The organism is Paenibacillus sp. NRS-1781 (assembly GCF_050467745.1).
GTDB lineage: Bacteria > Bacillota > Bacilli > Paenibacillales > Paenibacillaceae > Paenibacillus > Paenibacillus terrae_A.
The window spans coordinates 115,343-230,685 of sequence record NZ_JBITPI010000015.1; the positions used below are offsets into that span (position 1 = coordinate 115,343).

Consider the following 115,343-nt stretch of genomic DNA (forward strand, 5'->3'; position numbering starts at 1 on the left):
TAAAGATGTGAACGCTTTTTAAAGAAGCTAAAGAGATGGGTGACGATAACCTTCAATACAGCATAGCCCGGCACCGCCAGTATAATCCCTACCACTCCAAACAGATTGCCCGCCGTCAGAATGACAAAGATAATCGTGATCGGATGCACCCGGAGAGACTTGCCCATAATTTGCGGAGAAATAAATTTACCCTCAATGAGCTGTACGACTGTCCATACGATGACCATTTTGAGCAGCATAACCGGAGATGTTACCAAAGCTACAATTAATGCAGGCGTAATGGCAATCACAGGTCCCAAATAAGGAACAACGCTCGTAAAGGACGCAATGACGGCAAGCGTCAGAGAATAGTCCAGCCCGATGATCAAGTAGCCGATATACAACAGCACCCCGATACAGAAGCTGACAATAATCTGCCCCCGGATATACGAGCTGACCTGATGATTCATTTCGGTCATAATGCGATCAGTCTCTTTACGAAACATAGGGGGGAACATCTTCAGGACCGACTGTGGCAGCTTGCGTCCATCCTTCAGCAGGTAGAACAGAATAAATGGAACCGTAGCGATCGCAATCACCGTTTCTGTGACTACACCCAAAAAGCTTCCCAAGCTTGCCCAGGCATTATTAATGAAGGCAGATAACTTTTCAGAAGCCTTGGAGGCCAGCTCCGACGGATTGAATTGAATCGTGTTTTGGAACTGGTTCACAAAGTCACTGCCAATTAATTTCTCAAACTGTTTTTGTACTTGCTCGCTATATGCAGGCACATTTTGAATCAACCCCTGAATCTGATCGTTGATCACAGGCACTACCGATGTAATCACGATGGTAATAACCCCTATGATGAGCAAATAAAGCACAATAATGGAGTATATCCGTTTAACCTTGTTGCGCTCCAGTACATCAACCAGCGGATTGAACAGATAGTACAAAACACCGGACAAAATGACAGGGAGAATGATCGTTTTCAGCAGCACAATGATAGGGAGAAATATGTACGAAATTTTGGTGAGCACCAATGCATTTAAGCCGATCAGCAGCAGTACCAGCAGGAATAACACAAACTTGTTGTTCAGAAAAAACTTTTTGAATCGGTCTTTCCATGCCGGAGTTGTTTCCACATGACATTCCCCTTCTCTTTAAGCAAATGAGTGTAATGATCTTACATATGGTTAGGATATATTTTTAGATTAATATATACAAGGTTATACCCAAATAACACAAAAGCAAACAAAGTTGTACGAAAGCATACAGACTTTGCTTGCTTTGGAATGTTATGGAGTATCGTTTGTCTTGGTTGCAGCGGAATCCGTCGTTGTAGTCACAGATTTGTTTTCTTGCTCAAATATATTTTGTATAAAGCTCTTGAGCTTTCTCTGGTCCACACCCAACACCTGTGCCCCCTTAACCGTTGTCTCTCGTACCAGCTCATTCGGTGGAATTTGCTGTTTCGCCATGGTTTTGGCGTCGATATTAAAACCCAATGAAGCCAGTTGCAGCATTTCCGTTGTGCTCAGATTCGTTTCGATATACGGAGAGATACTGTTTAAAATACTTGGCAGCTTAATCAGAGACGAGGTCGACTGAATTTTGCCACCCAGCTCGGTAATAAATTTGCGTTGCCGCTCCGTACGTGTAAAATCGGAAGTGGCATCATGACGAAAACGCACATATTGCAAGGCCGTTTTACCGTCCATGTGTTGCATTCCCTTTTTCAAATCAATATCAAACTGGTGCTTGTCTGCTTTGGAAGTGTAGTACATATCTTTTTCGACATCCAGATCAATACCACCCACAGAATCTACCAGCGCAATAAAGCCGTTAAAATCCGTGTATACATAGTATTGGATGGGTATGCCGAGCAGGTCGCTCACCGTTTGTCTGGTCAGATCAGGCCCACCGTAAGAAAATGCGGCATTCAATCGACTTTGCCCATGGCCCGGAATATCCACGTACGTATCACGCAGGATCGACATGAGCGTAGCCTTCTTCGTGACCGGATCAACAGAAGCAACCATAACAGAGTCAGAGCGTCCTGAATCCTCCCCGCGTGAATCGCCGCCCAGCAGCAAAATATTCACTCTCTCTTTCCCATCCCACTCCGGGGGAAGAGACACTTCTATGGGCTGTACATTCGTTGGGGACTGGCTTTGTGCTTGCGGCTTAAATTTCGAATCCTGACCGGAAGCGACCGAAATCTGATTTGTAAAATGATATATAGAGTAAGCATAATATCCGCCCACCAAAAGAACTGCCGCAGTCACAGAAATCCCCAACCATTTTAATATTTTTCGCATATTTTCGGGTAACCTCGCTTTTATTCAACATCTTTCAGCTTATAAAAGCATACCCTCCCTGCAAGTTATCTGTCAATTCGCGTCGTCTGTTCAACGTACACGATTGACCTGTGACTAATGGTAGTTTTCCTTGTCTGTCACGCTGTTATTCTTATGTTCTTGCGGCGCCAGATTAGCATGGTCAGGACTGTCCGCGTACCATGGATTAAGATGCACAAGCACCTCGTAAACCCTCGGCTCCTGCTTCATCACAGCCCCTTTGATTAGCCGGATAATATCATGTCCCTGCTGAATCGTCAGAGAGGCATCCACAGAAGCACGGATATCCACAATAATGTAATGACCGTGCTCGCGGGCACGGATGCGGTCAATTCGCTGAACCTCGGCTACACTTAGGGCTGCTTCGGCATAGCTTTCGATTTCCTCGGTTGCAATCGCCTTTTCCATCAGTACATCGATGGATTCACGGCCCATTTCCCATGCCAATCTCAGAACCAGCAGTGCGACTACAAACCCGGCAATCGGGTCACCGTAGGATAAAATATGAATGCTCCACTGCTCCCCGATCAAGCCCAAACCGATACCCAGTACAGCAGCAGCGGAGGCGTACACGTCCGCCAGATGATCTTTGGCCGTAGCAATGAGACCCTGGCTATTGGCTGCCTTTCCGATACGGATCGTATATATATATAGCCATTGCTTCCAGAGCAGGGAGATGATCGCCGCCACCAATGCCAGTATATGTTCCTTTGGCATAGGCTCAAACAACGCGATAATGGAATGGTAGCCGATAAATATGCCGGCTGCGAACAAAATGACCGCCACCACGCTGGCTCCAATAACCTCTGCCTTGCCGTGACCATATGGATGATCCTCATCCGGCGGCAGACTCGATATACGCATCGCCCCTAGCGCCGTTGCCGAGGCGATTACGTCCCCGGCGTTATGCACACCATCAGCAACCAGCACCTTGCTGTTGAACATGACTCCTGTAATGATCTTAATGCCGGTTAATAGGATGTTACTGATCAGGCTGATCCACGCTGACACCATAGCGCGTTTGCCCATATCCTGTTCCTGCATGATGTATAACCTCCGTATCTATCTTAAAAACAACTGTTATCGCCAAGTTAATCCGTTGTTTTTAAGGCAGCTATGCTGCTGCTTTACTTTGATTGCCCAAAATAGTAATGCCGCTTATTCCATCCTATGATGCTGCTGCATTGGCGGCATGGGTGGAGATGATAATAGCCCCGGAAGATGAGCCTCTCCGGGGCTATTATCATAACCATAGTTGAGCGTTCTATGAGAACGCTCTTGCTTTATCTGGACCGTCCGCGACGGCCTCCCTGTCCTTGAGCCCCGCGTGGGCCGCCTTTGGCCTGTCCACCGCGACCACCTTGGCCTCCGCGCGCGGAACCACCGCTGCTGCGGTCATACCCGCCGCGTTCGCTGCTTTGCCCTGCGGAGCGGCCTTGGCCTCCGCGAGCGGAGCCGCCGCTGCTGCGGTCATACCCGCCGCGTTCGCTGCTTTGCCCTGCGGAGCGGCCTTGGCCTCCGCGCGTGGAACCACCGCTGCTGCGGTCATACCCGCCGCGTTCGCTGCTTTGCCCTGCGGAGCGACCTTGGCCTCCGCGAGCGGAGCCGCCGCTGCTGCGGTCATACCCGCCGCGTTCGCTGCTGCTGGAGCGACGTTCGCCGCCTGCGGAGGCTGTGCGCCCTTCGCGCGGCTGTTCCCGCTCCGTACGGCCATGGCCTGCGCCGTCACGACGGTCCGCCTGTTCACGGCCGCTGCCCCGGCGTCCGCCGCCGGAACCGTTGCCGCCGAAGGAACGGCGGTCGTTTCTGCCTGAGCGGCGTGCTCCATCCTGCCGCTCAGTTGTACCAGCAGCAGGTCTACGCTGCCCGCCGCCCTCGCTGCTGGTGAATGTGACACCAGCAACCTTCTGGATGTTCCGAAGCTCTGGAACATCCCGTGGCGTGGCGAGCGTTACCGCCACACCCTTGCCTCCGGCACGGCCAGTACGCCCGATGCGGTGAATGTAGCTTTCGGCATCCTGCGGCATGTCATAGTTGAAGACATGCGTTACGCCTTCCACATCCAGGCCGCGTGCGGCTACATCGGTCGCTACAAGCAATTGAAGCTTCGCTTCACGGAACGCCTTCATCACTTGCTCGCGCTTGTTCTGGGACAAATCCCCGTGAAGCTCGCCGCTCACAAAGCCCATTTCCTGCAACTGCTCATTTAACGCAGCAGCGCGGCGCTTCGTACGGCAGAAAATAACAGCCAAATACGGACGATCCGCATTCAGCATATCCACTAATGCTTGCTGCTTGCCCCGATCCGTCGTCTGTACAACGACCTGACGGATTTGGCTCACCGGAACGGAAGAAGCAGACTTCACTTTTACATCCACAGGCTCGTTCATATATACACGAGCCAGTTTGCGGATACCTGCTGGCATTGTAGCGGAGAACAGCATCGTCTGTCTCCGGTACGGAACTTCCTGAAGAATCGTCTCTACATCGTTCAGAAAGCCCATGTGCAGCATTTGGTCGGCTTCATCCAGCACCAGCATTTTAACACCGCTCAGATCCAGCGTGCCGCGTCTCAGGTGATCCAGCAATCGTCCGGGTGTACCGATAATCAACTGTGCGCCACCCTTCAGCTTGCGAAGCTGACGCTCTACATCCTGTCCTCCGTAAACAGCCAGCAACGACAAGCTTGGCTCCGTAGCAGCCAACAAGTTCGCTTCCTGTGTAATCTGGAGCGCCAGCTCACGCGTTGGAGCAATCACGAGCGCCTGCGGATGGCGCTTGTCCAGATTCATTTTTTGCAAAATCGGCAGTAAAAACGCAAGCGTTTTACCTGTTCCCGTATGCGCCTCGGCAATAACATCCTGGCCTTCCATCAACAGCGGAATGGATTCCTGTTGCACAGGTGTTGGTACTGTAATTCCCTGCTCTTTCAAGGCGTCTACCCAATGCTGCTCAACGCGTAATGCTGCAAAATTCTTCAAGTGGTATTCACTTCCCTTATCTGTATTCAATATGTGTCACGTAAAATAGGTTCATGTGCCATATGACATCCATCGTTCCATAGTTCAGAATTCCCATTTTTGTATCGGTTCTCATTCAACCCTTTTCAGGAAGGGAGCTTATCCGTTATCGTTGATTCTGTTCATGTAACCCAAACATACGGCCGCAATGCGGCTCAGGCCGTTCCATATATGACTTTCCTAGTATACGCGAAGTTGAACGGGTTTCCAAACCATTTTAATGAACGGATGCAAAAGGTGAATTTAGTTGCCATGTCAGATATTATGAAATAAGAAATGCTCGAACAGGATACCCAGACATGAATTATGTTTTTCAGTCATGGACTTGTTTTTCTTTACCACAATCTTGAAAAATACATTATACTAAACATCAGGAGGTTGAAACTTATGCATATTCAGGTTCAAAACGTTGAAAAAAAAGAAAACGATTATCTCATTCATTACAAGGCCGGGGGCGCACTGCCGTTCGTTCCGCATGATATTGTTCTGATTCATGGCAAGCAGTATTTTATCGGCACGATTGTGGAGGTAGAGTCGGAACAGGCTCTTGTACGGATCAATCCCGAATACGAGAATCAGCTGTCAGGCTCCATCGGGCTTGAACTGGCTTTCTCACCGACAGTCTCCATTCAAGGAGCAGATAAAATTGTGGAAAAGCTCGGATATTTCCCTCCCTTTCATTATGACCAAATTACAGCAGCGGATATCACAAAGGACCAGATAACATTAACGATTGAACTATCACCCCCCACGGTACTGATACCCAAATCACCCGATCTGACTCCTTCCGCTGAACAGCCTTCAATTTCTATGTCTTCAACGGAAAATGTACCCCGTTACGCGGTGACCTTTACTTTTTTAGAGACAAAGGAACATGAGTTGACAGCTATGGAAACGGAAAATATCATTTTACAGCTTGATTTCCGTTATGAAGAAGCGGACATGGTCATTGATATTGATGCAATAACCGGTCTGTCAGGCAGTTTCCTGTGCAGAGGCATCCGTGCGGAGATTGCAGAGTTAAATGAATATACAGGGGGCTCGGGAGCAATTGCTGCAACATGAGGAATTCGGCGTGTCTGCCAAGCGGGAATTGTCAAGATAATCGACAACCAAAGGAGAATCAACCTACTCATGCGAGTCAAAATATTTATATTCATACTTATCATCGGGGTAATATGTGTTCCCGCCTATTTCATCATGAGCAGCTTCGGGTTATTTCAAAATGAAAAGGTACTTGTACAGTACAAGGTTGCCGTGGACCTGGAGGGTGAAAAGTATGATGCCTGGCCTGTCATCAGCAGCTTTACCGCTATAGACAAAAAAGGCGACGACCGTCAGCTCTACTATCAGGCGGAAGGCGCCGGCTTGGAATACTTGTTTCAGTTAGCCTATGGACAATATGAACTCAAGCCCTCCAACGAAAATCCTTTTCTGGACGGAAGAATTCACTACACCCTGGATCATCCCGATTACGTCCGGCAAGAGAAGAAATATAAGAACGCCAACGATTACAGTCAGTTACAGCATTATTATAACCAGCAGGAACAAGTCATCTATACTTATAACCCCGAAGCCAGGCTGGACAAGGCATATGTTCGCTCCATTATCACAACAGGTATGACTCACAGCTCTGGTGGATCAAGCAGTCTTGTGAAAGATAACTACATCAATATCAGTAGACTGTTCAAGGACAAGCTGGGAATTACCGTAAAAGTAGACGTGGACGAGGACAACAAAATCGTTACTCTATCCATGATATGAAAAATAACGATGAAAAAGGAAGGAGCTACTTATGACAGAAACACAACAACATCGATGGGGACCTGCTTATTTGGAGGGATGGGCTGTACCCGAGAACCCAGACGCATGGATCGAGCAGGAATGGACAGGAAAGCTCCGTTCACAGGCCGGACATACGAAATTTCATATTTTTTATTATGGAGAGTGGATGGACGAGCTGATCGCCGTGACTGAATTTGCACCTCAGCTCATGATTGCGGAGGATACGGTCACGGGCGAACAGATCGTGATATTTGACGGAACCCGACACGGTTACGATGCACTGCTATGCGAAGTATATACGGAGGAACAGCAGAACAACCGCACTCCCCTTTTACCCTATTTAGATGAAGACGGTGAGGATACGTTTGAAGTGAGCGTGACCGCTTATTACAATGTGGATTGGGATGATGAATTTTCAGACGATGTGGATGAGGATGGGCAGCTTGAGCTGATCAACGGCAAGCTATGCGATTTTGAAGAGGCGAAGCGAAACGGCTTTGATGCGATTAGTATTACGATTACAAGCGCCAAAGGTCTGAAAACAGAAATCATTCAGGAAGAGCTGGCATGACGAGGATGGAACAGAAACACTTCAAGGATGAATCTCTGAGCGTGAGCATACAAACCTTTAATAGTCTCGAAGCGTTAGTCCCAGACGTTAGCCAAAACGGGTATGAATGAATGGGTATATACTGTCAATAGAACCTATTATATCATCCCTGAGGAAAAGCAATGGGAGCTGGAGGATGCAGGTCTCACCGTCACCAATCACCGCGATGAAAGTATTCCTGCTTCCCTTTCCGATCACCATGCACAGACATGGATGGAGATAGCAACCGTGCACGATGTCATTGAAGTGCTACCGCAGCGGCAACGAGCCGGACATCCACCGCATCGCACAGGGACTTCAGTATTACCATGAATACGATGCTTTTATGGAATAAGAGACGCCAGCAGTGCTTTTACCACAGGATCAGCCTGTTTCAGACTGCTTTTCAGCTTCTTCTTGCCGCCCCAAATTCGGTAAACGAGCAGCTCTTTGTCGTAATCGTCCAGCTTCTCAAGCTCCTCGACCAGCACCTGTGCCTGCTCCACATTTTGGATTCCGGACGACTTCAACGGCTTGGCACTTTGGTTGCCTGCCAGAAGAATCTTCGTCCAAACTGGAATCGTGTCCGGTGTCAGTCCATGCGCTTCGGCAAAAGCAGCCGCGTAGCCGTCCTGTACCGACTGATGCTCCGTGTCCACCAGCTTCATATAGCGAATCACCCATGGAAAATAGTCCGTTCCTTTCAGGCCCAGTCCCATCACCGCATAGGTGCCCGGCATCGCCGATTTTTCTCCTGGCTCCACATCGTTGTACCACTTGAACTCTTCCATCACGATATCTGCATATTCAGCCAGTAGCGGGTAGAGAGCGGGATATTCCAGTGCATTGGCAAAAAAACGATGCAACGTGGATTTAGCCAGCTTGGGCACAGGCAGGATATTTTTCACCTTGCTCTTGAGCTTCAGGCGATATTCCTTGGTAAAGCCCTTCTGTAAAATATCGCATACATATACGAGCGCTTCCCTGTAGCTCTCTTCTTCCTCCGAACGAATATGAACCTCCAGCGTTTGCAAAATATCATTCGCTTTACAGGTGACACGCTCGCTTGTGTATAGCGCTGGAATGCTACCTGATCCGCTCTTGAGCCACTGGGCGGCCTGATCCGAGCCTAGCTGTGAAGCGATCTCCAAATATTTCTGCCGTGCATCGGCATCGGTCGAACCCACTCGCATGGCGGTGAGCAGGAACATCTCCATGGCTGGTGCAGGAATATCTGAAGGACGAATATCAGGCTTCAGCGTATAATCCAACCCGTAGCTTTTTTCACGATCCGCATACCTCGCCAAAAATTCATCTTCAGCCCAACGCTTCAAGTCACCGTTAAGCTGATGTCTCCATGCTTCCTCACGATTGCGGCTCACCTTCACTTTTGCATCCATTCGATCCAGAAGGTCACCTACCCGTTCGGCATCTATAGGGTACAAATGAGGATCGAGCAAGTGCCTCACAAAGAAAAAATCGTCCTTTTCCTTCGGCACAGCTTTACTGGAGGGGTTGAGCTTCTGTTCCACAAACTGTTGGATAGAGGCTAACAAATGCTGTCGTTTATCTTCGTTTAGAAGTGAAAATGTAAAATGGCTGGATTTCTTCTCCAAGACCACTTCCAGATGAAATTCCAGCCGATAACGAAAGAACATGGAGCTAAATTGTTCAGACTTAAACAGCGTCTCGATCCGTTCCCTGATCACAGGCATCCATTCGTCCTGCACCTGCTGGAGCGTAACACCCTCCGTAAAATTAGGAATCTTCGTATCCGGTTTACGACTGTCCCAATCAAATAGCTCATACATGTCTACCCGTAGTCCGTTCTTATTACACATGACGTTCAAGTATTCATGAATTCCTTCGTGAAGGGCACTTTTGGTCTGGAATTCGGCGATTCGTTTTTGCTCAGAAGCGTATACCTTATCAATTGCCTCGAAAATCGGATCTATGTATGCTTGTACCCCTGATACCATTATGATGTGTTCCTCCTTCATCCCCTACAAATTGTAGTTCTAACGTAATTAAGATAGACTAATTTATAACTATTTTATTTCCTGATTATAGCATATCTCTCATTTACTTTTGGACTCAATGAACAGAAAGCAACGGAGCTTCGTAATGAGATTCTGTCATTCTTGCAGAAGCAGTATTGCCGGACTTTAAAGTAAAAGGAGGACGAATGAAAATGACGGCATATTTTGAGCAAACCCTTGATAGGCTGGGGGATATCGCAAAACGTCTGAGACAAAGCGGAATGCCTGACGTGGAATACAAGTGGACGGAGGGCATCTCCACAGGTGAGCTAACTGCGCTGGAGGAACGACTACAGAGACCTTTACCCGCCTCCCTGTCAGAATTGATACAACGATGTGGCAGCCTATACCTGTTATGGTCGCTCCCCCAACACTGTATTGTAAGTGATGTATCGGGACGTACAGGTGAACATAGCTCCATCTCTGATTACGAACTGAACATACTCGAAGATATCACGGGTGAGTTTGGCTGGAATCATGAGTATATTAGCTATTTCACATCTTATGGGGAAAATGCAGACTCACCAGCGACGACGGACGAACATCGGTATCTGATTTTCAACTACAACGGTGCGGGCGATCCGGTACTGCTCGATTTGGCGACATCATCTGCCGAGCCAGCGGTGTTCTGCTATGATCACGAGCAGGATCGTTTCACCTTGCTTGCGGACAATCTGGCCGCCTATATAGACACCATCCTCACACTACACGGCCTATGGATATGGAATTGGACGACAGTGATTGACGAGCATGGCATTCAGCTAAAAAGTCCCCCGCTACAAATGTGGGTACGCTGGCTGGATACGTTCTGCAATGTGAAGCTGGAGGATGCCCATTCACTTGAGGCTTTGATTAGACACACCACGATGCATGGTGTAGACAATCCTGCCATATTACAGGCTTTTCAGCCCTATGATCCGAAGGATATTTTTCTTGCCTGGGGGCAACGCATTCAGCATAACCCTACACAACTCGCTACATGGGCCGTTTTTATAGGAGAAACCGCTGGCGACGGGGCTGCCGACTGGGTCCGCTCCTTATGGCAGCCGGGCAACGTGCAAGCGTGGACTTCATCTTCGGTTCCAAATAGCGGCTCTATTGCTGTAGGTACATTTGTATCCACCCGTGCCTACCTGACCGCCCGCTGCCTGCCCGAGCATGAAGGATTAGCATACGTTTGCGATTACCTGCTACAGCATTCGACGGGGAATGGTAAATTAGAAGGGTACACCGCTAACGGGCAGTTACAGCATTTTCATTCACCACAGGTCATTGACTGGATGCGGGATAAGGTGAATCATCCGGTGGATGGCTGGGCAACGCTTTTCGCTCAATCCAGTCCTACAGCTGAGCAACTGCTGGAATGGCTATCTGATAGTGAGCTTTATCAGAAAATTGCAACCGAAGCACTGGATATCATGATCCACCGAAATCTTCTTCCCACTCTGGAAACAGACGCTTGGGCTAATATCTCAGACCTGCTTCATGCTTCTTTGCAGCTTGTTATGCTCAAAAAAGATAAACGCCGTATTGAAGCAGTGCTAGAGCAGCTTTCTGATTTGGGGCTTTGTTAACCTTTTTCAAGGGGTTAAGCCGCTGACGCAGCGGCTTAACCCCTTGAAAAAGGTATCTATAGTAAATGAAATTAATTCGTCATTCGATTTTTCCGTAGGGAAATCAAAATTCAGGAGCAGAGAAGTCAAGCCGTGCAACATGCTCCACACGGATGTGGCGATCAGGCGATCATCCCCTTGAGTTATGCTGCCATCATCCATAGCGGCTTTTAGTCCGGATTCAAGCAGCTCAAAGCCTTTAAAGCGTCCACTGTCAATAAGGCTGATCAAGCTTACAGATTCGAGGTTGCTAAAAAACAGCCGTTCGGTAACCGAGCGCGGAGAGTCTAGCTACACAGGACAAGCCACCCAGACCTGCGCCGATGACGATAACATCATATTTGCTCATGATTCCATCCCCTTTGTTAACATTGTTATTTAAATTAACAGTGTTAAATTTGTGAGATTATAACCCACAACATTACGTTTGAGAAGCCCCGGTTTTTGGAGTTATCTATCGGGGCTAGCCATCAATACATTAGAGCTTTAGCTCTTATTACAGCTGCAAAAGTTGAGATAATACAAAAAAAATACAAAATTGTAGCGCTCTCACTTGTCAAATTCCAATGAAGATGCTATTCTGCAAGTGGGATTGTTACTGAAAAGGCAAAACCCGAGTACATTTGTGTACCCGGAGTTTGCCTTTTTTTGATTTTATAACAATGCAGCATTATACAGTCAACCATCCCAAGCATGTGTAAGCGCTTAAAAAAAATGACACCAAAGGAGATCAATTTCATGCAAAGAAGACGTTTCGCCCTTGTTCTACTATCTTTCGTGTTTCTGCTCACGATCGTTTTCCCGTCCTCCAGCTCTGCCGCAGCATCCGATGTACCCGCACCACAGGCTACCCTGCTTACTCAGGTACAGCCTTTGGGTGAAGTCGTTTCTGCCGTTGTACTGAAATACAGCACCAATATTGACGGGGCATCCTTGTCCACTTCCAGCTTTCAGGTTCAATCTGTACTCAATGATGTATACACAGACAGAACCGTGACTGGTGTATATACCAACGATTCTGGAATCATCACCAACCGCAGTACTCATGGCAAATATGTCGTGATCGAACTGGATACGCAGGATAAAAATGCAAGTACCCTTACTTACGATGCAACGAGTGGCGTCAACCGCATCAACACGTTGAATTATTACATTAGTCAAAAGAAAGACATTGCAACTCAAAAGAAAGCAGTCATTCCTGCCACTGCACAGACTGTAAAAGCAACCGATAAAGTTACACCTATCGTGGACGATTTCCAAAAAAACACCTTTGAAAATAAAGACGGCTTCAAGCTGAACTACTTTACGTTTGAGCCTAAAGTAGAGTCTGGCAAAACCTACCCGCTGGTTGTGTTCCTGCACGGAAACGGCGAGCGTGGTGACGGAAACGGAGTGAACCTGCTGGCAAATGCTGGTGCTGTTACTTGGGCTTCTCCTGAGCAGCAAGCCAAACACCCTTCCTTCGTAATCGCTCCACAAAGCCCGATTGACCTGGAACATAAATTCATTTGGGCGGATGAGCCGCGCAACAGCGCTGTAGCCGATCTGGTACGTGAAACGGCGTTAAAATATCCGATCGACACTAACCGAATCTATATCGTTGGTATTTCTCAAGGAGCTATGGGAACGTGGAGATTGTTGGAGAAAAATCTTGATTTGTTCGCCGCAGGTGTGCCGATTGCCGGTTTGACCAACTATGAAAAAGCCGTTAACATGTATGCACCTGTTGATCCTAAACACGTGGAAGTATTGAAAAACGTACCTATTTGGGCCTTCCATGCCGTAGACGACACCTCGGTAAGCCCTAAAAACTCGCAAGAAATGGTAGCTGCCATTCAAGCGGAAAATGGAAATCTCATTCATTTTACTGAATACGAAGCTGGAATTATCAAACCTGTAGGACACTTCTCATGGGTTCCCGCTTTGCAAAATCAGGATATGATTAAGTGGCTGTTTGCACAAAAGAAATAAAATTGTTTTCATATCTCTAAGAATAAAGCGCCAGATAGGTTCGATCCCCTTCTGGCGCTATTTTTCTATTTAAAAAACCTGCCTTCCTGTGTACCTCCATCAGGAGTGCAGGTACCACATCTGTTTTAGCCATGTGTAAATTACTATTCTATTCATTTAGGCTCTTATTGGTAGTCTGTGCCTAAAGACTATTTGTAGAGTAAATATGTACCTTAAGTAATGGAAGAGTTTGTTTCACCCTTTTACGCTTGTGTGTTACATTATAGTTAAGTAACGTCGGAACAAAAATTAGAATTCGAATTTACGTTCACCATTTTTTCATAGTCCTTTATTCCGAACTAAATCAAAGTCCATATCTTCCCGACATGTATTCCATAACAGTTCGTCTGTAAGAAAACTTAATGCATCCATGTTGCGCAATCGTTCAACCAACTCAGTAATCACATCTATGTCTTCACGTTGTACATGCCTTGCAAGAGTGATGCCACCTGTATCGCCGTCCACATATAGATGGGAATGATGTCTTTCCTTTTTTACATGTCGAAGGGTAAGCACACTATTGTCGATCATCATGACGTAACGGTCCTTGATCAGATAGCCCTCGAAAAGCTCATACATATGCGGAAGATCGCAGGGACCAAGAATGAGACTTACTTTTTCAAAATTACTTTTGTTCATTAGAATTAACTCCCTTCACATCTTTTATATTGTCCTCTATGAAAGGTTGTTGAGTTCGGTTCCTAATACATGAGCCTTTCAAGTACAACCTTTGTAGTTATTTTATATCTTTTAAGGATAAACTTCAATAGTTAATATTATTGTATCTAAATTTTTTAATGAGGTGTATGTATGGGAATTACTTTCAAACTTGAAGAATTGCTTCGAGAAATCGGGATTACTAAAAACGCTCTTGCTCGTGAGGCTAAAATCAGACCCAATACGATCTATGAAATGTGTAACAATACATCCAAGAGGATTGAATTCAAAACGTTTAATACAGTGATGGAAACGCTGATTCGTCTTTCTGGTCGTCCGTTAACCCTGCACGATGTTCTCGAATATTTACCTGAAGATGAATTAGAGTAACACTAATTCATCCATAGAATAATCCGCTGCACTTTATATCTCTGCCTTTGGCAGGGATATTTTTAAGTTATTTATAATAATTATTGTAACAATTTCAAATATTTTACTCATAAAAAAGCCTGGAATGTCTAAATTCCAGGCCTTGACCTATTCTATACCATTTATCACACCAGCGGCTCCGTAACTACAGAACCGCCGAGCTTTTCTACAATCAAACGGCTTTCCTCGTTCAGTCCCCGCAGGGTAATCAATTTACCGGATTTCGTGTACTTTTGCAGCACCTTCCCAATGGCGGTTACCGCAGAATGATCCCAAATATGCGATTGGCTGAAATCGACCACCACGCGTTTCGGATCATCCGAAGGTTCAAAATGATCGACAAAATGAGTCGTCGAAGCGAAAAACATCGGACCGCTAACATGGTACACCTTTTCATCGTCGTCCTCTGTCGCGCTGATGCGGATTTTAGCCATTTTCCAGCCAAAATGCAGGGCACTCAGCAGCACACCCACGATAACTCCCTTGGACAAATCATGCGTAGCCACCACAATGACGACCGTTGTAACCATGATAAATGTGTCCGCTTTGGGAACCCTGGCGATATTTCGGAGCGAATTCCAGTCCACTGTCCCGATACACACCATAAACATAACTCCCACCAGTGCGCCCATCGGTACTTCCTTCACAACCCCGCCGAGCACCAACAGCAGAAAGGCCAGAAACACCCCTGCCGTGAAGGTGGACAAACGCCCTCTACCTCCCGAGCTAACATTAATAACGGATTGCCCGATCATGGCACAGCCACCCATACCGCCGAAAAAACCATTGACAAAGTTGGCAAGCCCTTGCCCACGGGCCTCCCGGTTTTTATTGCTTTTTGTTTCGGTCATTTCATCCAAAATACTGGCTGTTAGCAGTGATTCTAGCAGTCCCACCAGCGCCATCGTAAAGGAATACGGCAGCAATATCCACAAGGTATGCAACGACCACTCAATCTGCGGCATATGGAATGAAGGCAGTGAGCTAGTCAGCGTACCGATATCGCCTACGGTTTTAACATTTAACCCAAACGTATACGTGATGATCGTCATGATAATGATTGCCGTCAATGGAGCGGGAATGCTTTTCACAAACTTCGGCAAAATATACACAATGAGCAGCGTACCCGCCACCATCGCGTACATGATCCAATTGGCTCCGTGAAAGTGGGTGAGCTGCGCCATAAAGACGAGGATCGCCAGCGCATTCACAAACCCGGTCATGACCGGCTGCGAAATAAAGCTCATAAAGCGCCCTATTTTCAAAACACCCAGCAGCACCTGAATAATACCTGCCAAAATAGTAGCCGCAAACAGATATTCCACGCCATGATCCTTCACCAAGCCCACCACCAGTACCGCTACAGCGCCAGTTGCTGCCGAGATCATCGCCGGACGTCCGCCTGCAAAAGAAATGACAATTGCCATCGAAATGGAGGCGTACAATCCGACCATCGGATTGACACCGGCAATGATCGAGAAGGCAATCGCCTCCGGGATCAGCGCCAGCGCCACGGTCATACCTGCAAGTATATCAGCCCGGATATTACCGAACCATTGTTGTCTAAGATTCATACAGTCTCGTTCCGGCCTCCTATATTAACGGAGAACAGCGTGTTGACCCGCAGCCCGGTAGTCGTTCCGGGCCTCCGTCCAGCGGCCAATCGCATAGGCTCTCCTATGATTCGGCTCGTTTCTCTCACACGAACCCGTCCGTTACATTCAGTCCATCATTATAACGTAAGGGGTTCGCAGAAACGAGTCAGGTAAGAGGCTGTTTGGAAAAAGAAAACAGGCGTTTCCTTGGAATATCGCCTGTTTCCTTCGTTTGATTCGTTTTCTTATATTTAAAATTTTCGCAATTCCTGTACAAGCTCCATTAGGGAGTCACAGATATCCGCTTCGGAGCTATGCAGGAGCATGCTCTCAAAGTCAGGTAATGCACGCTTCAATAAACGGTAGCTATAATCGTAATAGCTCCAAAAGGCCACCGGATCATAGCCTCGCGCTTCTTCCTCTTCCCACTCCAGTTCATCTTCTTCAGGATCGGTGTCTTCTGGCCACAGATATTTTTCATCCAACAGCATGGCCAGGGATTCAACAGACTTCTGTGAATCAGCTTGTGCATTTTGCATATCCAATGCCTCAATAACTGCATGATAACACTCTAATTCCTCTAGCGTGATATCATTCACTTTTCTCGCATGTATATTTCTTAATAAGAAAAGCAAAGCCCACGGCGTAACCTGCCACAATGTGCCCTGATGCTCAATCAGATTAGCAATGTCATCATATTTTCCGTCCGACATCAATTGCGGCAGCTCGGTCCCCCTGCCATATGGAGTCGTCAGACGGTGCCACGGCACATCGGTGATTTGGAAACTATGAATGGGGATGGTGTTGATCTCATGAGTATCCATGGCTCATCCTTTCCGATGGGTATCTAAAATCTTCCCGATTTAAAAATAGAATACAGTAAAAAGGCAACCATTAAGAGAGCGACGACAAAGCCAATCTCAATCGCAGGTACATTCCACAGCATGTTCGCCTGATGATTCAGTGATGAACCGATAATCAGACCGACCATAATAATGCAGAACGCCAGCAGTACAATGCTGAACGACAGGCGATTGCTGATTTGATCCAGCCTGCGTAGGAGCATTTCCAGCTCCGGCACGGTGACCTCCAGCTTGAGCTTGCCTTTGCTGATAATCGAAGCCAGATGCCTTGCCTGCCCTGGAAGCTCCATCAGCGTCTCGACTAGCTCGGTCGCACCGCCCAGCAGCTTGCCCCGGATACGACGGCCGCTAAAGCGCTCCTTTAACAGCTTGTTGCCAAAAGGCTCCGCCAGAGCAAGAATGCTAAGATCAGGGTCGAGATGCTCAACGACCCCTTCCAGCGTCAGCAGCGACTTACCGAGCAGCAAGACGTCTGAAGGCAGGCCGATCCGGTGCCGCTGTGCTGCGCCGAACAGGTCGTTCAGGGCATTCCCGATGCTGACCTGCGAGAACGGAACGTCCGAGTAATCTTCGCGCATCTTATCCAGATCGGCACGCAGCGCGTTCATATCCGTATCTGGCTCAACTAGCCCCAGCCGTTCGATAGCCCGAACCATGGCATCGGTATTTTTGCGCATCAGCGCGATAATAAGCGAGGACAGATGATTCTTCATCTCTTCACTCAACCGCCCGGTCATGCCGAAGTCCAAATAAGCGAGACTGCCATTTTTAAGGACAAGCAAATTTCCCGGATGAGGATCGGCGTGAAAAAAACCTTCAATAAAGATTTGATGCAGCATACTGTTTACCAGCCGCTGCGCCAGATCCTTCAAATCATATCCACGACGTAATAGCTCTTCGCGATTGCCCAGATGAGTACCATCCAAAAACTCCATGGTTAATACACGTGAGGAGGTATGGTCCCAATATATTTTCGGAATATGGATATGCGAGTCCTGCTCGAACTGGAGCGAGATTTTCTCCGTATTGCGGGCTTCATGGTTGTAATCCAGTTCCTGAATGAGCGATCTGCCCAGCTCCTCCATCATCTGGCTAAGCTGATAGCGTTCCACCCATTCCCAGCGTTTGACCGCCATTGCAGTCAGTTCCCTCAAAATATCCAGATCCCGCCGAATGATGCGGTTCACGCCAGGGCGTTGGATTTTAATGGCGACCAGTTCTCCACTGTGCAGCTTCCCCAGATGCACCTGACCAATGGAAGCAGCAGCCAGCGGAACATCGTCAAAACGGGCCATGATATCCTCCAATGACGTGTCCAGCTCCTGTTCCAAAATGCCACGTGCGGTTTCAGCAGAAAATGGCGGCACCTGATCCTGAAGCTTGACCAGCTCACGGATAATCGGCTCCGGCAACAGGTCTGCGCGCGTGCTTGCCAACTGCCCAAGCTTAATAAACGCAGGCCCAAGATCCTCCAGCACCAGCCGAATCCGTTCGCCCAGCGTTTTGGACTCTGGCGTTTCTCTCATCAGCCACTTACGGGGCAGCGATAATAGCTGGAACAGGCCTATTTCCTCCACCATATAGCCAAAGCCATGACGCGCCAGCGCCATGGCAATTTCCCGGTAACGACCGGCGTGCTTTATACGAACCGCCATTTTAATCCAGTCGGTTCCCTTCTTCAGCATCGCTCGAACCCGTAAGCGCGGCCTTCTCTTTTTCCAGCTCCGCTACCTTTTTTTCCAGGGATGCCACACGTTGCTCCAAACTTGCGACATCAGTTTCGGTAGGTACATCCAGCTCCTGCAAAATGCGGCTAACCTGCTCGCGGATCACCGTTTTGAACTGTCCCTGTTCCTCTGCGCCCCGTTCGATCAGACGATCAACCAGCGCTTTGGATTCCGAGGGTGCAAGTTCTCCCCGGTTCACAAGATCCTCGACGGCTTTTTCCACCTTTTCTTTGCTGACAATGGTGAGGCCCCATCCCAAAGAGATGGCTTTTTTGAACAAATCGCTCATGATATATCCTCCCCTACCTGTGATTTCCTATAGTATAACCCGAAAAGGGGAACCGCATAAAGTCCGCAGCTCCCCTTCCCTAGTTAGAAGACATCAGTTATACTAGCCCGGCAAGCGTCCGGCCCACTTGGCAGCCTGAAGAATCAGCTTACGATACCCTTCATGCTGGAAGCTTGGCTGATTGTGTCCAGGCATCAAATAGACAACCCGACCCAAGCCATAGGACAACGACCATGCTGCTGGGCACCATTGGCCCTCGTATTCGTATTCCATCAACAGTGTTTTTTCAGTAAACGGATCAAAATCAAACCGATACGGCTCCTCCTCGATCTCAAACGGTTCAATCCCTTCCATAATCGGGTGGTCCGGCTCCGTCACCTTGAAGGACAACTGGCCCGCAGCAGGATGCCGCAAAAAACGCGCCCCCATGAGCTGTGCAATTTCATATCGGCCTTGCAACGTAATTCCGTTGTGCAGCACGAGCAGTCCACCCCCGCCACTGACGTAGGACAGCAACCCTGCTGTTTGCTGGGGAGACAGAACCTCCTTGCGGCTATCGCAGTATGAGATGCATAAATCAAATGAGGCCAGGTTTTCCTTGAGCAGCATTTTACGATTCTCGCTGCATTGTACTGTCATCCAATCCTGTAAAATATGGCTAATCTCTCCGTCCACCCCTTGTAGCGGGTGAAACTCCGGATACGTATAATCTCCTAACAACAATGCTTTTCTTCTTTCCATGATGAATCCTCCTTGCCTAATCTGTACATAAGGACTTTAAAGACGATGTCCCGTATCATTTGTTCTTATTTGTGTCGTCTCTGGGCTCAAAAAATTCAAACTAGCCCTCACCCGTTGCGCATAACACCGCCATCATAGCCCGAGCTATGGGATATATAAATAATTCTACAGGCGAGCTATTAAATCCTTTAGCAGAGGATTATAGCATATATATTCGATTGGAATAAACATGTTCAAAAATTTATATGCGTGAACACTGGCGAATTCATCGGTTTATGGTATACTCGTAAGAAAAAAAGCGTGTTCATGTGTTTTCTAAAAAAGGCTGAATCGCTTTTTAGTAAGAAGTTTATGCTTGCGGTTATAGAATTATTAAGCTCTCTTAAAACTTATACATTCTATGAATCTTAAAAACCGGGGAGGTTGCATGAATGAAGAGGACTGGAATGACCCGGCCTTTGGACAGCTTGGGACGAATTGTGCTTCCTAAAGAGTTGCGCATGACGATGGAGATTGACATCGGCGATCCATTAGAGTTTTTTATTGAAGACCAGACACTCATGCTCCGTAAGTACAAATCAACCAATTGCATATTTTGCGGTGCGGTTGATACGAACACTTATTTTAAAGACCAGTTTATTTGCGACGAATGTACAGCAGCGATGAAAACGGAAGATTTGCTTCCGGTCACGGTGGCAGAAACCAACTTGAATCCAATCAAGCAAAATATGCATATGAAAAAGATTTATCAACGTACAGATGTTATTCTGGAAAAAATGAAAGAGCTTATGGAAGAACACCCAGCATCCTCACAAAAACAACTCGCTTCTATGCTAGGCGTGAGTCAGGGAAGGATTTCCCAGTTGAAGAAGCTCATGTGAGCAAACCACTAAAAAAGTAATGAATACGCTTCCATGTTATGTAAGGTTGATTCTTTCCTAAGTTTAAAAAAGTCGGACCCTTGTCAGCAAGGGACCCGGCTTTTTTGGCATACACACGAAGTTGTTCTTTTATCCTGTTAGGAACTACAGTTGCAATGGTTGCCAGATGGCGGATTACTGACCGTATGCCCTGCACTTTTCTACCCAGCGTGCTGCCGCCTTGGGAAGAGAGGCAAGGTGAATATGCGTGTAAGCTGCCAACAGGTTACCCTTCGCATAGCCTTCGCTCTGGAGCCCGCGCATCCCCTTGGTTTGATAGGCATAAGGGTACGGGGAGGCCGATTCATCATAGGCCATCACAGAATAATGAAACTCATGGCCCCGAATGTTCTCACCGGCTTCCAGCAGCAAGCAATCCTGTAATGCAGTTGCTTCCCGATATCCGAGTGCGGCCCGCTTTTCCTGCATTCGCACATCGGACGGGATCACTCCCGCCATGCCATGCACGGCACCGGAACGATCTGTAAGTGTACGTGCCAGCACCATGTAACCACCGCATTCGGCGAATACAGGCATATCCCGGCTCACCGCGTTGCGGATATCTTCCAAGAAGCCCGTATTTGCAGCGATATCTGCGGCAAACTCCTCAGGGAAGCCGCCGCCCAGGTATAGGCCGCTTGCCTGCTCAGGTACGCGTTCTCCCGCCAGCGGACTGAAAAAAGAAAGTTCAGCTCCCGACTGACGCAGCAAATCCAAATTTTCCGGGTAGTAAAAATTGAACGCCGCATCTCTGGCAACGGCAATGACTGGACGTGCCCCGGCGTCGGCTTGCGTCTCCGACGAAAGCCGACCCGGGGCAAATAGCGGCTGCACTGGCAAAGACAACGGCGGAGCCGAGTCCGCCAGTGCCCGCAGCGCGTCCAAATCCGTGCCTGCGCGGATCAGCTCCGCTGCCCGCTGAAAGAGCGGCTCCAGTTCGCCGCGCTCGACAGCCGGGACCAAGCCCAGATGACGCTCGGGAATATCCAGCCCGTCGTCGCGTTGGAGCCAGCCGAGCACAGGGATGCCGCACTCCTGCTCAATCGCCTTTTTGACGATGCCGTAATGCCCTTGGCTTCCGCAGCGGTTCACGATCACACCCGCAATGCGCAGCTTCGGCTCCAGACGCTGGAAACCTAGTACAATAGCGGCCGCGCTTCGTGCCATACTACGTACGTCAACGACCAGCAGCACAGGACTATCCGTCAGCATAGCGATTTCGGCGGTCGACCCGGTGTTGCTGAGCGGGTCCTTGCCGTCATAAAGCCCCATGACGCCTTCAATCACGGAAATATCCGCACCTTCGGAGGCACGGATAAAGGTTTCACGCACCGTATCCGGCGAGGTCATCCATGAATCGAGATTACGTGAAGGCGTTCCGGTCGCGGCGGTGTGATAGGTCGGATCAATATAATCCGGCCCGCACTTAAAACCCTGCACTCGCAAGCCGCCGTCGGCAAAAGCCTTCATCAGCCCGAGGGTGACGGTCGTTTTGCCCGCGCCACTGCCCGTTCCAGCCACGACGATACGGCTTCTCCGCGCGCCAGCGGCCGGATCGGTCCGCACATCCTGCTTATTGCGGTCAGTCATAAGCTACCCGTGCTACGGAAATGGTCATATTACCGCTTTTTTTCTTCTCCAGCAGCCAATGATCTGCACCGGAGGACAAGAGCGCTGAAGGCTCGCTGACACCGTACGCTCCTGTGTACTTGAAGACCGTTTCCGATGGATTGGGAAGCTGCACGGTGTTTAGCTCTGACGGGGTGTACGTCACCAGCTCCCAGCCGTATTTGGCGCAAAGGGCAAGCAAGCCCTCTTCATCCTTTTTCAGATCAATGGTCGCAATATTGCGCACGCTTTTCACAGACAAGCGAAGCTCATTCAAGCTGTCCAGCACGCCAGCCTCCAGCTCCTCCACAGCAGTACCCCGATTACAGCCGATGCCGAGCACCAGACTTTTCGGACGATATAGCACGCCATTAGCCAGAAACCGTTCCTCTTCCTCCGGCTCCAGCAGACGGTCGCTAACGACCAATGCCGCATTGAACGGCTCTTGTGACGCTTTTGCCATCGAAGCATATACCTTGATATGGGCAGGCACAGGCTTGTCATAACGCCACCAGTTCCGTTCGCCTGTCTCTTGCACGAGCGCCACAGGCTCCTCATTCACAACAGCCGCACTCACCGGAGTTGCCTTGTGGAAGCTGTCGACTACCCAACCTAATTCCCGACCGAACATGTCCACCGGAATCGTGCCCTGCACATCCGATGCGGTCGTAATCACCGGGCGCGCGCCGAGTACCGAAGCCACATGACGGGTCAGTTCATTGGCTCCGCCCAAATGCCCCGACAGTACGCTAATGACATGCTCCCCGCGATCATCAATGACGACAACCGCCGGGTCTACCTTTTTATCCACTAGAATCGGCGCAATCATACGAACGACCGCACCGAGAGAAATAAATAAAATAATACCGTTATATTGTTTAAATAAATCCGGCAAAATCAGCTTAACCGAGCCTTCGAACAATTGAATACCGTGCTCCTGCTCGTCGCCCCGCTCAAACTTGGACATGTAATACACATCCGTTCCCGGAAAACTGGCTCCTAAATGACGGACCATCTCCACTCCATGCTTCGTGATCGCCACAGCGGCAAATGGATTACTCACCAGGCTTCACTCCCTTGCGGTAGCCGTGGGTGAACGACTTATCATACAACTTGGAACGATGCGCGTCCTTGTCCACCAGCCCCGGATCGAGCGCCCAACCTGCCAAAATCATCGCATGCATCGTGATTCCCGCTGCGCGCAGATCGGCAGGCAATTGAGCGAGCGTTGTGCGCACAATCTTTTGGTCTGGCCAGGTTGCACGTTGTACAACCGCTACAGGTGTGTCCTCGCTCCAGCCAGCCGCCAGAAACTCGACAACGACCTTCTTCGCCAACGTTGCACTAAGGAACAACGCCACTGTACAGTGATGGGATGCCAAGTCGCGCAGCTTTTCCCGATCCGGTACAGGTGTGCGTCCCTCCGCACGCGTCAGAATGACCGTCTGTGTCAGGTCAGGCACAGTCAGCTCTGCGCCAAGCACGGCAGCAGAAGCGAAGACCGAGCTAACACCGGGCACGATTTCATAAGCGACTCCGCGCTGCTTCAGCAATACCATCTGCTCCAAAATGGCACCGTACACTGCCGGGTCCCCCGTATGTACACGAGCTACACTGCGTCCAGCCTGCACAGCCTCGCTCATAATTTCGACCTGCCGCTCCAGATCCATGCCCGAGCTTTGCAGCACCTGCGCCTCCGGCTTGGCCGTGGCAATCAGTTCGTCGTTCACAAGTGAATCCGTGTACAATACAACATCTGCTGTACGTAAAATCCGGGAGCCCTTGACGGTAATCAGCTCGGGATCGCCGGGCCCCGCTCCTACAATATATACTTTCGGCTCCAAACTCATTTGCTCACCACCATCAGACTCAGATATTCAAGCTCCTGTCCGCGCAGCTCGCGCGCGTTACGCCATACCATTTCATAAGGAGAAGTGACCTTGGTAATAACAGACGCCCGATCCCCCAGATTCAGTTCATCCAGCACATCCAAAATCAGATCCAGCACCTTGGCAACCTTGATGAACACGATCGTATCGTGATTTTCAATCGCCCGCTTCATCGCTTCCTTATCATGGGTAGCCGGAATAATACCGACCTGCTGATCTCCGTCTGCCAAAGGCAACTCCAGTGCCGCCGCTGCTCCCAACACAGAGGAAATGCCCGGAATAGATACAATCGGCACCTCGGGATGAAGCTCCTTCATGAGACGCGCCAAGTGAATAAAGGTACTGTACAGATTCGGGTCCCCCTCGGTGACAAAGGCTACATCCTTGCCTTGACTCAGAGCCTCCCAGCAGGCAACCACCGTTTTGTTCCACTCCCGTTCCAGTACAACCGGGTCCTTGGTCATCGGGAAAATGAGCCCCAGCATCTCTTTTTCCTCTGGGTTTACGTACAGCTCCACGATTTCATGGGCATACGATTTGCCTCCCCGACGTTTCTTCGGATAAGCCACAACTGCGCATTCTTGAAGCATACGATACGCCTTGACCGTAATCAGCTCGGGATCACCCGGCCCCACGCCTACGCCGTAAAGTGTTCCTGTTGCCGCCGTATTCATGCTGTCTCTCCCCCTCTTGATCTACCAAATTACTCCCCTGCTACCTCGTCAGCCGCTTCCACCGACGGCCGCCCCGTAATGACATATATCGGATTCAGTCCGTCAAAACGCGTCATATTCAAAATCGGCTTGCTACGCGCTGTTTGCAGTAACGTCACCGAGGTTTCCAGCCCCGCTTCTTGCATCGCCTTCATGCCGTCATGCAGCGTCTCAATCGTTGCGGCATTCACTACAATTCGTCCATCCGTACGCAGACGGGAAGCGCACAGCCGAATCAGCTCCGCCAGTTCCCCCCCGCTCCCGCCGATAAACACCGCATCCGGGTCTGGCAGCTCTTCCAGTCCGGCAGGCGCTTTGGCGTGAATGACCGGAAAATCGGTGCGGAATTTGATCTTGTTCGCTTCCACATTGGTGAGATCGCCTTCATTCTTCTCAATGGCAAACACTTGCCCGTACTTCGCCAGCCGCGCACACTCCACAGCTACAGAACCAGAGCCTGCGCCAATGTCCCATACGATGCTTCGCTCTGTCAGACGCAGCTCGGACAGGCTGAATACACGCACTTCGCGCTTCGTAATCAGCCCTTTTTCCGGCTTGCGCTGGTGAAATTCCGCGTCCTCAAAGCCAAACCCCCGACGAATCGCAGGTACGTCCGCACCTTTACGGCGGCGCAAAATAACCACGTTCAGTGGTTGGAACTCTCCCCGCGCCATCTCTTCCAGCGTATAATGCCGATACGTCTCATCCGGTCCGCCCAAATGCTCGCCGACAAAGGCATCGTATTCTGTCATGCCGTAATGCAGCAGATAGGCAGCGACTGCGACGGGATGATTCCGGTCGTCCGTCAGCAGCGCGACCTTGTTCTGTCCGTCGATCCGCTGCGCCAGTCCGGTCATCGGACGGCCGTGTACGCTTTCCAGCACCGCATCCTGCCAGCTCTCGCCCAGACGTGCAAATGCCAGCTGAACCGAGCTGAGATGCGGCAAAATATCCAGATGCTCAGCCCCCAGCTTGGCGGATAAATACCCTGCGATGCCAAAAAAAAGCGGATCGCCTGACGCAAGCACGACAATATCCTTGTCCTCACGCAAACGTCCCAATTCTTCCACTACGGCGGAAAAGCCGCTCTTTAATGTTCGTTTTTCCCCTGTGGCTTCCTTGAAAAAGGCCAGTTGCCGCTCTCCGCCAACCAGCACGTCCGCACGCTCGATTCGCTCCAGCGTCTCCTGCGACAGACCTGCCGCTCCATTTTCACCAATACCAATGACACGGATCACTCTACTCACCGACTCTCGCCCTCCCCAGCACATTCCCTTTCATCGTTACCAGTACCATTTCTACGACGATTCCACCACCTGCATGCTCCAAGCAATGCTGACAACCATAGGTGCACAGCTTTTCAAAAAAACTCAGCGCATTCGCCTCGGTCATCATATCCGCCACCTGTGTAGCTGTATTTGCCTCGGCCACCGCCGCTGCAAGCGACTCGTCCACACCCGCTTCACGCGCGACCTCGGCCAAAAAGCCAAAATCCACCGGGGCGCTCTTGGAATGAACCATCATGACACCTTGAGCGACCTTCGACAGCTTGCCGGGCATGCCGACGAGAATAATTTTCTTCATTCCCAGCCGTTTTCCATGCTTGATCGCAAAGCCGACAAAATCGCCCATCTGAATAAAGGCTTCTTCCGTGAGCTGATCATACATTTGCATGGCATATTTTTCACTACTGCCGCCTGTGGTCAGGACAATTTCCTTGCAATCCATGGCTTGCGCAACCGATATGGCCTGCACGACACTGGCTTTATAAGCTGATGTGGAAAATGGAACCACTACACCTCGCGTACCCAGTATGGAAATACCGCCAAGAATACCAAGTCGCCCATTCAGCGTCTTCTTGGCGATTTCTTCACCGTCCGGCACGCTGATGACGACACGGACACCTTTAGCCGATCCATGCTCCTCAAGCACGCCTGTGACAGCCTCGGTAATCATCCGGCGCGGCACAGGATTAATCGCTGCTTCCCCGACAGGCACAGGCAGGCCGGGCTTCGTCACCCGCCCCACACCGATGCCGCCATCGAGTTCAATGCCCGACTCCTCCCGCCAACTGACGGACGCGATAATTCTCGCCTGATGCGTCGCATCCGGGTCATCGCCGCCGTCCTTGATCGTCGTGCAGGAAGCCTCGTCCGCGTTCAGCACAGGCTCGATCAGCTCAAACGCATGATCGAATCCCGCTGGCAGCGATATCACCGCTTCCTTCGACGGAATGCCCGTGATGAGCAGTTGCACTGCTCCCTTGGCAACCGCAGCCGCACAGGCTCCAGTCGTAAAGCCTGACCGCATCGGCTTGTCCGGCGCGGGAGCTTCACCGCTTTTCATCCTTTTGGGCCTGTCGGCGGACGCCGCTTCCTTTTTCATGCCAATTCCTCCTTAACCTCTCATGCTGATCATGCTCCAATTCATTTCATGATACAGCAAACGGACAGCCGCATCTAGCGGACAGCCATTAAGGAGATTGCATTCAATGCCGCCACGACGATGGTACTGCCGCCCTTGCGCCCAATGTTCGTAATGAACGGAATATCCAGCTTGCGCAGCTCGTCCTTCGATTCTGCCGCCGATACGAAGCCGACTGGCATCCCGATAATCAGGCCGGGCTTGGCCGCTCCTTCTTTTACCAGACGAATCAGCTCCAGCAGCGCTGTCGGCGCATTACCAATCGCATAGATACCGCCTTCACCTGCCTGAATCGCTTTGCGCATCGAAATGATGGCGCGTGTCGTATTCAGTCTTTTTGCTTCCTCCATCACGTCCGGGTCGGAAATGTAGACATGCACATCTCCGCCAAACTGACGGATACGATCCTTGCTCAGACCCGCCTGAATCATTTGCACGTCCGCAACGACCTGCTGCCCTGCGCGAATGGCCGCAACTCCAGCTTCAATCGCTTTCGGATGAAATACCATGCTACGACCCAGCTCAAAATCAGCAGACGCGTGAATCACACGTTGTACGACTGGATATTGCGCTTCTGTAAAAGGATGCTCTCCCAGCTCCTCGGTGATCATTTCGAAGCTTTTGCCCTCAATCTCCTGCGGCTGCACCGTCAGCGGTTTGAAATCTGTTTTAAAATCCATCGTCTCGACCACTCCTTTATAGAAAATTAGTTTATATACGTACTTTAAGATGACTATATTTTAAATACACGCCAGAAATCGTTGTGCATTCATTGGATTGACCGGATCGACCGGATTCACAGGGGCATGACTCAACTCAAATGGAAGCTTTCTCTTCTGCTGTACGCAGTGCGTCGATCACTCCGTTGAAATGATCAAATACGGTACCAAATTCCACTTCTGGTCTGGAAATCAAAATCACATGAATGCCCAGCTCCAGCGCAGATTGAACCTTTTCATCCACCGCTCCCGTGCGTCCGCTTTCCTTGGTCACCATCACCGTCGTGCTGAAGTGCTTGTACAATGCTTCGTTCATCTCGCGGGAAAAAGGTCCCTGCATGGCAATAATATTTTTTTGCTCCATGCCTAGCTCGCCGCATTTCTCCATATTGTCCAGACGTGGGAGCATTCGAGCAACCAAACGAATCTCCGGGTCTTCGAGCAAATGCTTGGTGAACGTGCCGAGCGTCTTGCTGCCTGTTGTAAGCATTACTGAGCCTTTGAGCTGCTTCGCTTCCAATGCGGCTTCCTCATAGGAGGGTACGATATGAAGCAGGGGATGATTGTCATACACCAGCCCTGCCCGCTCGTAGCGAACATAAGGAACCCCAGACTCGCGGGCGGCTGTCATGGCATTCGCATGAGCTTCTTCTGCAAAAGGATGACTGGCATCCACGATGGCCTGCACTCCCTGTTCCCGAACCACCGCTGCCATTTCATCGGCTGTCATTCGACCTGTACGTACGTCCAAACCCACTTCGGACAGGCTGTTTGCCGCGCTTTCTGTTACGACGGAGGCCAATACCCTGAAGCCGTTGTCACGGATTTGCAGCGCCAGTTCCCGAGCATCGCTCGTTCCGCATAGCATAAAAATCATGAGCCACTCACCTGCCCGCTGCCTGAAATCCCGCTTCCGCTCGCAACAGACGGCGCATGTGTAGGATCGTGGTGGTGTTCATGATCATGGTCATCATGGCTGTGCGCATGTACATGCTCGTGCTTGTGGTCATGGTCGTGATCATGCGAGTGATCCTCATGATGATGCTCGTGTCCATGTGCATGGTGGTCATGGTCGTGATGATCATGATGATCGTGGTCATGTCCGTGATCGTGATCATGGTCGTGGTGATGATGGTGATGCTCCTGCGCCTCCAGACGGAACTGGCAGTTATCGCAATTGGCCATAACCTTGCCGACTAAACCTTCATTGGCACGCTCCAGCACCAGCTCGACCAATTGAGGATGGAACCCAATATATCCGCCCATTTCCACGTGTAATTCAGGATGAGACTCCGCAAATTCCTCTGTCATTTCTCGGATACGCTTAATCAGCACACCTGTGAATAGAAAGTATGGAAGCACGATGATTTTTTTGGCACCTAGACGTAGACAACGCTCCAAGCCATCTGGAAATGAGGGTTGTGTCACACCGATAAAGCTGCTCTCCACCCACGTATACGGGAGTTTCTCCCACAGCATACGGGTAATTTTGAAAAAGTCGCTGTTCGCATCCGGATCGCTGCTTCCGCGTCCCAGCACTAGCACAGCCGTTTCTTCATCCGTCACCTCGGCAGAAGCCTCCACAGCGCTATCCATACCGGCTGGAACCGCAACCGGACGGGCCTCTTTCAAGCGGCTTTGCAGAATGCTGACGATTTTTTCGTGAACGCCAATCGGACGTCCGTATACAAATTCCACCTGCGGATATTTCGCCTTTGCCCGGTCAATCGCCATCGGAATATCAATTTTGGCATGTCCCGCTGCGAACAAAATAATCGGAACAAGCACAACACGCGTCGCCCCTTGCTCCACACACGCCTGCACACCCTCAGCAATGCTGGGCCGTGTCAGCTCCAAAAAACAGGTTTCCACACTCATATCCGGCACCCGATCTGCCACCGCCTGTGCAAATTCCAGCAGCTCCCGGTTCCCCTCCGGGTCCCGACTTCCATGTCCAACCAACAATATTGCATTCACTACTGTATTTTCCTCCTCATCAAAATAGGGATAACCTGCAAGACGCCCTATTTTATCTATATGCTTACATCCATAAAAACAGGCTTTCTAGCCCATTAATCACCACAGACGGCATTCACTTCCACTATTGCAGGCGCATCTTCATGCCGAAAACCCGCTACAACACCTACACGTTTGAAAAATTTATGAAAACGCTCGTTTGGATGCCCTTTTTCCTTATATTCAGCGATGACATTCTCAACGATATCCGTAATCTGATCTCCCGGAATGCCCTCCGCTACAGGTTGAGCGGCATGAGCGTTGCGACCAAATTTTTTGCCGCCAAGAAACAGATCGTATCCTCCCTTGCGGTATACGATTCCGATATCCTCCAGCACTGCCCCATAGCAGGCCATACCACAGCCGTTCAAGGCAATGCTCGTTTCCTTGGGTGCCTGCAATCCGCCCAGTACAACCTGTAGATGCTCTGCCACAGGCACAGCGTCATCCTTCTCCATATTGCAGAAGTCGCACGCCTTCACCTTAAACACATCGCCAATCGGCATCACGATGAATCGTTCATCACGCAGCCGCCCTACCAGCTCCTCCGGATCTGCGCATGGCACGCGCAGCACGATCTGGTGATCCGGCGTATACTCCAGCTCGCCTTCATCACCCGCTACCTCCGCGAGCAGCGCCATCTGGCGAGCGGTGAACTTTTTGTTTCCCACGCCGGGGGAAACGCCCACCTCAAACAGCGCAGGCTTGCCAAAGCTGCCTGTCGCTGTCCCGGCCGTAGCCACTGCTCCGGCCACGGCTGCCGTTCCGGTGGCGCTCACGACGGGCGCTTGCCCGCTCCAGCGTGCGCTCGCTTCGCCCGGCAGCTTGCCGCCCGCAGCGAGGCGGCTCAGCGCCTCCGCTGCCAGCGCTGCCGGGGCTGCACCGGCTTGCGCCGCAGACGGCGCGGCCTGCACGGCAGCCACCACTTGCGGGCGTGCCTGCGTGGCAACCGCAGCAGCACCGCTCGCGGAAGGAGCGGGCGCGGTCCCGCCAGCTCCCGCAGGGGCTGGTACTGCGGGAGCTGCGCCTGCCTGCGACGCATTCAACGCGCGATCCTCTTGCGCGCCCAGCGACCACGGCTCCGCTTCCGTGCGGAGCCGCTGATGCGGCTTGAGCGCCTGCTCGGTCGCACCCAGCGTATACTTGCGCTGATACCCGCGTGGCGTCACGATCAGACCGTCATACACCATCGTCGAGGAATTGCCTATAATGACAGTCGTCAGCATGCCAATGTCATGGTTCAGCATGTCCTCCAGCGTCGTCACTATTACTTGCTGACGGTCACGGTAAGCACTCTTGACCAGCCCAACCGGAGTCTGCGGATCACGGTAACGCAGCAAGATGGACTGCGTCTCAACAATCTGGCGTGTACGTCGGCCACTCCGCGGATTGTACAATGCAATGACAAAATCCGCCGAAGCTGCCGCCTCTACACGCTTCACAATCGTTTCCCAAGGGGTCAAATGGTCACTCAGACTGATCGTGCACGCATCATGCATGACGGGCGCACCCAGCAGCGAAGCACAGGACTGAATCGCCGATATCCCCGGCACGACTTCTACCTCAACCCCGTCCTCACGGCGCCAGCCCTTTTGCATCAGCACTTCGTACACCAGCCCCGCCATACCATATACGCCTGCGTCTCCACTGGAAATGACGGCTACCTTCTTACCCATCTCCGCCTGTCGAACCGCCTCCTGCGCACGGCTCACTTCCTCCGTCATGCCTGTGCGTACAATCTCCTGTCCATTCAACAACGGACGGATCAGATCCACATAGGTGTTGTAGCCAATAATGACCTCACTCTCGGCCAACGCGTCCAGCGCCCGTTTGGTGATATGTTCCATATCCCCCGGTCCGAATCCAATCACGAGCAATTTTCCTAATGGGCTCATCGTTATCCTCCCTCTTAAATCTATGCCATGTTTTCCATACTTCTATCTATTTCACTTGTATATGGACATCCTGTAACTCAAAAAAACCCATCCTGCCCGGATGGGTTTCCTATGTACGCATCGTATCATCAGACGGACACAGCATAAGAAGACACTTCTTGTCTTCCGCCATCGTGCCGTTGCTTTCCATCTGCCTGTTCACGCTTGAAACGCTTCTGCACGTTCTGATCCACGCAAACCTGTAACCAACATGGAAAAAGCAGCGTGCGCCTGATTTCCTGATTTCGTACACCCATCCTCTCCGCGAAGGTTAACGGTGCATACAGATCAAGGTAGGTCTCCTGGCTCGGCATCAACAGATTTTTTCGTCTTCCCCGTTTTCTCACGAGTGACGTCTGAAAAAATCCTCTTCCTTACAGTGGCGGGACCGCTCGGGACTTGCACCCGATTCCCTGTTACCCTTCGCTATCACAAAGGCACCTTGTCTGTCCGCTATTTGATTATGGGTCTTATCATAACCTTGGCTTAATCAGTTGCGCAAGCATGAAAAACGCTTTATTTCAAGTTCTCTGCCTTATTTTTTAACATATGCAACAATTCGTCCGGGTCCGCAGAGATACTCAACAGCGTTGGATGGTCAACTCCGGTAAAGCCCTCCCGCACACTATGACGCACCATTTCCTCCAACGGGTCAAAATATCCGTTCACATTCAGCAGCCCGATGGGCTTGCGATGAATGCCGATTTGCGCCCAGCACAGCACCTCAAATAGCTCCTCAAAGGTTCCCAATCCGCCCGGAAGGGCAATGAATGCGTCAGCCTTTTCGCTCATCACCGCTTTGCGTTCATGCATGTTCGCCACCTCAATAAATTCAGTAATTCCCCGGTGAATAATCTCTGCATCGAATAACAGGGTTGGCATAATCCCGGTGACCTGACCGCCCCCTGCCAGCATCGCATCCGCGACCTCGCCCATCAGCCCCTTGCTGGAGCCTCCATAGATTAAACGGACCTGATGTCTCGCCATAGCCTCTCCAAGCTTGCCTGCCTCCTGAAGATATACCGATGAATGTCCGGGCCTGGACCCGGCAAATACACAAATGGAATTCATAACGTCTCAGCTCCTGTCCTGGTATCCGCATCGAGGCTTTTTCATTATATTAAATAAATATTTTCCCTATAACAAAAACTTCTGTCGATGCATTTCCAACAAAAAAAGATAAAGACCCTGTAGGCCCTTATCTTCATTTTACCCTTTATCCCAAGGATATGGGGAAGTTTTCAGCTCACTACTTCCAGGCCGCAGCCGTGCGCCGAAGCGCTATGCTCAAAATATCTTCCCAGCTCCACCATCATCGCGCCCATGCGTTCCTCCACTGGAAACACGATCCGTTCGATCCCTTCCTCCAAAATGGACTGCGCCGTCACCTTGCCTACCGACACAGCGATCACATCCTGGCGAAAGGCTTCCAGCACATCCTCCATCTGCTTCTGTTCCCTCGCATATTGAGCCAAAAAGCGGATCTGCGGACCGCTGGTGAACGTAACTGCATCCACATTGCGGTTCAGGATATCCTGTAGCAATGCTTGCAAATTTGCCTCCTCCGGCGGAATATGCTTATAGGGAAGCACCTGCCGGGTAACGGCGCCTTGCTCGTCCAGCCACTTCACCAGTCGGGGAGCCGGATCACCATGTAGCTGCAACAGCACTTCCTTCCCCTTCAGATCATATGGGGCAAAGGCCTGCGTCAATCCGATCAAGCTTCCGTCCTCGTCCCGTACAGCTGGCGTAAAGCCACGCTTTTTGAGTCCATTGACCGTTTTGTAGCCCCGTGCTGCAATGTTCGAGGAATGCAACAGCTCCATAATCTGTTCTGCTACTCCCATATCCTCCGCCATATCGAATAGTGCCTCCAGCCCCATGCCTGTCGTGAAAATGTTCCAGTCCGGCGGCTGCTTCACCCACGATACAATAGCGTTACGCAGCTCGATATCGTCCAGAAAAACTGTGCCCTGGGCCGGACGCAGCACCGGCTCGCCCCCCATTTTTGTAACCAACAGCGCCATTTCGTCTGCTTTACGAGGACCGGCAAGGGCGACTCGCTTGCCTGCCATGCGTTGGGCCATCCTGTTTCCCCCCTTGTAGAAGTCTTGCTCCTTTCTACCAAGTATACAATCAAGGGGCTAAAAGACAAATAAGAATTACTTTTCCGATGAATATAGTAAGCTTATAAATCGACTTGTCCTGCCTTACTTTCGCACTGGTTTTCCTGCTGACTCGTGCTATCCTGTTTCTCTTCCGATGGCTTAGGATCGCCGCTATCTTTTTTAGGCTTGGGTCGAAGTAGCAGCCATAGCACAAAAGGCATAAGCACAAAGAAAGTAATCATAACCAAGGTCCATTCCCGGCTAAAGTCATAGATTTGGATGATATTAGAGAACAGCATAAAGGAACAGACATAACCCAACAGACCGACAGGCCATACAATTAAATTCCCCCAGGCAGGGGCAAACATGCGCTTTACAGTTAAACTGATAACGTACAGATCGAACCCCATCTTTGTAAGCAGGGTTGGCACGGTAAGAGCGACTATAAACAAATCAAACCGATCCAGAAAGTCCGTTAGCTGCAACTGACGCGCCAGTTCATAAGATGGATAAAACAGCCGTGACATGATAGGAACACCAATAACTAGCTCCTCTAGCAGCACCAGCATGATCATAAAAGCGGTTCCGATACAATGTCCAAGCCACACACTGCGTCCATTAAAGCTCAGTCCGGAAATCACCAAGGGCAGCATCAAGAAATCTGCCATATAACCAAGCATACGCCAGCTACCCTGGATAACTCCCCCTATATCCGGACGCAACAGCGGTCTCATTTCAGAAAAATCCATATTATGCCCAAAAAAAAGCGGCATGGTCAGCAGTGTCAGAAGCAACCACGGTACAAAAAGCTCCGCCATGCTCACAATGGTGCTGATACCCCCTTTAGCCATAAACGTCAAGGTCAGCAGCAAAATAAGGGATATGACGACAATCGGAGTTATAGGCAAAAGAACAATCTCTACAAAATCAGTCATAATTCTCAAATCCCTTGCAAAAATGATCAGGAATAAAATAAGATAAGCTGCCAGCAGCATACGCCCCAGCACGGGGTGGGAGCTGACCATGGCCTGCAGCAGATCCTGATCGGGAAAACGCTGCTTAAGCTTCAACATCGCCCAGATCGGCAAGCATATTACGATGGCCGCTATCGCACAGGTCCAATAGGCATGCTGATGCGCGTAATCCGCTGCCTGCGTCGGAGCATGTACAAGGGTAATACTGACCTCCATCAACACACCAAGCATCACGATTTGTCTGGTTGTGAACTGCCTCATGCAGGTACATCCTCCTTTTGCCCGCAGGCACTTATTACATACCCCGCAATACAGCCGGCATATACATATTAATGAACCGGACCATTTCCAAGTCTTGCTTTATACTCCTTTCCCCGCTCCTTACCTTTATTGTTGGGCCACAGCAGCAGCCATAGCACCAAGGGCATAATGATAAAGAACATAATCATCACCATCGTCCATTCCCGGCTGAAATCATAAATTTGAATACTGTTCGAAAAAATAATAAAGGAGCTGACATATCCCAGCAAACCCACAGGCCAAACCATCAAAGCACCCTGTACATGAGGGAACAAGCGTTTGACAGCCATACTCAGAATATACAGATCCAGTCCCACCTTTATAAGCAGGGTGGGTATCGTAAATCCCCCTACAAATAAATCAAACCGATCCAGAAAATCCGTTATATACAACTGACGTGCCAGCTCATAGGATGGGTAGAACAGCCGCGTCAGAATGGGAAGCCCAATGACAACCTGCATGAGTGTAACAATGAAGACCATAAAAGCAGTCCCTATTAAATGGCCCCACCATGCACCCTGCGGGCGATAGTTTTTCCCTTGCAATACAAAAGGCAACATCAGAATGTCTGCCATATACGAAAACATATACCAGCTTCCTTTCATGATTCCGGTCATACTTGGATACAAAAACGGTCTAAGCTCTGAGAAATCCATGTTTCTGCCAAAGAAAAACGGCATGGTCAGCAGTGTCATAATGGATATCGGTATAAAAATCTCACTCATGTTCAAGATGGTGTTCATACCGCCCCTAGCCATATAAACGACGGCTAACAGTATAATAAGTGAAATCATGAAAAAGGGAGTTCGCGGCAATAGAACCGCCTTTACCAAATCGGCAATAATCCACAAATCCCGACCAAACACGATCAAAAACAGGGCGAAATACAGGAGCAGCAGTATACGCCCTATCACCACACTGGAACTGATCATGGCTTGAAACAGATCCTGATTGGGAAAACGCTGCCCAAGCTTAAGCAATGCCCAGATCGGCAAGCACAATACTGCGGCTACTACCATACAGGTACAATAGGCGTGTTGTTCCGCATACGACCCAGCTTGCGACGGAGCGTGTATCAAGGTTATATTCGTCTCCAGCAGCACACCGAGCAGCACCATTTGTCTAGTTGTGAACTGTTTCATAAGGTGCGTCTCCTTTTTCCACAAGCATCATTACAATTCGTTACAACGAAGAGGGCAGCCACATATCAATGCATCGGATCAGCCAGGTAGCCATATAGACATTACCGTGTGTCGACGTTCCATAGATCCAGATACCGATACTAAGGGCGTACAATACACGTGAGATCCAGCGGTTGACAGCAGGTGCGGCGTTCAGGCTTTTACGGTCCATCAGATACATGAAGAGGATCGCCAGCACCAAAGGTAGCAGAAACACTTTATTCATTCTGGATTTGCTCCTTCTTGAACCCGAATGGCTTGGTCACTGCACCGATATTTTCAATATGCACAACCGGATTTATGGTGACTTCCACCTTGGGGTACAACTGATCCCAACGGGGTTTTATCCGTTTCCATTCATTCGGAAGACTCGTAATGATAACCCGTCCCAAACCAAGCACATCAGAATGATATTTTTGTTGAATCACCCGGATAGCCTCACCCAAATCCTTTTTGATCTGACGTTCTACCTGCTGCTCCAGCCACTTCAAGTTTGCCTCATTGGAAATATCGAAGGTCGTCTCATTCTCCCTTACATTCCCGTTGCAGTTCAGTTGGAGGGTCATCCGAATATCATCCCCATGAACATAGGGTTTGAAATGAACGCTGTTTTCGATGATATGCACAGACAAATAACCGCTTCCCTTGGGAGGGGTTATAAATATTTCCGTATCCTTGGCCTGATCCATACCCAGCATCAAAAACCGACTTAAATGGTTATCTATAATGCCGGTTACTCTGTCCTTGCGAAATACAGCCAGTCCATCGACCTGAATATTCGTTTTCTTGTCCTTCAAATTAGAGGGGCCGTTCTTCACCAGGGACATTACCGGCACAGCCGGGTCAACGCCTTCCAGCAAAATGGAATTCATCAGCAGCTTGATAGAACGGGGCTTTTTCATATAGGAATAGTTTAGCTCGCGCACCATTTCTGCAGGATATTGCTCAATCGGTGCATCCGCCTGAAGCATATCCAGCGCCGTTCCCTTCGTGATGACCACCAAAGAAGACAGACGATTCTGAGGGATACGTGCCAATACATCCATCATATTGCTGACTCCTTCTCGCGCCAGTTCCTCACTGAACAACAGCACCCGGCGATGGGAATAATTCAACGTTCGTGAAACACCTCGCTGTTCCTCGGTACTTGCCCCCCGAAAGCTGGGGCCTACTCTAGACTCCAGGTAGTAGGATTTGGTTCCGCTCGTCCCTCCCCCGCCTCCTGTGCTTCCTGAGGAACCGAGCTGTCCGGGGAGGGCAATCTGCATCGTTACACGGTATTGATCCCCTTCCTTATCCAACCCGGTCCCCATTACAAAGGCTACATCGTTCACTTCACGGCGATCCCAGCATCCACCCAAAAGAACAGAACAAAGCAGCAAACAGCTGAGCACAGCCGTTTTACGCATTTTCCCTGCATCAGACCATTGGGGCTTCATTACCATCCCTCCTCGGTTGTGGGCGATCCATTCATCTTTTCTTTCGCTCGTTTGTTGTTACCTTTTCCAATCCAGGAAGGACGTTTGGTCATTTTCCACCATGGCGCACGAACGACGATATCCTTTTGGTCCATGTGATTGTATGGGCTATACCCGCTCATGTAAGGCACACCAAACGACGTTAGCTTGGTTAAATGTGTAGCGAGCAGTGTGGTCGCGATAATGATTCCAAACAGCCCGAACACACCTGCCATCAGCATAATCGGGAACCGTAACATGCGGACCGTAATCGCAAAGTTAAAACGCGGAATAGTAAACGACGCAATACCTGTGAGCGAAACGATAATAACCACCGGTGCCGACACAATTCCCGCCTGTACAGAGGCTTGACCGATAACAAGTGCACCGAGAATACTGACAGCCTGGCCGACCGTTTTGGGGAGACGAATCCCCGCTTCCCGTAACGCCTCAAAGGAAATCTCCATAATCAATGCTTCCACCAAGGCGGGGAAAGGGATAGATTCACGCGCCGCCGCAATACTCAGGATGAGCGTCGTCGGCAGCATATCCTGATGATAGGTTGTGACCGCTACATATAATGCAGGCAAAAAGAGGGCTAATATGAGAAAAAGAAACCGAATCCAGCGCACCATGTTACTGATGAAAAAACGCTCGTAATAGTCTTCGCTTGCTTGCATCATCTGCCACATCGTGACTGGCCCAATCAGGGCAAAGGGCGTACCGTCCACAAAAATGGCAAAACGTCCTTCCAGCAATTGCGCGGTAACCGTATCCGGACGTTCCGTGTATTCCATTTCCGGAAACGGTGAAAACGGGTGATCCTCAATCAGTTCCTCAATGTATCCTGTCTCCAGCACACCATCTATTTCGATATCGCTAAGCCTTTTTTTTACATCCTCCACCAGCTTCGGATCTATGATGCCCTCAATATAGGTAAGTACAACACCTGTTTGGGTTTCTGTTCCCATGGTCATGCTGAACATCTTGAGCTTGGGGGTCTTCAGCTTGAATCGCAGCAAGGCGGTATTTACACGAAGGGTCTCGGTAAATCCTTCACGTGGCCCACGAATAACCGCCTCGGTCTGAGGCTCCTCCACGCCACGGCGGACGCCTCCCTTAGCACTGAAGATATACGCACGAGACCTACCGTCTACGAACAAGGCAGCATTGCCGTCCAGTATCGCCGCCGAGACCATTTTCCATTGATTCATCGTTTTGGTCTGGGACATGGAAATCCGAGTTTCATCCAGCGGATCTAATGTTCCGTTTACCTCGGGGTCCTTAAGCATCATGCCCAAAATGAAAGGTCGCAGGATATGATCCTGCAAATCCTCCGATTTCACCGTGCCTTCAATATAAGCCAATAGCCCTTTGCGTTCAGGGGAAATCATCAGCTCCCGATAGACAACATCAGAACAATCCTTGAAAATATCGCGCAATGCGGCCAAATTGTCATCCAAACTGCTCCGAAGCGGCTGTTCCAGCCACAGTGGTTCAGGCAGGCCATTGGGAACACGAGGATCTCGCGCCTTGCGGTCCGGGGCCGGCACCGCTCTTCGGCTCCACGGTAATCTCGGCAGCTTGGGAAAGCGTCCTTTTTTCATCTTTATTTCCCCCCTTACGAATAAGCCGGATAGATAATATAACATGTAGGATGTACCAGCCTGCACAGGATTATGTATCCAACAGGCTCAGCATGTTGAACAGATGACAAAAAGACCCTGCAATCAATCGCAGAGTCTCCAAAAGCATCGTCATAAAATGGTGAATAAAATAGAGATTAATCCCCCCAATATTCGTCAGGGTGGTATTCAATTTCAGAACCGGCTTGAAATGTAAGCTCCCCGGTCTGCTCATCGTATTGTACGCTTTCCGGGGTGACGTAATACCAATGCTTCACAATGGCTCCGTCCTCCGGCGTTACAAAACGGAATACATTCAGTTCCCCGCTATAACGCACAATCTCCTTCGCTGCCTCATGCGGCAGCTCTTGAAGCGTGAAGCGAAACACGCCGTCTGTCGATGCCAAACGGCAATCGAAAATCTGCTTGCGGCTGTCAGCAAAGCTGCGACCCGTGACGGCGTGCTTAATCAGCCATGTTTCCTGCTGCGCCATTGCGCGCACCTCCTTTTAGGGCAAATCAATCAGCATATAAAAGACAGGCTCCTGCGCCTCCAGCGACAGCCTCGGCTCCTGCTCAATACGGGCCGAATCGCGCACGTCTAGCCTATGTTCACCGTTCACACGCAGCGAGCCTTCGATGACGAACAAGAATACGCGCCGTCCCTCGGACTGTGCGTATTCCACACGCTCTCCGGGCTGAAGCTTGCTTAGATACATCGTTAAATCTTGATGAATGGCAGCTATTTCTCCCTCCGTACCCGGAACACGCTTCCCGGCAACGACAGGCAGAAGCTGACCGTGCAGACGCTCAGGGTCGAACGCTGTAGCTTCATACGACGGTTCCAGTCCTCTCGTGAGCGGGCTAAACCACAATTGAAGTAAACTGACATCCTCCGTTTGCGAAGCGTTGTGCTCTGTATGGATGATCCCGTGCCCCGCAGACATCCGCTGGATACCTCCAAAATTCGTCACCGCCACATGCCCACGGTTATCCTCATGACGCAGCTCGCCGTACAGCACGATGGAGACAATCTCCATGTCACTGTGCGGGTGCGCCCCAAAGCCCCGGCCCGGTGCGATCACGTCGTCATTACAGACACGCATGGGGCCAAACGCTGTATTGTTCTCATCCTGATATTCAGCGAATGAAAAGCTGTGACTGCCCCGCAGCCATCCCTTATCGAAGCTGAATCGGGAAGCAGCCGGATATATTGTGAACATAGTAGCCCTCCTTCTGGAACAAAAGTGAGATCAAATCTTTTTCATTGTACCCGAGCCCCAAAGATAATGCTATGCCCCTGTCTGAGCGATAATTTCATCCATAAAAGACTGCAAGGTACTGGTCACATAAGCTTCCTTACGACGGATAAATACCGTTGTCACTTCGTTGTACGGCTCAGGCATTGCATGACAATGCACCAGACCCTGAGCCGCCAGCCCGCTGATCGAGGATTCAGGAAAAACCGTCATTCCAATGCCAGCCGCCACACTGCCAATAATCGTCTCGAATGTTCCAAACTCCATAATCTGCTTGGGGATAATCCCCTCCATCTGGAGCCAGGTTTCCAGCCGCCCACGGTAGCCACAGCCCTTTTTATATAAAAGGAGCGGACGGGTTGTTACATCCTCAACGGAAAACTCATCTCCTTGTGAAACGAGGACCAGCTTTTCCTGGAACACATCCAACTGTTCAATGAGGGGATGCTTCACCGGTCCGGTTACAAAGGCTCCATCCAGCCTCATCTCCGCAACCTCCTGTACCAGGTGCTCCGTAACCCCGGCCTTGAGGGACAGCTCGACATCCGGGTACTTGCTGTAATAAGCATGTAAAATCGCCGGGAGCGCGATCACCGTCTCCACAATGCCAATCTCCAGTACCCCCGAAGGTGCAGAGGTACTCTGAAACGCATGTTTCATTTCCTCGAATTGCGACAAAATGCTTTTCGTATATTGCAGCAGACGCTTGCCCTCTGCGTTGAGGATCATGCCCCGCTTATGTCTATAAAATAAAGGCGTTTGCAGCTCCTTTTCCAGCAGCTTGATTCTGGCCGTTACATTGGACTGGACATAGCTAAGCTCGACTGCCGCCTTACTTACACTGCCATGAGCAGCCACCGTCTGGAAAATGTTTAAATCGTTCAGATCCACCACTGCTCCCCCTTATCGTGATGAGCAAGGCCATCAAAATTGACGCGCCTTGTTACTTATTATCATTTTAAATGATGTTAACGTTTATTTTCAATCATTTTACCAATAGCTCCCTGTCCATTATGATGTGTCCATAAGATATGTCCGCTGAGGCCGGCAAGGAGGAGCTTTCTTTCACCATGAATAGACAAATCATGACCGGATCTTTATTGTGCCTGATCGCCAGTATGTCCTGGGGAGCCATGTTTCCGGTTTCGCACATTGCATTGCAACAGGTCAATCCGCTGTACTTTTCATTTTTACGTTATTTTTCGGTTACGCTCATATTAATTGTACTGTTGTGGCTCAAAGAGGGACGTGCTGCTTTTCGCTTTGAGGGCAAGGGCAAGACATTGCTGTTCTTTGGTACGATGGGATTTACCATTTATAATATGGCCGTTTTCCAGGGACAGCACGCGATGGGTGCAGCAGGTACCATTGTAGCTTCTATTATGGAAGTGCTGATGCCGATGATTTCGATTGCGATGATATGGGTCATGACCCGTAAAATGCCGCCAAAATACACACTGATCAGTATGCTGATCGCACTGGCTGGAGCTGTACTCGTGATTACGAACGGAAAATGGACCTTTTTCACACTCGCCGGACAGCATTTGCTGCCGCTGCTGCTCATTTTCGTAGGAGTGATTGGATGGGTCGTGTATTCCATGGGAGGTAGCCATTTTGCAGGATGGTCCACCCTTCGCTACTCTACCTTAACCTGTCTGCTCGGAACCCTGGTTTCCTTCGTAGTCGTCACGACCGCCTCCGCCTTCAACTGGGTTGCGGTGCCTGATTGGCAGCATGTATGGTCGGTCAAGTACGAAATGAGCTTTATGATCCTTCTTCCGGGGCTGGCGGCCTTGCTGAGCTGGAACGCAGGAATCCGAATGCTGTCACCGTTGAACGGAATTTTATTTATTAACTTTGTACCAATTACCACGCTGGTGCTTATGTATTTCCAAGGCTATACCATCAGCCGGTTTGAGCTATTCGGGACAGTGCTGGTCATCTTCGCGCTGCTGCTTAACAATATGTTTCAAAGAAGCTCTCTACGCCCTTCCCGCAATCCGCGCCGCATCCGTTTCCGCTTGGATCGGCGTAAATCATTCCAAAGATAGTACCTATCTATACAAGCCATACAATGTGTGGCAAAAAGCATAAAAGCGCATAGACAAGGAGATAAACTCCTGAATCTGTGCGCTTTTATCCGTTTATTATTTCTCTCCGACCTGGAATCGTCCAACTAGCTCACGCAGTTCCTCAGCCATTTGGCTCAGATCCGCTGAGGAAGAAGCAATTTCCTCAATAGAGGCGAGCTGCTGCTCAGCGGCGGCTGAAATCGACTCCGTATTGCCCGCTGACTCGTTCGAAATATGGGAAATATCGCCCATAATACTCACGACACCTGACGCACCCCGAGCCATTTCCTGTGTCACTCCGGTAATATCATTGATATGCCCCATCGCTCGTTCGACAGCCTGGCTAATTTCCGCAAAGGATTGCTCAGACGTGCTTACTGAATCAATGCCTTCTGTAACCCGTGTCCGCGCTTGATGCATAGCCGTCAAAGCGTGGTCCATATCCGCCTGCATCGCTTCAATACGCTCTGAAATCAAGGTCGCTGATTTCGCAGATTCCTCGGCCAGCTTGCGTACCTCCGTAGCAACCACGGCAAATCCCTTACCATGCTCACCAGCGCGTGCCGCCTCAATGGATGCATTTAGCGCCAGCAGATTCGTTTGTTTAGCAATTCCGGATATAACGCTGATAATATTCACAATTTCACTGGAGCGCTCGCTAAGAGAATCCATCGCCTGTCCCAGATCATTAACCGTCTCGTCGATGTCATGCATCTTCTGTACAGCTTGTGTAGCTGCCTTGCTACCCTCTTGAGCAGACTCGGCGTTTCTCTTCACATGCTCAGATACGCCCACCATACGCTCGGATACGTTCACTGCCTGCTGAGCAAGCTCCTCCATACTGACGGAGCCATGTTTGACGCTTTGAACCTGCTGCTCGCTGCCCACTGCTACCTCCTGAATAGCTATGGTGACATGCTCAATGGTTTTGGTCGTCTGGTCAGCACCCGCAGCCAATTCCTCTGCAGAAGAGCTTACCCGATCTGTGGTTTCGTGTACGCTTCGAATCATCGTGCGCAAACTATCCACCATGGTTTGGAAGTGAGCAGACAACTGGCCAACCTCATCGGTTTTTCCCGTTTCCAAATCGCCTGTCAAATCTCCTTCACTGATCTGCTCTGCCGATTTTTGTAGTCTGCGAATCGGCACCAGAACGGAACGAGTAATCAGGAAAATAGCAACCAGCGCAATCATCAACGAGGCTGCCAGCACGAAAATAGTTACGTAACGCATGGCAGCGGTGGCATCGCTAATTTCAGATTGATAGAAGGTTCCTGCAATTTTCCAGCCGGTATCCTTATTCGTTACATAGGTCAAATATTTCTCATGTTTATCATGCACATAGTTAAAGTGCCCGCTCGACGCAGTGTACATCGTATTAATAAAGCTTTCCTGAGAAGATGTACCCGGTTTTGCCGTAGGATGGACCACAAATTTTTTCGTATGGTCCATAATGACGATATACCCCTCCTGTCCTATTTTGATGGAAGCCAGCTTACGTACACTTTCCAGATTTAGAGAGATCCCCAGAACACCGGACTGGTCGGAGAGCGTTTGAGATACCACGACAACAGGAATACCCGAAGAATTGATGATGACAGGAGTGATCATCACCTTACCGGGTTGCTTCATCGCTTCGATGTACCAAGGTCGTTTGCGGGGATCAAATGTCCCTTCGTTCTCCTTGGGTACGCCGCGGATCATCAGGCCCTCTGTTGTACCGACAAAAATATCGTTCGCATCTTCATGCAAGCCTTTGTATTGGATCAGCTCAGGCTGAATCAACGGACTATTTTGACCATCAATCATCGATCTGTCGAGGCGCTCCGCCAAATAACTCGCATCTTTAATTTTACTGGCGATTGCATATTCAATAATTGAGTTGGCCGTCGCTACCCCCTGATTTGCACTGCTGTAGAGCTGTTTCTCCATAGCATTAAATGATGATTTATAGGTCGCGATAGATATACTTAAGCTTGGTAACAACAAAACAAGTAAAAATCCTAAAATCAGCTTGTTCCTGAGTGTCCAAATGGTTTTTCTCTTTTGTATTTTTTCCATGTGTTTTTCCCCTTTACTTGAAAAGCTATGTTTTTAATATTACACTCGATGGAAGTTATATCGGTTAAATAAAGCAAATGATTCACATCCAATTTTCGTAATGAGCAAAACAAAAAAACCGCGCCCTGAGACTGAGGACGCGGTTAATATGATCATTTAGACCTGTACGTTACTGCTTTCATGCTTTTTACGGCTGAACAACTGATCCAGCGAAAGAAAACGTGTGCCAACCAACGCATGCTGTAGACTGGAAAACAAAACCAGAAGATCAAATTCAATCGAACCAAAAGGTTGTCCTTTTTTAGCAGTCAGCAATACACCGATCATAACGATGGTCAATGCTGCCCCGGCGAGTCGTGTCCCGATGCCCAGGACAAGCGCAATACCGCCAACTAGCTCAACTGTAGCGACCACAGGAGCCAACCACCCAGGAAGCCCGATGCTTTGGAAGAAACCGGAGGTTCCGTCTAATCCCTGAAATTTTTGTAACCCGTGAACAATAAAGATGACCCCTGTAAAGATTCGTACCAACAATAATCCAATATTCGTAAGTGTTTGATTCATATGCTCATCTCCTTTTCATTTGTGTACAGATTAGGTAAAGAACACTACGATGCGTAGTGTTCTATGCATCAATAATCGGTAGCGCATAAAGCGCCACCCATTAGGATATATCTTGCCAAACTACATTAACGCTAGGGCAAACATAAGCGTCAGCATCACTAGCACATAGCTGGATAACATAATCGAACGCCAGGGCAATTGGATTACCGGCTCTTGCTGAGGGTCTAGAATACGTGAGATCCGATAATTAATGGACGTTTCTGCAAAAGAGGAGCAAGCGGCGGAATTCACCAGATGGGCATTCGCGGGCGTCATTCTCAGCAGTTTGAGCAATGCACTTCCAATTCCCATGGGTGAACCTGTGCGTTTAATTGCTTCATTGTCAGCCAAAATTTCACGGGCTATCTTATAATGGTTGGTAATATGACGCAGCACCGGCAAGTAGAACAGCAGTGTGGCGCACATTTGCAGCAACCATGTCTTTAATGGATCATAATGCTTCATATGATACGCTTCATGGTATATGACAGCCTCTTCCTCGTACTTGTCCAGTAGGGACAGCAATGCGGAGGATAATACAATGCGAGGCTTCCATAATCCCATGGTGAAAGCGGTAGGATTGGCATAATCAATGACCCAAATCCGGTCGGCTCCCAGTTCACGATATCGTTCACCCAGTGCCTCCGTCAGCGGCAGGTCACGCATCCGGCGCAGTCTGCGGAAAGCCGCCCTTGTGGCCATACACTGCCGTATCGCCTCTATCCCGGCAATCCCAAAGGTGAGAAAGACGAGTCCACTGAGGGCATCCACCATGTAGCCAATTCCGTAGTTCTGCAACAGACTTCTACAAATCTGAAACACGTTAAAATCCAATTTCCAGCCGAAAATATGCTGCCCGGCGTACATACCCATCTGTATAAGGGCGAAACCCGAAATAAAGGCGCCTGCTGTAAACAGTAATTTAGAACGTGTTTTCCACATCGTCTATATATCCTTTTTCCATTGTTTAATTTTTTGTTCCAGACGTTCGATCAGCATAGGATCGGCCACCTCCAGAGCATCAATCATATGATTTACAGCGAGTGGACCGAATTCATCCACCAGTTCGTGGCTTAACTCCTTGGACTGTTCATTCCTGAATTCTTCCCTGCTCAAAACCGGTCGATACAAAGACGTTCTTCCGCGTATACTCTTACTCAGTATTCCCTTTTCCACCAGACGGTTCATCACGGTCATCACCGTATTGAAATTAAAGTCCCGATCCCCCTCCAACGCGGTCTGCACTTCTTTGATGCTCCGATCCGAAGTGGACCATAAAATATCCATAATTTTGGCTTCCAGAGGTCCGAAAAATCGGTTGAGTCCAGTTTCGCCAGTTTTAAAATTCAGCCGTTTCATAAGAAGCACCTCACACTACCGATTGTAGTGTATATATCCTGATAAAGTCAACCGTCACACCTAATGTAAGTTTCTTCAAAAGGATTTATATACATCCGCCGAATGTCTCCATCCGGCGGCAATTCATCGCCTGATCAGTTTCAGTTCAATCCGCCAATCTGTAGCCTACACCTCTGACCGTTGCAATATATTCAGGCTCCGCAGGCCGGTCGCCCAGCTTCTTGCGCAAGCTTTTAACATGCACATCCACGACATTGCTGCCGCCTACAAAATCCGTCTCCCAGATATCATGCATCATCTGCTCACGAGAAATGACTTTGCCTTGAGCATCCATCAGCTTCAACAGCAAATCATATTCCGTTTTGGTCAGATTCAATTGATTCTCTTCTTTATATACTAACATTTTATCACGGTCAATCCAGATGTCCTTGAACACCGAACGACGGCTACCTTGCGTTGCCTGACGGGACGCTGCCGGATGACGTACAATCATCCGTTCAATATCATGCACCATATGATTGGAAGCCGCTGGCCATACCAGCACCTCTTCCGAAGGAAGTAGCTCATGCGCACGAACAGCCAGCCGATCCTGAATCACATACATGACGGGCGTATCTTTCATCTGTTCCGCCTCAAGACGATTACGGATATCCAGTAATTCACTCCGTGTATCGGTAGCGGTCAAATCGTAAATCAGCAGATCGCTTCCCAGATGACGTTGTACTTCAGGCTCCCAGCGGTGGAACACCATCACATCAAAGCACGCGTCTGACAACGTACGTACCAAACCATGAACGACACCCGGAACCGAGCTGATCAGAACGATGCGGCGTGTAGTCGGGCAGTACAACGGCTCATTGGAAGGAACCGTCTGTAGCGCAGGGGTAGAGGGAGCGGATAATATCGTTGTCCAGTTACCCTTCACCCGTCTTGGCATATCTGCCGCTTTGAGCCGATTCGTTACCTGATTCGCTTGCTTTGGCATTCCTTACACACTCCTCCGAATACGACATGGGCATGGGCGATGGTATATCCCGTTTCATGCGCAACCGTCTCGATCCAATCGTGTGGAACCTCGCTCATCACTTCATCTACCCGGCCGCATACCTCACAAATAATATGTTGATGATCATCCATTCGTCCGTCATAACGACTGGCAGCTTCCCCCAGCTTCAACTCACGGATCAATTCCTTATCCGTCAAATAACGCAGTGAATTATAGACCGTTCCATAGGCCAGATTATATCCACGCTCCATCAAGCGATTCATAACATCGGCCGCAGTAGGATGATCGTGGGCCTCACGAACCACGTCATACACCGCTTGGCGCTGCGAAGTTAAATTTAAGGTTCTCATACCGTATCTCCCTTAACTATTACAGATTATATTTATTATCAACTAGTAATAACAATAGTAAATAAATTTAGAATAAGTATAAATCTTAATTTATTTCAAGTCAATGGGATCGGATAAATTGAGCCACTTTGCATCACAATGTATACGTGGTATACATTCGGCTCATACACGTCGGAGGGATATTTCATGAAAATATTATGGATATTCACACTTTTTATGCTACTCATGCTCGGAAACAACCTGCTGATCAACCTGGATATTTGGTCCGTTATATTCGTACCCAGCACGGTTACATTTAATATGGCTACTTCAACTACAACGATGCCCGCAGCTATAATGCCCACATAACCTGCCATGGTCATCTGTGATGGCTTACATACACAAAGGATAAACATCATGAAACAGATCATTTCACCGTAAGGAAAAGGCAAACGTTCTCTAAGTACTGAGCTGAGTACAGGCTTAAAGCCCGGGAAGTCCGGCTTCCTGACGTCAATTCCCTAATCTGTTGTAAGTTGGCTTCCACATTAGCTTCAATCTTTAAAGAATGCAAAGGCGTTCCATTATTCTTGTCCGCACCCGACTTTTTATTATGTTTGCGATAGGGATAACGAATCATGAGCAAACCTCATCACCAGAAAGGTAGCTTTAGACAGCACCTTTTTTTCCTAATTTTTGTATGTTTGGAGTATGCTCAATCTATTCCCAGTTATGCACTAAGTTTAAGGACGAAACGTTATAAGCCACATCCGCGTAATAAATTTCAATAAATTCTTTATTTTCAAGCTTATTGTCAGTTTTTTTGATAAAATGAAGGAATATGCCTCTCGGGAGGGTTAACATCTTGTTCAGTACGTTTTTTATAAATACCTGTATCCTTGTCACCTTTTTGTACATAACCGGGCTCATATTACAAAGATATAAAATCCGCCTACATACCTTAAAGCGTAAGGCACATTGGATCGGAGGCGCTCTTTTTGGATGCTATGGCATTATCTTGATGTACTATTCGTTTCCATTGGGCTTTAATACCATTGCCGATCTTCGTCATCTGGCCATCGTAGCTACGGCGGCTTACATTGGTGGACCGGCAACACTCATGGCTACCCTATTTATATGCTTAGGCAGATTAATGCTGTTTGGTATCACCACTCAAGCCATTGTGGGGGCTTTTTTTATGATGCTTGTGGGCCTGGGTTGCGCTTTGCTGTCACATCTGTCCTGGTCACGTTTAACGAAGATGATGATGATGAACGTTTTCGCTTTGGGCATTATTTTCTGCTCTCTCACAATTAATTTGAATGATATTAATGATGTTCTGGACGTTTATCCGCTCCATTTTGTTATTTCTATGGCAGGCGGATTTCTTCTGTATCTCATTGCTGAGTCCATCAATACCTCCAATGAGCTGTTACTTCGTCTGGAGCATACCTCCTATACAGATCATCTCACCAATTTAAGCAACAGAAGACAGCTCGAATTTTCATTGGAAGAACAGCTTCCTCAAGCTCGTCAACGTCACGAGCACTTATCTGTACTGGTGTTGGATATTGATCATTTTAAGGAAGTGAACGATACCTACGGTCATGCGGCCGGGGATGCGGTGCTGCGTCAGCTAGGTCAGATTTTGAGGGAAAAATGTCGCTCCTTTGATGTGGTAACCCGCAGCGGCGGGGAGGAATTCACCGTACTTCTGCCAAATTGTGCTTTCCGGCAAGCGTTACGCATAGCGAATCAGATCCTTGGCGGGGTAGATCAGTACGAGTTCGTTTTGTCGGACGGGCTTGTACTCAAAGTCACGGTGTCTATCGGCGTAACGACCTTTCCTGATACCGGGGTGGATATGTCCGGGGCGGCTCTGCTGGAACAGGCGGATCGAGCGCTATACGAGGCTAAAAATGCAGGGCGTAATCGGGTCTGCTCCTATCAGGTATAAAGCCGGGCATTCTTTTCATTTACGATTTCGCATCATATGAAGTACCCTAAGAAATAGCCGATACACTCCTCTCTTGGAAGAATCGTATCGGCTATTATCCTTTTTTAAAAAAATGTGCTAATCCCCTTTGGAAGAAGCCTTGGCATCCTCGCCTTCACTATGGCTACTGCCGCCCACAACCAACGTTGTACGCTTGGCGAGTGAGGCCAGCGTATGGGACTCCCATACCTCCAGCATACGTCGTTCGCTCTCGACTACGATTTCGGATACAGCGGTTGCAAGCTCCTCACAAAAAGGGTTCGTCTCTGGTTCATGCATCATACCTGGAAAAATCGGATCACATATTTCAATGGCGTGGTATATATCGGCAAGTGTAATATGGTCTGCCGAACGGGTAAGCACATAGCCTCCCTCACGGCCTTCACGTGCTGCTATTAATTCTGCCTGTACAAGTCGCGTCAGCACCCTGCGCACCAAGGTGACCTCACAGTCAATAGAGCGGGCAATAGACCCGCTGGCACAGAGCTCTCCATGCTTTTCCAAATAGACAAGCGCCTTTACCGCCACCCCAAGCCATCTGGGCGTTGCGGTGCGTAGTCTTTTTTCACTATTCAAATGAAATGACACCCCTAAGCTGTAGAAACTTCGTTGAATGCATTGTACGTGAAGTCAGAAGTAAGTTCAAGCCTGAAGGCTGGAATCTCCTGTAGCACAAGCGCTCAAAGTAAAATAACTTAGCCGCACTTCGCCACTCAACCACAGGTACACATCACGTGAACCTGAGACTGGACCCAGTGCTTCGGAGAGCGTCATCCACGCTTGCGCTCCTCCCGTATGGCCAACGTTTATACGTGCTGCAGCTTCGCTGTCCGGCGTATCCAAACGAAGCTCAATTGCTGCATCGTGGCTATTGCCTGACACGCGACATTGAAGTTCAATCACACACGCCGTTCCCAACTCGACGCCATAAAAGGCAAGCCAGCCGGGACATTGAGGTGAACGTAGACGTACACAGGCCTCCTTTTGCTCCTTGCTTTCATCCAGCAGGACATGGGAACAATCATCAAAGTTTTCAGCGCGAATGCGTTGTCCGACTTGCCGGGGTGGAATAACTTCGCCTCGAACGCTCACAGGATGCTCCAGCCGGATATCCGCTGAAGAAGCACCTGCCAGCAAGGTGTACTCGCCAGCTTCAACGCAATAGCAATCCCGTGTGACATCCCAAATCGCCCAATCCTTCACTCGCATTGTAAAAGAAATCGTTCGCGTCTCCCCCGGCTCCAAGCGGATGCGTTGAAATCCACACAAGGTCTTCAACGCTCGCTTTACTCGCGAAGCTCCGGGCCGTACATATAGCTGTACAACCTCCTCCCCAGCAGCTGTGCCCCGATTCGTAACATCCACCCATACCTTCAGGGTATCCGTGGCATCCAGGGCATCAAAAGAGTTGTCTCGACCTTCGGGGACAGACGTATCGTTGGGATCGGGCGCTTGGACATCTGTGCGCAGATGGCTGTACTCAAATGGCGAATACGTCAAACCGTGGCCGAAAACGTATAAAGGTTCACCTTCAAAATATTGATAGGTACGTCCGCCGCGAATAATATCGTAATCTTTGATATCACCCAATTGGTCCTCCGCTTGATACCATGTCATATTTAAACGACCCGCTGGCGCGTAATCCCCAAACAGCACATCCGCTACTGCCGTGCCATGCTCTTGCCCGGCATGAGACGTGTACACGATCGCTGGAATATGCTCCTGTACCCAAGGGATGGCAAACGGATAGCTGCCCGTCAGAACCACGATCGTATTGGGATTAACCCGATACACTTCCTCGATGAGCCGCTGCTGGGAAGCTGCCAGCTCCAAACCCGGACGGTCATTCTCTTCCTTGCCGTTAATCAACGGGTGATTGCCGACGAATACAATCACTGTATCTGCCGCTTGCGCAGTGGCTATCGCTTCCACTAAACCATCCGACACCGTCTCTACCCGGAAAGCTGCATCTACCTGTTCCAAGGCTGTCGAAGCCTTCGTCCCGTTATCCCCTACAGCGTTAGGTACGGAACTCGCAGCCTCGGCTACCTTCAATGAGCCCTCCGGCCCTGTGATCACAGGCTTGCCATTCCATGTTGTCCACAGATGCTCCCCTTTTTCAACAGGAGTCAGACCAAAGACTTCTTTGACATACCAGCCATACGCTTCCTCAGCTGTCACACGAAGCGTCTCCTCATCGCTCGTCACATAGGTACCCAGGCGCTCGTCGGTCAACGTGACGCTGCCGTAGCCCCAATCGTTCACGGTCAAAACCGTTGGCTCGGCATCATGGGACAACCGCATGTCACCGAAGGAATCAACTGTGAGCTTCGCTCCGTCAGCCGCCGCCGCGAAGGTCACGCGATCCTTGGCATCGCGGTATATGACGCGCTCCTGCGCGTCTTTGGTTACCAGCTTGGCGCGAATCGCTTCAAGCGGTGTCACAAAATATGGAAGTGTACCGGAATACCAGTCACGGTACACCTCATTGCCGAGTGCCCCGATCACCGCCACCTTGCCGCACCCCACAGGGTCCAGCGGCAGGAGCGAACGCTCATTTTTCAACAGTACGATCTGCTCTCTCGCTGCACGCAACGACAGCTCACGGGCTTGCTCTGTCATCAGGGCCTCTTCCCCGATCAAGGCATAGGGATTGTCTGTCGCCGGATCAAATTCCCCCAGACGAAAGCGAACACGAAATGTATGGAACAACGCCTGATCCAGGTCCGTTTCTTGCAGCGTTCCTTGCGCCAAGGCATCACGAATGGCCTGCTTGGACAAATCCGCATCATCTGTAATGCTGTCGATTCCTGCGCGAATAGATTCAGCCACACCCGGTGTGTGGGAGTCATAATACTGATGGTCCTTTACGATTCCCATCACATCACCAGCATCACTGACGACAAAGCCGTCCATTCCCCATTCGTGCCTGACAATATCATTCACACCGTGGTACAACGTAGCAGGCGTTCCATTGATCAGGTTATAAGAGGTCATCATGGACTGGGCTTTGCCTTCCGTAAAAGGCTTCTCAAAGGCTTTCAAATAGTATTCACGAAGGTTTCGCGGGTCTATACTGGAGGAATCACTTCCCCGGTCCACCTCGTTATTGTTTCCGAGGAAATGCTTTAATGTCGCAACCGCTTTCAAATATACCGGATGATCGCCCTGTATGCCTTTGACCAATTCCTTCGTCAGTTCTCCCGTCAAATACGGGTCTTCTCCATACGCTTCCTCATTACGCCCCCAGCGCGGATCACGCTCCATATCTACGGTTGGTGCCCATAACGTCAGTCCGTTTAGCGCCGGGTCCCGGCGGTAGTATACACGCGCCTCATCCGAAATAATCGAGCCGACTTGTCGCATCAGCTCCGTATCCCACGTACAAGCCAAACCCACAGGCTGCGGAAAGGAAGTCGCCTCTCCTAACCAGGCTATACCATGTGCTGCTTCCGTACCATGCTTGTATGCGGGGACTCCCAATCGTTCAATGGCAGGCTGATATTGCAGCATGGATTCAATCTTTTCCTCCAAGGTGAGCCGGGACACCAAATCCCAGACACGTTCGTCCAGATGAAGCTTCGGATTTTGAAAAAGATATTCTAAATCCGTTGTTTCATGACTCATATCCGTCATCTCCTTGTCTTCATTTAAAATATCATAAAAGGCCCTTATGAAAGCGTTTTAATATATCATAGCGAAAAAGGAGTACCCCGGCAACAACTGCTGCTGCTCACCATTTGGTGTCTTTCCTCAAGCAATACCGAATAGACTAGTGTCGCCAATGGCATGGATATCGGATGTTTGTTTGGACATGAGCTTATAATCATGAATTTGTAGCTTCGTCCGCGCCTTCTACAGAACCATTCAGGAAGCTCTTAGCCAATCTACCTGGTGAGTAACAGTGCGTAAATTAAAAAAATTGTATATTTTCTTCAATAAACAAAGCAAAAAATAATATTTTTTGGTATAATCAGGATATATAATCAAAGGAGGAAGGGTTTATGAAAAATACCGGAATGACACGGCCTCTGGATCAATTGGGGCGAATCGTGCTTCCCAAGGAAATGCGCACCACGATGGATATCAATATTGGTGATTCGCTCGAATTTTTCGTGAATGAAGAAGGATTTGTATTAAGGAAATATACAGGTGTATCCTGCAAATTTTGCGGCACAGTTGATCATTTGACTTATTTTCGTGATAGCTTTATTTGCGCCGATTGCATTCAGGTATTAAAGACAGAGGAAAATGTACATCCCACCAGCACTGAAGCCATCCAGGCTCAAGAGCATACCAAGCCGGTTCGTAACTATACAACCTGGCAGCCTAAACAATCCAGAATCCAGCAAGGAGAAATGGTAAAAAAGCTCCGAAAGCTGATTCAGGAACATCCCAACCTGCCGCAAAAGATATATGCCGAAATGCTCGATATCTCACAAGGCCGGGTGTCCCAACTGAAAAAGCTGCTTTAGATTATTCAGCAATTTTATTGTTTTTTGTCAAATATCCGATCGTCAGGTGTAGAATAAGGAGCGTATTCGTTGATATGTTCCTAATTTCCACCTGACTTTTTTGTGTGTTCTCCCCCTTATCAACGTGACAAAAATCACATACTCTCCATCCATCCATATATACAATATATAGACTGAAACAAATGTTTAGTACATGATATCGTCAATATATTGTTTTTTGGAGAATAATATATATTTTACTATATGGAGGTTTTTGCAATGAAGGTGTTGGAGGAACATCAATTATACAGCATCGGCGAGCGGGTCATTGGCGCACAAGACTTGGACATGCTGCGGGAGAATGCAAATTTGAATGGAGAATCGTTCAGCGGCAAAATGAGCAAGCTCGGCTCCGAGTACGCCAAGTGGTATGCGCGGCTACGTGTGCTTCCGTCTGAACTGACGGACGCGATTGACCGTGGATATGTATATGTTCACGATTTGGACCAATATGCGCTCGGGACTACGAACTGTATCTTTATTCCCTTTGGCCGCTTGTTGCAAGATGGTTTTAATACAGGCAACGGCTCTGTGCGCACACCACAAACTATTATGTCTGCTATGGCACTGGTGGCTATCATATTCCAGTCTCAGCAAAACAGCCAATTTGGAGGTGTCTCTGCCAATAAAATAGACTGGGACCTTGCTCCTTTCGTGGCCCGCTCCTTCCGCAAGCATCTGCGCAAGGGACTCCGTCTGTTCGGAGAAAAAATAGAATCCGCCCTGCCTAATGACGAATTACATATAGCCAACAGCCTATTACATGAGGTCTGCCCTCGTTCATACGCATTCGCACGCGAAGAAACGGAGACGGAAACCCGGCAGGCCGCCGAATCCCTTATTCATAACCTGAATACCATGAGCAGTCGGGCAGGTGGACAAATTCCGTTCACCTCACTGAATTACGGGATGTGTACTTCTGCTGAGGGGCGACTAGTTACACTATCCTTGCTGGAGGCCACTATCCGTGGCTTGGGCAGCGGGGAAACCCCTATTTTCCCACAGCATATTTTCCAATGCAAAAAAGGAATCAATCAGGCTGAAGACGATATCAACTATGACTTGTTCCTGCGGGCAGTAGAATGCTCCAGCAAACGTATGTATCCTAATTTTGTCAATGTGGATGCTACCTTCAACCTGCCCTATTACCGCGCAGATGATCCGGATACCATTATTGCGACGATGGGCTGCCGTACCCGTACCATTGCTGACCGTTTCGGCAGAAACCGTCAAAGCGGCAAGGGTAATCTCTCATTCAATACGATTAATTTGGTGCGTCTTGGCATTGAGTACGGCATTTGCACAGGCAAGCGCAAAATACCTGACCGGGATGGCTTTGATACCAGACTGGAAGAGGTTATGCGCATTGCTGTGGACGGACTGATCCATCGCTACCATATACAGACCAGCCAGCCGGCAAAAGCCTCAGACTTTATGATGCGCGAAGGGGTATGGGAAGGCGGAGAAGAGCTGGAGCCGGATGAACAGGTGGGAAGCGTACTAAAGCACGGTACGCTTTCTATGGGATTCATCGGGTTAGCTGAGTGCATGAAGGCACTGTACGGCAAACACCACGGGGAGGATGACGCTGTATACCGCGAGGCGCAGCGAATCATAGCTTCCATGCGTGTCTACTGCGACCGGATGAGTGAATTGCATAACCTTAATATTACGCTGTTCGCTACGCCTGCCGAGGGTCTATCCGGCAAATTCACGTTGCTGGATCAGCGTGATTTCGGAGTCATTCCCGGTGTGAATGACCGTGAATACTACACGAATTCTTTTCATATTCCCGTGTACTATACGCTTCCGGCTGCCCGTAAAATCAGCCTCGAAGCCCCATTTCATAATCTGTGCAACGCTGGTGCGATTTCGTACATCGAGCTGGATGGTAATGCGCGGAATAACCCGGAGGCGTTTCTTAAAATTGTACAATACGCGCTCCATCAGAACATTGGGTACTTCTCCATCAATCATCCGGTAGACCGTTGCACGGAATGCGGCTACGAGGGCATTATCGGGACAAGCTGTCCCCAATGCGGTGCTGATGAAGAACATACGCATTTTCAGCGTTTGCGCCGGGTAACCGGATATCTGACAGGTGATTATACCGTTCGCTTCAACGCCGCGAAACAGGCTGAGGTGCGCGACCGGGTGAAGCATCGGTGAATTTATGCGGCTACATTCCTGAATCTCTGAACGAAGGGCATGGCCTGCGTACCGTCGTATTCATTAGCGGTTGCCGCCATGCCTGCCCCGGCTGCTTCAATCCCTCGTCATGGAGCTTCCGCGCAGGTGAACCGTTCACACTGGAGCGACAGCAGGAAGTCATCCGTGACATCGCAGATAATCCACTGCTGGACGGGTTAACCCTTTGCGGCGGAGACCCTTTTTTCTCGGCATCGGAATGCTCGCAGTTTGTGCACGACTTCCGCGCAGCCTGTCCTGACCGAACCGTGTGGGCCTATACCGGCTTTGACTATGAGGAGCTGCTTACGGATCAGGCCCGCCGGGAGCTGGCGCTGCTATGCGATGTGATTGTGGACGGCCCTTTTGTAGAACAGCAAAAGGATCTTACCCTTCCCTTCCGGGGCAGTCGCAATCAACGACTGGTGGATGTGAAGGCCAGCATTCAGGCAGGATCTATAGTTACATTAGCCTAAGGCGATGTTATACTCGCATGAGCTGTTATGCCCTAAGACAAGTCCTTTCCCTACGGGGGAAGGTTTGTCTTTTTTTGCATGTAGTTCATTTTAGGTTTAAACAGAGTTTATATTGCGTATCCTGCAAGTTTCACTTATGATGGTGAACAAGTATACGAGTGCATAATTATTCGTCATACCATAATCACATAGCTTGGAGATAGGTGTCTGTTCTATTCAGTTCAGGCTTAAAAGGGAAGCTGGTGCAAGTCCGGCGCGGTCCCGCCACTGTAAACGGGGAATTTTCAGCTGTTGATACACCCACTGGTCCACAGACCGGGAAGGAGCGCTGAAAGTCATGATCCGTAAGTCAGGAGACCTGCCTATTTCAACAACATCGCAAGTACCTACGGGAGATAGGGAGGTGTTAAGAGCAGTCGCCGAATTTTCATTTTTTAAATAACGGAGGCATTCTTTCCCCTACTCATTTTTAACTCCGGGGAGGAATGTCTTTTTTTGTACGCAAAAATAAACTGGCTACCAGCCTGGGAGGAAAAGTATATGTCATTTACCGAATTGCCTGAGTTGTCCGGCTTGATCAGCAGTAACCTGGGATATCCGCGTATCGGAGGAAACCGGGAATGGAAGAAAGCACTGGAACGCTTCTGGAACGGCAGCATGGATGAAAGCGAATTGCATACCGAGATGAAACGATTGCGGTTGGAGCATCTGAGCAAGCAGCGCGACAAGGGAATTGATCGAATTCCTGTCGGAGACTTTTCCTATTACGATCACATGCTGGATACATCCGTGATGTTCGGTCTGGTGCCGGAACGGTTCAACTACCGTCCCGAGGGACCTGTTCCCCTATCCGTCTATTTCGGGATAGCCCGTGGACAAAAAGGTGCCACCGCCAGTGAAATGACCAAATGGCTGAATACCAATTACCACTACATCGTACCGGAATTGGCAAATGCAACTCCGGTGTTCACCGAGAATAAGCCGTTGCAGGCTTATCGTGAAGCGAAACAGGAACTAGGTATTGAAGGTAAACCCGTCATGATCGGTCCTTATTCGTTCGTTGCTCTGTCCAAAGGCTATGACCGTAAGGATTTGGCCGCGATCATACGAAGCTTCCTGCCACTGTACGCCCGCGTCCTGTCTGAGCTGGCTGCGGAAGGCGTTCAGTGGGTGCAGGTAGATGAGCCTGTCTTGACCACCTCATTCCCGACAGAGGATTTGGACATTATTCAGGAGGCCTATGAGGCTCTGGCCCAAGCTGCTCCATCCTTAAATATCGTGCTGCAAACCTACTTTGGCAGTCTGGATCATTATGAGCGCCTGTCCACGCTCCCGGTACAGGGAATAGGTCTTGATTTTGTGCATGATGATGGCGAAAACCTGCAACATGTACTACGCCATGGCTTCCCCGCAGGGAAAACGCTGGCCGCTGGTGTTATTGACGGGCGCAATATATGGCGCTCCGATCTGAACACCGTAGCTGCGCTGCTTGGACAACTGGCAGAGCAAACCACCGCTGGTCAGCTCATCGTGCAGCCATCATGCAGTCTGCTGCACGTGCCAGTCCGCCTGGAAGCAGAGCACAAGCTGGACCGAGAGCTGGTGCAAGCGCTGGCCTTTGCCGATGAAAAGCTGGAAGAAATCGCAGCTTTGACCGCTGCGCTTGGCAAACGCGAACCCTCGGCAATTGCCAAGCTTGAGCAGAGTGCAGACGCGGTAGCCCGCTTCAACAGCTCGGCGGCACGAGTACAGACGACTGCCGATATGGAGACTCTGCTGGCGAAAGAGCCACAGTCACGCAGCGTTCCCTTCGCTGAGCGTCGTGTGATCCAGCAGGACAAGCTGAAGCTGCCTCCACTGCCTACGACGACGATTGGCAGCTTCCCGCAAACCGCAGAGGTTCGCAAAGCCCGTCTGCACTATCGCAAAGGGGAATGGTCTGCCGAGCAGTATCGGACGTTCATTCAGCAGCAAATCAAGGAATGGATTGATATTCAGGAGAACATTGGCATTGATGTGCTCGTACACGGGGAATTTGAGCGGACAGACATGGTTGAATTTTTTGGCGAAAAGCTGAAAGGCTTTGCCTTTACACAAAACGGGTGGGTGCAGTCCTACGGCTCCCGGTGTGTTAAACCGCCGATTATATACGGAGACGTGTCGTTCGATCAACCCATGACTGTGGAAGAAACGGCCTTTGCCCAATCGTTGACCTCCAAGCCAGTCAAAGGAATGCTGACAGGTCCGGTAACGATTTTGAACTGGTCCTTCGAGCGTAATGATATTCCTCGCAGTCAGGTTGCTTTACAGTTAGCACTGGCCCTTCGTGCAGAGGTAGAAGCACTGGAACAAGCGGGGATTGGCATGATTCAGGTCGATGAACCTGCGATCCGTGAAGGGCTTCCACTGAAAAAAGAGCAGCAGCAAGCCTATCTGGCGTGGGCGGTTCAAGCCTTCCTTGTTACAACAGCAACCGTTGATCCCGCCACCCAAATCCATACGCATATGTGCTATTCCGAATTTCAGGATATGATCCAATCCATCTCCGATATGGATGCCGACGTCATTTCTATTGAAACCTCGCGTAGCCACGGAGAACTGATTGTCAGCTTTGAGGATCAGGTGTATGACAAGGGCATCGGTCTGGGCGTATATGATATCCATAGCCCGCGCATTCCCGATGTGTCTGAAATGCTGAGTATGATACAGCGTGCCCTGCGCGTACTGCCTTCTGATTTATTTTGGGTCAATCCAGACTGTGGCCTGAAAACCCGCACCAAGGATGAATCCGTCGATGCATTGCGGCAAATGGTGCTGGCTGCTCAAGCAGCCAGAGATTCGTTGGCTGTATCCAGCTAATTTCTAAACCCCTCCCCTTCCCGGCCCTCTTTTCCCTAAACGCCGGAAGGGGATTCTATTCCAAATCATATCATGTGTATGCCCCTTGAATATGCTCGGGTGTTCCCTGCTTCATATATACACCCAAGCCATGCTCCCTATCCCAGGAACAGCCAAAATTCAAATACAGCTCATCCTCTTCCGCTGAGTCAGGAATCAATATAACTTTCTATAAGAAATGATCTTTATCTCCATAGTTCCTTTTATTGAGCATTTTGCAACCATCCCAAGAGCGTTAAGAATAAAATTAAAGCAGTCCGGTTGCTGTAAATCCCCCGAAAATTCGGCATTTTTCTAATTAGAACTACTTTTTTCAGCAGCATTCGCTATCTCATTGACTCTAGAAGTGAAAGAAAACTCCTAAAATGAGCCTGCATATTTATCTTTTAAAATTTTATAACCTTGCATTAAACAGTACATGATGTTAAATTATACCTGACTACTGATTTATGATTAGTACCTGAAATCCTTTATGTTCAAACACACATTTCTCCCCCCCATACTCCAAACGACACCTATGAAGCAATGATAACATCCAGGAAGGGCGCACCGCTCATGAATGTGAACATCCAATTCAAAAAAGGGGTGCTGGAACTGTGCGTTCTTGTTTTAATTGGGCGCAGGGACCGTTACGGCTACGAACTGGCTCAGGCCGTAGGAACGTAATGAGTTGCTAGAGAAACTTCACACGCATTCTATTTACTTTCTTAGGACTGTTGTTTCTCAATTTGTTAATCTCCATTCCTGTCCTAGCCTCTTTGTGGGCAGTATGGGTTTCGTTGGCAGCAGCAGCGGTCAGCTTGATAGTGGCCCCCCTTCTCGCTGTCGCAGATTATGCGCTGAACGGCAACTTTTATCCCGCTAAATTCTTTTTTGCCATCACGTTGACCGGGATTGGCCTATTCCTGTTGCCTGGAGTACGCTACCTTCTGAACCTTCTGGTCAGAGGTACGGTTCGATACTGGAAATGGAATCAACAAGCGATGCGGGAAATAACAGCTATTGATAAAAATGGACGTTCACACGTGGACAGCTACAGGATGCCTCCATTCAAAACACAACCATCACAGCCACCTCAGGCACTCCCGAATCCGTTCCCGGTAGTGTGAACGTTATGAAGGTCGAAACGACTTCAGGCAATATTGCTATTTCTAAATAAGCCATCATGACCATCGTCAGAGGACTTACACTCCAGGTCGCAACCAAGCGAAATGAGTGGCCTGGTTGGAGAGAAGTTTGGTTCAGGGAAATGAAATCAGTATAATATAACCATGTGCTTAAATGCACAACTATGTATGTAGCCATAAGGAGGAGACTGGATGGAACTTAAAAATAAAACAGCCATTATTACAGGCGCCACTAAAGGCATTGGTAAAGCCATTGCCGAGGCCTTGGCCAAGGAAGGCGTCAACCTGGGATTAATCTCACGCACACTACCTGACCTGCAAAAGCTGCAAGATTCACTGGGGAGTACATACGGCGTGAAGGTGGTTAGCGCTATCGCGGATATATCTGATCGCGCACAGGCCGCTGCAGCTGTAGCCTCGCTGGAGCATGATCTGGGCGCTGTCGACATTTTGATTAACAATGCAGGAATTGCTACATTCGGCACAGTTGCAGACATGGACCCCGAAGAGTGGGAACGCATAATCCGCGTGAATCTGCTGGGAACCTATTATGTCACACACGCGGTTCTTCCGAGCATGCTTGCTCAGCAGAGCGGCAACATTATTAATGTATCCTCCACAGCAGGCGAACGAGGCTTCGCCACAGGCTCGGCGTATTGCGCCTCCAAGTTTGCTTTGATGGGCTTCACGGAGTCACTGATGCAGGAGGTTCGCAAATCCAACATTCGCGTCACCGCGCTGACTCCAAGCACAGTCAATACGGAACTGGCAGCAAATGCAGGTTTGCCGATTGGCGACGAGGACCGTATGCTTCAGCCACAGGATATGGCCGACCTGACATTGGCGGCACTGAAGCTGCCTTCGCGGGTTCAATTAAAAGTAGCCGGTATTTGGACAACCAACCCACAATAATTTAACTCGACATCTTAGATTCATTGGGCTGTACCACGCTCCGGCAGACGTCATTGTTCGTCATGCTGGAGCTTCTTTTTTGTTCATAGCTAATACAATTCAAACTGCAATATACGCGCTTTGTACTTTTCAACATACATAACCTACGATTTTTGCACCGATAAGCGCATTTATAAAAGGGGAAATGATAATGAAAAATACAGGAATGACACGACCATTAGACCATCTGGGCCGCATCGTGCTGCCCAAGGAGCTGCGCAATTCTATGAATATCAATATTGGAGATGCCCTTGATTTTTTTATTACATCAGAGGGCCTGATGATCCGTAAATATACAGGGGTATCTTGTTATTTTTGCAGTGCCGTAGATAACCTGAGCTACTTCAGAGATCATTTGATATGCAACGATTGCATTGAGAAGCTAAAGAGCGATAATCCCTCCAGTCATTCAGACGAAGCACGTCCTGCTCAGCCCAAGAAAAGAAGGAATTACAGAAATCAGACTGAGCTCCTGCATAAACTAAAACAGCTCATGAAAAAACACCCTAATGTTTCACAAAAAGAATTGGCCGAGATGCTCGAATTGTCTCAGGGACGCGTGTCACAGCTAAAAAAACTTCTACTTTGAATCGTTCCAATGACCCGCGTTTGAGCTCGCCACAAAAAGAAAAGAGCCTGTCGGCTCTCGGATCATCATCCTTATGCAATGTCAGACTGCTCCACAACCGGGACCCGATAGGCCAACAAGGACTCTTCAATAACGGTGGAAATGAACGTTATCTCAATCTCCGGCACCAATCTGAGCGCATAGTTCCATGCGTTTTCTTCAATTTGCAGCGCAAACCGTTGTCGGGTACCTAACTCACTCTCCTGTTCCATAGCATCGGAGAGGTCAGGCAGCTCAGAATCAGCGGCGTGTCCAAACTCATGCGCAAGCACAACCGTAAAGTACTCCTCGACTTGTTCGACGCTGCCAAACATCTGCATACATTGTGTTTCAATCGTGTCCATATACATTGTAATGGTGTGAGCATTCATGGCATATTTGCCCCCAATCAGCCGCCCGCCGGGAAACCGTTTCTCCAGTTGGACCGTCACACCTATATCAGCCCGTTGCAAAAGCTTAGCGACGATGCGCTCTGCCTGATTTCTTTCCAACTCCGCCTCGCTCCTCGACCTTATGACATGAAAAGCTGAATTTATTCTAATCATATAGAATAGGAACACGAATCCGATACTTAAAGCTTTCCATGAACATGATTAAGAATGAAAAGGACAGCCTTGGGGCTTCTTCGGCATATACGGCTTCTCTTGAACTCCGAAACTGGGCTTTACAAGCCGATTATCGTAGGAACTGTGAAAAATATGCGTGGTCGCCGGAGATAACGGCGGGATCAGCCATGTCCAATCGCCTGTGAGTGCACGCCCCGCCTGGGCTTCCCGTTCCTCAAACAGCTGGAATTGTGTAGCTGCCGTATGGTGATCGACAATGCTGACTCCCGCTTTTTTAAAAGAATACAGCACAGCACTGTTCAACTCCACCAGCGCCCGATCGCGCCATAACGTCGTTTCGCTTGAGGTATTCAGCCCCATCAGCTCGGCTACCTGCGGCAGCATGTTATAACGGAAGGGATCGACAAAATTACGCGCACCAATCTCTGTCCCCATGTACCAGCCGTTAAAAGGAGCTGCGGTGTAGATGATACCGCCAATTTCCAGCGTCATGTCCGAAATTATAGGCACGGCGTACCAACGCAAACCTAACGAAGCCACCCCCGGAAGTTCCGGGTGTTCAATAGGTACCTCCTGCACCAAATGTTCGGGAATATCAAACAGCTCAGGAGGCTGTCCACCTGCTTCCACAATCAGCGGCAATACATCAAAGGGAGTCATGGCTCCTTGCCAGCCCATGCGGCGGCACGCATTTGTGAATTCTACCGAGATCGGGTCCCCAATCACTCCTTCAGCGCTCTCATAGCCAGCATACCGAATCAATTGATGATTCCAAATGCGAATATCCGGTTGCCCCGGCTTGGACGAGCGAAACACGGTAAGCGTCGGCTTGATTTTACCGTCATTTGTCCCTATGCGTATATGCTCTAACAGCTCATGAACCACTTCCGCTGTACTTGAGGCGTTGCGGGCATCCCTTACCAGAAGCTTATCCCAAAACAAACGACCGATACAACGATTGCTGTTACGCCAAGCCATCTGTGCCCCATGCTCCAGCTCATCATAGGTATGATCATACGTCCCCGTAGTATCTATATCATGACGAATCTCAAGGAGCCGGGCCTCCGCTTCATCACGGCTTCGGCCCAGCTCCTCATAACATGTATATATAAACTGCTCTGCTTCACGCAAAAGCTGTTGCTTCACTTCCATACGTACACCCCATCCCGGCAGCTCTCAATACTGATGAGCCCGTGTCTTTCACGCCTATCCGTCATTATACTCCAGTGGTGGTCTGGAACCAACGGGATGTGTGTCTTGTTCACCTGATCTTCATATCCATAGGAATATATTCCAAAAGATTATCCCAAATATGCGTTGAGCATCCAGATATGTTTATCCACCGCTTCTCTCAAGCCATTAAGAAGATCTTCAGTCGCTTTGTCATGTGCCGCATCCGCTGCTTCCATGCCGTTAGCCAGCTCAGTAGTAATCGTGTTGAAATCCGTAACCACGGATTTTACCATATCCTCGGCTGTCTGCTCACCTGCTGACTCCTGAATGGCTGACAATTGCAAATGCTCCTTCAAGGTAGCGGCAGGACGGCCTCCAATGGCCAGCAAACGTTCAGCAATCATATCCAGGTTAGCTGTCGCTTCATTATAAAGCTCCTCAAATTTTGCATGCAGTGTGAAGAAATGAGGTCCTTTTACGTACCAGTGGAAATAATGCAGCTTCGTGTACAACACCGACCAGGTAGCTACCTGACGGTTCAAAGCCTTATGCAATTCTTGAATAACCTCTTGTGTAGGTTGAGCGTTCGTATGATTTAATGTACTCATGTGTAATTCCCCTCTCATCATCCATAGTATAGTTGGAGTGAAGCCTGAATTCCCGTGACTTTAGTGTTTGATTAACCTGCAAATCCCATGCGTGATTCCAATAAATATTCAATATTAAATTAGACTTAATCTAAATCCTGTTTTAATTATAACATTAGGTCAGTTATTTGCAAGAGCTTATTAAACCTGCTGTGTATAGAGCGCAAAATCCTCCCCGGCTAAAAAGGGAGCATCCAGCACTTCCGTACTTTCCACTCCAAAGACTTTTGTAGTATATATCCAGCCTAAATGTAGTCTTTATCCCGCAAGCCGTCAACGCGTTATACATAGCTTACATTAATACGAGTATAGAAGATGTTAATTTTGTCTGTTAAAGCTTCGCCATTATCATTACCTTGTTCACAGTCGTGATGTATGTGAGTTACAGCTTACGTGGTATAATAGAATATAAAATGGGGTGGATGTACATGACAGAGCTACTTGATCCTCGAAATGATTTTCTGTTTAAACGTATCTTTGGAAGCGATGAAAATCGGGATGTGTTGCTGACTTTCTTGAATCACCTCGTGACAAACAATCCATTCTGGATATCCGAGCCAGAACATCCGAAGGCGAATTGATTAACGTGGAAATGCAGTTATTTAATAAATATGATACCGATAAAAGGACTCTATTTTACTGGAGCAAGCAGTATGCTGGTCAACTACAGGAAGGACAATCATATAAGTTACTCCGAAAATGCGTTACCATTAATATTTTGAACTACTCCTTTTTGCCTAATGATCAGTATCATAATGTATATCATCTTCGGGAAAATCGAACAGGTATCTCACTCAGTGATGATATCGAACTGCATTTTCTAGAACTCCCCAAGCTTGACCATGATACTGTACCGATGGAGGGCGGCGGATTGGTAAACTGGCTTTTGTTTCTAAAAGGAGCGAATCCATCACAATGGGAGGTGCTGACCATGAACGAGCCTGTACTGAAAAAAGCGATGGATACCTTGGAATTCCTAAGTCAGGATCGGGAAGCCCGACTTCAATATGAAGCAAAACAACGGTATCTACATGATGAGGCATCCATGATTGAAGGAGCAAAAGAAGAAGGCAAGGCAGAAGGTAAAGCGGACCACGACAAAAAGAGCAGACCCGCAAGAGGGTCTGCTCTACTATTATTCTCTTATCTCCAAAGGGTCCACAATCAAGGGTACAACCTTGCCCGCGTTTACATCAATCAGGCCGTGATCGGTAATTTTCAATGCCGGGCTGACTGGCAAAGAATGAGTGCTCAGCGACATGATTGGATTGTAATGGCGGTAACCAAGCGACAGCAAGGCAGAACGCAACTCCTTCACGTGGGCCGCCACCATTTCTAACGGTCCTTCTGTTAGAATCCCGCCTACGGTTAACGGCAAATGGGACAGCACCTTGCCATTTTCAACTACGCAAAAGCCGCCTTGACTGGAAAGCACCGTATTCGCCGCCAATATCATATCCTGCTTGTTATGCCCCACGACCAGCAAGTTATGGTTATCGTGCGAATACGTGGTTGCCACCGCCCCGCGCTTAATCGTGTCTCCCCCGATCAAACCATAGGCACGGTTACCATTCTTGCCATACCGCTCAAAAGTAGCGATAAGCCCGTGTTCGCTCTGCTCCCACATCAACTCACCATTCGCCACCTGCTCAGGTGCAATACGTTCGCTCGTAAAGGTCGATCCGTCCTTCACCATCATAATACGGCAATGATGTGTACCATCCTCTACATCCAGCTCTACGGTAAAATCCCGCTCTGTGAGAGGCTTCAGCTTTACACTTTGGTAAAAATGAGGTGGAAAATAGCAGCTTAACGAAGCTTGATGATACTCTTCAAATTTATCGAATACCTTTTGTCCGTCCTTGTACACCCTCTCTACTTCAAAATGGCTCAGGTCAGACAACAAGACAAAATCAGCTATTTTCCCCGGTGCAATCGTGCCCCGGTCGTGCATACGCATCCGTGTTGCAGGTGTGAACGTAGCAGCATAGATCGCATTCTCAGGCTTCATGCCCATCCCGATTGCTTTGCTTACAATATGGTTCAGATGCCCACGCTCTACGAAGGAATCCGGCATCACATCATCCGTTACAAAGCAAAAATGCTGCGCCACGTCTTCCTGAATCAAATACTCCATCACTTCAGGGGTCATGGATTTTTCCTGAATCTCGATGAACATCCCCGCAGCCATACGCGCCTTCATGCCTTCAATGCTTTGGTGGGTATGGTCCGAGCCAATTCCCGCGTAGATCAACTGATGCAGGTCCAGATCAAGCAACTGCGGCGTATGCCCTTCAATGATCAGCTCCGGGTAATGCTCACGAACATGGCGTAAAATACGGTTGGTCTTGCCCTCTGGATTACGAATCACATCCACATAGTTCATAATTTCACCCAGACAGATCATCTCACCGGTTTGCAGCAGTGCGTCAATCTCAGGAATATCAATCTCGCCCCCTGAGGTTTCGAGCGGCGTTGCCGGGACAGAGCTTGGAATACCGTAAAACATATCAGCCACGCAATCCTTGCTGACCGCCATCATTTCCTGAATGCCCTCCAATCCAAAAACATTCGCCATTTCGTGCGGTTCCGGTACAATCGTCGTCACGCCGTTGCGAATGAGTCCATAGGAAAAGGTCGCTGGTGTCACCATTGTGCTTTCAATATGGAGATGAATGTCGATCAGGCCGGGAATCATATATTTCCCGTGCCCTTCTACAATTTCATTCACTTCAAACGACTCCAGGCCGCGCTGACCGATATACATAAACTTGCCGTCAAGTATAGCAACATTGCCTTCCTCGAACGTCTTGTAATAGCTGTTATATACTTTAACTTGTAAAATCATTTTGTCTGCACGCATGATGTATCTCCTTCATCGAACCCGCTGATTATTGGACCAGTACCATTTTATCTGCCGGAAAATGCAAGGTAACCCGTTGACCGCTCAGGTACGGCGTGTCCATCTCCTGATTGGCGGTGAAGCTTCCCTTCGCCGTTTCTACCACATACTGATAGCTGCGCCCCAGGTAAGTGCTCACTTTAATGATGCCGGGAAGCTCATTTTCTCCCGTCTCATTGCCTGCTGTGCGGATAACCAAATCATCCGGACGAATAGCCCCCTGACGGGCACCCGGCTGGACTGTACCCTGATTACGGGCCACACTAAACGAAAGATCGCTTGTACTCAGGAGAATTCGTTCCCCCTCCTCAACGCGTTCGTCAAAGGACAAGAAATTATTGAATCCGATAAAACGGGCGACAAATTCGGTGGTTGGATATTTAAAAATCGTCGATGGCGCATCCAACTGCTCGATATTCCCCTTGTTCATAATCGCAACTCGGTCAGAAATCGAAAAACATTCCTCCTGATCATGCGATACGTATACCGTGGTAATCCCCAATTCCTGTTGAATACGGCGAATTTCTACACGCATATTCACACGCAGGTTCGCATCCAGATTACTCAGCGGTTCATCGAACAGCAGCAGGTCAGGTTCAATCACAAGCGCCCGCGCAATCGCAACACGCTGACGCTGTCCACCAGACAGTTCGCCGGGGAAACGCTTTTCAAAGCCCCCCAGACTAACTGTATCCAGCATAGCCATAACACGGCGTTTTATATCATCTTCCCTCACCTTACGCAGCCGCAGTCCAAAGGCAACATTATCAAAAACGGACAAATGCGGGAAAAGCGCATAGCTTTGGAATACAAAACCGAAATTCCGTTTGTTCACCGGAACCCGGGTGTAATCTTTATCGCCAAACAAAAACGTCCCTTGTTTAGCTTCGAGAAATCCTGCAATCAGACGAAGCGTGGTCGTTTTGCCACATCCACTCGGTCCGAGCAACGAGAGCATTTGCCCCCGTTCGAGCTGCAAATCGAAATCCTGCAAGATCAGTTGGTTGTCATAAGCGACCGATACACGATCCAGAGTAAGCAGTGCCATATGGTTGAAGCCTCCATTACCTTTTAGTGAAGTAAGACAATCCCATCAGTCGTTCAATCAAGAACATCAGAATACCGGTCAAAATCATCAGCATTACCGAAATCGCTGCAATCGTCGGGTCAAAATAATTTTCGACGTAGGTCAGCATTTGAATAGGCAGGGTGCTGAATCCCGGTCCTGTCATGAAGACGGAAATGTCGACATTGTTGAATGATTCCAGAAAGGCAATCAGGATGGCCGCAATAATACCCGAACGGATGTTGGGCAGAACCACTTTGAAAAAGGTTTCAAGCCGTCCGGCTCCCAAGCTGAGCGCTGCTTCCTCAATCGCAAAATCAAAGTTGGACAAGCTGGACGCAATGACCCGTATAATGAACGGCAGCATAATCACCGTATGTCCGATCAACAGTCCTGCGTATACCGGCAAATGATAAACAATGATCAGATAACGCAGCAGTGTAAAGCCCAGCACAATACCCGGTATGAGCAGCGGGGAGAGGAACAAGGCATTCAGCGCATCCTTCCCGTGAAACGAAAAACGACTAAGCGCATAAGCAGCAGGCATGCCGATCAGCAGCGCCAAAATGTTACCCAGCAGAGAGACGACAATCGACGTTTTGAACGTGGACATAAACAGGTCCACCTCAAAAATATTTTGATACCAGCGCAAGGAAAAGCCCTGCGGAGGGAATTTTAATACCGTGCCCGGCTCGAAAGAAGTGACCGATATGATCAACAGCGGACCGAGCAGAAAGACGAAGACCAGCAGGCTAAAGAAGCCTAGTCCGTAATGTTTCTCCCGCATATCCACCTACCCCTTCGGATTGAGTTTATGGGCCGCCTTATTTAAGAGACCGACCACGATAAATGTAATGACAATCATAATCGTTGCAATAACGGAGGCGAGAAACCAGTCATTCAGCGTCATGGCGTTCTGATACAAAAATGTAGCAATGACGCGCTGTTTTCCTCCAAGTAGTGCTGGTGTCGTATAAGCCGTCAGACTGCCCACGAAAACGAGAATGCTTCCGATAATCAGGCCCGGCACAGACAGAGGAAATACGATTTTACGGAATGCGCTGAATTTGGAGGCACCGAGGCTCTGAGCTGCATGGACGAGATCACCGTCGATATTTTCGAGTACACCAATCAGTGAAATAATCATCAGCGGTAAAAACAAATGCACCAGACCAATAATCATCGCCGCCGGGGTATACAAAATATTGAGCGGCTCATCAACGAATCCTAAATCGATGAGCACGTTATTCAACAGCCCTTTGCGACCCAAGATGACCATCCAGCTAAATGACCGCACCACCGGACTGGTCAGCAAGGGGAAGATAGCCAGCGCCAGCAAAATTCCTTTACGGCGCGGGGCCTTTTGCGAAATATAATAAGCCGTCGGGAAGCCGAGTAGCACGCATACGAGCGTCGTAACGATACTGACTTCCAGCGTAGTCAGCAATATTTTCAGAAAATAAGGGTCCTTGAAGAAATGGAGATAACCTTCTAGGGTGAATGAGCTGTTCTGTACGAAGGTCGAGCCGATCGTTAACACAATCGGAATGACCATGAACACCGCCAGAAAGAGCAAACCTGGCAGCAGCAGCCAATACAAGTATGTTTTCTTCATGGGTAGCTCCTTGCGGTTATCAATATGTTATTCCTTGTTCAGCACCTGAATAAACAGTTCCAGAAATGCCTCGCTTTCCACCTGTTCGCACACATTCATGTTCGGGCTATGATTGAGACGGTTCTGTACATCGCCCACCGTTTGTCCGTCACATATACGACTGGAGGTTTCCACATCGACATACATTGGCGAAGTTTCCACCAGCCTCGAATTCAGCGCAACCCCTACAGCAAGCGGATCATGAAGCGCACACGCTTTTACTCCGTTACGTTCTTCATAACGCTTGGTATAGATGGCCGTGCTTTCAGCCACATAGCTGCGAATCGCTGGATCAGTGAGACGGGCAATATGGTCCGTCGTTAGCAGTGCCTTCCGTGTTACATCCAGTCCCACCTGTACCAACCGCCCAAATCCGGCATGAAATACGATCCGCGCCGCTTCCGGGTCAGCATACATGTTATATTCTGCTACAGGCGTAATATTGCCGCACCCGTAAATAACACCACCCATAAAAATGACCTCATTGACGTATTGCGTCAACTCCGGACATTTCAGAAGCGCCAACGCCAGATTCGTGAGCGGCCCGGTGCAAACCAGCGTCAGTTCTCCCGGATGAGCCATGACTGTATCAATGATGATGTCCGGCGCAAAGCCTTCGGACGCCGAAATGGCAGGGACAACTCCACTCAATGCGCCCCCAATACCATCTTCCCCATGAATACGGTGCTCATGCAATCCTTTACGGATCAAGGGAGCATCGGCCCCCCGATAGACCGGAATATCCGGTCTATCCAAAAGATCGAGGATTTTGCATGTGTTCAATGTTGCCTGTTTAAGCGATACATTACCGCACACGGTCGTAATCGCTATAACATCCAGCTGGCCGCTTTTGGTGGCTAATAAAATACCCAGCGCATCGTCAATACCTGTATCTACATCTAATATGACTTTTTTCATTATTGGGCAACTTCCCGGTTCCAGCGATCCGTCCATTCCTTGATATGGTCATTGACGAATTTCATATCCAGCTTGGTCAGCTTGTTGACCACATCTGCACCATACGTAATTCCTTCTGTATCCGCACCGGACAGCACCACCTGCGTATTCACCGGAGAATCAACCTTCGCCTTGGCGGACTTCTCTTGAACTTCCTTACTCAGCTGCCAGTTGATAAATTCCTCAGCCAATTCTTTTTGGTCAGAGCCTTTCACCACGTTGATCGTGTTCATTACTGCATAAGCCCCTTCACTCGGCGCTACAAATTTGGCTCCAGGCACTGCTGCTTTCAAATCTTTGAAGTACATCTCCATAATCGGTCCGCCCGCGATTTCCTGCTGACTGAACATGTTGACGAATTCGGACGTCTTGCTATAAAACTTAACAATATTCGGACTCAGCTCTTTCAGTTTCCCGAATGCCTGGTCTTCATTAAACTCTTTACTACCCGCTACCTTGGAGGCCGCGTCAACAACCATCGGTCCAGCCGTAGCCGTAATGTTCGGCAGGGTCACGTTTCCTTTGAATTCACTGCCCCACAGATCAGCCCAAGAGGTCACATTCTTTTTAACCAGCTCCGGGTTGTAAGCAATACCGAGGCGGCCAACCGTATAAGCAGGGCCATACTCCTCACCCAGCGGTGCTTTGGCAATGTCATAAATTTGATTCAGGTTTGGCACTTTGCTGCGATCCAGCTTTTCAAACAAACCTTGTTGGATCCCCTGTTGGGCATAATAATCAGACAGATAAATCAGATCAACGTCTGTGCTTCCTTGACTAATTTTGTTCAACCGTTCTGCGTTATTTCCAATCTCCACTACAATATCAACGTTGTGTTCCTTCTCAAAAGGCTCGTACACTTCTTTGTTAAAGAAGTCTTCGGAGAAGCCCCATGTGGAAATGATTAGCTTCTTTTTCCCATCAGCCGAGCTGCCTTTTCCATCTTCCTGACCTCCGGTAGTATTGCTGCCGCAACCTGCAAGCACAACAGATGCCAAGGTCAAAGCCATGAACCCTTTAAACCATTTTTTCATTTGAAACTCCCCCTGTTTATTCATTCTGCGAACCTGATAACACAAAAAAGAAAAGTACTCTTGTAAAACAAGAATACTTTTCTTCGTAAACAAAGAATAAGTTGATCCCGCTGCGCGTTATAACAGGTTCTCCCCTCAGATAGATCCGAAGCGAAAAGCCGAATATCCAATTGTATTAGGATTCCTTCAGTATGATGTTCGTGATTGCCCACTGCGTTGCTGAATCATAGTCGCGCAGTAGAGCTTCAATATCGAGCCCCATATCCTCAATCAGCTTCTCGCGAAGTCTCTTCTTATACAGCATGGACATTCGGAAATCCACTTCCAGCTTCAAGCCGGGGGCTTCCACTTCCAATGCCGCAGAGCGTGGAGAACGCCGGTGCTTCGCCACAAAGGTAACAATGTTGTTCTCAACGGTGGCCCGCAGTAGCGTGGTCCCGAAGCCGAACAGTTCCTTTGAAATTTCGTTGTAAATCTGGCACATCCGCTTCTTGCTTTCATTACTGTCGAGCAGCGTCATGAACCCACCCTCATCAGCATATTACGTACAATCAACCTTTCAACACGATAGATTATACATAAATATATGATAAATAGCAAACAAAATCCCTAATGTAATAACATATGATGCGAAAAAGCGAACAATATGTCGAACTTTGTAGAGCATTGTAGAGCTTTAGAATATTTTTGTACTTTTTTTCGGCTAAGATATCATAACCCCTGGGATAGGCAAGTAACGTTAAGCCATAAATTTTACCGTTCTTCACTTTTGGTACGATGCTGAGTTACATAAATAAAAGGATATTCGCCTCTGCTTATTTTACGTTTCCACTCTTGGATCATATCTTCTGGGGTAGGCGGTTTCTCATTCACGATTGCTCCTGTAGTTTCTTTAGCCATACTTTTTTATCCTCTCACAATGGATTTAGTTATTGCGTCTTTATCTTTTCTCCGGTCATTTTGATGTTACCATCCATTTCTACCAGACTTGTTTTACATTTTAAGCCGATGGCATCCTTCGCTGTGACTTGTATTGTGTTACCCGCATTGAATACTAAGTTGCCGTCAGCCTTAACACGGATGTCCTTTTTACTCCGCAGTTCGATTCCATGGTCATCCAGCAGCCGAATCACCACTTCATCGTCATTCCCCGTGATTAAAATTTCATTTTTCTCAAATATAATAGCTTTGCGGTACTTAGTCATAAATATCTTCGTCGAAGGGTCCTTAATAAAGTCACCGCCTTTGGATCTCTTTCGGATCGAGTGGGTTACAATGGCGTCTTTTTCGTTATGGGTCGGAAAGTAGATGTCTACAAAGTCAAAAAGCTCCGGCATACAGTACCATCCCGTATTCCCTTCCGATGTATAAAATGTAGCAGTTGGAAAAGCAAAGGTTTCCTTAACGTTCGGCTTAACCTTATCCATTTCATAAAAGAATACCTTCACATGATCCTGTTCAATTCCAATCACTTTCGACTTCAATGATATGCCACGAATGTTCTCGTTTACAATCAATTCCTGCTTCATTCCATCAGAGGTGGTTAGCACATATTCATGCCATAAGGAATTGTGTCGTATAAACGCAACCGACTGCAAGACGTATAAAGCTTTCCCTTTGAATTTAACCTCAGCCCCAATTTGTAGCAGGACATCTTTCGGCCCGGTCGTTTGCACTTTATAATACAAAAGATTGTCGTCTTTGCTTGCCCCTGGTTTGGTTTTTCTGGTCATGGAGTAGTTATACTGTTTCAGCTCACCTTTATGGACACCATCGGGTAATCCAAAATAAAACTGAGGGTTCTCTCCTATCGGATCGGGTATCAGTCCCCAACCAAGCCGAGACGCTATACGTTTCAGAAACGACCAGTCCGTCTCGTCGAATTGCATCGTAAATCCCTGTAAAAGCTGATCCTTTAAGCGGCTGGTACAATTAGCCTTAGGATATGATTTGAGTACATGTTCAAGCAAAGCCTGCAGCTTCATTTTTACATTTTGAAAGGATTGTCTATGAGGCACTTCATTCAGCTGGCTAGTACAGGATAGGGCCTCGGCGACCAAATAAGCTACATTGGACACCAACTTGATTCTGAACTGCGTGACTAATCCCCGGAACAACACAATCTGTTTCTGATCATCATTCAGGTAAGAAACAACTAACTTAGCTCCTGCCTCCATATGATCCGTATACTCTTCCATTTGAGTGCCAGTTAACACACCCGTTAAAAAGACTTTCACATGCTCATTCATTTTCTGCATAACTTTAACCTTCGGATTTTGAAGAGATAGAACCGTTCCGTTATACTTTATGATTGGATATCCCATGATTCTGCTCCTTTTGTCGGTTAGTTTACGTCTATACGTTGTTTGCCTACGTATTGAATGACATCTTTAAGGGTTTGATTATGTCCCTGATCGTTGATGGCCTGATCCAGTGCAGGGAGCGTGGTAAAGGTTTTATTTTTCTTCTGGAAATAAATGCTGGCCATAGGGAATTCATCAACTCTACCAGGTCCATGAATCCCATTATCAACATTGGCAATGATGATAACATCCTTCAACCCATCCTTATTTACATCCTTGAAGGCCACCGCTTCTACGCCTCCATATCGCGCTACCCACTCATGGTTCCCGTAGAACTCTGGGAATGGATATAAAATATGTCCTTGATCATCTAATAGAAAGAAAAAGAATTTACGAAGACCTTCCGAATATCCATATGTGGATACAAACCGTACTTTTCCAAAGCCTTCGAGAGTAGTTTGAAAAGACTGCGACTCTTCAATTTCATATTGGTCGGTATCCAATTTTCCACCGCCAACAGTAGAAACAGACTGATCCACAACAGGACTTAGCTCACTCCATAGTTCCTTATTTTGCTTGATACCCTCTGGAATTTGCGCAAAACGAATTTCATACTCTGCATGATCCCCTACTGCATGAGCCACGGGTATACTAATTCCCAATGAATCACTTGTAAGATAACTAAACGTATCTAATCCTGAATCCTGAGCTGAACCTTTTAGTAGGTCTGCCCCTGTTAACCATTGGTTTAACTCATTTTGAGTAAAATTACCGAGTAAGTCTTTTTGTTCTGGCTCTATAGCTGTGAATTTCCTACTTTTTAAAAGCTCTAAAAAAGGTTTTTCGATCTTTACCAGATCACTCAATCTTAATCTTAAAGCCTGCTTCATATCCAAATTGGTCGTATAAAAAATATGATTAGGATAGGCTGCGTCTTTCACATAACGAATCCCCGTATATTGAACACTCAAGAACCGTTCACTTTGCCGTTTAATTTCATAATCAATCTCTACATGAACTTCAGTATCAGAATCGGCATATTCATGTAATCCTTTTACAGCTTCGGTCTTAAGAATCTGGTTTAAAGATTTTTGCTTTACAGCATCCTTGAGTTTTGTAATTTGAGGATATTTAATCAAGATCCCATTTTCCGAATATTTCGCTTGAATAAGCTCATAGCTTTGCTGTTCAATATGAGTATTTAAGGTGATGCTATGTTCAGAATCAATGCGGACTTCTTCGCTTTTGGAGAACTCAATGATAATGTTCTGTTCAGAAACATCACTGTTTATTAAGAAACCATCGCCGTGGTCTAAAACTTCAATACTCATGCTATCATGTTGTCGATTCTCGAAAATAATAGGCTCATCCATATCCTTGTTCAAATACCACAAATCAGGAAGCTTCATCTTGTTTATGGCTATTCTTTTCTGCGTCCACTTTTGCCCAGACAACTCCCATAAAGCAACAAATACGGGATATGGATGATATATGGATACATATCCCCCTAACAACAACTGTATTCCTTGGTCTGAATCTCGAACCACAAAATCTGTAGTCAATTCTGGCCCGCCATCCTCAATCATCTGCGCGTGTACAAGCTGCTTCGTACTCCACCACTGAATAAATGTGTATTTTCCTCCGATTGTACCTGTCACCGTATTGGGTGCTCTATAATTCACAACTCTAACGTTGAGCTGCCCACTTTTTAACTGAAACGATTTTGTTAAGATAGTAAGATTGTTATCAAAATTTTCTACTAATTCTCCATCCCTCATCTCTACACTTTCTGGTTCGTTTAATAACAAATTAAGTTCCTGTGTGAACTCCGCAATCTTTTTTTGTCTGACATCAGAATCCATATTCTCATTGTTGATTATACGAAGTGTCTCTAGCAACGTATCCAGCCTTTTCGAATAGGAAATCATTTTGGCTTCATTTTGGAGAGAAAGCGTATGATTTGTTGCTGCTTTTGAAGAATCATTTCCCTTCGTACATCCGTTCAGTACTACACAGGAAATTAGTAGTAACAGCACGTAACAAATTCGCCCGTACTTCAAGTAACTCATGCTGGATATCACGCTCTCTACAATTTATCGTTTATCTCTATACTCATAATCCTCCACTTGCCTGACTGCTTTTCTAACGTAAACACAATTCCTTCGTTTGTTTCTTCTGAATTACTTCTTACTAAAAACGTCTTCTGGTTACCCTCATTAGCAATCTCTTTTATATCTAGCTCTAATCCGGTATAGTCCATAGCGGAAAAATCTATGATATCTTCAAAATTATTTTTCGGGCTTGCTGACAAAGCTGTGAATTCCGCCATTTCAGGCAAGTGTATCAAGAAGCGATTCATAAGATAATGATCCTCCAAATAATTTTGAATAATATCTTTAGGAATCGTGGGGTATACAAACTTTTTATTTTTGTTCTCATATAGTACTTTTGATTTTTCTGGTCCAGTCCTATCAAATTTCTGATAAGTCATTATTGTATGTTGTTGAGTATCCTGAAAACGGTAGTAACTCACATCCTCAAAAACACCATCTTTATTAATGTCCTCTAGCTTCCTGCTTCCTTGCCCTGTTGCTTCTGGATAATTGTAATTCACGTTGTTAATTTGGTTATCGTCCAAAGCAAATATAGAGAGTCCTTTTGCATCATCCACTTCGCTAGTGGAATATACCACGATAAATTTTTGTTCTGTTTGATCCAACTTCATGATCTTCACATCTTTATTAAGATGCACAACCATAACTGGGTCCTCTAATTTATCAATGATGTGATAACCAGCATCCTCCCGGATTACAAATATGCTGTCAATTTCCTCTTTTTCCAGCCCAAAAGCAAGCACGTATTCCGGCTTTCCATCACGGTCCAAATCTTCTTTTAATATTTTTTGAAGATGCTCATCCTTGGGTTGAATTTTCTTTATAAACTGATCCAATGTGTCAGAATCTGTAGCGCGAGCACTACTTCTTTTATTTATTGGAGTAACAATATTGCTATTTCGATCTTGTTCTTGAGCAGCAGGGTCTGGTTCAGTCACAGCTTTTTGCTCTATCACTTGAGTGCTAGGTTTGATGGGCTCAGCTACCTGTTGCTTCTCGTTCGTGTGTTTTTCCGAACATCCATTCAATAGCAGGCTAAATAACAATATTAAAAATAGTATTCTATTTTGTTTTATAAAGTTGATTTCAAAAAACTCCCCTCTTACATTATTCATTCCACGTTTATACGTTGTTTGCTTACGTATTGAATGATATTTTGAAGCGTTCGATTGTGGCCTGTTTGATTGATATTCTTATCCAATTCAGGTAGGGTAGTGTACGTATTGTCCTTTTTCTGAAAGTAAATCCCCGCGACAGGAAGCGTTTCTACTCCGTGTGCATTAATCCCTGTGATATAATCTGCAATTATGACAATATCCGTACGCCCATCCTGATTTAAATCCTTAAAGCTTACTGCTTTAATCCTGTCAATCATCCTACCGTTGTTACCATAAAATTCGGGGAACTCGTATAAAATCTTGTTATCCGCATACTTTTGGCTGTTAACTTCCAAAAAAAACTTTGCTTGTATCAGATCATTTGCATCCTCATCTTTTAAAGTGGATATAAACTTTACTTTTCCCCATCCATTAAGAGTAGTAATAAAAGATTGTTCTTTTTGTATAGTATATGGTTCCAGATCAGGGTCGGGTTGAGCATCTTCATCTACATAATCAGCGCTGCGTTGCTGTTTTATGGATTTCTCCATGTTATATTCAATGAAAATATTATTTACTTTTTCCGTTTTAGTATCCCACTGAATCCTCAAATGCAAGCCGTTTTTGGAGTAGAGCAGACTCCCATTTGTTATGATACTCGGTTGGCCGTAGAGCTGCAGTACTTTGCCAAGTGTATCACCAGTCTTCAATCCTCTTTTCGTTTTAAGCTTGGAATTTTCCAAGCTCACACCTACAAGATAGCTTTCACCATCCACCAGTTCCTCACCTTCAAGCTCAATCTTAGATAAGACTACAAATCTTATTTCTGGATCCTCATAGTTAGGATAAGATAAGTTCCACCTTCTGTAAGTCCCGTTCCCACTAATATATCCTCTATTGGAACTATCGTACCCCTCACCATAACCCCACTTATGAATAAGTTCTTTAATATCTGTTTTTTTATTAATTTTGTGTAATCGATATGAAATTTCAAAGTCCTCTTCCTGCAGGGGCTTAGGATCGGAAGATACAACGTTTTTGGCTTTGTCTGTTCTTTTATCTGGATAGTAGCCCGTGCTTTCTTGCTTAACTTTAGCAGTAGCTGTTTTCTCATTGTTATAAGTATTGATGTCTGAAAGACTACATGCGGTTACTCCTAAAACCAAAAAAAGCAACATAATGAAATAACAGTAACTTAGCTTGTACATTTCTTTTCCTCTTTTCGAATTTCAGCTTATCGTTTGCCCGTTACCGTCCACTTTTTATTCGCATTACCATGACTATCTTGGGCATTTTGGAGTGCCTTGAAGGTAACAGCAGGAAGTTTTATGCCTTCTGAGCTAGCAATATTTTGAGCTGTGCTTTTACTAATATTTGATAGATATAAGTCATAATTATCTGACTCTTTATTGCTTAATTTGTCATAAATGGATTTTACATCTTCACCCCATGTACCATGACCAGCATATGGCCCATAATCTACTCTTTTCGAATTCATTCTTACAATCGGAGTTATCCAATTGCAGTATTGATATATATCACCCTTACCTTTAATTCCCTCCAAGTTGTTGTTTTTAACTACAACTTGCCTAAACTCTTTCCCATAGTAAATATACCCCAATATTTTTCCGAAAATTAAATTATTCGCCTTCACCAAATCCTTTGCATAATTAGTCTCAACACCATGCTGACCATCAGCTGCTCTATTTGTACTGCTCGTATTAAAACTTCCCGTCCCTTCCTGAATAATAATAGCTAACAAAAGGCGTGGATCAATTTGAATATTATATGTTTCTTGTATGCTTTTTGTAGCTTCCCACAAACTGTGCAACTTTTCTTGGTTCCATTTTTGTTTAGTGAAATTTAATGAGCGCTTTTTGAAAGTTTTCTCAGCTTCAGAACTACCGTTATACTGGAATTCAGCAGGTATCCATTTTCCAGTCGGAGTCTTTACGTTCGTTTTTGCAGGTTCATCCTTCGATTCGTTGGTAACCGGTACTTCTGGTGGTGTCTTATCAGTGGTATCGATCAGACCCAACTTCTCTCGTATAGCACGTCCTGCCTTCTCAGCGGCCAACTTCTGCTTGATATTTCCGCTTGTCTCAGCAGCCATCCAGCGGATTGTTTCTTTTTGCATCTGCTCTTGAGCCCACTTGGGGAACGTGGCCATTTCGCGGAGCTTGCTTCGAAGTCCCTCTGCCAGCTTTTGCGCTTTACGCATCCCGACCTCGTCGCCGTTTGCTTTAGCAATATACCAATCCTCTTTGTATTTACGCATCCAGGTTTGAGCCCAGTCAGGATAATTCAGTTTTTGTTTTTTCTGTTCTGCCACCAGATCAAAAGCCTTTGCTTTCCTATGCGCATTAGCGGTTGTTAAAGCTTTCAACATAGGTGTTGCACCAAACGTTGGTTCTTTCCACTTCATATGCCTTCTCCTTTGTTAGGGATGCTTAGAAGAATCGTATCTCCGATATGCATGTATCGTGATATTTGCTTCCTTTCTCTACTGCCTCAATCGTTATTTTCACAAATGAGGTGTGAATGGGGGCATCAAGAAATTCGTTCCTTATAAAATCATTATCTACCATCATGGTCTGCCCGTTTGAAAACTCCAGTTTCATTCGTTTAACTCTATTATTTGCTTGGAAAGCATTAGATGACTTAGCCAAGCCATTGATGAGCTCAAATCCCTTCAATTCTTGCACAGAACCAAAATCAATCTTGATCCACTCCCCTATCCCGTCTCCCTTAACTCCTTCACACCAAGCTGTACTCGCATCTCCATCCATGATGTTTCGGACAGCATAGGAATTTCCAGCCTGATCTGGAAGTGTAGAAGAAGCAACGATTTTCTGTGCCGGGATGCTTTTTTGATATTTCATCAAATCCGTTGCAGTCTGTATCCATTGCTCAGGAGACACATTATAACCTACCCTATGCAATGGGTTGGAGTATTTTATAGTCAAACCTGTTTGGATGTCTCGTTGTTGCAGTTCACCCTTTGATTTCAAATAAGCAACCCTATGGTTATCCAAGGTTATAACAGGAGATTCTGTGGCTTTCATTAGTAGCTTCTTCTCCCCTGTCTGTATATTGAACATATACGTCTTATCATTATCATAAGAAGAGAGAAGCAATTGATCGTTATAAAGCCACTGTTCGATCTGTATTCCTTCTATCCCTAGCTTGATTTGTTGAATTTGCTTATTCTTGGACAAGTCATAGATCAATACAGTATGGTTACCATCTACAAGGGCAAATTGGTTACCGTCAGGCGAAAACACTGGAAGATTGAGATAGTGACCATCATTTAATTGCCCTAATGCTCTAGTTTCCTGCCCCTGGTTCATATAATAAAAAAAGGCTGCATCCCCTGTGTAAACACACTTGCGTAAGTCAGGAGACATAACAGCGTAGTCCCTATTCGGCACCTTAAATTCATATAATTTCTTTGTGGTAGACAAATCAAAGATTTTAATAATTAAATAATTCAATTCGGTTGACTCTCTACATAAAGCGATCCGCCTGCCATCATCCGAGAACCTAACCAGATACAACTCAGATTCAGGATACGCTTCACCTTCACTTGCATATAATTCATCTATAATGCCGTCTAAATCAATATAGGTATTGCCTGTAGGATCATCCATATCAGCGAGATATTCCATGGGCATGTTTCCATTTTCCGCTTCAAAAAGCAACCAATTTACAGCCCTTTTTGTTGGGGGAAGCTTCTTGGACTGAGAGACAGAAGCATGAGTTTCATTCCGCTCCTGTACTTTTTGGCCCTCATTCGATTGTATACAGCCGCATAGCATAGAAAAGATTATGACGAGTAAAGTAATTTTACTTATCCACACCGCAGTTTTCTTTTGTTTCCTACTGCTCATCACAATAACTTCAGCTCACCTATACAAGTATTTGGGAAGTCCGCTCCTTTTTTTATTTCCAGTATGGTAATTTTAACGAAAGATGTTCGTATGGGTTCGTCAAACCTGAAGCGTGTGTCATTGTTCTCAAGCACCACAGATTGTCCATCCGAAAAATCTAGTTTCATTTTTTGGATTGTATTCACGTCTAAATACTTATTGTTAACTCGTATAATATCGTCAACCATCTCCATACCTCTGACCTCTTGAATTGAACCCAAATCCATAGTTACCGTTTCTCCTACTCCGCCTTCCTTCGTTCCTTCACACCAAGGGGTTAAATTATTATCGTCCGTTAAATTGTTCACATTAAAAGAATAGTTACTCTGATTAGGAAGTGTGGAAGAGGCCGTAATTTTTTTCACTTTGACCTTGTTGCTATATTTCATATAATTAGTTCTTGTTTCAATCCACTGTATTGGAACTACCCATGTTCCTTCGCCATTTACAATGGACGAAATATCTCCTTTTTTTCCACTAGCTACATCAATCATGAACATTTTTACAACCTCATCATCTGCCAGGACCAATTTTTTTTGATCTGGGGATAAAATAAAATCGCCCTCATTTTTAGTTATAAACTGTACTTTTCCAGTGTGTATATCTAGTGAATAAATATCGTTTATGAAAGTATTATCTTTTTTATAAGTGGTATAAAGAAGTCTGTTCCCCTGATCCCATTGCATAATACTCGAGACATCAGTGCCTGCAAGCAGAAGCTTCGTACCACTATCACCAGATAGATCAAGCATTACGATCCCTGTCTGATCATCCACAAAACATAACTTGGTGTTATCAGGTGAAAACACTCCCTGAGCAATATTATTAATATCCGCTTTGCCTTTGTTAGCCTTCAATTCTGTAGTTCTTTTACTTATTGCATCATATAAATACACACATCCGTCCATTGCATATAAATATTTACTCAGATCAGAAGAGATCACAGGATATTGAGCCGTTGGCGGTAATTTAAACTCTCGTTCTTTTTCTCCCGCGTCCAGATCGTACACCTCAATAATGAGTGGCTCCTCTGGTTGCTCCCCATAAACGTCTCTTATAATCGCCATACGGCTGCCGTCACTTGTTATTTTCCCGACATATACTTGTGAGCCTCGATATTTTATACGTTCCTCCTTAGTTTCCATGGTGTCAATTAGGTCGTCGATACGAATATTAGTTTCTCCAGTAGGATCATCTAAATTGGTTAAGAATTGAACTCGATCTTCTACGCCTTCTTGACCATTCAAAAGCCAACTTACTTTTTTTTGAGTTGCCTTTACATCATCCTGATCTGCCTTAACTTCATTACGTGATGGTATATCGGAAGACTGCGAAGATATAACATTGTCCCCACCTGTGCTTGCTCTACATGCAGATATCAGCACTGAAAAAACAATAATTAAAACTACTTTTATACAACGCATGATTTCTCCTCTCTTTTACACTCTCTATAAAGTTTCCTCATTAAGCGGGTTGGCTCAGTTCCTTTATGCGATTCTGTACTTCCTCATCCCTACTTATTTTTAATGGATCCATCGTCTTGGATAATACGCTTAACTGCTATTACGTTTGTATATATACGACCGTAAGACCCCTTCCAATCTTTGCTTAATTTATCTATCGTTACATTATGAGAAGGCTTTTTATCTGAATCCATTTCACTAGGCTTAGTTGCGTTACCATGCTCGTGAATAAATTCCCCATTCCCGATATACATGCCTACATGATTCGGTTGTCTCCCCGTTCTTTTTTTCCAATCAAACAAGATTAAATCACCTAACTTCAAATTTTTATAATCTCCACTGGATCGTAAACTTTTGTAGTCAACCTCTGTTCCCCGATGGATTTGATCTCTTGTAGTCCCCCCTATATGCTCATTTAATATGGTTAAATACACCGAGGAACTAAAATCAGAGCAGTCCATATATTTAGGAGGGTTGTCGGGATCAAGCTTCATCGTTCTAATTTTAGAATCCATACAATAAGGAATCTTTCCTAAAAACTTCTTAGCGAATTCTACAATTGCTTTCCTTTTCTCCTCGGCAGAACTGTTGGATGGTGCAGGCTTCGTTTCTTCTTTCGTTGGCTTTTCAGGAGTAGTCGGCGTCTTCTTGCCCGGTTCCGTTTTCGTTGTTGGAACAGTCGGCGTTGCAGCCTTACTAACCTTAGGCCATGGAAGAATGCCGTTGGCTACTTGATGCAGATACACTGCGAGCACATCACGACCATATCCCTTATTGTCCAGACCGTATTTTTTAGCAAAATCTTGCAGTGCCGCGTTAAGCTCCTTATCCCAATCGCCTGTAGTTGGCAGCTTGTACGAGAAGCTGTCTGGATACTTCTTGGCAAGCTTGTTCAAATTCTCTCTGGCAAGCAGGCTGTTCACGCCATACTTACTCCGCAGGGCGGCGGCTTCCTTGGCAATGGCCTTTTGATCGGCAACGGTCAGCTTATGGGCCGCATCTGCGTATTGTCCGGACAGCTCCTCTAACCGGTTCGCATCGAGATAGGAGCTGGCAGAATGCCCACGAATCAGCTCGTTGATTAGCACATTGTCACGCAGTTGGTTCGCGAGAAGATGCATCTGCTTTTGCTTGGCCTTGTCATTTGCGCCGTGGGCTTCCCACCACTGGGACGTGTATTCATGCATTTTCGCTCTGGCCCAGGCAGGCATACGATCTATTTCTGCCACCTGCTGACGTAATTGTTTGGCCTTGGCTGCCGCTTCCTTAGCACCCTTTTTGTCCCCTGCTGCTATGGCTTTATAGTAGTCCTTTTTAAATTGAAGCAGCAAATCCTGCACCCATTGTGGATATCCCTTTCCCTTCAATTCTTGAATCAGCGATTTATAGGCTTTCAGTTCTGCATCAGGCACCTGATCTTTTATGAGCTTACTGGCCTTGATATGAAGCGATCCATCAGTTCGGATATAGCTGGTCTTGCACGTCAGAGATATTTCGCGAGTAGCGGTCATCTGTACCTTTTTGCCATGCAGCACCAAGTCTGTATCGGCGTGAAAGGTAAGATCGTGATGACTATACACATGAATACCGGAAGCAGGATTTAAGCGTATAAGTATCTTGTCTTTCTGGGTGGAAAGCGCTACTTCTTTATCATCGAATCTCGCCACTTTTTGAGTTTTGGTATGGAACAGCTTTCTTGCCGGCTTGCTGATTTCATCGCCCTTGTAGTCTCTCTTACGGAGAGATTGAACCACGCGAGCTTCCTGCTCTTTGTTGGACGGAAAATACAAATGGACATGATCCCCAAGCTCGGGCATGCAGTGCCAACCGATTCCACCACCGGTATACAGGGTGGGGTAAGAAAACCAGCAACCCCCAGCTTTGGACTGCACAGCATCCACGGACAAATGAAGTTTAACCGACTCTCCTTCACCATCTAAATCAATGACTTTCCCTTCAATGGAGGCACCTTGTATGAGTTGATTATATATAACCTCCCTTGGAATGCCTGCTTCCGGAACGAGAAAGTAGTCATATGTCATAAGACCTTGCTTCATCTCTGCATGAACCTGATCAATAACCCAATGCTTTCGTTGAAACACAACGACATCTCCAAGTTCAAAACGTTTCGTATCCTCCACTTCAGCATATGTATACTGGGGACCTGACTTTGTTTTTTGGAGGGAAAAGTTAATGCCACGCAGTTCACCTTTCACCTGTTCTTTTGAGGTGCCCAACCATAATCTCGGGAACTGTGATGTAATCTCGGCAATCAGCCCAGTTTGCAGATGAGAGGCCATTCTTTTTAGAAACTCCCAATCACTCTCCCCATACTGAATCGAAAAGCCGTCCAGCTTTTTATCGCTGTCCGTCAGGTCAATAAAATCCCCGTGTGGATAAGCATCTATGAGTTCGCGGAACAATTGGTAATACGTCAAGCTGCTGTTTTGAAACGAACGGTTTTTCCGTTGTTGATCCATCAAATATGTAAAAGAGGCAGCCTCTATGTACATGTGATAGACGCCATTTTTGAATCCAATGCTAATATTGGTGACTATTCCTTTAAAAATACTAACCGTCCCTCGATCTTCATCCGTCTCATATACCTCCAGCACATCCTCATCATGTGCTAAACCGTCATACTTAGCATGATCCTCATCCGGTATGAGAGCAGTGATGTACACTTTGCCATGCTCATTCACCTTCTGCGTCAATTCAAAGTCCAGCAGCCGGACAATATCATACGGTGCATTGACCCTAATATTCCCATACGTCAGCACAGTTCCTGCCAGTCCCATCTTACTCCCCCCATTTGTCTTAACATGTGATGTCACTTCTTACAATCAGTAGCTATTCCTGTCCGTCTGTCGTGAATGAAATTTTTCCACACCACATGCATAAGTTTGTGGAGCAGCTCATAAGAGCCGGAGATTGATCTACGTATACATCCTTCTTTCCATTCAACCAAGGCATAGAAACGCTAGGATTGCAGGGCTGCGGAATGATTTTTCCGGAATTACCTTTGTTAGCAGAAGAAACTACAGGATTATGCATACTGCGGCACATTCCGAATGAAGGGATATGAGTCTGTGGGTGAAAATCTTGAATATTCCCCTGTGCTCTATCCCCAATACTAACGCCTCTGTTAGCTGAAACGCTAAATCTTCCTGAATGACTTCCATAGTTACACTGTATCTGTGCTCCATCCACTACATAGCTCTCACTCATTCTTGGACTCTCCTTTGTATAGATGGCCCCTGTGTTTCGACCTTTTGTAATTTCAAGCCTGCCAAGTTGAACTTCAAAATACATTCAGCCACATCAAGATCCACAATGGTATGATGATTGGCATTCTGAATCCTGAATATCTTATGATTCTCCACTGCATATTCATCTAAAATAATTTTCCTCAGTGTACCGTCCCTATGATATTCACTAAGCGGTGATAAACACATCAGGCTAGGTGGATTAGCCAGCCAATACCTCGTTTGCTGCATACGCTGCATATCGGCAAAAACAACCAACTTCCAGCTTAATCCGGCTTGGTATACATCAAATATTTCCTTTAACTGCTCTGAAACTATGGATACCGGATGCTCAATAAAATCGATATAGTCTGCATCACCTGAAACATAAAATTGTAAAATGGAATCCTCCGCGCTGGCTGCCCACTCCAAGAGCTGTCTACGATCTATCTCTTTGGAATGCATATACTCTGTAATACGGTTATCCTGTTGAATCATGTAATATTCCATACGCTACTGAATACACCGCCTCACTGATTCCTTTATACTCCCCTACTCTTACTTCCAAATCATCTTCACACCTCAAAGCCCTGAATTCCGGTAGTTGTATAGCCTGTGGAATAGCATCCTTAGCTAATTTCAAAATATATTGATGAAATCCCCCTGCAGCCTGGAGTACAAATCGCTCGACATCAGGCTGCATAACCTTATTCATATAGGGTTTTCGGAGCTGATTCAATTCATCCTCCATCTCTCCCAGATAGCTAAATGCCCATCCTGCATCATAGGTTCCATAACAAGGCCCCGGATCAAAGAACCAATTTTTATCATAGGCTTCGATGACATAGTTATAGTTTCGATCCATCAGATACGTGCGCCTCATTGAATAGGTAATGTATCCGATCTTTGCTTTTTCCGTATCTAGATGATTGGCTTGCAAGCAAATCCGCTGAAAGGATTGAATGAAGGATTGCATTAACTCTTCTTTTCTTTGTTCATACAAAGACATTACTTGGTGTAATTTCTGATTCAGCACTTCTTCTGCGTAGGTCTTTTGAAAGTGTTCTAGTGCTTCCAGTCTATTCATAATCCCACCTCTGAACCTATTATATAGAATATTTACATGATATTACTGGTTCTATCCTCCTATTTAATTACTCTTTTTTCATATGATGAGATTAAAAATAAATGTATAAAAAACCAAAAAAATCATTAAATAATTTCATAAATGTGTATTCCTATACCCTATACCTCTCAAAAAACCTCCTCACTAGACCTACGAATTGAAGGTTTGCGCAAGCGAATAGGTAAATGGAAGTAGAAAAGCCCGATCTACCATGAAATAATCATGTATAATGCATGCTAGACTCCAGCAAGGCTAAGTTCCGACGGATGCTGGTCAATTTGATAGACAATGCGGTGAAGTTTACAAACGCAGGGGAAATCACTCTCTCTGCTGCCACCCAATTGTATGATCATTCAGGCATTTGCTTAAAGCAGAGGCTGGATTCTACTCATGCATGGCCTAAAAGGGCACAAAAACCCGTGACGGATATCGTCACAGGTTTTCATGTCATGGATGTTTGCTATCAGGAAGTAATGTCACTCTAAACTTACGTATGTGCAGGGCTGAGCCTAATAACGCTTGGGAGCAGCCAGCTTGGCCAAATCCGCCATGTACGTAAAAAAGGCTTCTGGATCTGTATCATATACCAGATTAACAGGGCGGCCTTCCGCCTGTTCCACGGTTCTGCCCTGACTTGGGCCGTCTGCGATGACGCTGCAATGTACCGTCTTTTTCTTCACAATATCCGGACGTCCCACCGAAGCGGTGGTCAGCACATCCCACAGGTAGTAGGTCGAGTTCGTCTCGCTATAGACGAGCGGCGGACAGCCTGCGTAGCAGTTGCCCAGGAAATCCACGCCCTCATAGCGGCGCTCGGCAGCCCAACGATTGCGTACGGCTGGCGTTAATGGCACTTTGCTTGTGCTTTCCAGTGCCACCAGATCAATGGTAATGCCGCTTTGCCATACCCGATATGCTGCTTCCGGATCCCAGAACACATTCCATTCTGCTGTGCCGTCATGCTCAGGCTCCTCTACATTACCTTTTTCAAAGGTACCGCCCATCCATACCAGCTTGTCAATTTTCGCTTCAATATCCGGTGCCTCATCCAGCGCGCGTGCCAGATCGGTCAGCGGTCCAGTGAACAGGAGCAGTGTTTTGCCTTCGGCTCCACGTACCTTTTCGATCAGATGCTGATGAGCCGGCAGAGCTGAAAGCGGCGCTTCCATTTGTCCCGATTCATTCAGCACAGGCAATGCATCTACATAAAAGGAATGTAAACGCCAAGCGGCAGGAAATGGATTTTTACCCCGTGAATTAGATTTAGCGACTTCCACAGGCCCTTTATTTCGCCCAAAACGATCAATAATTTTACGGCTGGCATCCGTCGCAGGCTCCAGGTAACCATCTGCTGGAATAACCGATACTCCAGTCAAATGAACTTGCTCCATCTGAAGCAGCATAAACAGGGATACCAGATCATCCACTCCACCATCATGATTAAAATAAACGTTTGTCTGACTCATCTGTCTCTTCCTTCCTTATATCCCCGCGTAACAGGCATGTTCTCATCGGCAATCATCTTTAATTATGCCTGATCGCTTCGCTAGAGTAAATGTGCTATACTACTTTACATCAACAAAAAAACGACCTATATTTACCATTAATGTATAATTCAAATTTTATGCAATACCTTTTATAATCTAATGAGCAGCAGGGAAGAAGGTGCAGCCTATGGTATCCAATCTGAATGCAGCCGGGGATGGTTTGCTTGCCATCATTGAAGAATTGCGCAGCGAGCTTATTACTAAGGCACAGCATGAAGCCTTTACCGACCCTTCCATTGTAGAGCTAAGTCAACGTCTGGATCAGTATGTAGTCATTGCCCAGCAAAGAAAAAAGAAAAGCTAATGCCTCTTTGGTCCCCATCATACAATCCTCTCCCTCTCGGGTCAGTTCAACATATAAAGCACCCATTTCCCTGTCCGTTCCCGGCCCTGATCCTCAGGTTCTGCCGCTGGAGCAGGGATTTTTTTGTTTACTCCGTGCTTTTACCCTTCCACCTTCGCTCCATAGGATCGGGCCACAGCTACCGCCTGCTCGAGATCGAGCTTGGCTCCGGTGATATCCAAATCTTTAAAATTCACGCCATCCATCTTCGCGCCGCGCAGATCCGTTCCTTTAAGCTGAGCCCGATGCAGCCTAACTCGGGTAAGATCCGCTTCCCGCAAATCTACCTTTTCCAGATTACATTCGGTTAAATCAGCTTCCTTGAATCGTATTTTTCGCAAATCCTGTTTTCTTAAATCTGCATGACGCAAGTTCGTATAGGACCAGTCTCCGCCTGTAATCGTGATACCATCCATATTCGCCCCCGCGAAATCTGACCCTACCAGCTTGCAGTTGTCAAACTGGGCCACAAACAGATTGGCACTGGTAAATAGACAATTCGTAAAGGCAGACTCCTTGAAATGAGAGGCATTCAGGATGGCTCCGGTAAAATCACAGTCCACAAAAGTACAGTCTTCAACAAGAGATTCATTCATCTCCACTCCCCGAAAGCGACAGCGGATAAACTCACAATTTCTCCACTCGCCTTCCCGGGCATCCATCGAACCAAAATCACGCGCTTCATAGACCTCATCTGTATAAAAAAACATGTTCTCCCCCTATTCTTTATCCCTCCAATCAGGAACTCAGCATTTCGGCAAGGACCGTTCAAAACCCCTTTTCATTTTACAGAGCAAGCCCTTCATCATCTCATGATCCTCTGTCGTAAACTCGGCCATACATGCCCGGATCAGCTTCATATAGTAAGGCACGACCGTTACCAGCAGCTCCCGTCCTGCCTCCTTTAGTCCTACCGTGACCATTCGTCCATCGCTCTCGTGAGCCACCCGTTCAATCATTCCATCCCGCTCCAGACCGTCGATTAGCCCCGTCATGGTTCCCCGCGTCACATCTGCCTTTTCTGACAGCTCTGATGGTGTCATCCGGTGGGACGCATGGCAATGCAGCAGGCTAAGGACGATGATTCGGCCCTGAGAGACCCCCAGCTTGGTAAGATCGGTATCTATTTCTCTAAAAATACCGTTAGCCAAGCACGCAAAAGTCACAAAAGTCTCCAGATTGTCCACTTCTACTTCCTCTTGCCCAAAACTACACAGTACCCCGCGTATAGAGTCATTATGAAAATTAAAATTCATGGCCTGTCCATTCCTCCCCTGATCCCGCTTGTTCCGTCACACGATAGCTTCTCCATTCCTCCGGCAGCAAAGAAGCATACGGCTCCTTGGCAAACCGATCATCTATCAGCACCAGCAAGCCTTCGTCATGCTCTGTGCGGATAAGCCTGCCCCCTGCCTGAAGAACCTTGTTCATCCCCGGATACACATACGCATAGTTGAATCCATTCCGCCCCTGTTCCGAAAAATAATCTCGCAGCACATCCCGCTCTGCGCCAATTTGCGGCAACCCGACACCAACCACTACGACTCCGTTCAAACGATCACCCGGCAAATCAACGCCTTCGGCAAACACGCCACCCAGTACAGCAAATCCGAGCAGAGTACGCTCTTGTCCCGGCTGAAAAGCCTCCAGAAAGCGATCCCGCTCCGGTTCGGTCATGCCTGGACTTTGTACCAGCGTATCCGCAGACACACCCCGGGCCATAAATTCCTCATATACCTCTCGCAGATACGGATAAGAAGGGAAAAACACGAGCATATTCCCTTTGCGCTCCTCAGCCAATCCTGCCAGCATATCTGCAATGGCCCCTTTCGAGCGCTCACGATCCCGATAACGGATAGAGAGCGGCAGCAGGCGTACATCCCATTGCTCCTGATGAAACGGGGAAGGAACCTGCAACGTGTAATCTTCTTCCCTCGCTCCCAGCATGTCCCGGTAATACGCAAGCGGCGTCAACGTCGCAGAAAAATAAATCGCCGAGCGATAGCCCTTCACAGCCTGTCCCAGCAAATGCGAAGGGTCCAGGCAGAACAGCTTGACCCGCACTTCACTGCGTCCCGCCTCGATATAGGTAACGTAGCGTTCATCGTACAAAGCTGCAATCCGCAGCATATTTTGAGCGGCAAAATACGTATCCAACAGCAATGTATAGGCCGCTCCTGAGCTGCTCGTACTACCGGCGCCAGTTAACAGCTCACGTTCGGCTGCCTCTACAAAAGGTGCCAGCAGCTCCAGCACCTCATGCGGCGTCTCCGTATTCACTGCTTTTCCCGTATCCGCGTACAGCTTGCGCAACGCAATCATATGCGCGTTCACTGCACTAGCCGCCCCGGCAATCTCCGGGCTTAGCAGCTTGAATTCTTTTTTCAATTCCAAAAAAGACGATTTCAACATTTCCGCCGAAAACATATCCCGGCCGCGTTCCACCAGATTATGCGCCTCATCCACCAGCACAACACCTTTTCGCTTGTGCTCCTCCAGCAGTCTTTTTAAGGAAATACGCGGATCAAAAACATAATTATAGTCACTGATTATACCATCCGAGGCATATGCCACGTCCAGCGAAAATTCAAACGGACATACCCTGTGCTTGCGCGCATAATACTCGATCACCGCTCGGGTCATCAACGTCTCGTTCGCCAAAATATCGGACACCGCACCGTTGATCCGGTCGTAATATCCCTCGCACATGCTGCATGCTCCGGCATCGCAATCATTTTCATCCTTGAAGCAGATTTTATCCTTCGCCGTCAAGGTTACTACATGCATATACAGCCCTTGGGCCTGCATCTTGGCATACGCTTCTTCTGCTGCTGCGCGGGTCGTGGTACGGGCCGTCACATAATATACCCGGCTCACCAGCCCTTCACCGATGGCCTTGATTGCAGGAAATAGGGTAGATACCGTTTTTCCGATGCCCGTAGGCGCTTTGGCAAACAGATTGACCCCTTCTGCAATCGTCTTGTACACCGAACCCGCCAGAGGGCGCTGGCCTGAACGATACGTAGCAAAGGGAAAGGCCAGTGTTGCAATACTGGCATCCCGTTTCTCCGCATGCGCTCTTAACAGGAAAGCATACGGCGCATAACCCTCGACCATCCTCAGCGCAAAGGTCTCCAGCTCGGCAAAGGATAACACTCGTCTGAACCGCCGAATTTCTCCGCTGTGTGCCTGTACATAAGTAAGCTGGGCCTGCATGGAATTGCGCTGCTCTTCGCGGGCAATCATATAGGCGTACAGAAACGCTTGCGCCCAATGCACAGGTTGACCATCCCCCGGAATATCTTCGAGAGGAATGGAAATCGACTTGATTTCATCAACCGTCCATATGCCATCCAGCTCAATCAGTCCATCACAGCGGCCCTCCACGATAAATAAAGCACCCTCATATGGAATTTCTGTGCGCAAATGTACCTCTTTGCGGTCATGCTCCTTATAGCTTTTTTGGATAAGCTGATGCACGCGTGTTCCTTCCAGCATGCTGCTGTTCGAGTGGAAACCCCCGTGAATGCTGCCGCTCCGATGCATATATTCCACAAGGGGTCGCACCGATATGTTAATTGGTTCCTTCATACGATCACCCGTTCCGGTCATAGTCCTTTCACTGTATCACGTAGATAGACGAAACGTAAGAGGCAAAAGGATTGTTTGTTATCTAACTGGTATTCACTCGTGACCTCTTTTTTCCGAAATATAGAAATAGGGCTTTTAGCTTTCACATCTGAACGACACTACAACTCAAATTACAATCATAAGGGATAGGGATATGTTAAAAGAACTAATCAATAATTTTGCGTTATTAACGAGTTTCTTATTCTTTGGTAATTTACTTTCCCGAAAATACGAACGTTACCTAGAAAAAAATGTATTCCTTTACCGGGTAATGAACGGTTTAATGCTAGGCCTGTTTGGCATTCTATTAATGATGACTGGTTTAATCAGCGGAAATTTTGTAGTCGATCTGCGCCAATTGGCTATTATCATATCCGTTTATATGGGAGGACCGATATCCGGTCTGTTGGCCACCCTGATCATAAGCCTGTACCGTATTTACCTCAATGGTGGTTGGACCGATATTTCTCTGACTGCTACTGCCAATAGCATCCTGACACTGGCTGTTTCCCTTGCCTTTATTCGAGAAAAAAAATTAAAATTCGGAAAATGGATGTTGGCTGTGCTTGGAGCTGTTGTCGTGTCGCTGTTAGCTACTTTCTATCTAATTGAGCATCCCAATCCTGAAATTACAATACTGTTCGCAACCATTACGATGCTTGGAGGTCTATTCACTTATTTTATGGTGTCACATATCAAAAAAACAGAACGGGCCATTCATCTACTCGAAGAGGCTGCGAATCGGGACCATTTAACCGGATTATACAGTCCGCGTGCTTTTGATGCGCTATTTGAAGAGGTCTTTCATACTTCCAAGGCTACAAAGCAACCTTTTGGGTTCGTGATGCTGGATATTGACCACTTTAAATGTATTAATGATACGCATGGTCATTTGAATGGAGACACCGTACTGCACCAATTAGGGATTTTACTAAACCGGGAGTCAGGTCTGAGAGCGTATGCATCCCGTAAAGGCGGAGAAGAATTTGCTATTCTGATTGAAGATTGCGACAGCCAGAAGGCAGCGAGCTTTGCCGAAAAGATTCGAAAGGCTGTGGAAAACGGCCCCTTTCAACTAAATGATGGAACCATCGTTCCTCTGACGGTATCTATCGGAGCAGGAAGCTTTCCTACCATTGCAGCGGATAAATTATTGGAGAAGGTGGACAACGCTCTATATGAAGCCAAACGCTCAGGACGCAATCGGGTAGAAATAGCAAAACGATAATTATAAGTCGCTAAATGTCTGGAAAGCTGGATTATTGTTAATAAAAAGTGGTAAAATGGAAATAAGATTTGTATTAGAAAATCTTCTGCCGTTAGAGGAGACATGCCTTACAATCGACATGGGGGGTGGGCTTTTTGGACCTCGAACAATTGGAAAAACTCATGGAAAAAGAACGCTGCGAACTAAATCGTATGGCAACCTTACATGGATTAAAGGATGAACGTGTATTGGTCAAATCCTCTCGGCTTGACCGAATTATGGACAAGTATCTCCACACCAAGCGAGCGATAAATGGTGACAATCAGGCACATCCATAAAAGAAAGCTACACCGCTGCCCTTTACGGGCAGCTTTTTTTGTACATAGCCTCGTGTTCCGCTGACTTACCTGTACGTGTTAACTTTCCGGTAGGACACCCCCATCTTACTATTTCTTCCCTTACTTCCTCGCTTACTGCTTTCTTCGGTACTCCGTCCGCAGTAGTTCCTGCGTAAACGTAATCCATTCCCTCGCGGCAAAGGACAGATACCGATCCTTTCGCCATATCATCCCTAGATGCCAGGGAATGACGGGATCAACGAGTGGAATAACACGCAATCGTTCAGAATCAAGTTCACGGCAAATCGCTTCGGGCAGCAACGCTATCCCCAAGTTCGCAGCAACCATTTCGCTGATCAGGTCCCACTGCGAGCTTTCATAGACGACATGCGGCTGGAAGCCAGCCCGGACACACTCTGCAATAATACGGTCATGCAGTGTAAAATCCTCGCGGAACAGCACAAATGATTCCTCCGCCAGCGCTGCCAGCGGTACCTCTGTACGCTCTGCCAGTACATGCGTAGGGTGAACCAGCAAGTTCAGTTTTTCCTCCACGAACAGAAACGTCTCGAATATATCCCCGCTCGCTGGCAGCACAATGACACCGATATCCAGTGCGCCCGCGCCTACGTCCTGTTCTACTTTTTTTGCCCCATCCTCAAATAGCTGAATGGTCACATCGGGATATGCCTTGTGAAATTCCCCAATGACACGCGGAAAAAAACTCGATCCGACCATGGGGGGCAGACCGATACGGATGTGCCCTTTTTTCAGGTTCATCAAATCATTCAGCTCGGAGGACAAGCTCTGGAAGGACTTCACAATCGCTTGCGCCTGAAGCTCAATCACCTTGCCCGCGTCCGTCAGCTCGATTCTTTTGCCGATCCGGTCAAACAAAGCGACACCCAATTCATCCTCCAGGCTTTTAATCGTCTTGCTGATCGTCGGCTGTGTAATAAACATGCTCTGGGCCGCCTTCGTAAAGCTGCGCAAGCGCGCGACCTCCAAAAAATACTGTAAATGTCGGATATCCATCCCATCACCCTCTTCCATAGACAAACGGAATACATCGTATTCTTTCTATGCATTTTACTCATGAAAACTTGTGATGTAAAATTTCATTACAGTTTGAAAAATAACGGAACTCATAGATAGGAGCCAATATATATGAAAAGCTTCATACGCGGTGTCCTCCAGATCGCCGTCCTGATGGCCTTTTCGCTCATCCTGAACGCGGTGGTCTCCTGGCTCCACCTGCCTGTACCCGGTAGCATTATCGGCATGCTGATTCTCTTTATTCTGCTACAAACGGGCGTGATCCGCCTAAGCTGGATTGAGATCGGCGCAAACTGGCTGCTGGCCGAGCTGCTATTATTCTTTATTCCCTCCGCTGTCGGCGTTATGAATTATTGGCCGATGCTGGAGCACGATGGTATGAGCATTATGCTGGTCGTACTGCTTGGTACCTTTCTTGTGATGGCCTGCACAGGCATGATCGCCAGTCTGCTCGGCAAACGAAAGGAGCACAAATCATCATGATCGGTCTTCTATGTATTGTATTGACGCTTGCTATTTACTGGATGGCCAAACGCATGTACCGCACGCTCCCCAAGGTGTATATGTCTCCACTACTCATTACACCGATCATTATTATTTTAATTTTGACGCTTTCGGGTATAAATTACCGTTCCTATAATTCGGGTGCCCATTTGCTCTCCATGCTGCTCCAACCAGCCACGATTGCATTCGCCGTCCCTTTGTACCGATATTTCCCTGTGCTGAAAAAACATGCGACCCAAATCGTGCTTAGCGTGCTGTCCGGTTCAGTCGTAGCCGTAGTATCCTCCATGGTACTCGCCAAATGGATGCATCTGGATTCCTCGCTGATGAGCAGCCTGATTCCTCGCTCCATTACGACACCGATTGCCATGAATGTTTCACAAACGATTGGCGGTAATCCGACAGTCACGGCTGTGTTCGTTATTTTAACCGGATTGAGCGGTCTCATTATCGGTCCGATGATCGTGAAGCTGTTCCATATCGAAAATGAAGTTTCGCGCGGTGTACTGCTCGGTACCGGTGCTCATGGTACAGGTACCTCCAAAGCGTTCGAGTTCAGTTCGCTGACGGGCACGATTTCCAGCATCTCTATGGTGCTCGCCGCCCTCTTTACCTTGGCGGCTGCGCCGTTCCTGTTCCACTTGATGCTGTAAGCTCAGTAAAGCGCAAGATATTGAATGGACACTGCCTCTGATATACAAAACGAAGAAGCTCCGCTCCACTAGCTGTAGCGGGACGAAGCTTCTTCGTCTATTCGGAAGTAAGAGTTACTTATCTCCCGTACCATCAGATCGCTTTAACAGCCCGGGTTTCTTCTCAGCCTCAACAGGCGTCACGGCTTCGTGCAAATAAGTATCCAGCTCTGCCGCATATTGTCGCTCTTGCGCGGCGCTCCAGCCTGCATGCTCAGACATCAGCGCAATGACGGGCTGCTTCCAACGCTTCACTCCGTCAATCTCAAAAAACAACGCTCCGGTGCGGCGTATGAAAAAATCAGACGGTGTCACCGTCATTTCCTGCTCCATGGCATACAGGAGCGGGACACACACTTCCACAGGCAGCGCCGCTTCCGTCTCGCTGGCCTCCTTCATGCTGCGTGCCGCTATGGCAAACAGCCGCTCCGCATTGGAGCCGTATCGAGTGGCCCATGCTCTGGCGATTTCTGGCGGCAATCCGAGCGCAGCACCTGCTGCCGCTTGCCCGCTCACGAAGGCATCCCAACCGGCAGAGCCGCCTACGTTACCGCCCGAGACCGGGATGTGCCTGGTGCGGCATGCCCGGAAGGTCTGCCCATGCAAGCGCCCCAGCTCCCGTACCGCACGGTCTACAACCAGCTCGGACATTTTCCGGTAGCCTGTCAGCTTGCCACCCGCAATCGTGATCAGGCCGGAGCGGGATTCCCAAATTTCATCCTTGCGAGAAATTTCCGAAGGGCTTTTGCCATCCTCATAAATGAGCGGCCGTACACCTGCCCAGCTCGATTCCACATCCTTGACGGTCAGCTTCACCTCAGGAAACATGCCGTTGATCGCTTGAAGTACATAGGTCCGGTCTTCGGCGGTCATTCGGGGATGGGCTGTATCCCCTTCATATACCGTGTCGGTTGTACCCGCATACGTTTTCCCATCACGGGGAATGGCGAATACCATCCGTCCATCCTGTGTATCAAAATAAACGGCCTGTCTGAGCGGGAATCGCTTGGCATCGAACACCAGATGGACACCTTTGGTCAAGCGAAGTACCTTGCCTTCTTTGGACCGATCCAACTCCCGCAGCGTATCCACCCACGGTCCGGCGGCGTTAATAACCAGCGAAGCACGGATTTCATGAGACTGCCCCGTTACCCGATCCATTACGCTCGCGCCGCTGATTCGTCTGTCATCATACAGCAGCTTGTTAGCCTTGGCGTAGTTTACAGCTATAGCCCCTCGCGCAACAGCCTCCTTCATGACCTCAATCGTCAAGCGGGCATCGTCCGTACGATACTCCACATAGCTGCCGCTCCCCTTGAGTCCTTCCCGCTTCAACAAAGGCTCCCGCTCCAACGTAGCCCGAATATCCAGCATTCGGCGGCGTTCACTATGCTTAACCCCGGCGAGAAAATCATATACCAGCAGTCCGACAGAAGTGGTAAATGCGTTAAACGTACCTCCCTTGTGAAACGGAAGAAGCATACGCTCCGGCGTGGTCACATGCGGGCCATTTTCGAATACAATTGCCCGCTCCTTCCCGACCTCAGCTACCATTTTAACCTCAAACTGCTTCAAATATCGAAGGCCGCCATGCACCAGCTTCGTGGATCGGCTGGACGTACCTGCCGCAAAATCCTGCATCTCGACCAGCGTTGTCTTCAAGCCACGGTCAGCGGCATCCAGCGCAATCCCTGCACCTGTTATCCCGCCACCAATAATTAAAATATCAAAATGCTCTCCCTCCATACGCTCCAAAACAGCCGTTCTCTTCTGCGCAGCAAATCGCTGTTCTCCCATCCTCTATCCCTCCATCAACTCTTTCAAATTTTATATTATCATCTGTTCAGCGAACGTGAAGCGGCTTCATTTTAGGCATATGCCCAATACAAGGGCTTGACTTTCATTCTTACATGTAACTATAATAGTTACATATACAAGTTTGTGAATGGACAGGATGAACTTACGATCAAACTAATGAATCATCTAGATCATATGTATAGGAGGCTATTTAATATGAAAATTGCAGTTATTGGTGCAGGCGGTAAAGCAGGAGGCAACATTGTTAAAGAGGCATTGGACAGAGGGCATGAAGTAACAGCGATCGTTCGAGATCCTGCCAAAGTAACAGACAGCCGTGCAACCGTGGTACAAAAAGACATTTTTGACCTGAAAACAGACGACCTGAAAGACTTTGACGTTGTCGTTAACGCTTTTGCCGCTCCATTCGGTCAAGAGCATCTGCATGTAGATGCAGGGAACGTTCTGATTGAAGCACTGCGTAATGTGTCCAGTACTCGCCTGATTGTTGTGGGCGGCGCAGGCAGCCTGTTCACAGATGAGTCCCAAACCTTGTTGGTAAAAGACACACCTGATTTCCCGGATTTTGTATACCCAACGGCTAATAATCAAGGAAAGAACCTGGAAATTTTGCATGAAACCAGCGATCTGAACTGGACTTTCATTAGTCCTTCGGCTGAATTTGCTCTTGGCAAACGCACAGGCTCTTATCAAATTGGCAAAGATGTGCTGCAAGTTAATTCCAAAGGCGCAAGCTATGTCAGCTATGAAGATTATGCGGTAGCTGTAATTGACGAAATCGAGAAACCACAGCATCTGAACCAACGCTTCACCGTGGTATCGGAGTCCTAATCCCTGCACCTAATCCGAACATATTTGTATAAAAAAGACCCTTCGGTCATTTCCCATATGTCACGGAACATTCGGTTTTGCCACAAACCGGACTTTCCATGCATACTGTGGGATATGAACCCGAAGGGTCTTTTAGGTATGACTTAATGATTCTCTCAATATTATCAGGCCTCGGCTTCCTTCTTCTGCTCATGGCCGGGAGATTTCTTATCGCTAAAGCACAGCTTGAGAATCGGAGGTGAAGCCAAAGTTGTCAAAATGACAGCAATGATGACGGATGTAAAATATTGCTGTGCCAGCAGACCCGTTTGCAGCCCAGTAGCTGCGATAATGAGCGCGACTTCGCCGCGAGATATCATACCGGAGCCAATCGCGAGCGAAGAACGGTTATTAAAGCCGGTCAGACGCGCCCCGATCCCGCCACCGATCAACTTCGTCACCATTGCAACCAGCGTCAATGCAACGACAAAGCCGATCTGCTGCCCTACTCCCTCGAAGGAAACATTTAATCCAATGCTGACAAAAAACACAGGGACAAAGATGGAATAAGCAATAGGCTCCACTTTTTCTTCCACGACATGCTTAAAGCTCGTTTGCGAAATGGCAATCCCGGCAGCGAAGGCTCCGATAATGCCAGCCATACCCAATATATCTGCAAAATACGCAAACCCGAAGCAAACGATCAAAGCAGCGGTAATGGTGGCCTCTGTCACCTTGAGCGGAGAAAGTATTTTCATAATCCAGGGAACCACAAACCAACCTCCGAATATAGCGACGACAAAGAAAAGAAGCTTTTTGCCGACAAGAAGCCCCAGAGAGGTTCCCCCTCCTACCCCAAATATACTCATCAGCACTGCCAGCAGCACCACAACAAGCACATCATCCAGCACCGCTGCGCCCAAAATCGTCGAGCCTTCCCGGGTGTTAAGCTTGTTCATATCCTTTAGCACCTGTACCGTAATGCTGACGGAAGTAGCGCTCAGGATAACTCCAAGAAACCATCCTTCATGCACCGAAAATCCAAAGGCTTCTCCGACTGCAAAACCGCAAAGCAGCGGCAAAATAATTCCCCCGACTGCTACGGCTACCGCAGGCTTCCAGTTACGGCGAAGCTGATCCAGGTCCGTCTCCAGCCCGGCAATGAACATCAGCAGCAGCACTCCGATTTCAGACATATCATGAATAAGTGTATTGTCCTGAACCCATCCCAATACCGCCGGACCCAGTACAATACCAGCAATCAGCTTCCCCAGCACCGAAGGCTGACCGAGCCTTACCGACAGATCACCAGCCACTTTAGTAAACAGCAGAATCAGCAAAAGATACAATATAAATTGCATAGCTCATATACCTCCCTTAATCAAATTTCAGACATCTAATATTGATAAAATGCTAAAACTTTGCGCAAAATATGTGTCTGACGTTCCCTGAACACAACAAAAAAGGAACCCGTAAATACAGATCCCCTTAAAAAAGACAAAGAGGAGCCTTGGTGACAGGCTCCTCCAGTAATCATTTTCATTTTATGTTGTTGTTCAGTAACCTACGTTAGTTCACACATATATGTCTTTATTATACCTTTTCATTAAACCCCTGTAAATGCTTTGAATCAGTTTTTTGCTTTTTCTACATAGAGGACACACGGTTCTCAGAGGACAGCATACTCATCGGAATCGAGTCATGGTATTGATGATTATAAAATAAAGCATCCCGTTGCACGCCTTCACGTTGAAAGCCTATTTTTCGCTCGATTCGATGCAGATTACAGATACCAAATCCATAATCAAGCATAAGCACAAGCGCTTCGGTTCCGTAGCCTTTTCCCATATTCCCCTGTTCATTAATGGCAATGCGGATATATTCCGTCACGAAATTCGGAAGCCAGCTCCTACTGTGCAGGGTCGGCATTTTTCACAGCAGAATTGTTGAAATCAGCAGGTGACTCGCACCAAATGACGGATTGAAGCATGAGTCCGACTAAACCCAAAGCCCCAATCGTCACTCCAATCCAGACAAAGGTAGTGCCTGGTCCGACCATACGAATCATGACACCCCCAATAAGCGGTGAGACGATCATGATCGCTCCGGTCACGGTACTTTGGATACCGAAGACGCGCCCCACCATATCTGCTGGAGTTCCGGCTTGCAATATGTAATTCTGGGTGATGATATACAGGCCGTTTCCCACGCCCAGCATGGCCCCAATCATAAGCAGCACGGGTAATCCTGTCCCCGGTTGCGCCCAGCCTAAAGCAGCAATAGCTCCACCAACCAGTACATAACCTCCACCGAGCCCCCAGCCTGCGCTTATGCGATTCAAGCGATTAAGCACAAGCATACAAGCGACGGCACCAGCGCCTATGGCTGAAACCAGCCAGCCGAGTAGAGATTCGTTACCCGGAGCGAGCATACGCAACAGCGTCGGGAACTGATAGTCAATCATAAGGATGGCGATCATGCCGAAAAGTCCGAACACAAGCGTATGCAAAAGCATTCGGCTGCGCCATAGGAACGCCCAGCCCTCGCGCCATTGGCTGAAAAAACGGGATGCGCCGACGCGTTCCTTCCGATGCTCGGCTTCATCAGCCTCAGCCTCGCTTGGCGAATCCGGCTTTCCTTGCAGCACAGCAGTAGTCGCATGCTGCTCTATGCTGTCGAGGGCGGGGCCGATTCCGCGTAGCGGCCACAACACCAGGCCGGAGCATAGGCGCAGCAGCGCATTGAGGATAATGCAGGCTTGGGGCGACAGCACAGCCAAGGTCATGGCGCCCAATAATGGCCCCGCCACTTTGGAAGCCTGATTGACCAGCCCATTCAGCGAGGTCGCCTGGAACAGGTCGCCGCTGGCGACTACAGTGCGGGTCAAGCCTTGCTGTGAGGGCATTTGGAATACGCCAGCCGCCGCGCGCAAACCCAGCAGAGGCAACAGCCACGCCGGGCCCGGAACAGCGAGAATCGCCAGCGTCAGCAAGGCAATAGCTGCATCGCAGCCCATCATCAGCCGGGCCTTATGCACCCGGTCGGCTAACGTGCCCGCGATAGAGCCTAGCAGCAGACCCGGTAGCGCCATCACTACCGGAATCAGCGCAATTAGCATGGGATCGGCTTCCCAGCGGTAAGCGACGAGCACCTGAATAGCGATGGCATCAAACCAATCGCCAAAGGAAGCAGCCATGTGCGCCGCAAACATCCGCCGAAAACGGCCGTTGCGCCAAATGCTAGGCGTGGATTCTGATTCTTTCTTTTCCTTCATTTCTATTCACCCTGCTCTCATTTTCTGCATTAGTAGCAATAAGAACATTCTAGCGGGCCTATATCAGAGGAAAGTCAGACAGCGAAAAACATCAGATCGCAGAAAGGGTTCGCTCCAACCAAAGCCCCAGCGTCGCACCATGTAACGTTAAGCCATTGTCCCGATCAAGCCGTTCATATTGAGCCGTATATTTCTTTTCCAATGAAGGAAAGCCACCATAACGCTTCAAAAAACCGCAGATTTGACAGACCGCCTTGATTTTAAGCAGCTCCTGTTTAGCCATATCAAGCGTATCCAGCCCCTCATCCAGTAGCCGCTCGGCCTCGTTCGCTCCCCCGGTAAGCAATAGCATGAATCCCTGCATCATCCGATAACGCCCCAGCTCCCGCAAATACGGAGCCTCAGATAGCATCCCTTCCAATCGAACGGATAGTACCCTAGCCTCCTCCATACGGTTGGCGGTCAAATGCATGTACATCTCCATCAGCGCAACAGGCATCACGAATTTGTCCAGCTCATCCCGCTCCATCACTGCAAAAGTCAGCGGAAGTCTCTCCAGTGCGCGTTCAGGTTGTCCATTCTCCACATAAGCCTCCAGGATGTTGAGAATACGCAATTCCCGCTCCTGCTCGGCGGATAGTAATCCACTGGAAAGCGCCCGCTCACATAGAGCAAGCTTCTGATCCGTTACCCCTGCTGTACCTATATATAGCAGTAACATCCAGTACAGTCGATCTTTAGGAGAAAAGTCCTCCCGTTCCAAAAACCACAATATATCGGCCTGCACAAACCGGGTATACATCTGATAAAAAAGGAGACAGTTCGAACCCCATCTGCTCCTGCTGAGCAGCCAGCGCCACGATGGAATTCCCCTGTCCCAGCAATTGGTATTTCCGTAACAGTCCGTGGACAGCGTCTTGTACCTCCTGATCGCGCAGGGACGGATGATTCTGTCGTTGCACGCCAGTAAGGGTCAAGCTGTAGCCATACCCCCGGACCGTATGAATACGAAGAGCATTCCATGGCTTGAGCTTTTTACGCAATCTGTAGATATGATCATCCACCGTGCGCTCCACCGGATATTCCAGCGGCCACACACGATCCAGCAGTTGTTCCCGGGTGAACACCTGATTCCGGTTATCGTATAGAAAGCGCAGTAGCGCAAACTCTTTAGCCAACAACATAACACGATCTGCACTACAGATTACACTATAACCGTCTGTATCAAATTGCAGCCTGATCATCCACCTCGCCTCCGACATATCGTTTCTTGGCTGCACCCAGCCCTGTAAACATGAGCAAAACGCTCAGACACAAGAGTAGAAGCAGCGGAATGGTCCAGCCTTGTGTTGCATCATGTAAATAACCGAACAGCGTCGGCCCTGTCGCTGCTAGCAAATAACCAAAGGATTGCGCCATACCAGACAGCTCTGCTGCCTGCTGCGGTGTCCGCGTTCGCAAATTAAAGAACATCATCACCAACGGGAAAGCAAAACCACCAGCTATACCGATACAAATCACCCAAATCACACTCCACTGTGTAGCCCCAAGCAGAAATCCACCCAGACCGATAAAATACAGCGCAGCCATAATCAGAACCAATACCCGCTGATCCTTTACCCGAGCTGCCCAAATAGGCACAATAAAAGTAAATGGCATTTGCGAAAACTGCAGCACGGACAGCATCCATCCCGCAGTCTCTGAATCCATTCCCTGTCCAACCATCATTTGGGGAAACCAGGCGGCAGGAACATAGAACAGAGCAGATTGCAGCCCCATAAACAGTGTCACCTTCCAAGCCAAAGACGATGTATACACATTCACGGTTCGGGCAGACACTGCCGCTTTATTGGCCGTTTTGCGCGCCTTAAGAAGCTGGGGCACCCAGAGTAAAATACCTACGACACCCACAATCCCCCATATTCCCAAAGCACCGCGCCAGCCCAGACCTCCGTTCAGAGCCAGCGGTATACTCAGACCGGATGCTGTTGCAGCGACTACATTCATGGATACTGAATATACGCCGGTCATCAGTCCGCTGTTGCGAGGAAACTCCTCTTTGATCAAACTGGGCAGCAAAACATTACACACGGCAATAGCCAATCCCAGCATGGCTGTCCCAGCAAATAATGCGGTCACCCCCAGCGTTGAGCGCACCACAATACCTGCGGTCAACAGCAGCAAGGCTGCAAAAATAATAAGAGGCGACCCGAAGCGGCGCGACAGTTTGGCTACAAAAGGCGACAACAGGGCAAAAGCCAGCAGCGGCAATGTCGTTAATAGGCCACTCAGTGTATTCGAAATATGCAAAGAATCCTTAATCAAACCGATAAGAGGTCCTACCGAGGTAATCGAGGCGCGCAGATTGGCACCTACCAGAATGATCCCTGCGGCAAGCACCCAAGGACCGGCATGCCACAAGGATTTGTATACCAAAGCTCGTTGGTGTTGCTGTGAACTCATCTCTCCATTCTCCAATCTATCTGTGTTATGCTCAAAGGCTCCAACCGAGTGTACGGCTGGAGCCTGAGCAATTTTGATCTCATTAAATTATAGTGGCATTTATGCCATATGCATAGGACGGATACAGCTACAGCCAAACAAACAAAAGCTGCCCGAAAGGATGCTTTCCTTTTGAGGCAGCTTTCGGTCCATGACTTAGATGCATCCAGTGCTGCTTAACGTACCAGCCAGCCGCCATCCACCGCCAAGATATGACCGTTCATATAGTCGGAGCCCTGACTTGCGAGGAAAACAACAACCCCCATCAAATCGGACGGATCTCCCCAGCGTCCCGCAGGAATACGCGACAAGATTTCCTGATTGCGACTCTCATCCGCACGGATTGGAGCTGTGTTCGCCGTAGCAATATAACCAGGGGCAATCGCATTAATCTGAACGTTATGAACCGCCAGCTCGTTGGCAAACGCCTTGGTCAAGCCAGCCACTGCGTGCTTACTTGCTGTATACGGCGGAACGAACTTTCCACCCTGAAAAGCAAGCATGGAAGCGACGTTGATAATTTTCCCGCTTTTTTGCTCAACCATCACCTTTGCTACTTCCTGACTCAGATGATAGACAGCATTCAGGTTGATTTCCATGACAGCGTCCCAATCTTCATCTTTGTACTCCAGCAAAGGAGCACGACGAATCGTACCTGCGTTGTTTACGAGAATATCAATTTTACCGAATGCCTTGACACATTCTTCTACAATCTTTGTAATGGATTCTCTTTCCGTCAGATCGGCCTGATGAAAGACAACCTTCACACCTGTAGGTTCCAGCAAACGTCTGGTTTCTTCATAATCATCATTGTTAGCTACAATGAACAGATCCGCGCCCGCTTTAGCCAAGGCTACTGAATATCCCTGACCCAAGCCGCTGTTGCCACCCGTTACAATTGCCGTTTTACCTTTTAGGCTGAAAAAATCCAATGAAAAAGTATCCAGACCCATACTTACGCCTCCATCATAATTTAATTTAAAATATATACCTCTAATGAATCCTACAACGCTGCACGAACTTCCTTATATTTAGCTACATAACGCGCAGCGTTCTCTGTGATCAAATCGTAGCGGCCATCCTTGGCCGGAGCTGTCAGGTTTCCCCCGATGCCCACTGCGACACTTCCGTTGCGCAGCCATGTTTCCATGTTATCCAGATCGACGCCGCCCGTTGGCATAATTTGCACATGAGGCATTGGCCCTTTGATCGCCTTGACAAAATCCGCACCCATGGCACTACCAGGGAACAACTTCACGATATCACTGCCTAGCTTCATCGCTTCCTTAATTTCATTCAGCGTCATGCAACCGGGCATATAGGGAATCGCGTATAAATTGCACAGCTTCGCCGTTTCTTCTTCAAAAGAAGGACTCACCACGAACTCTGCTCCAGCCAAAATAGCAATTCTCGCTGTCAGCGGCTCCAGTACAGTTCCCGCACCAATAACAGCCCGATCCTTAAATTCGTCTCTCAATCTGCGAATCACCTGATCCGCATCCGGCGTGGTAAACGTAAGCTCAATATTGTCCAAACCGCCTTCAATACAGGCTTTGGACATTTGGTACGCTTCCTCCGCTGTGTTTCCCCGAATGACTGCGACAACCCCAACCGAAGTGATATGCTCCAAAACTTTCTTTTTCGTCATGTTTATGATCCTTTCCACGAATGGGATGGCTATGTTCCATTAGCCGCTTGCAAGTACCCCGCTCCAATATGCCGGATTAACGCAGCTCGCTCATGGCTACCTGATCCATGTCTTTGTACGTTTTATTTTCGCCAGCCATGCCCCAAATGAAGGTATAGCTGCCAGTAGCCGCACCACAGTGAATAGACCAAGGTGGCGAAATAACCGCTTCATCATTCTTCATTACCAGATGGCGCGTCTCGTTCGGCTCACCCATCATGTGGAACATTCTGGAATTTTCATCCAGCTCAAAGTAGAAATACACTTCCATACGACGGTCATGAACGTGTGTCGGCATGGAGTTCCATACGCTGCCGTTTTCCAGTGTCGTCATCCCCATAACCAGCTGACAGCTCTGAATGCCTTCATCATGGATAAAGCGACGCAAGGTGCGGTTGTTGGCTGTTTCCTGCGCGCCCAGACTTTCAGACGGTACATCGGCAAATGACTGCTTCGCTGTCGGATACGTGGTATGAGCCAGTGCCGACACAATGTAAAATTTTGCAGGTTTCGAGCTGGAATCGCTTTCAAAGATCAACTCCTTGCCCCCTCTGCCTACGTAGAGACAGTCTTTCGTGTTCAACTCGTACGTTTCACCGTCTACCTTTACAGTACCGCTGCCGCCAACATTAAAAATGCCCAGTTCCCGGCGCTCCAAAAAGGTTTCCGCCTTGATTTGATCGCTGCCTTCCAGCGCAACGGATTTATTCACGGGATAAATGCCCCCGATAATGACACGATCTTCATGCGTATAAACCAGCTTAACTTCCTCAGGCACAAACAGCTCCTGTATCAAATAGTGCTGACGCAGCTCTTCAGTCGTAAAATGCTTGGCATGTTCGGGATGAGTTGAATAACGCATTTCCATAAAAACATTCCTCCTGTTTAGATAAACTTTTTTATCAATGGGATTGTTATAAAAGCGGTTTCTAACTCTACTTCTTAGCTAGAATTGTAATAATTATCTATGGGGGTGTCAACCCAATTCTTCACTATTCCTTGAAAAACCCTTAATATGCACGAACTTTTACACTCTTTTTACCGTTTGATAAACAAATCCATATTTTTTTATCTACTTTATCCAAAAAAGTTTTTAACAAATATATTAACTTCCTCATTGTGAAAAACCGATTTATGTGATAATTTCAATTTATTCAGTTAGTGCATGCGCTTACAGATTTAGTTTACTAAACAAAGGAGGAATTTTGAATGACCGCAACATTGGATGCTGTTACCTTCGGAGAACCGATGGCCATGTTTTATGCCAATGAAGCAGGCTCTCTGGATGAGGTGCGTTCGTTCACCAAAGCGCTGGCCGGGGCGGAGACGAATGTTTCGTCCGGTTTGGCACGTTTGGGACTACGAGCGGGGCTCGTGACCAAACTAGGCGAGGATGCATTCGGCAGATTCATTGCCGGGGCGCTGCGTCAGGAGGGAATCGACACCCAGAACGTCATGTTTACCAAAGACCACTCTACCGGGATGCTGATTAAATCCAAAGTCACCAGCGGAGATCCGGAGGTCGAGTATTTTCGCAGACACTCTGCCGCTTCCACATTAAGCATCGCCGATTTTAACGAGGCATACTTTGCCGGGGCACGCCACCTGCACTTTACAGGTATTTCTGTCGCCCTTTCTCCCGAATGTCGTGACTTCGCCCGACATGCGCGGCAGTTTATGAAAAAGGCAGGAAAAACCGTATCCTTCGATCCGAACCTCAGACCCAAGCTATGGCCTGATACGCAAACGATGGTAGAGGCTATTAACGAGGCATCTGAGGGCTGCGACTGGCTTCTGCCAGGCATTCATGAAGGTAAAATATTGACAGGCTACACCTCACCTGAGGATATCGCTTCCTTCTACCTTGACCGTGGTACTTCGCTGGTCATCATCAAGCTAGGGACAGAAGGCGCGTATTATAAATCCGCCGATGCAGAAGGATATGTAAAACGCTTCCGAGTGGAGCATGTCGTCGATACCGTTGGGGCGGGCGACGGCTTTGCCGCTGGCGTCATCAGCGCACTGCTGGAGGGCTTGCCCCTGGCTGAAGCGGTCAAGCGCGGCAACGCCCTCGGCGCACTGGCTGTCATGTCAGCCGGAGACATGGACGGCTATCCTACGCGATCCGAGCTGGAGTCCTTTTTGCTCAGCGCCAGCACGAATTAGGCAGGTTTCTTACCCCTGCCTTTTCCTTCATCGCTGGTTCCACAAGCTCAACAAGGGTGAGTTAGGCAGCTTCAGAGATAACTCAAATAACCCGTATTCACTTATGCGCGGCCTGAGCAAGTATATGCAGGCTTATAACGCAGACAGGAATACGGGTTATTTTGTATGATGTGATATTAGAAGTTCACCTACAACGTTTTGACAGATTCACCCCGGTTTAAATCAGGCACAAAGCGGTAAATGATCGGAACCGATTCGCCGCCCTCCTCGATGCTGGACAACAGCGTCTTTGCAGCCTGCTTTCCCATATCCGCAATCGGCTGCGTAATGGTCGTAATCGGCGGATTGTAAATATGGGCAAACTCTGCATCGTCAATTCCGATAATGGACAGCTCGGCCGGAATGCGTTTACGTCGGGCATTCACATATTTCAGTACCTCTGCCAGCACGATATCGTTCCCGGCCAACAGCGCAGTCGGCGGCTCCGGCAACTGAAATAGCTCCTCCAGCGTCTGCTGGATATCCTCCTTCGACACACTCCGCATGTACTCTTCCCGAAAGGGCAAGCCACGCTCCTCCAGCGCCTTTTTGTACCCGCTCAACCGCTCTACCCTTGGAGTAATCCGGTTCAGTCCCAGCGGCAGGGTAATCAGCGCGATCCGTTCATGCTTATGGGCCACCAGCTCCTGAATCGCCAGCTTGACCGCCATTTCGTTATCCAGCAACAGGCTGCGCGTGTTCACACCGTCTACCAGACGATCCAAAAACACCAACGGGTACTTTTCACGAATGAGCTGGTTGTAAATATCCGCATGCTTGCCTGTCGGGAAAATAATCAATCCGTCCACCTGACGAGCCTTGAGCATCTCAATATACTGGCTCTCCTTGTCCGGGTTTTCGTCAGCGTTACAGATGATTACCTGAATGCCAAAACGCTGCAATTCCTCCTCAATAGCCCGAATCGACTGGATCGACAGCGTATAATCTATGTTGGCTACAATGACACCCACCATAAACGTCCGGTTCTGTTTTAAACTGCGGGCCAGCCCGTTGGGCTGATAATTTAATTCCCGAATGACCTCGGCAATCCGGTCTCTGGTCTGGTCGCTCATGTATTTATATCGTTTGTTCAGAAATTGCGAGACGGTGCTTTTAGACACTCCCGCCTTCTGGGCAACATCTTCAATCGTCGGTTTCTTCATGGATACACTCCTTGTCCCTCATGTACAACATGCACTGCATTAGCGCAACAAAAGTATATCTTTTTTTTAGTAAATTTACCATACTTCTATTTATGAATACCATGATTATATAATCTGAACTTAAAAGTTACCTATCGTGCCACTGCGCAGACGGATGGTGCTTCGCTTGTACAGCACCATTCCGCCTACTCCGTTTTCCATGTACATTTTTTAGATCAGCTTATACAACTACTATTTACTCTCAGAGCAGCAAAAAGAGGCAGTTCAAGATGCTCTCTTGAACTGCCTCCACATCATCATAAATGATCCTCGAATCAGTGTACCGGAACTGGGGCTGCTGGCTGATCTGGTGTATCGTGCTCCACCAACGCATGCTTTTCCCACAAACGGCTTCTCCAGCGGGCATACATAATGAAGGCACGAGTCCATTCATCTGCGGCAATCGCCAACCACACACCAGCGAGTCCCATATCCAGCTTGAACACAAGCAGATAACCGAGCGGCAAGCTCATGCAGACCATGGAGATCAGTCCTATAAAGACCGGGAACTTGGCATCTCCAGCAGCACGCAACGAGTTAATAATAACGATATTCGTCGTCCGACCGGTTTCCAACAGAATGCTAAGTAAAATCACCTGCGCTCCCAAGCGAATAATCTCAGGGTTTTCGGTGAACAGGCTGAGCAAGGGCACGCGGAAAAAGATAATAATCACATCAATAATCACAGTCACTAGAAGCGCCCATTTTACACTACTCATTACACGTTTATAAGCGGTATCCTTCTGTCTGGCTCCGACCAGCCTTCCGACCACGATGGCTGTACCCATGCCGACCGCCATACTGAACAAGTAAATATAGCTCGAAATGTTATTGGCATATTGGCGGGTTGCCATCGCTTCTGCGCCCAGATAGGTCACGTACAGTGTGAAAATGAGCTGACACGACTGATACATGATGGATTCCAGCGCGGATGGTACACCAATACGCAAAATTTTGGCGATAAACTTTTTGGACAATTGGACGTAATATTTCCACTCGACCCGCACCTCGGTTACGCGGTACATTAGCCAAAAGAAGATCAGGAGACAGATAAAGCGGCTTCCTACCGTAGAAATAGCCGCCCCCTCTACACCGAGCGCAGGCATTCCCCAATGTCCGAAAATCAAAACATAGTTACCGATGACGTGAATCACGTTCATCAACATGGATACATACATCGTTTCCTTGGTAAAACCATGTGTACGAATCGTCGCCGCCAGCGCGTTGATCAGTGCCTGAAGGAAAATGGCACCCCCGACGATACTCATATAGGATTCCGCATAAACCAGAATATCTCCCTTGACGTTAAGCCATTGCAACATATGAGTACCGAACACAAGAAAAATCACGCTAAGCAAAAGACCTACCATCAAATTCAAGGTAATGGCCGTACCCGTAACCTGGGCCGCTTCGACAAGCTTTTTAGAACCGATATATTGAGCTACGACGATAGCAGCGCCGTTGCCGATAACCTCCAGTACAAGGATAGCAATTGAAATAATTTGGTTGGACGCGCCTACACCCGACACCGCATTATCAGATACAGAGCTGATCATGAACGTATCGACGCTGCCCATTAGCATAAACAGGAACAATTCGAGGAAAATGGGCCAGGTCAAATGGAACAAATTCAGTTCCTTGGCTTCGGACAATACCGACCCTTTTTTTAGTGCTCTGGTTGTCATTCATTCACCTTACTTCATAGAATTATTTAACGAACAAAGGGTATGTTAGCACAGTCTTTCTGAAAATACATCCCGTTTGTGTAAAATGATTTGCAAAACGCGTAAGAATTCATTTATCACCTTCTTCACAATTGATTATCGAACTTTATTGAAATCCAGAAGGGTATAATAGAATATGGGGCTGTGAGCATTGCCGCTGACAGGCTGCGCGGATGGTTGTACACTGCTAACGCACGATTTGTGAAGTATACTAAAAATGTTCGGCCATCAAAGGCTTATATTGCAATAAAGGAGGCTTTTACAGATGACTCAATCATTTCAGGCCCTTGTCGTCGATCAGACGCAGGACGGTGAAGTTCAAGCAGAGGTACGCTCTTTGGAAGCTGGCTGTTTACCTGCTGGAGAAGTATTGATTCGTGTCGCTTATTCCAGCGTCAATTATAAAGACGGGCTTGCCGCCCGCAAGGATGGCAATATTGTCAAAGCCTATCCGTTCGTGCCGGGCATAGATTGCTCGGGAACTGTCGTCTCTTCGGAGGATAGCCGTTTCAGCGAAGGACAAGCCGTTCTCGTTACCGGATACGGATTCGGTGTGTCTCAATTCGGGGGATTCAGCGAATATGCGCGTGTGCCTGCGGACTGGGTGGTTCCGCTTCCGGACGGACTTACACCAAGAGAGGCCATGATTTATGGGACAGCCGGCTTTACCGCAGCCCTGTCATTGCATCGGCTGGAGCAAAACGGCGTTACGCCAGATCAGGGCAAGGTGCTCGTCACCGGAGCAACGGGGGGCGTAGGCGGAGCCGCGATTGCCCTGCTGGACAAGAGGGGCTACCATGTCGTAGCCAGCAGCGGCAAAGCCGAGGCGCACGACTACCTCAAGGCGCTTGGAGCAGCTGAGGTGATCTCCCGCGATGAGGTCTACGACGGCGCGGATAGCATCCGCCCGCTGAGCAAGCAGCTCTGGCAAGCGGCTATTGATCCCGTAGGCGGCAAGCCGCTCGCTTCGTTGCTCAGCCAGATCGCCTACAACGGCTCCGTTGCCGTGAGCGGCCTGACGGCAGGCACCAAGCTGCCTACCACGGTGCTGCCGTTTATTTTGCGCGGCGTAAGCCTGCTGGGCATAGACTCCGTCTTCTGCCCTTATGAAACACGCGTAGCGATCTGGAAGCGGCTCGGCAGCGACTGGAAGCCGAAACAGCTGGAGCAGCTCGTCGAGCGCGAAATCGGGCTGGCTGACCTGCCAAGCGCGCTGGAGGACATCCTGGCGGCTCGCTCACAGGGCAGAACGCTCGTGCGGGTGGCTGACTAAGCGGAAGTTTGTCTGAAAACTATAAGAAGTCTGTAAATCTGCCGTTTTTGAGATTTACAGGCTTCTTTTGCGTTCGATAAAACATGGTACATTTGAAGAAAAGCGAAATACATCGACGCAGACGTTTAATTTTCACAACAAATGAACCTTTTTGGAGCGGCAGTTGTTATACAGATAACCTGCACAGGAAAGGAGAGCGAATATTGGAAAGCAATCGAGAGTTGTTTGATAGGTATCAACGGGATGTATATCGAACCTGCTACTATATGGTTCATGACCCGTCGGATGCAGAAGATTTAACTCAAGAAGTGTTTATCACCCTATTTCGCAGCAATCGTGAACACATCGAACACCTAAAAGCCTGGATTATGAAAATTACAGTAAACCATTGTCTGAATTACCTTAAACGCCGGAACAGCTTGCATATGAAGGTGTCAGCTAATCCTCATTTATTTGCCGGGATCGAAAGCAAGCCTGTAGACAGGCTGGTGGAGGAGCGCGAATCCGCAGAGGAATGGGCTGTTTATATGAATCGTCTTCCGGCCAAAATCCGCGCTGTGCTGACACTTCGCTATATGCATGATTTTACTTTAGGGGAAATATCCGAGCTGTTGGAAATCCCACTAGGGACTGTCAAATCAAGGACGCACAAAGGACTTCGGTTAATGGAGCGAATACTGCGGGATGCAGGCGTACAGATTTCCGAGTTGGAAGGAGACAGCTATGAGCAAAATAGAAGAAACCTTGAAGCATAAACTAAATGATGATGCGGGAGTTCCCTATCCCGATTTTGAGAACATGTGGAGCCGTATGGAACAGGCAGGGTATACTGCGCCTACCACGACGGACCATTCCGAAGCCGTTACTCCACGCCGACACAAAAATTGGCGTAAAATAACGATAACTGCTTCTCTGAGCGCACTTCTGGTTGCAGTTCCCGTCTATGCCGCCATCCATTATAATTGGGACAATTTGCTACACGGAAGAAGCGGCATTCAGACGGCTCTAAATCAAGACCTTGGGCAACCGCTGGAGCAGTCTGTGACCAGAGACGGTGTGAAGCTAACGCTACATACAGCTATTGTCGATGAGAACCGGACCGTGATCCTGTACAGCCTGGAGGTCGGAAAACGGGCAGACAACGAGTTTTGGAATGTCAAAGGCATATCACTTAAAAACGCCACGGGGAAAAACAGTGAAGGGGAGTATAACTTTCAGCAATGGG

Annotated in this window: 108 protein-coding genes, 5 pseudogenes and 2 riboswitches (2 of these 115 running past the window's edge); of the genes and pseudogenes, 30 read left to right on the top strand and 83 right to left on the bottom strand. The window is 48.0% G+C overall.

What is annotated here, in order from left to right:
- The 4 genes from ACIFO6_RS05165 to ACIFO6_RS05180 all read right to left on the bottom strand — a co-directional run.
- A protein-coding gene (locus ACIFO6_RS05165) for an AI-2E family transporter (protein WP_430038729.1) crosses the window boundary here: on the bottom strand, nt 1–1,124 show its 5' portion. Its footprint begins 40 nt before the window's first position; the window shows 1,124 of its 1,164 coding nt (coding positions 1–1,124); its start codon is at nt 1,122–1,124; the stop codon falls past the left edge of the window.
- A gap of 153 nt (nt 1,125–1,277) precedes the next feature.
- Nucleotides 1,278–2,300, bottom strand: a complete 1,023-nt coding sequence (locus ACIFO6_RS05170) for an LCP family protein (RefSeq protein ID WP_430038731.1) — start codon at nt 2,298–2,300, stop codon at nt 1,278–1,280.
- A 114-nt stretch (nt 2,301–2,414) separates the two neighbouring features.
- Complete coding sequence (locus tag ACIFO6_RS05175) at nt 2,415–3,383, bottom strand: cation diffusion facilitator family transporter (RefSeq protein WP_430038733.1); 969 nt, start codon at nt 3,381–3,383, stop codon at nt 2,415–2,417.
- 239 nt (nt 3,384–3,622) lie between these two features.
- Nucleotides 3,623–5,320, bottom strand: a complete 1,698-nt coding sequence (locus ACIFO6_RS05180) for a DEAD/DEAH box helicase (protein WP_430038735.1) — start codon at nt 5,318–5,320, stop codon at nt 3,623–3,625.
- A 426-nt stretch (nt 5,321–5,746) separates the two neighbouring features.
- On the opposite strand from ACIFO6_RS05180, the gene ACIFO6_RS05185 reads away from it, so the two are divergent.
- From ACIFO6_RS05185 to ACIFO6_RS05200, 4 genes are all read left to right on the top strand, one after another.
- A complete protein-coding gene (locus ACIFO6_RS05185) occupies nt 5,747–6,424 on the top strand; it encodes an immunity 50 family protein (RefSeq protein ID WP_430038737.1) in 678 nt (225 codons plus the stop codon).
- A 69-nt stretch (nt 6,425–6,493) separates the two neighbouring features.
- Nucleotides 6,494–7,123, top strand: coding sequence for a hypothetical protein (locus ACIFO6_RS05190; RefSeq protein ID WP_430038739.1), 630 nt, complete (start codon nt 6,494–6,496; stop codon nt 7,121–7,123).
- Nucleotides 7,124–7,154: 31 nt separating this feature from the next.
- Nucleotides 7,155–7,715, top strand: a complete 561-nt coding sequence (locus ACIFO6_RS05195) for a hypothetical protein (RefSeq protein ID WP_430038741.1) — start codon at nt 7,155–7,157, stop codon at nt 7,713–7,715.
- A gap of 102 nt (nt 7,716–7,817) precedes the next feature.
- Entirely contained in the window at nt 7,818–8,066 is a 249-nt protein-coding gene (locus ACIFO6_RS05200; protein ID WP_430038743.1) for a hypothetical protein, read from the top strand.
- An 11-nt stretch (nt 8,067–8,077) separates the two neighbouring features.
- Here ACIFO6_RS05200 and ACIFO6_RS05205 read toward each other — a convergent pair whose 3' ends face one another.
- Nucleotides 8,078–9,712 carry a DUF6138 family protein gene (locus ACIFO6_RS05205; protein ID WP_430038745.1) on the bottom strand — a complete coding sequence of 545 codons (1,635 nt, stop codon included), beginning with the start codon at nt 9,710–9,712 and terminating at the stop codon, nt 8,078–8,080.
- Between the two features lie 212 nt (nt 9,713–9,924).
- Here ACIFO6_RS05205 and ACIFO6_RS05210 point away from each other — a divergent pair, with 212 nt between their 5' ends.
- Nucleotides 9,925–11,346, top strand: coding sequence for an SMI1/KNR4 family protein (locus tag ACIFO6_RS05210; RefSeq protein WP_430038747.1), 1,422 nt, complete (start codon nt 9,925–9,927; stop codon nt 11,344–11,346).
- 6 nt (nt 11,347–11,352) lie between these two features.
- Here ACIFO6_RS05210 and ACIFO6_RS05215 read toward each other — a convergent pair whose 3' ends face one another.
- Nucleotides 11,353–11,616 carry a TetR-like C-terminal domain-containing protein gene (locus ACIFO6_RS05215; RefSeq protein ID WP_430038749.1) on the bottom strand — a complete coding sequence of 88 codons (264 nt, stop codon included), beginning with the start codon at nt 11,614–11,616 and terminating at the stop codon, nt 11,353–11,355.
- Between the two features lie 22 nt (nt 11,617–11,638).
- A pseudogene (locus ACIFO6_RS05220) lies at nt 11,639–11,734 on the bottom strand (FAD-binding protein); the annotation flags it as partial.
- 389 nt (nt 11,735–12,123) lie between these two features.
- Between ACIFO6_RS05220 and ACIFO6_RS05225 the strand changes: the two are divergent.
- The gene (locus ACIFO6_RS05225) at nt 12,124–13,356 is read left to right on the top strand and encodes a peptidase (protein WP_430038751.1); all 1,233 of its coding nucleotides are present in this window, start codon (nt 12,124–12,126) and stop codon (nt 13,354–13,356) included.
- Nucleotides 13,357–13,674: 318 nt separating this feature from the next.
- On the opposite strand, the gene ACIFO6_RS05230 is transcribed toward ACIFO6_RS05225, so the two are convergent.
- Nucleotides 13,675–14,034 carry a hypothetical protein gene (locus tag ACIFO6_RS05230; RefSeq protein ID WP_430038753.1) on the bottom strand — a complete coding sequence of 120 codons (360 nt, stop codon included), beginning with the start codon at nt 14,032–14,034 and terminating at the stop codon, nt 13,675–13,677.
- Nucleotides 14,035–14,205: 171 nt separating this feature from the next.
- Here ACIFO6_RS05230 and ACIFO6_RS05235 point away from each other — a divergent pair, with 171 nt between their 5' ends.
- Nucleotides 14,206–14,442 carry a helix-turn-helix domain-containing protein gene (locus tag ACIFO6_RS05235; RefSeq protein ID WP_430038755.1) on the top strand — a complete coding sequence of 79 codons (237 nt, stop codon included), beginning with the start codon at nt 14,206–14,208 and terminating at the stop codon, nt 14,440–14,442.
- A gap of 164 nt (nt 14,443–14,606) precedes the next feature.
- Here the strand turns inward: ACIFO6_RS05235 and ACIFO6_RS05240 are convergent, their stop codons facing one another.
- The 6 genes from ACIFO6_RS05240 to ACIFO6_RS05265 all read right to left on the bottom strand — a co-directional run bounded on the left by ACIFO6_RS05240 (nt 14,607) and on the right by ACIFO6_RS05265 (nt 19,696).
- Nucleotides 14,607–16,055, bottom strand: a complete 1,449-nt coding sequence (locus tag ACIFO6_RS05240) for a SulP family inorganic anion transporter (protein WP_430038757.1) — start codon at nt 16,053–16,055, stop codon at nt 14,607–14,609.
- A complete protein-coding gene (locus ACIFO6_RS05245; RefSeq protein ID WP_430038759.1) occupies nt 16,052–16,183 on the bottom strand; it encodes a hypothetical protein in 132 nt (43 codons plus the stop codon). Before ACIFO6_RS05245 ends, ACIFO6_RS05240 begins: the two co-directional genes overlap by 4 nt.
- Before the next feature lie 144 nt (nt 16,184–16,327).
- Nucleotides 16,328–16,900, bottom strand: coding sequence for a hypothetical protein (locus ACIFO6_RS05250; RefSeq protein WP_430038761.1), 573 nt, complete (start codon nt 16,898–16,900; stop codon nt 16,328–16,330).
- Nucleotides 16,901–16,923: 23 nt separating this feature from the next.
- On the bottom strand, nt 16,924–18,594 hold the full coding sequence (locus tag ACIFO6_RS05255; RefSeq protein WP_430039056.1) for an ABC1 kinase family protein: 1,671 nt from the start codon (nt 18,592–18,594) through the stop codon (nt 16,924–16,926).
- Between the two features lies 1 nt (nt 18,595).
- Nucleotides 18,596–18,955 carry a phasin family protein gene (locus ACIFO6_RS05260; protein WP_430038763.1) on the bottom strand — a complete coding sequence of 120 codons (360 nt, stop codon included), beginning with the start codon at nt 18,953–18,955 and terminating at the stop codon, nt 18,596–18,598.
- Nucleotides 18,956–19,057: 102 nt separating this feature from the next.
- Complete coding sequence (locus ACIFO6_RS05265) at nt 19,058–19,696, bottom strand: ThuA domain-containing protein (protein ID WP_137060635.1); 639 nt, start codon at nt 19,694–19,696, stop codon at nt 19,058–19,060.
- Nucleotides 19,697–20,127: 431 nt separating this feature from the next.
- On the opposite strand from ACIFO6_RS05265, the gene ACIFO6_RS05270 reads away from it, so the two are divergent.
- Entirely contained in the window at nt 20,128–20,577 is a 450-nt protein-coding gene (locus ACIFO6_RS05270; RefSeq protein WP_430038765.1) for an AbrB/MazE/SpoVT family DNA-binding domain-containing protein, read from the top strand.
- Nucleotides 20,578–20,751: 174 nt separating this feature from the next.
- Here the strand turns inward: ACIFO6_RS05270 and ACIFO6_RS05275 are convergent, their stop codons facing one another.
- The 21 genes from ACIFO6_RS05275 to ACIFO6_RS05375 all read right to left on the bottom strand — a co-directional run bounded on the left by ACIFO6_RS05275 (nt 20,752) and on the right by ACIFO6_RS05375 (nt 41,714).
- Nucleotides 20,752–22,206, bottom strand: coding sequence for a cobyrinate a,c-diamide synthase (locus ACIFO6_RS05275; protein WP_430038767.1), 1,455 nt, complete (start codon nt 22,204–22,206; stop codon nt 20,752–20,754).
- Nucleotides 22,199–23,287, bottom strand: a complete 1,089-nt coding sequence (locus ACIFO6_RS05280) for a cobalt-precorrin 5A hydrolase (protein ID WP_430038769.1) — start codon at nt 23,285–23,287, stop codon at nt 22,199–22,201. Before ACIFO6_RS05280 ends, ACIFO6_RS05275 begins: the two co-directional genes overlap by 8 nt.
- On the bottom strand, nt 23,280–24,074 hold the full coding sequence (gene cobM, locus ACIFO6_RS05285) for a precorrin-4 C(11)-methyltransferase (RefSeq protein WP_134912100.1): 795 nt from the start codon (nt 24,072–24,074) through the stop codon (nt 23,280–23,282). Before cobM ends, ACIFO6_RS05280 begins: the two co-directional genes overlap by 8 nt.
- Nucleotides 24,071–24,787 carry a precorrin-2 C(20)-methyltransferase gene (gene cobI, locus ACIFO6_RS05290; RefSeq protein WP_430038771.1) on the bottom strand — a complete coding sequence of 239 codons (717 nt, stop codon included), beginning with the start codon at nt 24,785–24,787 and terminating at the stop codon, nt 24,071–24,073. The genes cobM and cobI overlap by 4 nt, the downstream gene beginning before the upstream one ends.
- Nucleotides 24,788–24,816: 29 nt before the next feature.
- Nucleotides 24,817–26,073 carry a precorrin-6y C5,15-methyltransferase (decarboxylating) subunit CbiE gene (gene cbiE, locus ACIFO6_RS05295; protein ID WP_430038773.1) on the bottom strand — a complete coding sequence of 419 codons (1,257 nt, stop codon included), beginning with the start codon at nt 26,071–26,073 and terminating at the stop codon, nt 24,817–24,819.
- Nucleotides 26,066–27,211: a cobalt-precorrin-5B (C(1))-methyltransferase gene (locus tag ACIFO6_RS05300; RefSeq protein WP_430038775.1), complete on the bottom strand. Its 1,146-nt coding sequence runs from the start codon at nt 27,209–27,211 to the stop codon at nt 26,066–26,068. The genes cbiE and ACIFO6_RS05300 overlap by 8 nt, the downstream gene beginning before the upstream one ends.
- Before the next feature lie 74 nt (nt 27,212–27,285).
- A complete protein-coding gene (locus ACIFO6_RS05305) occupies nt 27,286–27,930 on the bottom strand; it encodes a precorrin-8X methylmutase (RefSeq protein ID WP_014278561.1) in 645 nt (214 codons plus the stop codon).
- A gap of 136 nt (nt 27,931–28,066) precedes the next feature.
- Nucleotides 28,067–28,846 (bottom strand): precorrin-6A reductase, encoded by a 780-nt coding sequence (gene cobK / locus ACIFO6_RS05310; RefSeq protein ID WP_430038777.1) that lies wholly within the window; start codon nt 28,844–28,846, stop codon nt 28,067–28,069.
- Nucleotides 28,843–29,946, bottom strand: coding sequence for a sirohydrochlorin chelatase (locus ACIFO6_RS05315; RefSeq protein WP_430038779.1), 1,104 nt, complete (start codon nt 29,944–29,946; stop codon nt 28,843–28,845). The genes cobK and ACIFO6_RS05315 overlap by 4 nt, the downstream gene beginning before the upstream one ends.
- Before the next feature lie 95 nt (nt 29,947–30,041).
- Nucleotides 30,042–31,880 (bottom strand): precorrin-3B C(17)-methyltransferase, encoded by a 1,839-nt coding sequence (gene cobJ, locus ACIFO6_RS05320; RefSeq protein WP_430038781.1) that lies wholly within the window; start codon nt 31,878–31,880, stop codon nt 30,042–30,044.
- A 128-nt stretch (nt 31,881–32,008) separates the two neighbouring features.
- Nucleotides 32,009–32,233, bottom strand: coding sequence for a hypothetical protein (locus ACIFO6_RS05325; RefSeq protein ID WP_430038783.1), 225 nt, complete (start codon nt 32,231–32,233; stop codon nt 32,009–32,011).
- A riboswitch (cobalamin riboswitch) is annotated at nt 32,195–32,378 on the bottom strand. (Overlaps the previous gene by 39 nt.)
- Before the next feature lie 57 nt (nt 32,379–32,435).
- Nucleotides 32,436–32,990, bottom strand: a complete 555-nt coding sequence (locus ACIFO6_RS05330) for a TIGR00730 family Rossman fold protein (RefSeq protein ID WP_430038785.1) — start codon at nt 32,988–32,990, stop codon at nt 32,436–32,438.
- A gap of 170 nt (nt 32,991–33,160) precedes the next feature.
- Complete coding sequence (locus tag ACIFO6_RS05335) at nt 33,161–34,006, bottom strand: uroporphyrinogen-III synthase (RefSeq protein ID WP_430038787.1); 846 nt, start codon at nt 34,004–34,006, stop codon at nt 33,161–33,163.
- A 101-nt stretch (nt 34,007–34,107) separates the two neighbouring features.
- Nucleotides 34,108–35,262, bottom strand: a complete 1,155-nt coding sequence (locus tag ACIFO6_RS05340) for a GerAB/ArcD/ProY family transporter (protein ID WP_430038789.1) — start codon at nt 35,260–35,262, stop codon at nt 34,108–34,110.
- Nucleotides 35,263–35,330: 68 nt separating this feature from the next.
- Nucleotides 35,331–36,443 (bottom strand): GerAB/ArcD/ProY family transporter, encoded by a 1,113-nt coding sequence (locus ACIFO6_RS05345; RefSeq protein WP_430038791.1) that lies wholly within the window; start codon nt 36,441–36,443, stop codon nt 35,331–35,333.
- A gap of 40 nt (nt 36,444–36,483) precedes the next feature.
- A complete protein-coding gene (locus ACIFO6_RS05350) occupies nt 36,484–36,708 on the bottom strand; it encodes a hypothetical protein (RefSeq protein ID WP_430038793.1) in 225 nt (74 codons plus the stop codon).
- Nucleotides 36,701–37,921, bottom strand: coding sequence for a Ger(x)C family spore germination protein (locus ACIFO6_RS05355; protein WP_430038795.1), 1,221 nt, complete (start codon nt 37,919–37,921; stop codon nt 36,701–36,703). Before ACIFO6_RS05355 ends, ACIFO6_RS05350 begins: the two co-directional genes overlap by 8 nt.
- Nucleotides 37,921–39,546, bottom strand: coding sequence for a spore germination protein (locus tag ACIFO6_RS05360; protein ID WP_430038797.1), 1,626 nt, complete (start codon nt 39,544–39,546; stop codon nt 37,921–37,923). The genes ACIFO6_RS05355 and ACIFO6_RS05360 overlap by 1 nt, the downstream gene beginning before the upstream one ends.
- A gap of 176 nt (nt 39,547–39,722) precedes the next feature.
- A complete protein-coding gene (locus tag ACIFO6_RS05365) occupies nt 39,723–40,058 on the bottom strand; it encodes a hypothetical protein (protein ID WP_430038799.1) in 336 nt (111 codons plus the stop codon).
- A gap of 15 nt (nt 40,059–40,073) precedes the next feature.
- Nucleotides 40,074–40,787 (bottom strand): pirin family protein, encoded by a 714-nt coding sequence (locus ACIFO6_RS05370; RefSeq protein ID WP_430038801.1) that lies wholly within the window; start codon nt 40,785–40,787, stop codon nt 40,074–40,076.
- Nucleotides 40,788–40,856: 69 nt separating this feature from the next.
- Nucleotides 40,857–41,714, bottom strand: a complete 858-nt coding sequence (locus ACIFO6_RS05375; RefSeq protein WP_430038803.1) for a LysR family transcriptional regulator — start codon at nt 41,712–41,714, stop codon at nt 40,857–40,859.
- 179 nt (nt 41,715–41,893) lie between these two features.
- Here ACIFO6_RS05375 and ACIFO6_RS05380 point away from each other — a divergent pair, with 179 nt between their 5' ends.
- The gene (locus ACIFO6_RS05380) at nt 41,894–42,874 is read left to right on the top strand and encodes a DMT family transporter (RefSeq protein ID WP_430038805.1); all 981 of its coding nucleotides are present in this window, start codon (nt 41,894–41,896) and stop codon (nt 42,872–42,874) included.
- Nucleotides 42,875–42,970: 96 nt separating this feature from the next.
- On the opposite strand, the gene ACIFO6_RS05385 is transcribed toward ACIFO6_RS05380, so the two are convergent.
- From ACIFO6_RS05385 to ACIFO6_RS05415, 7 genes are all read right to left on the bottom strand, one after another.
- A complete protein-coding gene (locus tag ACIFO6_RS05385; RefSeq protein ID WP_430038807.1) occupies nt 42,971–44,956 on the bottom strand; it encodes a methyl-accepting chemotaxis protein in 1,986 nt (661 codons plus the stop codon).
- 156 nt (nt 44,957–45,112) lie between these two features.
- The gene (locus ACIFO6_RS05390; protein WP_430038809.1) at nt 45,113–45,520 is read right to left on the bottom strand and encodes a DoxX family protein; all 408 of its coding nucleotides are present in this window, start codon (nt 45,518–45,520) and stop codon (nt 45,113–45,115) included.
- Between the two features lie 120 nt (nt 45,521–45,640).
- Complete coding sequence (locus ACIFO6_RS05395) at nt 45,641–46,501, bottom strand: M56 family metallopeptidase (protein WP_430038811.1); 861 nt, start codon at nt 46,499–46,501, stop codon at nt 45,641–45,643.
- A 3-nt stretch (nt 46,502–46,504) separates the two neighbouring features.
- A complete protein-coding gene (locus ACIFO6_RS05400; RefSeq protein WP_430038813.1) occupies nt 46,505–46,918 on the bottom strand; it encodes a BlaI/MecI/CopY family transcriptional regulator in 414 nt (137 codons plus the stop codon).
- Between the two features lie 145 nt (nt 46,919–47,063).
- On the bottom strand, nt 47,064–47,903 hold the full coding sequence (locus ACIFO6_RS05405) for a winged helix-turn-helix domain-containing protein (RefSeq protein WP_430038815.1): 840 nt from the start codon (nt 47,901–47,903) through the stop codon (nt 47,064–47,066).
- Nucleotides 47,879–48,274, bottom strand: coding sequence for a Fur family transcriptional regulator (locus ACIFO6_RS05410; RefSeq protein ID WP_430038817.1), 396 nt, complete (start codon nt 48,272–48,274; stop codon nt 47,879–47,881). Before ACIFO6_RS05410 ends, ACIFO6_RS05405 begins: the two co-directional genes overlap by 25 nt.
- Nucleotides 48,275–48,369: 95 nt before the next feature.
- On the bottom strand, nt 48,370–48,684 hold the full coding sequence (locus ACIFO6_RS05415; RefSeq protein ID WP_430039058.1) for a hypothetical protein: 315 nt from the start codon (nt 48,682–48,684) through the stop codon (nt 48,370–48,372).
- Between the two features lie 434 nt (nt 48,685–49,118).
- Here ACIFO6_RS05415 and ACIFO6_RS05420 point away from each other — a divergent pair, with 434 nt between their 5' ends.
- Nucleotides 49,119–50,210 (top strand): GGDEF domain-containing protein, encoded by a 1,092-nt coding sequence (locus ACIFO6_RS05420; RefSeq protein ID WP_430038819.1) that lies wholly within the window; start codon nt 49,119–49,121, stop codon nt 50,208–50,210.
- Nucleotides 50,211–50,327: 117 nt separating this feature from the next.
- Here the strand turns inward: ACIFO6_RS05420 and ACIFO6_RS05425 are convergent, their stop codons facing one another.
- Both ACIFO6_RS05425 and ACIFO6_RS05430 read right to left on the bottom strand, forming a co-directional pair.
- A complete protein-coding gene (locus ACIFO6_RS05425; RefSeq protein WP_430038821.1) occupies nt 50,328–50,825 on the bottom strand; it encodes an Rrf2 family transcriptional regulator in 498 nt (165 codons plus the stop codon).
- Between the two features lie 66 nt (nt 50,826–50,891).
- The gene (locus ACIFO6_RS05430) at nt 50,892–53,876 is read right to left on the bottom strand and encodes a glycoside hydrolase family 3 C-terminal domain-containing protein (protein WP_430038823.1); all 2,985 of its coding nucleotides are present in this window, start codon (nt 53,874–53,876) and stop codon (nt 50,892–50,894) included.
- 377 nt (nt 53,877–54,253) lie between these two features.
- Between ACIFO6_RS05430 and ACIFO6_RS05435 the strand changes: the two genes are divergently transcribed.
- From ACIFO6_RS05435 to metE, 4 genes are all read left to right on the top strand, one after another.
- The gene (locus ACIFO6_RS05435; protein WP_430038825.1) at nt 54,254–54,724 is read left to right on the top strand and encodes an AbrB/MazE/SpoVT family DNA-binding domain-containing protein; all 471 of its coding nucleotides are present in this window, start codon (nt 54,254–54,256) and stop codon (nt 54,722–54,724) included.
- Nucleotides 54,725–54,982: 258 nt separating this feature from the next.
- Nucleotides 54,983–56,932, top strand: coding sequence for an anaerobic ribonucleoside triphosphate reductase (locus ACIFO6_RS05440; protein WP_430038827.1), 1,950 nt, complete (start codon nt 54,983–54,985; stop codon nt 56,930–56,932).
- A complete protein-coding gene (gene nrdG, locus ACIFO6_RS05445; RefSeq protein ID WP_430038829.1) occupies nt 56,929–57,426 on the top strand; it encodes an anaerobic ribonucleoside-triphosphate reductase activating protein in 498 nt (165 codons plus the stop codon). The genes ACIFO6_RS05440 and nrdG overlap by 4 nt, the downstream gene beginning before the upstream one ends.
- A 184-nt stretch (nt 57,427–57,610) precedes the next feature.
- Nucleotides 57,611–57,806: riboswitch (cobalamin riboswitch) on the top strand.
- A gap of 160 nt (nt 57,807–57,966) precedes the next feature.
- Nucleotides 57,967–60,285: a 5-methyltetrahydropteroyltriglutamate--homocysteine S-methyltransferase gene (gene metE, locus ACIFO6_RS05450; RefSeq protein WP_430038831.1), complete on the top strand. Its 2,319-nt coding sequence runs from the start codon at nt 57,967–57,969 to the stop codon at nt 60,283–60,285.
- A 70-nt stretch (nt 60,286–60,355) separates the two neighbouring features.
- Here metE and ACIFO6_RS05455 read toward each other — a convergent pair whose 3' ends face one another.
- The gene (locus tag ACIFO6_RS05455) at nt 60,356–60,484 is read right to left on the bottom strand and encodes a DUF6985 domain-containing protein (protein ID WP_430038833.1); all 129 of its coding nucleotides are present in this window, start codon (nt 60,482–60,484) and stop codon (nt 60,356–60,358) included.
- Nucleotides 60,485–60,879: 395 nt separating this feature from the next.
- Here ACIFO6_RS05455 and ACIFO6_RS05460 point away from each other — a divergent pair.
- From ACIFO6_RS05460 to ACIFO6_RS05475, 4 genes and pseudogenes are all read left to right on the top strand, one after another.
- Nucleotides 60,880–60,981 (top strand): annotated as a pseudogene (locus ACIFO6_RS05460) (PadR family transcriptional regulator); the annotation flags it as partial.
- A gap of 101 nt (nt 60,982–61,082) precedes the next feature.
- Nucleotides 61,083–61,433 carry a hypothetical protein gene (locus tag ACIFO6_RS05465; RefSeq protein ID WP_430038835.1) on the top strand — a complete coding sequence of 117 codons (351 nt, stop codon included), beginning with the start codon at nt 61,083–61,085 and terminating at the stop codon, nt 61,431–61,433.
- Nucleotides 61,434–61,643: 210 nt separating this feature from the next.
- Nucleotides 61,644–62,363, top strand: a complete 720-nt coding sequence (locus ACIFO6_RS05470) for a 3-ketoacyl-ACP reductase (RefSeq protein ID WP_430038836.1) — start codon at nt 61,644–61,646, stop codon at nt 62,361–62,363.
- Nucleotides 62,364–62,553: 190 nt separating this feature from the next.
- A complete protein-coding gene (locus ACIFO6_RS05475) occupies nt 62,554–62,991 on the top strand; it encodes an AbrB/MazE/SpoVT family DNA-binding domain-containing protein (RefSeq protein ID WP_430038838.1) in 438 nt (145 codons plus the stop codon).
- A 71-nt stretch (nt 62,992–63,062) separates the two neighbouring features.
- Here the strand turns inward: ACIFO6_RS05475 and ACIFO6_RS05480 are convergent, their stop codons facing one another.
- From ACIFO6_RS05480 to ACIFO6_RS05490, 3 genes are all read right to left on the bottom strand, one after another.
- Nucleotides 63,063–63,521, bottom strand: coding sequence for a hypothetical protein (locus tag ACIFO6_RS05480; RefSeq protein ID WP_430038840.1), 459 nt, complete (start codon nt 63,519–63,521; stop codon nt 63,063–63,065).
- A gap of 102 nt (nt 63,522–63,623) precedes the next feature.
- Nucleotides 63,624–64,748, bottom strand: a complete 1,125-nt coding sequence (locus ACIFO6_RS05485; protein WP_430038842.1) for a nitric oxide synthase oxygenase — start codon at nt 64,746–64,748, stop codon at nt 63,624–63,626.
- A 149-nt stretch (nt 64,749–64,897) separates the two neighbouring features.
- Nucleotides 64,898–65,377, bottom strand: a complete 480-nt coding sequence (locus ACIFO6_RS05490; RefSeq protein WP_430038844.1) for a Dps family protein — start codon at nt 65,375–65,377, stop codon at nt 64,898–64,900.
- Between the two features lie 467 nt (nt 65,378–65,844).
- On the opposite strand from ACIFO6_RS05490, the pseudogene ACIFO6_RS05495 reads away from it, so the two are divergent.
- Nucleotides 65,845–66,509, top strand: a pseudogene (locus tag ACIFO6_RS05495) (Rpn family recombination-promoting nuclease/putative transposase); the annotation flags it as partial.
- A 42-nt stretch (nt 66,510–66,551) separates the two neighbouring features.
- Here ACIFO6_RS05495 and ACIFO6_RS05500 read toward each other — a convergent pair.
- The 19 genes from ACIFO6_RS05500 to ACIFO6_RS05590 form a co-directional block, all read right to left on the bottom strand.
- Entirely contained in the window at nt 66,552–68,279 is a 1,728-nt protein-coding gene (locus tag ACIFO6_RS05500) for an adenine deaminase C-terminal domain-containing protein (protein WP_430038846.1), read from the bottom strand.
- Between the two features lie 28 nt (nt 68,280–68,307).
- Nucleotides 68,308–69,366, bottom strand: coding sequence for an ABC transporter ATP-binding protein (locus ACIFO6_RS05505; RefSeq protein WP_430038848.1), 1,059 nt, complete (start codon nt 69,364–69,366; stop codon nt 68,308–68,310).
- Between the two features lie 16 nt (nt 69,367–69,382).
- Nucleotides 69,383–70,171 (bottom strand): ABC transporter permease, encoded by a 789-nt coding sequence (locus ACIFO6_RS05510; RefSeq protein ID WP_044644351.1) that lies wholly within the window; start codon nt 70,169–70,171, stop codon nt 69,383–69,385.
- 6 nt (nt 70,172–70,177) lie between these two features.
- Nucleotides 70,178–70,999 carry an ABC transporter permease gene (locus ACIFO6_RS05515; protein WP_430038850.1) on the bottom strand — a complete coding sequence of 274 codons (822 nt, stop codon included), beginning with the start codon at nt 70,997–70,999 and terminating at the stop codon, nt 70,178–70,180.
- Nucleotides 71,000–71,026: 27 nt separating this feature from the next.
- A complete protein-coding gene (locus ACIFO6_RS05520) occupies nt 71,027–71,956 on the bottom strand; it encodes a nucleoside hydrolase (protein WP_430038852.1) in 930 nt (309 codons plus the stop codon).
- A complete protein-coding gene (locus tag ACIFO6_RS05525) occupies nt 71,956–73,029 on the bottom strand; it encodes an extracellular solute-binding protein (RefSeq protein WP_430038854.1) in 1,074 nt (357 codons plus the stop codon). Before ACIFO6_RS05525 ends, ACIFO6_RS05520 begins: the two co-directional genes overlap by 1 nt.
- Nucleotides 73,030–73,204: 175 nt before the next feature.
- On the bottom strand, nt 73,205–73,549 hold the full coding sequence (locus ACIFO6_RS05530; RefSeq protein ID WP_014278613.1) for a hypothetical protein: 345 nt from the start codon (nt 73,547–73,549) through the stop codon (nt 73,205–73,207).
- A gap of 233 nt (nt 73,550–73,782) precedes the next feature.
- Nucleotides 73,783–73,929 carry a hypothetical protein gene (locus tag ACIFO6_RS05535; protein WP_430038856.1) on the bottom strand — a complete coding sequence of 49 codons (147 nt, stop codon included), beginning with the start codon at nt 73,927–73,929 and terminating at the stop codon, nt 73,783–73,785.
- Nucleotides 73,930–73,958: 29 nt separating this feature from the next.
- A complete protein-coding gene (locus ACIFO6_RS05540) occupies nt 73,959–75,353 on the bottom strand; it encodes a hypothetical protein (protein WP_430038857.1) in 1,395 nt (464 codons plus the stop codon).
- A 20-nt stretch (nt 75,354–75,373) separates the two neighbouring features.
- Nucleotides 75,374–77,401: a DUF4163 domain-containing protein gene (locus ACIFO6_RS05545; protein WP_430038859.1), complete on the bottom strand. Its 2,028-nt coding sequence runs from the start codon at nt 77,399–77,401 to the stop codon at nt 75,374–75,376.
- Between the two features lie 17 nt (nt 77,402–77,418).
- Nucleotides 77,419–78,561 carry a hypothetical protein gene (locus tag ACIFO6_RS05550; protein ID WP_430038861.1) on the bottom strand — a complete coding sequence of 381 codons (1,143 nt, stop codon included), beginning with the start codon at nt 78,559–78,561 and terminating at the stop codon, nt 77,419–77,421.
- Nucleotides 78,558–79,751, bottom strand: coding sequence for a hypothetical protein (locus ACIFO6_RS05555; RefSeq protein WP_430038863.1), 1,194 nt, complete (start codon nt 79,749–79,751; stop codon nt 78,558–78,560). The genes ACIFO6_RS05550 and ACIFO6_RS05555 overlap by 4 nt, the downstream gene beginning before the upstream one ends.
- A 26-nt stretch (nt 79,752–79,777) precedes the next feature.
- Nucleotides 79,778–80,968, bottom strand: a complete 1,191-nt coding sequence (locus tag ACIFO6_RS05560) for a hypothetical protein (RefSeq protein WP_430038865.1) — start codon at nt 80,966–80,968, stop codon at nt 79,778–79,780.
- 25 nt (nt 80,969–80,993) lie between these two features.
- On the bottom strand, nt 80,994–82,433 hold the full coding sequence (locus ACIFO6_RS05565) for an NADase-type glycan-binding domain-containing protein (protein ID WP_430038867.1): 1,440 nt from the start codon (nt 82,431–82,433) through the stop codon (nt 80,994–80,996).
- Complete coding sequence (locus tag ACIFO6_RS05570) at nt 82,433–83,896, bottom strand: NADase-type glycan-binding domain-containing protein (protein ID WP_430038869.1); 1,464 nt, start codon at nt 83,894–83,896, stop codon at nt 82,433–82,435. The genes ACIFO6_RS05565 and ACIFO6_RS05570 overlap by 1 nt, the downstream gene beginning before the upstream one ends.
- Before the next feature lie 89 nt (nt 83,897–83,985).
- Complete coding sequence (locus ACIFO6_RS05575; protein ID WP_430038871.1) at nt 83,986–86,733, bottom strand: NlpC/P60 family protein; 2,748 nt, start codon at nt 86,731–86,733, stop codon at nt 83,986–83,988.
- Between the two features lie 52 nt (nt 86,734–86,785).
- Nucleotides 86,786–87,163 carry a DUF4280 domain-containing protein gene (locus tag ACIFO6_RS05580; protein ID WP_430038873.1) on the bottom strand — a complete coding sequence of 126 codons (378 nt, stop codon included), beginning with the start codon at nt 87,161–87,163 and terminating at the stop codon, nt 86,786–86,788.
- On the bottom strand, nt 87,160–87,678 hold the full coding sequence (locus tag ACIFO6_RS05585) for a hypothetical protein (protein WP_430038875.1): 519 nt from the start codon (nt 87,676–87,678) through the stop codon (nt 87,160–87,162). Before ACIFO6_RS05585 ends, ACIFO6_RS05580 begins: the two co-directional genes overlap by 4 nt.
- Nucleotides 87,662–88,267 (bottom strand): hypothetical protein, encoded by a 606-nt coding sequence (locus ACIFO6_RS05590; RefSeq protein WP_430038877.1) that lies wholly within the window; start codon nt 88,265–88,267, stop codon nt 87,662–87,664. The genes ACIFO6_RS05585 and ACIFO6_RS05590 overlap by 17 nt, the downstream gene beginning before the upstream one ends.
- Before the next feature lie 272 nt (nt 88,268–88,539).
- Here ACIFO6_RS05590 and ACIFO6_RS05595 point away from each other — a divergent pair, with 272 nt between their 5' ends.
- A complete protein-coding gene (locus ACIFO6_RS05595) occupies nt 88,540–88,791 on the top strand; it encodes a hypothetical protein (protein WP_430038879.1) in 252 nt (83 codons plus the stop codon).
- Nucleotides 88,792–88,815: 24 nt separating this feature from the next.
- Here the strand turns inward: ACIFO6_RS05595 and ACIFO6_RS05600 are convergent, their stop codons facing one another.
- Complete coding sequence (locus ACIFO6_RS05600; protein ID WP_283653720.1) at nt 88,816–89,772, bottom strand: nucleoside hydrolase; 957 nt, start codon at nt 89,770–89,772, stop codon at nt 88,816–88,818.
- Nucleotides 89,773–89,980: 208 nt separating this feature from the next.
- Between ACIFO6_RS05600 and ACIFO6_RS05605 the strand changes: the two genes are divergently transcribed.
- Complete coding sequence (locus ACIFO6_RS05605; protein WP_430038881.1) at nt 89,981–90,157, top strand: Spo0E family sporulation regulatory protein-aspartic acid phosphatase; 177 nt, start codon at nt 89,981–89,983, stop codon at nt 90,155–90,157.
- 140 nt (nt 90,158–90,297) lie between these two features.
- Here the strand turns inward: ACIFO6_RS05605 and ACIFO6_RS05610 are convergent, their stop codons facing one another.
- Genes ACIFO6_RS05610 through ACIFO6_RS05620 form a run of 3 tightly spaced genes read right to left on the bottom strand, consistent with a single transcriptional unit; the run spans nt 90,298 to nt 93,808 of the window.
- The gene (locus tag ACIFO6_RS05610) at nt 90,298–90,906 is read right to left on the bottom strand and encodes a pentapeptide repeat-containing protein (RefSeq protein ID WP_430038883.1); all 609 of its coding nucleotides are present in this window, start codon (nt 90,904–90,906) and stop codon (nt 90,298–90,300) included.
- Nucleotides 90,907–90,942: 36 nt separating this feature from the next.
- Complete coding sequence (locus ACIFO6_RS05615; RefSeq protein WP_430038885.1) at nt 90,943–91,452, bottom strand: MarR family winged helix-turn-helix transcriptional regulator; 510 nt, start codon at nt 91,450–91,452, stop codon at nt 90,943–90,945.
- Entirely contained in the window at nt 91,442–93,808 is a 2,367-nt protein-coding gene (locus ACIFO6_RS05620; RefSeq protein WP_430038887.1) for an ATP-dependent DNA helicase, read from the bottom strand. Before ACIFO6_RS05620 ends, ACIFO6_RS05615 begins: the two co-directional genes overlap by 11 nt.
- 172 nt (nt 93,809–93,980) lie before the next feature.
- On the opposite strand from ACIFO6_RS05620, the gene ACIFO6_RS05625 reads away from it, so the two are divergent.
- Together ACIFO6_RS05625 and ACIFO6_RS05630 are read left to right on the top strand one after the other, a co-directional pair.
- A complete protein-coding gene (locus ACIFO6_RS05625) occupies nt 93,981–95,054 on the top strand; it encodes a diguanylate cyclase (protein ID WP_430038889.1) in 1,074 nt (357 codons plus the stop codon).
- A 134-nt stretch (nt 95,055–95,188) separates the two neighbouring features.
- Nucleotides 95,189–95,371, top strand: a complete 183-nt coding sequence (locus ACIFO6_RS05630) for an aspartyl-phosphate phosphatase Spo0E family protein (RefSeq protein WP_137060713.1) — start codon at nt 95,189–95,191, stop codon at nt 95,369–95,371.
- A gap of 132 nt (nt 95,372–95,503) precedes the next feature.
- Here the strand turns inward: ACIFO6_RS05630 and cidR are convergent, their stop codons facing one another.
- Nucleotides 95,504–96,406, bottom strand: a complete 903-nt coding sequence (gene cidR, locus ACIFO6_RS05635; protein WP_430039060.1) for a cidABC operon transcriptional activator CidR — start codon at nt 96,404–96,406, stop codon at nt 95,504–95,506.
- Between the two features lie 132 nt (nt 96,407–96,538).
- Between cidR and ACIFO6_RS05640 the strand changes: the two genes are divergently transcribed.
- Both ACIFO6_RS05640 and ACIFO6_RS05645 read left to right on the top strand, forming a co-directional pair.
- Complete coding sequence (locus ACIFO6_RS05640) at nt 96,539–96,910, top strand: CidA/LrgA family protein (protein WP_014278636.1); 372 nt, start codon at nt 96,539–96,541, stop codon at nt 96,908–96,910.
- Nucleotides 96,907–97,584 carry a CidB/LrgB family autolysis modulator gene (locus ACIFO6_RS05645; RefSeq protein ID WP_283653726.1) on the top strand — a complete coding sequence of 226 codons (678 nt, stop codon included), beginning with the start codon at nt 96,907–96,909 and terminating at the stop codon, nt 97,582–97,584. Before ACIFO6_RS05640 ends, ACIFO6_RS05645 begins: the two co-directional genes overlap by 4 nt.
- Before the next feature lie 114 nt (nt 97,585–97,698).
- Here the strand turns inward: ACIFO6_RS05645 and ACIFO6_RS05650 are convergent, their stop codons facing one another.
- The gene (locus ACIFO6_RS05650) at nt 97,699–99,420 is read right to left on the bottom strand and encodes a glycerol-3-phosphate dehydrogenase/oxidase (protein WP_430038892.1); all 1,722 of its coding nucleotides are present in this window, start codon (nt 99,418–99,420) and stop codon (nt 97,699–97,701) included.
- A 216-nt stretch (nt 99,421–99,636) separates the two neighbouring features.
- On the opposite strand from ACIFO6_RS05650, the gene ACIFO6_RS05655 reads away from it, so the two are divergent.
- Entirely contained in the window at nt 99,637–100,272 is a 636-nt protein-coding gene (locus tag ACIFO6_RS05655) for an NAD(P)-dependent oxidoreductase (protein ID WP_430038894.1), read from the top strand.
- A gap of 164 nt (nt 100,273–100,436) precedes the next feature.
- Here the strand turns inward: ACIFO6_RS05655 and ACIFO6_RS05660 are convergent, their stop codons facing one another.
- The 8 genes and pseudogenes from ACIFO6_RS05660 to kduI all read right to left on the bottom strand — a co-directional run bounded on the left by ACIFO6_RS05660 (nt 100,437) and on the right by kduI (nt 108,582).
- Complete coding sequence (locus tag ACIFO6_RS05660; protein ID WP_430038896.1) at nt 100,437–101,612, bottom strand: cation:proton antiporter; 1,176 nt, start codon at nt 101,610–101,612, stop codon at nt 100,437–100,439.
- A 269-nt stretch (nt 101,613–101,881) separates the two neighbouring features.
- Nucleotides 101,882–102,129, bottom strand: a pseudogene (locus tag ACIFO6_RS05665) (GNAT family N-acetyltransferase); the annotation flags it as partial.
- Nucleotides 102,130–102,160: 31 nt separating this feature from the next.
- Nucleotides 102,161–103,525: an MFS transporter gene (locus ACIFO6_RS05670; RefSeq protein ID WP_430038898.1), complete on the bottom strand. Its 1,365-nt coding sequence runs from the start codon at nt 103,523–103,525 to the stop codon at nt 102,161–102,163.
- A 91-nt stretch (nt 103,526–103,616) separates the two neighbouring features.
- Nucleotides 103,617–104,769: pseudogene (locus tag ACIFO6_RS05675) on the bottom strand (winged helix-turn-helix domain-containing protein).
- Nucleotides 104,750–105,988, bottom strand: coding sequence for a CynX/NimT family MFS transporter (locus ACIFO6_RS05680; protein ID WP_430038900.1), 1,239 nt, complete (start codon nt 105,986–105,988; stop codon nt 104,750–104,752). Before ACIFO6_RS05680 ends, ACIFO6_RS05675 begins: the two are co-directional and overlap by 20 nt.
- Nucleotides 105,989–106,203: 215 nt before the next feature.
- Nucleotides 106,204–106,980 carry a 2-dehydro-3-deoxy-D-gluconate 5-dehydrogenase KduD gene (gene kduD / locus ACIFO6_RS05685; protein ID WP_430038902.1) on the bottom strand — a complete coding sequence of 259 codons (777 nt, stop codon included), beginning with the start codon at nt 106,978–106,980 and terminating at the stop codon, nt 106,204–106,206.
- A 50-nt stretch (nt 106,981–107,030) separates the two neighbouring features.
- Complete coding sequence (locus ACIFO6_RS05690) at nt 107,031–107,675, bottom strand: bifunctional 2-keto-4-hydroxyglutarate aldolase/2-keto-3-deoxy-6-phosphogluconate aldolase (protein ID WP_430038904.1); 645 nt, start codon at nt 107,673–107,675, stop codon at nt 107,031–107,033.
- A gap of 76 nt (nt 107,676–107,751) precedes the next feature.
- A complete protein-coding gene (gene kduI / locus ACIFO6_RS05695) occupies nt 107,752–108,582 on the bottom strand; it encodes a 5-dehydro-4-deoxy-D-glucuronate isomerase (protein ID WP_430038906.1) in 831 nt (276 codons plus the stop codon).
- A gap of 341 nt (nt 108,583–108,923) precedes the next feature.
- On the opposite strand from kduI, the gene ACIFO6_RS05700 reads away from it, so the two are divergent.
- The gene (locus ACIFO6_RS05700) at nt 108,924–109,880 is read left to right on the top strand and encodes a sugar kinase (RefSeq protein WP_283653739.1); all 957 of its coding nucleotides are present in this window, start codon (nt 108,924–108,926) and stop codon (nt 109,878–109,880) included.
- A 188-nt stretch (nt 109,881–110,068) separates the two neighbouring features.
- Here ACIFO6_RS05700 and ACIFO6_RS05705 read toward each other — a convergent pair whose 3' ends face one another.
- Both ACIFO6_RS05705 and ACIFO6_RS05710 read right to left on the bottom strand, forming a co-directional pair.
- Nucleotides 110,069–111,082, bottom strand: a complete 1,014-nt coding sequence (locus tag ACIFO6_RS05705) for a LacI family DNA-binding transcriptional regulator (protein WP_044644316.1) — start codon at nt 111,080–111,082, stop codon at nt 110,069–110,071.
- Nucleotides 111,083–111,396: 314 nt separating this feature from the next.
- Nucleotides 111,397–112,806, bottom strand: a complete 1,410-nt coding sequence (locus ACIFO6_RS05710) for an MATE family efflux transporter (RefSeq protein ID WP_430038909.1) — start codon at nt 112,804–112,806, stop codon at nt 111,397–111,399.
- Between the two features lie 304 nt (nt 112,807–113,110).
- Here ACIFO6_RS05710 and ACIFO6_RS05715 point away from each other — a divergent pair, with 304 nt between their 5' ends.
- From ACIFO6_RS05715 to ACIFO6_RS05725, 3 genes are all read left to right on the top strand, one after another.
- Complete coding sequence (locus tag ACIFO6_RS05715) at nt 113,111–114,118, top strand: acryloyl-CoA reductase (RefSeq protein ID WP_430038911.1); 1,008 nt, start codon at nt 113,111–113,113, stop codon at nt 114,116–114,118.
- Between the two features lie 203 nt (nt 114,119–114,321).
- Nucleotides 114,322–114,873 carry an RNA polymerase sigma factor gene (locus ACIFO6_RS05720; RefSeq protein WP_430038913.1) on the top strand — a complete coding sequence of 184 codons (552 nt, stop codon included), beginning with the start codon at nt 114,322–114,324 and terminating at the stop codon, nt 114,871–114,873.
- A protein-coding gene (locus ACIFO6_RS05725) for a DUF4179 domain-containing protein (protein ID WP_430038914.1) crosses the window boundary here: on the top strand, nt 114,842–115,343 show its 5' portion. Its footprint extends 1,184 nt past the window's final position; the window shows 502 of its 1,686 coding nt (coding positions 1–502); it begins with the start codon at nt 114,842–114,844; its stop codon lies off the right edge, out of view. Before ACIFO6_RS05720 ends, ACIFO6_RS05725 begins: the two co-directional genes overlap by 32 nt.

What these genes read in the sequence shown, in the direction of transcription:
- ACIFO6_RS05170 (WP_430038731.1), bottom strand. Translation starts at nt 2,300, where the DNA reads ATGCGAAAAATATTAAAATGGTTGGGGATTTCTGTGACTGCGGCAGTT.
- ACIFO6_RS05175 (WP_430038733.1), bottom strand. Translation starts at nt 3,383, where the DNA reads ATGCAGGAACAGGATATGGGCAAACGCGCTATGGTGTCAGCGTGGATC.
- ACIFO6_RS05185 (WP_430038737.1), top strand. Translation starts at nt 5,747, where the DNA reads ATGCATATTCAGGTTCAAAACGTTGAAAAAAAAGAAAACGATTATCTC.
- ACIFO6_RS05190 (WP_430038739.1), top strand. Translation starts at nt 6,494, where the DNA reads ATGCGAGTCAAAATATTTATATTCATACTTATCATCGGGGTAATATGT.
- ACIFO6_RS05195 (WP_430038741.1), top strand. Translation starts at nt 7,155, where the DNA reads ATGACAGAAACACAACAACATCGATGGGGACCTGCTTATTTGGAGGGA.
- ACIFO6_RS05200 (WP_430038743.1), top strand. Translation starts at nt 7,818, where the DNA reads ATGAATGAATGGGTATATACTGTCAATAGAACCTATTATATCATCCCT.
- ACIFO6_RS05205 (WP_430038745.1), bottom strand. Translation starts at nt 9,712, where the DNA reads ATGGTATCAGGGGTACAAGCATACATAGATCCGATTTTCGAGGCAATT.
- ACIFO6_RS05210 (WP_430038747.1), top strand. Translation starts at nt 9,925, where the DNA reads ATGACGGCATATTTTGAGCAAACCCTTGATAGGCTGGGGGATATCGCA.
- ACIFO6_RS05225 (WP_430038751.1), top strand. Translation starts at nt 12,124, where the DNA reads ATGCAAAGAAGACGTTTCGCCCTTGTTCTACTATCTTTCGTGTTTCTG.
- ACIFO6_RS05230 (WP_430038753.1), bottom strand. Translation starts at nt 14,034, where the DNA reads ATGAACAAAAGTAATTTTGAAAAAGTAAGTCTCATTCTTGGTCCCTGC.
- ACIFO6_RS05235 (WP_430038755.1), top strand. Translation starts at nt 14,206, where the DNA reads ATGGGAATTACTTTCAAACTTGAAGAATTGCTTCGAGAAATCGGGATT.
- ACIFO6_RS05240 (WP_430038757.1), bottom strand. Translation starts at nt 16,055, where the DNA reads ATGAATCTTAGACAACAATGGTTCGGTAATATCCGGGCTGATATACTT.
- ACIFO6_RS05250 (WP_430038761.1), bottom strand. Translation starts at nt 16,900, where the DNA reads ATGGATACTCATGAGATCAACACCATCCCCATTCATAGTTTCCAAATC.
- ACIFO6_RS05255 (WP_430039056.1), bottom strand. Translation starts at nt 18,594, where the DNA reads ATGGCGGTTCGTATAAAGCACGCCGGTCGTTACCGGGAAATTGCCATG.
- ACIFO6_RS05260 (WP_430038763.1), bottom strand. Translation starts at nt 18,955, where the DNA reads ATGAGCGATTTGTTCAAAAAAGCCATCTCTTTGGGATGGGGCCTCACC.
- ACIFO6_RS05265 (WP_137060635.1), bottom strand. Translation starts at nt 19,696, where the DNA reads ATGGAAAGAAGAAAAGCATTGTTGTTAGGAGATTATACGTATCCGGAG.
- ACIFO6_RS05270 (WP_430038765.1), top strand. Translation starts at nt 20,128, where the DNA reads ATGAAGAGGACTGGAATGACCCGGCCTTTGGACAGCTTGGGACGAATT.
- ACIFO6_RS05275 (WP_430038767.1), bottom strand. Translation starts at nt 22,206, where the DNA reads ATGACTGACCGCAATAAGCAGGATGTGCGGACCGATCCGGCCGCTGGC.
- cobM (WP_134912100.1), bottom strand. Translation starts at nt 24,074, where the DNA reads ATGAGTTTGGAGCCGAAAGTATATATTGTAGGAGCGGGGCCCGGCGAT.
- cobI (WP_430038771.1), bottom strand. Translation starts at nt 24,787, where the DNA reads ATGAATACGGCGGCAACAGGAACACTTTACGGCGTAGGCGTGGGGCCG.
- ACIFO6_RS05300 (WP_430038775.1), bottom strand. Translation starts at nt 27,211, where the DNA reads ATGAAAAAGGAAGCGGCGTCCGCCGACAGGCCCAAAAGGATGAAAAGC.
- ACIFO6_RS05305 (WP_014278561.1), bottom strand. Translation starts at nt 27,930, where the DNA reads ATGGATTTTAAAACAGATTTCAAACCGCTGACGGTGCAGCCGCAGGAG.
- cobK (WP_430038777.1), bottom strand. Translation starts at nt 28,846, where the DNA reads ATGATTTTTATGCTATGCGGAACGAGCGATGCTCGGGAACTGGCGCTG.
- cobJ (WP_430038781.1), bottom strand. Translation starts at nt 31,880, where the DNA reads ATGAGCCCATTAGGAAAATTGCTCGTGATTGGATTCGGACCGGGGGAT.
- ACIFO6_RS05325 (WP_430038783.1), bottom strand. Translation starts at nt 32,233, where the DNA reads ATGCCGAGCCAGGAGACCTACCTTGATCTGTATGCACCGTTAACCTTC.
- ACIFO6_RS05330 (WP_430038785.1), bottom strand. Translation starts at nt 32,990, where the DNA reads ATGAATTCCATTTGTGTATTTGCCGGGTCCAGGCCCGGACATTCATCG.
- ACIFO6_RS05335 (WP_430038787.1), bottom strand. Translation starts at nt 34,006, where the DNA reads ATGGCCCAACGCATGGCAGGCAAGCGAGTCGCCCTTGCCGGTCCTCGT.
- ACIFO6_RS05340 (WP_430038789.1), bottom strand. Translation starts at nt 35,262, where the DNA reads ATGAGGCAGTTCACAACCAGACAAATCGTGATGCTTGGTGTGTTGATG.
- ACIFO6_RS05345 (WP_430038791.1), bottom strand. Translation starts at nt 36,443, where the DNA reads ATGAAACAGTTCACAACTAGACAAATGGTGCTGCTCGGTGTGCTGCTG.
- ACIFO6_RS05350 (WP_430038793.1), bottom strand. Translation starts at nt 36,708, where the DNA reads ATGAATAAAGTGTTTCTGCTACCTTTGGTGCTGGCGATCCTCTTCATG.
- ACIFO6_RS05355 (WP_430038795.1), bottom strand. Translation starts at nt 37,921, where the DNA reads ATGAAGCCCCAATGGTCTGATGCAGGGAAAATGCGTAAAACGGCTGTG.
- ACIFO6_RS05360 (WP_430038797.1), bottom strand. Translation starts at nt 39,546, where the DNA reads ATGAAAAAAGGACGCTTTCCCAAGCTGCCGAGATTACCGTGGAGCCGA.
- ACIFO6_RS05365 (WP_430038799.1), bottom strand. Translation starts at nt 40,058, where the DNA reads ATGGCGCAGCAGGAAACATGGCTGATTAAGCACGCCGTCACGGGTCGC.
- ACIFO6_RS05370 (WP_430038801.1), bottom strand. Translation starts at nt 40,787, where the DNA reads ATGTTCACAATATATCCGGCTGCTTCCCGATTCAGCTTCGATAAGGGA.
- ACIFO6_RS05380 (WP_430038805.1), top strand. Translation starts at nt 41,894, where the DNA reads ATGAATAGACAAATCATGACCGGATCTTTATTGTGCCTGATCGCCAGT.
- ACIFO6_RS05385 (WP_430038807.1), bottom strand. Translation starts at nt 44,956, where the DNA reads ATGGAAAAAATACAAAAGAGAAAAACCATTTGGACACTCAGGAACAAG.
- ACIFO6_RS05390 (WP_430038809.1), bottom strand. Translation starts at nt 45,520, where the DNA reads ATGAATCAAACACTTACGAATATTGGATTATTGTTGGTACGAATCTTT.
- ACIFO6_RS05395 (WP_430038811.1), bottom strand. Translation starts at nt 46,501, where the DNA reads ATGTGGAAAACACGTTCTAAATTACTGTTTACAGCAGGCGCCTTTATT.
- ACIFO6_RS05400 (WP_430038813.1), bottom strand. Translation starts at nt 46,918, where the DNA reads ATGAAACGGCTGAATTTTAAAACTGGCGAAACTGGACTCAACCGATTT.
- ACIFO6_RS05405 (WP_430038815.1), bottom strand. Translation starts at nt 47,903, where the DNA reads ATGCCAAAGCAAGCGAATCAGGTAACGAATCGGCTCAAAGCGGCAGAT.
- ACIFO6_RS05410 (WP_430038817.1), bottom strand. Translation starts at nt 48,274, where the DNA reads ATGAGAACCTTAAATTTAACTTCGCAGCGCCAAGCGGTGTATGACGTG.
- ACIFO6_RS05415 (WP_430039058.1), bottom strand. Translation starts at nt 48,684, where the DNA reads ATGATCTGTTTCATGATGTTTATCCTTTGTGTATGTAAGCCATCACAG.
- ACIFO6_RS05430 (WP_430038823.1), bottom strand. Translation starts at nt 53,876, where the DNA reads ATGAGTCATGAAACAACGGATTTAGAATATCTTTTTCAAAATCCGAAG.
- ACIFO6_RS05435 (WP_430038825.1), top strand. Translation starts at nt 54,254, where the DNA reads ATGAAAAATACCGGAATGACACGGCCTCTGGATCAATTGGGGCGAATC.
- ACIFO6_RS05440 (WP_430038827.1), top strand. Translation starts at nt 54,983, where the DNA reads ATGAAGGTGTTGGAGGAACATCAATTATACAGCATCGGCGAGCGGGTC.
- metE (WP_430038831.1), top strand. Translation starts at nt 57,967, where the DNA reads ATGTCATTTACCGAATTGCCTGAGTTGTCCGGCTTGATCAGCAGTAAC.
- ACIFO6_RS05470 (WP_430038836.1), top strand. Translation starts at nt 61,644, where the DNA reads ATGGAACTTAAAAATAAAACAGCCATTATTACAGGCGCCACTAAAGGC.
- ACIFO6_RS05475 (WP_430038838.1), top strand. Translation starts at nt 62,554, where the DNA reads ATGAAAAATACAGGAATGACACGACCATTAGACCATCTGGGCCGCATC.
- ACIFO6_RS05485 (WP_430038842.1), bottom strand. Translation starts at nt 64,748, where the DNA reads ATGGAAGTGAAGCAACAGCTTTTGCGTGAAGCAGAGCAGTTTATATAT.
- ACIFO6_RS05490 (WP_430038844.1), bottom strand. Translation starts at nt 65,377, where the DNA reads ATGAGTACATTAAATCATACGAACGCTCAACCTACACAAGAGGTTATT.
- ACIFO6_RS05500 (WP_430038846.1), bottom strand. Translation starts at nt 68,279, where the DNA reads ATGCGTGCAGACAAAATGATTTTACAAGTTAAAGTATATAACAGCTAT.
- ACIFO6_RS05505 (WP_430038848.1), bottom strand. Translation starts at nt 69,366, where the DNA reads ATGGCACTGCTTACTCTGGATCGTGTATCGGTCGCTTATGACAACCAA.
- ACIFO6_RS05510 (WP_044644351.1), bottom strand. Translation starts at nt 70,171, where the DNA reads ATGCGGGAGAAACATTACGGACTAGGCTTCTTTAGCCTGCTGGTCTTC.
- ACIFO6_RS05515 (WP_430038850.1), bottom strand. Translation starts at nt 70,999, where the DNA reads ATGAAGAAAACATACTTGTATTGGCTGCTGCTGCCAGGTTTGCTCTTT.
- ACIFO6_RS05520 (WP_430038852.1), bottom strand. Translation starts at nt 71,956, where the DNA reads ATGAAAAAAGTCATATTAGATGTAGATACAGGTATTGACGATGCGCTG.
- ACIFO6_RS05525 (WP_430038854.1), bottom strand. Translation starts at nt 73,029, where the DNA reads ATGAAAAAATGGTTTAAAGGGTTCATGGCTTTGACCTTGGCATCTGTT.
- ACIFO6_RS05530 (WP_014278613.1), bottom strand. Translation starts at nt 73,549, where the DNA reads ATGACGCTGCTCGACAGTAATGAAAGCAAGAAGCGGATGTGCCAGATT.
- ACIFO6_RS05535 (WP_430038856.1), bottom strand. Translation starts at nt 73,929, where the DNA reads ATGGCTAAAGAAACTACAGGAGCAATCGTGAATGAGAAACCGCCTACC.
- ACIFO6_RS05540 (WP_430038857.1), bottom strand. Translation starts at nt 75,353, where the DNA reads ATGGGATATCCAATCATAAAGTATAACGGAACGGTTCTATCTCTTCAA.
- ACIFO6_RS05545 (WP_430038859.1), bottom strand. Translation starts at nt 77,401, where the DNA reads ATGAGTTACTTGAAGTACGGGCGAATTTGTTACGTGCTGTTACTACTA.
- ACIFO6_RS05550 (WP_430038861.1), bottom strand. Translation starts at nt 78,561, where the DNA reads ATGAATAATGTAAGAGGGGAGTTTTTTGAAATCAACTTTATAAAACAA.
- ACIFO6_RS05555 (WP_430038863.1), bottom strand. Translation starts at nt 79,751, where the DNA reads ATGTACAAGCTAAGTTACTGTTATTTCATTATGTTGCTTTTTTTGGTT.
- ACIFO6_RS05560 (WP_430038865.1), bottom strand. Translation starts at nt 80,968, where the DNA reads ATGAAGTGGAAAGAACCAACGTTTGGTGCAACACCTATGTTGAAAGCT.
- ACIFO6_RS05565 (WP_430038867.1), bottom strand. Translation starts at nt 82,433, where the DNA reads ATGAGCAGTAGGAAACAAAAGAAAACTGCGGTGTGGATAAGTAAAATT.
- ACIFO6_RS05570 (WP_430038869.1), bottom strand. Translation starts at nt 83,896, where the DNA reads ATGCGTTGTATAAAAGTAGTTTTAATTATTGTTTTTTCAGTGCTGATA.
- ACIFO6_RS05575 (WP_430038871.1), bottom strand. Translation starts at nt 86,733, where the DNA reads ATGGGACTGGCAGGAACTGTGCTGACGTATGGGAATATTAGGGTCAAT.
- ACIFO6_RS05580 (WP_430038873.1), bottom strand. Translation starts at nt 87,163, where the DNA reads ATGAGTGAGAGCTATGTAGTGGATGGAGCACAGATACAGTGTAACTAT.
- ACIFO6_RS05585 (WP_430038875.1), bottom strand. Translation starts at nt 87,678, where the DNA reads ATGATTCAACAGGATAACCGTATTACAGAGTATATGCATTCCAAAGAG.
- ACIFO6_RS05590 (WP_430038877.1), bottom strand. Translation starts at nt 88,267, where the DNA reads ATGAATAGACTGGAAGCACTAGAACACTTTCAAAAGACCTACGCAGAA.
- ACIFO6_RS05595 (WP_430038879.1), top strand. Translation starts at nt 88,540, where the DNA reads ATGCTAGACTCCAGCAAGGCTAAGTTCCGACGGATGCTGGTCAATTTG.
- ACIFO6_RS05600 (WP_283653720.1), bottom strand. Translation starts at nt 89,772, where the DNA reads ATGAGTCAGACAAACGTTTATTTTAATCATGATGGTGGAGTGGATGAT.
- ACIFO6_RS05605 (WP_430038881.1), top strand. Translation starts at nt 89,981, where the DNA reads ATGGTATCCAATCTGAATGCAGCCGGGGATGGTTTGCTTGCCATCATT.
- ACIFO6_RS05610 (WP_430038883.1), bottom strand. Translation starts at nt 90,906, where the DNA reads ATGTTTTTTTATACAGATGAGGTCTATGAAGCGCGTGATTTTGGTTCG.
- ACIFO6_RS05615 (WP_430038885.1), bottom strand. Translation starts at nt 91,452, where the DNA reads ATGAATTTTAATTTTCATAATGACTCTATACGCGGGGTACTGTGTAGT.
- ACIFO6_RS05620 (WP_430038887.1), bottom strand. Translation starts at nt 93,808, where the DNA reads ATGACCGGAACGGGTGATCGTATGAAGGAACCAATTAACATATCGGTG.
- ACIFO6_RS05625 (WP_430038889.1), top strand. Translation starts at nt 93,981, where the DNA reads ATGTTAAAAGAACTAATCAATAATTTTGCGTTATTAACGAGTTTCTTA.
- cidR (WP_430039060.1), bottom strand. Translation starts at nt 96,406, where the DNA reads ATGGATATCCGACATTTACAGTATTTTTTGGAGGTCGCGCGCTTGCGC.
- ACIFO6_RS05640 (WP_014278636.1), top strand. Translation starts at nt 96,539, where the DNA reads ATGAAAAGCTTCATACGCGGTGTCCTCCAGATCGCCGTCCTGATGGCC.
- ACIFO6_RS05645 (WP_283653726.1), top strand. Translation starts at nt 96,907, where the DNA reads ATGATCGGTCTTCTATGTATTGTATTGACGCTTGCTATTTACTGGATG.
- ACIFO6_RS05650 (WP_430038892.1), bottom strand. Translation starts at nt 99,420, where the DNA reads ATGGGAGAACAGCGATTTGCTGCGCAGAAGAGAACGGCTGTTTTGGAG.
- ACIFO6_RS05655 (WP_430038894.1), top strand. Translation starts at nt 99,637, where the DNA reads ATGAAAATTGCAGTTATTGGTGCAGGCGGTAAAGCAGGAGGCAACATT.
- ACIFO6_RS05660 (WP_430038896.1), bottom strand. Translation starts at nt 101,612, where the DNA reads ATGCAATTTATATTGTATCTTTTGCTGATTCTGCTGTTTACTAAAGTG.
- ACIFO6_RS05670 (WP_430038898.1), bottom strand. Translation starts at nt 103,525, where the DNA reads ATGAAGGAAAAGAAAGAATCAGAATCCACGCCTAGCATTTGGCGCAAC.
- ACIFO6_RS05680 (WP_430038900.1), bottom strand. Translation starts at nt 105,988, where the DNA reads ATGAGTTCACAGCAACACCAACGAGCTTTGGTATACAAATCCTTGTGG.
- kduD (WP_430038902.1), bottom strand. Translation starts at nt 106,980, where the DNA reads ATGGGTCTGGATACTTTTTCATTGGATTTTTTCAGCCTAAAAGGTAAA.
- ACIFO6_RS05690 (WP_430038904.1), bottom strand. Translation starts at nt 107,675, where the DNA reads ATGACGAAAAAGAAAGTTTTGGAGCATATCACTTCGGTTGGGGTTGTC.
- kduI (WP_430038906.1), bottom strand. Translation starts at nt 108,582, where the DNA reads ATGGAAATGCGTTATTCAACTCATCCCGAACATGCCAAGCATTTTACG.
- ACIFO6_RS05700 (WP_283653739.1), top strand. Translation starts at nt 108,924, where the DNA reads ATGACCGCAACATTGGATGCTGTTACCTTCGGAGAACCGATGGCCATG.
- ACIFO6_RS05705 (WP_044644316.1), bottom strand. Translation starts at nt 111,082, where the DNA reads ATGAAGAAACCGACGATTGAAGATGTTGCCCAGAAGGCGGGAGTGTCT.
- ACIFO6_RS05710 (WP_430038909.1), bottom strand. Translation starts at nt 112,806, where the DNA reads ATGACAACCAGAGCACTAAAAAAAGGGTCGGTATTGTCCGAAGCCAAG.
- ACIFO6_RS05715 (WP_430038911.1), top strand. Translation starts at nt 113,111, where the DNA reads ATGACTCAATCATTTCAGGCCCTTGTCGTCGATCAGACGCAGGACGGT.